Origin of the sequence: Butyrivibrio hungatei (assembly GCF_900101605.1) — a bacterium.
Taxonomy (GTDB): domain Bacteria; phylum Bacillota; class Clostridia; order Lachnospirales; family Lachnospiraceae; genus Butyrivibrio; species Butyrivibrio hungatei_B.
Map to the genome: position 1 here is coordinate 1 of NZ_FMUR01000014.1, position 104,711 is coordinate 104,711.

The window sequence follows — 104,711 nt, forward strand, 5'->3', positions numbered from 1 at the left end:
TCTTGTTTGGAGTAAAGACTTTGCCATCATACTTACCGATGTATTCTCGCTTATGGTCAGCGCACTGTTTTTCAGCGTTCCAAAAAGGCTTGTCGATATAAGCGTAACCGTTCTGACATCTGACTTTGCTGGTGATCCAAGGCTCATTGATTTTCAGTTCCATGGTAATTACCTCCTTGGTATAATTATACCAAGGATAAAGAGGAATCGCAAGCAAACTGGGCACTTTTGATACAATATTTTGTAGTTGCAAAGCCAGTAAGCACAAGGCTTTGCGATGATTAGTCAGATGAGTTTATACCGAATCCTTGGTATAAATTCACGGGAGCTTAGGGTCAAAGTAAGCGCAACGAGAGCGTTGCACTTACTTTGCAAATCTAGCATTATTTTACATAGTTCATTCATAAGAAAACCTCCTTGTGCTTAATTGGATATGACCGTATAATATCATTGGATTTAATATCAGTAAAATTGAAATAAATAATTATATAATTCAAAAATATTGAATGATTGGAAGTGTATGACATCAATAGTAATAAATGAAAAAGGACAAAGAATAATTCAGATTGAAACAATCATGTAATAGACATAAAAAAAGAAACGTAGTACCCCGCATAGGTATTAAACCGTACGGCACAAAACCACATTTCTATGATGCTACATTATAACGAAGTATCATATGTGTCAAGGAGTATATATTCTCGTAAATTATTTAATATGGAGATTGAGTATGACAATTACACAGTTAAGTACTTTTTTGAAAATATCAGAAATGAAAAGTTTTTCTGCGGCGGCAAGTAGCCTGGGGTATGCGCAATCTACTGTTACAACGCAGATTAAGCAGTTGGAGGATGAACTGGGATGTGTGTTGTTTGAGCGTCTCGGAAAAACTATTTCAATTACCTCATCGGGAGATCGACTAATAGCATATGCAGAGAAGATGCTTCAGTTAGAGAGAGAAATTCGTCTTGATGTAACAGATGAAAATAATCCTGCAGGCGTATTGAAATTGGGCGTGTCTGAGTCTCTTTGTGTAAGTAGATTCCCACGAATTTTGATGGAGTATACCAAGAATAATCCACGAACAGAAATTAGGATACAGTTTGTTACACATGATGATATTCCCGAGCTTCTTCAGAAGGGAGAGCTTGATATGGTATATACTCTAAACCCGCTAATTGAGGATGAAAGGGTTAAAATTCTGCATAAGAAACGGGAAAGTCTGGGCTTTTACGCATCACCAACAAATCCTGTTGCAGATAAAACTATTCGAGAAAAAGATCTAAAGAATGTTCCGCTTTTATTGACTGGGCATAACTGTAATTTTAGACATATGTTGATATCTGATCTTGATAGGCATGAAATCTCTCCGAACATAGTTCTGGAAACAAGCAGTAAAGAAATATTGAAACAATTTGCAATCAACGGATTAGGCGTAGCGTTTATACCGGATATTACTTCGGAAAATGAAATGAAAATAGGCAAACTCAAACGTCTTACATGGAAGGGAGCAGATTTTCCTGTGTATTCACAGGTTTTAATACATAAGGATAAAAAACAGAACAAAGCAATAAAAGCTTTGGCTGAAATTATTATGAGCGATACAGAGAATTATGGGGAATAGTAGTAGAAAAAGAAATGTTTTTGTAATAAGGGATGCTAATGGAAACAACATTGTTGTGATAAATGACATTATTTTCAAAGGGAAACGTGGAATAAAATGGGACGATGTAGAAGAATATCTGAGAAGTTATGTCGGAGATTTCTATACTATAGCCGATTCAAATGAAATAGTTTTTATTGGTCCTGATCTTCCGGATGAATATGCGCATTCCGAATATACAATTATTTTAAAGGGAGCTAATGAAAAAGCTAAAGCTAATGCAGCACAAGGCTTACCTGAACTTATTAATACAGCTACGAATGTGGCATTTACAGAAAATTCAAAAATAAAGCATCAAAAAGATGCATTGTATGGCTGGTATAAGTATGAATCAAGGTTTGCGTTACCGATATTTGGAAATGATGGTGAAGTTGAAAGATATAATGTGTATCATGCAGCTATGATTTTTAGGCATGCAAAGGATGGCAAAAAATATCTTTATGACATTATGAATATAAAAAAAGAAACGAGCAACCTTTTCCAATCCGAAGATTTTACTCAGTAAAAAACCCATTTCTTGATTCATATCTTAAAGAAGTTAGACTTAATTGTCAACATAAAAAGGAAGAGTCATATAAATATAGGCGGGTTTTGATTATAAAAAATAATTATTAGATGCGCGCAGTATGGAAAGAAATATTTTTGAAATCCCTGTAACAATAGTTACAATCGCGGTTCTAATGATAAGATCCTTAGTCATACCTTGGAAAGTGTTCATGTTATTCATAAATGGCCCTATAGATGATGGCTCCATTCCGAAAGGGATTGAGCCATTTGTGGTCTTTAAAAGAATAATCCACGTTGATAGAACGCTTCCCAAAAGAGTTAATGTTGAAATTAGCTTTGAAATCCGCGTAGGGCTCTTTTGTTTGCAAATAATTTTGACAAAAGCGGTATTAGCAATTATACTGTACTAACAGAACTAACACACACAATCAACATAGGAGTAATATCATGACGAAAAAATATTTATCGGCATCAATATTGTCGTGTATATGCATGACGGTAACGGGCTGCGGAGCAGGGGCTTCAAACGCAGCTGTAAGTCCGGCTGAATCAATCGGAAAAGAAGTGATCTCAGCAGATGCTTCTGCAGAATATACAACGCCGGAGGCTTCAACGGAAGATGCATCCCTGGTTCCTATAGATGAGTGGGAAGAGAACTGGAAAGAGATTATGGGCGAGGAAGAAGAGGTCGAAGCAGACTATGATGAATCGCAGTATGATGAGGAAATTGTAAAATCTAAGGTTGATGAAGTAATAAAGAACAGTAAATCAATTGCTGAAGAAATAGAGGGAATAGAAAAGATTGCAAATTACTATAACGGATATCATTTCGACGCAGATATCAGTCAGATGGAGATGAACGCTGTAAGCGGGGCTGAGCCGTATACATGGGAACTTGAACTTGACAGTCTTTTGAAAAGAGCTCTTGAAGAAGCCGATGCATCAAAAAAAGAAGAGATTCAGGCTGAACAGAAAAAATGGAAAGCTGACTTTGATCGTTGTTACGATGTCCTTGAATATGAGGAAGGCTCATGGGTGCCTATGCAAAATTGTGAATTGGATGCAAGATTTTTGAAGAATCGTTGTTATATGCTGGCAAAGACTCTTTCTGACATAAAAGGTGATAATTACGAATTGCCAAAAAGATATTTCATGGATAATGCATATGTGAGCGATAACGGTATGCTTGATATATCTGAAGGAATGGAAGGCGGTTCAATTGCGATAACAGTAGTTGTAGACGGAAAAGAAGTAGGGCAGCTTGCGTACGACCCGCTTATCAACGATACAACAATTGAGTTTAAGGCACAATCAGGTATTGAAGGTAAGATTACCTATGGATGGGATGGAGCTACGCTTAGTATTACCAAGTCGGTAAATAAGGTGATTCCTAAGGGAACGGAATTAAAGTTCCCCACCGCATTGTAAGAAAAAACCAACACACCTAAGGGAGAAAGGGAGAAAAAATGAAAAAGAGTAAATTGGTATGTATGGCAATTCCGCTTGTATCGATGTTTTTTGTCGGATGTACTCCGATCGATATGAGCAATCTTGGCATTGGTGAACAGCAAGAAGAGAGCACAGCGGAAGTATCCGAAGTGGAAACATCCGATGCTACGGGTGCATCATCGGAGGCGGATTCAGTAGCAGATACAACAGATAGCTCTGTTAATGACAGTGAATTCTACTACGAACAATTAAAAGAGAATGAAAAGAAAGAAGTAGACCTCGGAAATGATGGCAAGCAGGATACACTTCTTTTTGAGTTTAAAGATACAACCTGCAAGATGAAAATAAATGAGCAGGTTATAGATGTTGAGATTTATGCAGATGGCGATATTGTGTTCGGAGGCGCAGATGCGTTATTTGTCCATAAAACCGGCGCGGATTATCTTATATTGGAAAACTATGGAGATGCATACTACGGAACAGTAACGCTTTATAAGTGGGACAATGGTTCTATGAAAGAGCTCGATAAGCTTGATGATTATATGAGAGTAGATAGTAATTACGATGAGAAAACAGATTCTTCAACTTATTGCATTTATGCTGATAAGATAGTACTTGCAAAGAGATACGATATTTTTGGAAGCTGGATCGGCACTAAGAACTATACATATGGTGATGACGGATTTGCAACGGAAGAAAAGACTGAAAAGCTTCGGTCCATTATTACTGGATCTGACGGCGGTCTGATATTGAAAAAAGATGTTACATTTACAGATGAATCGGGAGATGCGCCTAAAACTGCCAAGGCCGGAGAAACAATTTATCCATGTGAAATAAAGCAGAACGTTATGGGATTTAATTCAAAGAGTGGTGAATTCTTGGGATATCTTCCATTTGAGCCTGATGAAAATGGAGTTTTTTATTCCAGTAACGGAGTGAACGAACAGGATCTGTTTGAAAACAATCTGCATGTAGGATAAAGTAAAGGAGGATCGAAATAATTAGTAAATACAAAAAGTTATTTGGTTTTGTTTTTGCAATTAGTATTTGTTTATCATCTTTAACTGCTTGCGGTGCTGCGAGTGAGCAAGAGTCTGCAGAGAATGAAACAAGTATTGAAGCCGGCTCTTATGATGCGGTACCTGAAAATACAGAAGATGAAAGCGGTCTTGATGATCAGGACGATTCGGATATGCAAATGGCGGGAGAATTGAAAGAAGGCGATGCGGCTCCTGATTTTACAGCAACGCTCGTTGACGGATCTGAGTTTAAAATGTCAGATCACAAGGATGATGTCGTTATCCTCAATTTCTTTGCATCATGGTGCGGCCCTTGCATGCGAGAGATGCCTGCTTTTGATATGCTTAAGAAAGATGAGTATTCAAATCTTTCGATTCTGTGTGTAAACTGTGAGGAAGACAAAACAACTGTCGATGCACTTGTGGAAAATCATGGATTCACGTTCCCGATTGCTTATGATGAAGACGGAACTATCGGGGCAAAATATCCCTCAGAAGGTATTCCTTACACTCTTATTATTAAAAACGGCGTTATAGAAAAGATATTCCTTGGAGCACAGGATGCTGATACTCAGTATAAAGAGTACAAGGGCGCAATTGATGCGTGCATGAACTGACGTGATAAGAAATGAGGGGCACATGAAAGTTGGAGAGCATTTAAAGAAGTTTTCAAGACGCTATGTGCAGCTGATTACAGCCGTTTTATATAACTGTAACGTGAAGGGCTTTGCGACCGGAACGATCTGGAAAGGTGGCAGCAAGGGAGTTTGCGTTCCGGGGCTGAATTGTTATTCCTGCCCCGGAGCGATTGCTTCGTGTCCGCTTGGGAGCTTTCAGACTGCTCTTGTCTCTTCGAGATATAAATTTCCCTACTACATCCTTGGAACGCTCTTGCTTATGGGATTATTTCTCGGAAGATTCATATGCGGCTTTTTGTGTCCGTTTGGGATGATTCAGGAATTTTTACACAAGATACCTACGCCCAAACTTAAAAAGAGTAAGACCACGCGAGGGCTTACCTGTATAAAATATGTTTTGCTTGTTCTATTTGCAGTCATGATTCCCATATTTTATTCAGCGCCCGGTTTTTGTAAATATATATGCCCTGCAGGCACGCTCGAGGCGGGGATTCCACTTACATTTATGCAAAAGAAATTGCGTTCTCTTATCGGAATTTTATTTGGCTGGAAAGTCGTGCTATTATTAACAATTATTACAATCTGCATATTTGCCTATCGCGGCTTTTGCAGGTTTATATGTCCGCTTGGTGCGATATATTCTTTTTTTCAACCGGTTTCATTCTTCGGAGTGCAGGTTGATGAAGCAAAATGCATTCATTGTGATGCGTGCGTAAGAAATTGTAAGATGGATGTAAAAAAAGTCTGTGACAGAGAGTGTATACAGTGCGGTGAGTGCATGCAGCACTGTCCCGTAGATGCAATATATATAGGTATACGAAGAATTGACAGGAAGAAGATGCCATTGCAGGCAGTTTTTATAGTGCTTGCGGTGATTCTTATTGTTGTCGGGCTAAACAGCAAAGGGTTCCATGATATAAAGAGCAAGGCGATCCGCTTGTGCTACGAATGTATGGGAATAGGATGAGTTTTTGGAGGAGAAATGAGAAAAGTAGGTCTAATGATAATAAAGTGATGGAGTTATTTAAGGGGATTAACTTTGTAAAATAAAATCAGCAGCCCAAGATTTACGGCTGCTGATTTTTAATATATATGAAAAAAATATCGTTGACTTATTGTGATGATAGCGCAAAGAAAGAACAGATCTTAAATTCGGTATCGTCGGAATCACAATCCTCGAACCATATATTTCCGTCATCAACGCAGGCCCCATGGCTGTCAAACCATATTTCATCCACAGACCATTTGCTGAGTGAATCGATATAAGATTTATCAAAGCCCGTATCTGAAGCATATTTAACAAAATCTTCTTTTGACTTTATAACTTTGCCGTTACGGTTCTTTACCGGATAGCAGATCATATCACCGATTGCATTCCAGTCTTCTGCAATTGTAAGATCTTTAATCTTCTTGGCATATTCACATACTTCGGAATAATTTGCTGCGGTAAATACCGAGCAATCAAAGTCGGATGCTTTGCTGCCTGAAGAATCGTCCGTACCTTCATCAATATTATCGTTATTTGCGCTTTCGGTGGAGTCCATAGGGGCTTCATCGGAAACAGGTGCAATATCTTTACTTGTATCATTTTGTGTTACATATTCCGAAGGATCTGCGACCTCGACCGTTTCCGGCTCGGAGCTGCTTCCGCAAGCCATACCGATCGCCGATAAAGAAATTGCTAAGCATAGTGCCAATACTCTCTTTTTCATGAGTAAGTTTCCTCCCTTTGACAACAGAAGTACTTTAACACAAAAAGTTACAAATGTAAACGATTTATGAAATATAAATATGCAGAACTTGATAAAAGACGGGAGATACTATGGCAAAACAGCGTGAAAACACACTATTCTGCCAATTCAAAGAAAAAGTTAAAAATGTTAAGAAAACTCTTCACTTTTTTACTGAAGTGTGGTAAAGTATTCTCATGAGGCCGTTATAATATATACATCAACCAACAAAGAAAAGAAAAGGAGAGAACAGAAAAGAAATGCAGATGAAAGATATTCTTAAAGTAGTTGCATCATGTACATTCATTGCATGTCTGACACTCTACGGTGACTTGGGGACTGTTCCCGTGAATGCAAAGGAAACTATCCGCGTTGGTTCGCAAGGGGCTAAAACTATTGAAGACGCTATTGAGAAGGCGAATGAAGGGGATACGATTATTATTCCTAAAGGGGAATACAAGGAACAGATCAGTGTAGAGACTGACGGGATAACGATTGTAGGTGAAGATGGCGCAGTGCTTGAAGGAGCGAAGATTACTCCTACATCAAGTGATGATTCAATGATCTATGTATGCGCATCGGATGTAACTATTGAAAACCTTGAAATCAGAGGGTTTACATTAAACAAACCTTCGGGAAGCGTAGCTCCAAAGGGTATATGCGTAGATGAAGGCTCACAGAACGTTACAATTAAGGGATGTGAGATTCATGATATGGGATGTAAGTATTCAAAACATTCAGATGATTATAATGCACATGGTATTCTTGTAGACGGAAGTCTTAAGGAACCTACTAAAAACATTACTATCACAGATTGTGAGGTGTACGGCCTGCGCCTTGGAAACAGTGAAGCAGTTGTAGTTAACGGAAATGTTGAAGGATTTGAGATTTCAAATAACAAAGTACATGACTGTGACAACATCGGTATTGATGCAATTGGCTTTGAGAAGTCGACAAAGGATGACAGAGATAGGGCGAGAGCCGGAAAAATCTTTAATAATGTGGTTTATAATATTTCCTCAAAAGAAAATGTCACATATGACGACGCTTGTGCAGACGGTATATATGTAGACGGAGGAAAAGACATAGATGTTTATGATAACTATGTCGAAAACTGTGATCTTGGTATTGAGATAGCAACAGAGCACAAGGGTGTTGTGGTTGATAATATCAGAGTAAATAACAACACAATTGTAAACAGTGGCTTGGCAGGAATAAGCATTGGCGGTTATGACGCAAAGAAGACCGGCGCTGCAAAGAACTGCGTGATCACAAATAATACAATATACAATACGAAGGGTGCATGCTTCCTTGTCCAGTTCGCATGTGATTCTTCAAATAAGTTCCAGAAGAACCTTCTTATTGCAGAGAATAAGGCTGATGCGTACGAAGAGGCTTGTAAGGATAAGAGTCGTGGAAATGATGTTTCAGACAACCTTTCAAACCAGGAATTCAAAGGTGCTAAAGAAGTAAAAGTCGAGTTCGGCTCTGCAGACAGAGAAGAAGGAAAAGCAACAGTAGTAACATACAGTGACCTTTCAGGTTACGGATCCGCAAAAACAGTAGTTAAAAATAAATAAATCGTTTATAATAATATTACCCCCGCTTTAAATCAGCGGGGGTATTTTGTGCAAAAATATATGATTCTTCCGATATTTTAACCATATGGTGATTATGGTAAAATATATAGCAATGATTTTAAATGCTATATATATAGCGGAGGAGATGGAAAAGTGAAAGATTTTCTGAAGAAAAAAGACATTGAAATTTCTCTGAAGCGTTACGGTATTGACGCTCTGGGAGCTATGGCACAGGGACTTTTTTGTTCGCTGCTCATAGGAACGATCATCAATACATTTGGTAAACAGTTTAATATTCCGTTCCTTATGCAGACTGTAGCGACAGTTTCAGATACGGAATATACTGTGGGCGGGCTTGCATCTGCAATGAGCGGTCCGGCGATGGCGGTGGCAATAGGATATGCGCTTCATTGCCCGCCACTTGTTCTTTTTTCAATGATAACGGTAGGATTTGCCGCAAATGCACTTGGCGGAGCGGGCGGTCCTCTTGCAGTTTTGTTTGTTGCAATACTTGCGGCAGAGTTTGGTAAAGCAGTTTCAAAAGAGACAAAGGTGGATATCCTGGTAACACCTCTTGTGACAATAGGTGTCGGAGTTTTCTTCTCGTGGCTCATAGCTCCTGCTTTGGGAAAAGCTGCAATGGCATTCGGAAATCTTATCATGTGGGCAACGGAACTTCAGCCGTTCCTCATGGGAATACTTGTATCCGTAACGGTAGGAATCGCACTTACACTTCCTATTTCTTCGGCAGCCATATGTGCGGCGCTCGGTCTTACAGGACTTGCGGGCGGCGCGGCTGTAGCGGGATGTTGTGCTCAGATGGTCGGCTTTGCCGTGATCTCTTTTAAAGAGAATAAATGGGGCGGACTAGTTTCACAGGGTATCGGAACATCAATGCTCCAGATGGGTAATATCATCAAAAATCCGAGAGTATGGATCGCACCGATTGTAACATCGGCTATCACAGGGCCTCTTGCGACATGTCTGTTCAAGCTTAAGATGAATGGAGCACCTGTTTCGTCGGGAATGGGTACATGCGGATTTGTCGGACAGATCGGAGTATATACGGGATGGGTTCAGGATGTTGCAGACGGCGCAAAAGCTGCAATAACCGGATTTGACTGGGCCGGACTGATACTGATCTCATTCGTGCTTCCCGCAGTTATCGCACCTGTCGTTCATGCGGGAGTTGTTAAGCTCGGATGGGTGAAAGAGGGAGATTTGAAGCTTTAATAAGCGGAGATTCCTATGGTGAAAATTTATATATATTTGGCGGTGGGAATTGCGATAATCGCAGTTGCGGTTTTCATCGTAAGCTATATTAAGAAATACAGGATGAAGCCACTTCCGATGGATGAAATGGAAGGGCATGATTTTGAGTATTATTGCGCCGATCTTCTTAAAACAAATGGATTTTCCGAAGCAACTGTGACAAAAGGAAGCGGAGATTTCGGTGCCGACATTCTTGCCGAAAAAGATGGGATAACCTATGCGGTTCAGTGCAAGTGCTATGACAAACCGATTGGAGTTAAAGCGGTTCAGGAGATATATGCGGGCAGAGATTACTACGGCAGGATGGTCGGAGTGGTTATGACCAATCAGTATTTCACGCAGCCTGCAGTGGAACTTGCGCAGAAACTTAACATTATGTTGTGGGACAGAGGGTATCTCGACAGTATGGATAAAACATAATGAAGATAGAAATATTTGATGATTTTGATCTGAAAAAAATAGCAGACAGCGGGCAGTGCTTCAGGTTTAACGAGCATGGTGACGGATATGAAGTTACGGCTTCTTCAAGACACCTTTTTATCAAAAAAAGCGGTGAGTTTGAGTATGAGCTTGATTGCAGTCCCGATGAATATGAGAATTTCTGGAAGAATTATTTTGACTTGGGTCTTGATTACAGAGAGATCCGGGGCAGAATAGACAAGGATGAAGATGATTATTTGTACCGCGCCGCGGAATTTGGTAAGGGAATCAGGATTTTGAGACAAGATCCGTGGGAGATGCTCATTTCTTTTATCATATCGCAGAGAAAAAATATTCCGGCGATAAAAGCTTCGATTGAAAAGCTATGCGCGGCGGTATCAAGGAAAATCGGGACAGACAGTGAAGGGAGAGCGGTCTATGCTTTTCCTACACCTGAAGAACTGGCGGGTTTGTCAGATGAAAAACTTGCTTCCTGCAGCCTCGGCTACAGGGATAAATACGTAAGGCAGGCTGCGCTTGATGTTGCAAGCGGCGCGGTAAGCCTTGATAAATGGGGTGACGCCTCTGATGAGGAACTGATGACCGGACTTTTGGGGTTGTTCGGCGTTGGGGTTAAAGTGGCAAACTGTGAGATATTATTTGGGTATCACAGACTTGACGCTTTTCCAAAAGATGTTTGGATAAACAGGGTTCTTGAGCTTAAGTATCCAAACGGGTTTAATTTTGATAAATATGCTCCGTATAACGGGATAATGCAGCAGTATCTGTTCTATTATTCCAGAAACGACGGGCTTATTTAATAAAGGGTTACAAAAATACAATAAAAGGAGAAGGAGTTATGAGTGACGCAAAAAAGGTAATTGCCGAAGGCAGTACATTTCTGGGCATAGAGTTTGGCTCTACCAGAATCAAGGCAGTTCTTACGGACAAGGAGTACAATTCTCTTGCATCGGGTTCATTCAGCTGGGAGAACAAACTGGTTGACGGAATCTGGACGTATGGACTTGATGACATCAAAGAAGGTGTGAGAGCGTGCTACAAAGGCCTCAAAGAGGACGTAAAGAACAAATACGGCGAGGACCTTACAACAGTTGGAGCTATGGGAGTTTCAGCCATGATGCACGGCTACATGGCTTTCGATAAGGACGGAAATCTTCTTGTTCCGTTCAGAACCTGGAGAAATACCATAACCGAAGAGGCTTCTGAGAAACTTACGGAGGCTCTTGGATTCCACATTCCGCAGAGATGGAGTATCGCACACCTTTATCAGGCAATTCTTAACAAGGAAGAGCATGTGGGAAAGGTTGCTTTCTTTACAACACTTGCAGGTTACATTCATCTCTTACTTACAGGAGAGAAGGTTCTTGGCGTCGGTGATGCTTCGGGTATGTTCCCGATAGATTCCAAGACCTGCGATTATAATGCGGAAATGCTTGATACTTTTGACGCTCTTCCTGAGGTAAAGAGTGCGGGGATCAAGATTCGTGACATCCTTCCCAAGGCGCTCTGTGCAGGCGAGCGAGCAGGTTCGCTTACAAAAGAAGGAGCTCTTTTCCTTGATCCGGAAGGAACGCTTAAAGAAGGCGTGCCTGTATGTCCTCCTGAAGGAGATGCGGGAACAGGTATGGTTGCGACAAATTCTGTTGCAAAGAGAACGGGAAATATTTCTGCGGGAACATCTGTATTTTCAATGGTTGTACTTGAGCATGACCTTTCAAAGGCATATCCCGAGCTTGATATAGTTACAACACCGTCAGGCGAGCAGGTTGCCATGGTTCATTGCAACAACTGTACATCCGATCTGAACGCGTGGGTATCTCTTTTCAGAGAGTTTGCAAAAACATTCGGACAGGATATCAGCGACGACGAGCTCTACGGAGGACTTTACAGAAAAGCGATGGAGGGAGATTCCGATTGCGGAGGGCTTCTTGCATACAACTATTTCTCAGGCGAAAGTATTACGGGATTTAACGAAGGAAGACCTCTTTTTGTCAGAAAACCCGATGATAAATTTAATCTTTCAAATTTCATGAGAACACATCTTTATACAGCACTCGGCGCGCTTAAACTTGGAAATGACATTCTTATAAAAGAGGAAAAAGTTAAAGTTGATTTCTTCTTTGGACAGGGTGGATTCTTCAAAGTAAGGGGAGTTGGTGACAAAGTTATGGCTGCCGCTCTCGGAACTACTATAAAGCTTATGGAGACTGCGGGTGAAGGCGGCCCTTGGGGACAGGCTATACTTGCGGGATACATGATGCAGAAACAGGACGGCGAGAGTCTTGAGAAGTATCTTAGCGATAAAGTATTCACCAATGTAAGTGTGGAGACATGCGAGCCTGAAGAAAAAGACGTTAAGGGCTTTGATGAATTCATCAAGAATTATTCGGCGGGACTTGCTGTAGAGAAGGCAGCGGTTGAGGCGCTCAGATAAAAGTATAAATGGCGGGGTATAGAAATGTTAGAAGAACTTAAAAAGAAAGTATATGAAGCAAATATGCTTCTTCCTAAGTATGGACTTGTTCTGTTTACGTGGGGAAATGTCAGTGCGATTGACAGAGAAAAAGGGCTCTTTGTAATAAAGCCCAGCGGAGTCGAGTACGACAAGATGACTCCGGATGACATGGTGGTTATGGATCTTGACGGAAACAAGGTTGAGGGAAAACTTTCACCTTCGTCGGACACACCTACACATCTTGAGCTTTACAAGGCTTTTGAAGAGATAGGCGGCGTGGTGCATACACATTCATCTTATGCTACGAGCTGGGCACAGGCCGGAAGAGGAATTCCCTGCTACGGAACAACGCATGCAGACTATTTCTACGGAGAGATTCCCTGTGTAAGAGCACTTACCAAGGAAGAGATTGAGGCAGATTACGAGAAAAATACGGGAATTGCGATAGCAGAGGAATTTAAGCGCCTCGGCATTGACCCTATGGCGGTTCCGGGAGTTCTTTGCCAGAATCACGGAGTGTTTACATGGGGAAAAGATGCGGCTAATGCGGTTCACAATGCGGCTGTTGAAGAGGAAGTTGCGAAGATGGCATTTAGGAGTGAGATCTTGAATCCTAAAATAGATGTTATTTCGTCAGACCTTCAAGATAAGCATTATTTTAGAAAACATGGTGCAAATGCCTATTATGGGCAGAAAACGGAAGAATGATAAAACTTAGACAAACTGTGATGTAGACTAACTTTGCGGCATGTGATAAATTGAAAATACAGTTTGTCTTTGAATATTACGGAAAGGAAATAATTCAATATGGCTATGACCAATCAGGAACTACAAAAAACGGCTAATGAAGTCAGAAAAAGTATAATAACGGCACTTCACGCAGCCGGAGCAGGACATCCGGGCGGATCTTTATCTTCAACAGATATTTTTACATATCTGTATTTCGAGGAAATGAATGTGGATCCCAAGAACGTTTCAGATCCCGACAGAGATCGTTTTGTTCTTTCAAAGGGACATTGCGCACCGGGACTTTATTCAGTAATGGCAGAGAAAGGTTATTTCCCTAAAGAGGAACTGACAACGCTTCGTAAGCTCGGTTCAAGACTTCAGGGACATCCTAGCATGCAGTACCTTCCGGGACTTGATATGTCAAGCGGATCACTCGGACAGGGTATCTCGGCAGCTTGCGGAATGGCTCTTTCTGCTAAGCTTGATAAAAAAGATTTCAGAGTATATACACTTCTTGGTGACGGTGAGCTTCAGGAAGGTCAGGTATGGGAAGCTGCTATGTTTGCAGGATTCCGCAAACTTGACAATCTGGTTGTTATAGTTGACAACAACGGTCTTCAGATTGACGGACCTGTAGATAAGGTATGTTCACCTTATCCTATCGACAAGAAATTTGAAGCATTTAATTTCCACGTTATCAATATAGACGGACATAACTTTGATGAGATCAAGGCAGCTTTCGAAGAGGCTAAGAAGACAAAGGGTATGCCCACAGCGATCATAGCGCACACTGTTAAAGGAAAAGGCGTTTCATTCATGGAGAACCAGGCCGGATGGCACGGAAAAGCTCCTAACGACGACGAGTTCAAACAGGCTATGGAAGAATTGGAAAGGATAGGTGCGGCACTATGAGCGAAGTAAAGAAGATTGCAACAAGAGAAAGTTATGGTAATGCTCTTGCGGAGCTTGGTGATGAGTTTCCAAATCTTGTAGTTTTGGATGCGGATCTTGCAGCATCAACCAAGACTGCTGTTTTTCAGAAGAAATTTCCTGAGAGACATATAGATTGCGGTATCGCAGAGTGTAACATGATGGGAATCGCAGCAGGACTTGCGACAACAGGAAAAATTCCTTTTGTAAGTTCTTTTGCAATGTTTGCTGCAGGACGTGCATTTGAGCAGGTACGTAACTCAGTGGGATATCCCCATCTTAATGTAAAGATTGGCGGAACACACGCCGGAATCACAGTAGGTGAGGACGGAGCCAGCCATCAGTGTAATGAGGATTTTGCTCTTATGAGCGTTATCCCCGGAATGGTTGTTATGTGTCCCGCAGATGATATTGAAGCAAAGGCTTGCGTTCGCGCAGCTCTTGAGCACGAAGGACCTGTTTACATCAGATTCGGACGTGCGGCATGCAGTATCATTAACGACAGACCTGACTACAAATTTGAGATCGGTAAAGGTTCTGTGATCAAAGAAGGTACAGACGTAACTATTATTGCAACCGGTATCTGCGTTGATTCAGCTATAGGAGCGGCTGAGAAGCTTGCTGCAGACGGAATCTCCGCTGAGGTTATCAATATCTGTACAATCAAACCTCTTGATAAAGAGCTTGTTATCGCTTCGGCAAAGAAGACAGGAAAGGTTGTAACCGTTGAAGAGCATTCCGTTATCGGCGGACTCGGAAGCGCAGTAAGCGATGCTCTTTCAGAGAGTGCACCTACACCTGTTAAGAAGCTTGGAATGCAGGATAAGTATGGTGAGTCGGGAACAGCAGGTGAACTTGTACACAAGTATGGTCTTGATGCAGATGGAGTATATGCTTCAGTAAAGGAATTTCTTAAATAATGAATATATTGAGTTCTTCAATTCTGTCAGCAGATTTTACACGACTGGGATCGCAGATCGAAGAAGTCGATAAGGCTGGCACCCACTACATACATATTGATGTCATGGATGGAATGTTTGTTCCTTCTATCTCTTACGGAATGCCTATAGTTAAGAGTATAAGAGGGATAACCGATAAGCTTTTTGACGTACATTTGATGATAATCGACCCGATACGTTACATAAAGGATTTTGTGGATGTAGGGGCGGATTCCATAACTTTCCATCAGGAGGCTACCGATAATCCTGCGGCAGTCATTGACGAGATACATAAATACGGAAAAAAAGCCGGTATAGCAATTAAGCCGGGGACACCTATTGAAGCTGTTTTTCCGTATCTTGAAAAAGTTGAGATGGTGCTTGTCATGACGGTTGAGCCGGGATTTGGCGGACAGAAGCTGATTCCTGAAACTCTTGATAAGGTCAGGATGCTAAGAAAGCTCATTGATGAAAGAAAACTTGATGTTGATATTCAAGTAGACGGTGGAGTTTACATCGATAATGTAGAGGAAATATTGGAGGCTGGTGCGAATGTGATAGTATCCGGTTCAGGTATTTTTAAAGGCGATATTTCTGAAAATATTATTAAATTTAGGAATAAATTATCGGAATAACAGACTACACATTGACAAGAAAACATAAATAAAATACAATTTCAGTATAAGCTGCAAGTGGCTCATGTGCATAGCGCATGAGCCTTTTTTTCCAAAAATACCGTGTGTTGTGTCATGGTGTGGAGGCGTTATGAGGAAATATACTTCGTTAGCTGTTGCTGTTCTTTTGTGTATAACAATGTTAATGGGTTGTAGCTGTGCATCGCCATCGCAAAGAGCAGAAAAATCTGTTCAAAGACTTACCATTGGATTTGTAAAATCAGTAGATGAGGAAGAAATACTAAGTAAAAGTGATGAGATAAAAAAATTATTTAAAAGCGAGATGATAAAACAGGGCTATTATGTCAGAGATGTAGAGATAGAAGTTGGTTCATCGTATGAGATGATAGGCCGAAAACTTGCAATCGGAGAAGTTGATATAGGTTTTGTTCCGGGAGCAACGTATGTATTATATGAGGAGTATTGCGATGTTATTCTGACGGCGCTTAGAAAAGGCCTGTCGATTGAAAGTGATGAGCCGAGAGTGTGGAATGATAATACACCCACTTCGCCGACGGACAAAACGGTAACATATTACAGAGCATTGATATTGGCGGGGCCATCGGTAAGAGGTCAGGCCATGGCGGAAAAAGTAAATAACGGTGAGCCTCTTACATGGGAAGAACTCAACATGTTAAGATGGGGCGTAATGAACTCCACATCACCCGCCGGATATTTATATCCATCTCTTTGGTTAAAAGAGAAATATAATAAGAAAATCACAAATCTTAAATATGTGACGGAATTAGATACCTACAGTACGGCTTTTGAGGGCCTTGCGTCGGAATCACTGGATGTTATATGCATATATGCGGATGCAAGACGGGATTTTGAAGACAAATGGAGGGCGGAATACGGAAGACCTTTTAATATCTGGGACGAGACTGCTGTAATAGGTGTTACAAGCGGAATTTATAATGACACGGTCTGCGTTAGCAGGACAACGCAGGTAATGAATGAATCGCTTAAAGAAGCCATAAAAAATACATTTATTAATATCGGCAACACAGAGGAAGGAAAGGAAGCGCTGTCTTTTTACAAACATGAAGGATACGTGGAAGCGGATCCTGAAGATTACGAACCTATAAGAGCGGCCAGAGAAGTTAATAATTTGAAATAATAAGGATGTGACGCCACAGACACGGAAAGGTATAAGTGTCTGTGGCGTTAATTGACATTTGGGAGGCGAAAAGGCATACTATATTTGTTAAATTAAGAGAGGTAAGAAGGCATAGAATGTATAAAAGACTTGAGAGGAACGATCCGTGTTGGTGCGGAAGCGGAAAAAAATATAAAGCGTGTCACGCTGCATTTGATGACAAGCTTATTCAACTTGAACATAAAGGTTTCAGAATCCCGACAAGAGACCTGCTTAAGACAGAAAAAGATATTGAAGGAATCAAAAAGAGTGCGGTTATAAATATGGCTGTGCTCGATGAAATCGGTGATAAGATACGTGCGGGAATGACAACTCAGGAAATTGACGACATTGTATATAACACGACAATAAAAATGGGAGGAATCCCGGCTGATCTTAATTACGAGGGATTTCCCAAGAGTGTATGCACTTCGATAAATGAAGAGGTCTGCCATGGAATCCCGTCTGAAGATGTGATCTTACAGGACGGAGATATCATAAACGTTGACTGTTCGACAATTCTTGACGGATATTTTTCTGATTCTTCACGAATGTTCTGTATAGGAAATGTATCCCCGGAAAAGAAGAGACTTGTAGATGTGACCAAAGAGTGTCTTGAAGTGGGACTTAAAGCGGTAATCCCATGGACACCTATTGGAGACATGGGACATGCTGTGCATCAGCACGCTCTCGATAACGGATATACTGTCGTAAAAGAGATAGGCGGACACGGCTGCGGAAAAGAATTTCACGAAGAACCTTTTGTAAGCTATGTCAGCAGACCTGGAACCGGTATGATAATGGTTCCGGGAATGGTATTTACAATAGAACCTATGGTAAACATGGGAACAGATGAAATCTTTTGCGATGAAGAAAACGGTTGGACAGTTTACACAGCAGATTTAAAGCCTTCGGCACAGTGGGAAGTGGAACTTCTTGTGACCGAGACCGGGTATGAGCTACTCTGTTGGTAATATATCAGGAAGGAATGAATGGAATGCAGAATAAGGGAAAATATTATATAACTACAGCGATTGCGTATACATCAGGTAAGCCTCATATCGGAAACAGCTATGAGATCGTTCTTGCAGATGCTATAGCAAGATATAAGAGAAGAGACGGATTCGATGTCCATTTTCAGACAGGATCCGATGAACATGGTCAGAAAATAGAGACAAGAGCAATTGAAGCAGGATGCAGTTCTCCAAAAGAGTTTGTTGACGGAGTATCAGATACCATCAAAGGACTTTGGAACCTTATGGATACATCCTATGACAGATTTATCCGCACAACGGATGAGGACCACGTTAAGCAGGTTCAGAAGATCTTTAAGAGATTCTACAATCAGGGAGATATCTACAAGGGATCTTACAAGGGAATGTACTGTACAGAGTGTGAAGCGTTCTATACAGAGGGACAGCTTGTTGACGGAAAGTGCCCCGAGTGCGGAGGTCCGGTTCATCCCGCAGAAGAAGAGGCATATTTCTTCAAGATGAGCAAATATGCGGATAAACTTATTGATTATATAAACACACATCCTGAGTTTATTCAGCCTGTTTCCAGAAAGAATGAGATGATGAATAACTTCCTTCTTCCGGGACTTCAGGATCTGTGCGTATCAAGAACATCGTTTAAGTGGGGAATCCCTGTAGACTTTGACGATAAGCATGTAGTATATGTATGGCTCGATGCGCTTACAAACTATATAACAGGTATAGGATACGATGCTGAGGGCAACAGCTCGGAAGAGTACAAGAAATGGTGGCCTGCAGATCTTCATCTTATCGGAAAAGATATTATTCGTTTCCATACAATCTATTGGCCCATTTTCCTTATGGCGCTCGGAGAGCCTCTTCCTAAGCAGGTTTTCGGACATCCATGGCTTTTGCAGGGCGGAGAGAAGATGAGTAAGTCTAAAGGAAACGTTATTTATGCTGATGACCTTGTAAGCTTATTCGGAGTAGATCCTGTAAGATATTTCGTGCTTCATGAAATGCCTTTTGAGAATGACGGTGTTATCACATGGGATCTTCTCGTTGAGAGATTTAATTCAGATCTTGCAAATACACTCGGAAACCTTGTTAACCGTACTATCGCAATGAGTAACAAGTATCTCGGCGGAGTATTGGAAGATAAGGGTGTAAAAGAGGCTGTTGACGACGATCTTAAGGCAGTTGTCACAGGCTGCTATGAAAAAGTTGAAGCGAAGATGGACGAGCTTCGTGTTGCTGATGCACTCACAGAGATATTCACACTCTTTAAGAGATGCAACAAATATATAGATGAGACTGAGCCATGGATCCTTGGAAAAGATGAGAGCAAGAAAGACAGACTTTCAACTGTTCTGTATAACCTTGTAGAGTCTATTTCAATAGGTGCGGCTCTTCTTGATCCGTTTATGCCTGAGACAGCCGTTAAGATCAGAGAACAGATCAATGCGGCAGAGAGAGATTTTGATACTCTCGGCAAGTTTGGATTATACAAGAGCGGAACTAAGGTAGTGGAAAATCCTGAAATGCTCTTTGCACGTAAGGATCTCAAAGATGTCCTTGAAAAAGCTGCAGAGATAACAAAGAAGCAGAAGGCTGAATATGAAGAAGCCCAGAGGAAGGCTGCCGAGAATCTCGCAAAGGCAGGGCTTGCTCCGCTTCCCGCAAAGACAAGCGATGAAGCTGAAGAAGCAGTTATAGATATTCCCGCAAAGGAAGAAATATCATATGAGCAGTTTGGTGCTATGCAGTTCCAGGTTGGTGAGATCATAAAGTGTGAGGCGGTTGCAAAATCCAAAAAGCTTCTGTGCTCTCAGGTTAAGATCGGAAGCCAGGTGAAGCAGATCGTATCAGGTATCAGAAAGTATTATTCACCGGAAGAAATGGTAGGAAAGAAGGTAATGGTTCTTGTGAACTTAAAGCCTGCAAAACTTGCCGGTGTTGTTTCTGAAGGAATGCTTCTTTGTGCGGAAGATGCAGAGGGCAATCTTGCTCTTATGACTCCCGAAAAATCAATGCCTTCCGGAGCTGAAATCTGTTGATAATTTATATGCAATTCGTGTTATCATATATTATATAGGAGTTAAATAATCGGAAATGCGTATATACACATGATACGCATTTTGATTATATAACCCGAACAAATATGTGTTGGGAGGGATTTCTTATGGTACGTAAAGAGGAACTGACTTACAAATCACGAGACAGGCAGACCATGCTTAACGCAGTAAGATGGATTCCCGATGGACAGCCGATTGCAATTCTCCAGGTTATTCATGGGATGCAGGAATACATCGACCGCTATGACGAATTTGCACGTTTTATGGCAGAAAACGGCATAATGGTCATTGGAAATGATAATCTGGGACATGGTAAGTCGGTCACTCCGCCAGGCAGTATCTACGGATATTTTTGCAAGAATGATCCCGCAACGGTATTGGTGCGCGATGCGCATAGATTAAAAAAGATGACACAGGAAGAATTTCCGGGAGTACCGGTATTTATCCTCGGTCACAGCTTTGGCTCATTTATAGCCAGAGAATATATGACACGATACGGAACAGGAATAAAAGGTGCGATAATTCAGGGAACAGCGTATACGACAAGAGGTACGCTCGGAGCGATGAATTTCTGGATATCTATTTTGCAGTTCTTTTTCGGCGAGAAGCATCGTTCGAAGATGATCAACGATATGGCATTCAAGGGATATCTGAGGAAAATCGAGAAGCCCGCAACACCTTTTGACTGGTTATCACATAACGAAGAGAGTATAAAAAAATATATCGCTGATCCGGCATGTAACTTTATCTTTACACTGAATGGATTTAAGACTATGGCGGAACTCTTAAAGAGAATACAGGATGAGGACAGGATGGAGGATATTCCAAAGAATCTGCCCGTTCTTATAACAGGCGGAAGCGAAGATCCTGTGTGCAGTTACGGAGAGGCTCTTAAGAGACTGTTTGATATATACAGGCTTCAGTTACAGATGAAGAATGTTGATATAAAGATTTATGATGGATTCCGCCATGAGCTTCAACAGGAGATCGGAAGAGAAAAAGTATTTGCTGACCAGTTGGATTGGATCAAGAAAGTGTTGAGCGGTGATAATTGATACATCAAGAGTAGTCGTAAGATGTGCTTATAATTCTGATTGGGATGGGGCGATGAAACTTGCGTGGAAAACATTTGCCAGGTTCGACGCCCCTGATTATTCAGCAGAGGGTATAAGTAATTTTCGTAATTTTGTGACGGATAAAAATCTTCACAAAATGTTTGTGGCAGGGCATTATCAGCTGTTTGTGGCGGCATATGACAATAAATGCCTCGGAATGCTCACGATAAGGGAAAGATCACATATATCATTGTTGTTTGTTGATGGGGACTACCATTACAATGGGATTGGTAGTGCCCTTATTAAATTTGTTTCTGATTATGTTTTGACTGAAGAGGGAATAGACAAACTTACAGTCAATGCATCACCGTATGCGATCGATTTTTATCACAGACTGGGATTTAGAGACACGCATAAAGAAATGGTTGCCGACGGAATAAAATTCACACCGATGGAATTGAGGTTATGACGAATGGGAAAATTTTTTAGTTTAGACAGCCCTTTTGTGGCTGGACTTACAAGACTTGCCGATGTAATGTGGCTCAATGTATTAACGCTGATATTTGCGGTTCCGCTGATCATAGAACAGGTTTTGATCTTGGGACCGGCTGTTTCTCCACTTATGACTGAAGGAGGCCAGTTTAGCTATGATATTTTTGTCGCAGCCGTGATGTGGGCCTGGATAATAGGAATCCCGTTATCTGCAATATGCGGTCCCGCCTGCACTGCCATGCATTACGTTGTCCTTAAGATGGTAAGAGAAGAAGACAGCTATGTGACTAAGTCGTTCTTTAAGTCTTTCAAGGAAAACTTTAGACAGGGAATAATTCTCCAGGTGATAAAGTTTTTTGTAGGCGGAATGCTTATTCTTGATTTCCTTATTCTCAGAAGCAGAGGCGGATTGTACAGATATGTAGTATTTGCGATGTTCGTCTTTTTGTACATGGTGGGACTATATATTTTCCCGCTTCTTTCAAAATTTGAAAATACTGTGGTAAAGACGGTAAAGAACGCATTTATATTGACGATAGTAGCACTTCCCAGATCGCTAGGTATGGCATTTGTTTCATTGCTTCCGCTTTTGCTTGCATACTTCTTTGACATGAAATTCATTCCTATATATGTGCTTGTGGGAATAGCAGGCCCCGCATACCTCTGCGCAATGCTCTACAATCCTACTTTCAAGAGATTTGAGCCACAAGAGGATGAGGTTTCCGAAGAAGAGGAGATGAACGCGGCTATCAGGAAGCTTGATGATCTTGATGAAGAGAAAAAAGGTGAATAATTAGCAAGTTGCATATAGATAGTTGAGATTATTCGTCAACATTACGGAATTGGAAAAGCATTTTTGAGTCAATTAGCACATTGGCTAATGAATAATAAAATATTTGTGAAATTAGTGAATAGTAAATAAAGCTTGTCAAAGATATACTGAATTCTATCATAAGCTATGTGATGAGTTAGGAGGAAATAAAGGTTATGGCAAGTTTATCACTTGAAAATGTTTGCAAAGTATATCCCAACAAATTTGAGGCTGTTAAGAATTTCAACCTTCAGATTGAGGATAAAGAATTCATTATTTTCGTAGGACCTTCAGGATGCGGAAAGTCAACAACTCTTCGTATGATTGCAGGACTTGAGGATATCACATCAGGTACTCTTAAGATCGGTGACAGAGTAGTTAATGATGTTGAGCCCAAGGACAGAGATATTGCGATGGTATTCCAGAACTACGCTCTGTATCCTCACATGACAGTATTTGATAACATGGCATTCGGACTTAAGCTCAGAAAGGTTCCGAAGCCTGAAATAGAGAAGATGGTTAAAGAGGCAGCTAAGATCCTCGATCTTGAAAAGCTTCTCGATCGTAAGCCCAAGGCTCTTTCCGGTGGACAGAGACAGCGTGTTGCTATGGGACGTGCTATCGTTCGTAATCCTAAGGTATTCCTTATGGACGAGCCTCTTTCAAACCTTGATGCTAAGCTTCGTGTACAGATGAGAACTGAGATTGCTAAGCTTCACCAGAGACTTGGCACAACAATCATCTACGTTACACATGACCAGACAGAGGCTATGACTCTTGGTACAAGAATCGTAGTTATGAAGGACGGTCTTATCCAGCAGGTTGATACACCTCAGAACCTCTATGAGAAGCCCGCTAACCTCTTTGTTGCAGGATTCATGGGATCACCTCAGATGAACTTCATCGATGCTGAAGTTGTTGTTTCAGGTGACACAGCAAGCCTCAGAGTAGCAGATCAGCTTATCGAGCTTCCTCCTGCAAAGGCTAAGAAGGTTATCGAGGGTGGTTACGCAGGAAAGACTGTAACATTCGGTATCCGTCCTGAGGATGTTGATGATTCAGAAGTAGTTGTTAGCACATCTAAGGCTGTATTTGAGTCAACAATCAACGTATACGAGCTTCTTGGTGCAGAAGTTTATCTGTACTTCGATCTTGATCAGTTCCCTATTACTGCAAGAGTTGATGCTCGTACAACAGCAAGACCCGGCGACAAGGTTAAGTTCGCATTTGATGTTGAGAAGATTCACATCTTCGATAAAGAGACAGAAGAGACAATCACAAACTAATATTGAGTTTAGTCTATTGAGGAGCCATGCAAACGCATGGCTCCTTTTGTGATATACTTAAGGTAGTTTCTTTTGAAAGGAGAAAGCATGATTTCAACACAGACCATAAAAGGAAGTATAAGTGAACTCGGAGCCATAACCAAAGTAGAATTATGTGTTATGGATTTAGGCGGAGAGGTTGTGGCATCTACAAGTGAACTTGGATTTTCAGATATTTCCATAATTACAAGTTTTGCAGCGTCTCCTGTTGATTCGCAGGTTATAGGCGATATACATCTTTTTAAGGTTATGGACGAGGGAGATCCGTTGTATATTCTGCTTTCAAAAGGCGACAATGAGCAGGCATACATGGTAGGAAAGATTGCAGTGAGTCAGCTTCAGGCGCTTGTTCTTGCATATAAAGAAAGATTTGATCGGAATAATTTTTTCCAGAATCTGCTTCTTGATAATATGCTGATGATTGATGTTTACAACAGGGCAAGAAAACTTAAGATTGAAGTGACTGCGCCAAGAACCATAATTCTTGTTGAAACGGGACGAACAAAAGATAATGGCGCAAGAGAACTTTTGACAAGTATGTTTTCGCCAACGTCCGGTGACTATGTAACAGCGGTAGATGAGAACAGTATTATCATCGTAAAGTCACTCGGGAAAAATGAGTCATATGATGATATTAACCAAGTGGCCACGACAATTGTGGATATGATGAGTACAGAAGCTCTTTTAAATGTGAGAGTGGCGTACGGAACCATAGTTGAAGAAATCAGAGACCTCAGCAAATCGTTCAAAGAAGCAAAGATGGCACTTGAAGTCGGAAGGATATTCAATGCTGAGTGCAGGGCGAACGGATACAATACACTTGGAATCGGAAGACTTATCTATCAGCTTCCGGAGAGCCTTTGCAGGATGTTTATCGATGAGATCTTTGAGGATAAGGAAATTCCGAGCAATCTTGATGAAGAGACTTTGAATACGATAGCAAAGTTTTTTGAAAATAACCTCAATGTGTCGGAAACTTCGAGACAGCTCTTTGTACATAGGAACACGCTTGTGTACAGAATTGAGAAGCTTGAAAAGAGCTGTGGACTTGATGTCAGGAAATTTGATGATGCGCTTACTTTTAAGATCGCGCTTATGGTTCTTAATTACATGAAATATCTTAAAGAAAGAGAATGATATTACAGAAAAGCGGTCCTGTGAGGGATACATGCACGTTGACTTCCGACGTAGCGCAGGCGACCTTACAACACATGAAAGGTTCTGCTTAGTGCTGCTTCGTTCCCGACCTGACACGGTTCGCAGATTTTCATTGCATAAGACCCACGCTTGTACAGAAGGACTGCTACATGCACCCTTCACAAGACCGCTCTGATTACTATACTTTTTTTTGACCGTAATGTCAATTTGTTATTGTTGGATGAGGTCCTTAAGAGTGAAGCTGTCAATATACTTGTTTACAACATCATCGAGACCTTTCCAGAAGTTTATAGAGTTACATGAATCGGAACGGGGGCAGGTCACTCCGTTCTCGTAGGCGACACATTCGACAGGAGTCAGAGTTCCTTCAACGGTTCTAAGAACTGTACCGACATTATATTCTTCGGGGCTCTTGGAGAGACGGTATCCGCCATTGCTTCCGCGCATACTGGTGAGGTAGCCTGCTTTGTTTAAAGTAGACACAATCTGTTCCAGATATTTTATCGGTATGTTTTGTCTCTGAGAAATGTCTTTAAGCGCAATGAAACTGCCATTTCCAAAGCTGGCGAGATCGATCATTACTCTCAAAGCGTATCTTCCCTTTGTGGATATTCGCATAAAAAACCCCTTTTTACAGATAATTTGGTATAATATAGTGATGTAGATGTCAAAAGTGAATCTTGACATCATGTAATATTGTAATGATTATGATAACAAAAATAAAAAACAATTACTACCATTTTAGTAGGAAATCATTGTTATCACAGGGAAGTAAGAAAGAAGTACATTTATGAAAATGCAGCCAAAGTCCGCAGGTGTGAATAAGGAAAATTACACTGAGGATGAGCTTAAAGATATCAAGTATATGAAAGCTGCCATAGGTCAGGCGAAAAAAGCATATGCTCTTGGAGAAGTTCCGATAGGATGCGTTATTGTTTATGAAGATAAGATAATCGGACGTGGATATAACAGGCGCAACACAGATAAAACGCCGCTTGCGCATGCGGAAATAACAGCTATACGCAAGGCGGGGAAGGTGATAAAGGACTGGAGGCTTGAGGGATGTAAGCTGTATGTTACTTTGGAGCCGTGCCAGATGTGTGCAGGCGCCATAGTGCAGGCTAGAATCCCCGAAGTCATAATGGCAGCGGAGAATCCCAAGGCGGGATGCGCCGGTTCGGTCATGGATATTTTGAACAATCCGGATTTCAACCATCAGGTTGTTGTGAAAAAAGGCGTATTGGAAGATGAATGCAGTAAACTGCTGAAAGATTTTTTTATAGAGCTGAGAGCAAGAAACAAAGCTGAGAAAGAGCAGAAAGGGAATCTTTAAGTGAAAAGGAAGATACTCGCGCTGGTTATGGCAGCGGTAATGACAATTAGCACAGTAGGCTGTGGAAACAGTAAAAGAGTGGTTTCGGATTTTCAATACCGTAACATAGATGTTTCAGGGCCGCCGGTTACAATTACTTATCTGACGATAGGCGACAAACCTATAAACGGAATGACTGAGAAGGTGCTGGACAAGCTTAATGAGCTTCTTTTAAAGAAGGTAAATGCGAAGCTGGATATCTATTATATCGGCTGGAACGATTATTTGGAGAACTACAACAAGACGCTTAGTTTGGGAAATGTAAACGTAGACCTCATTGCTGCGGGAGGCGACTGGCTTGATGCATGGCCCAACGCTGCAAAAGGATATTTTTTGCCCCTTTCCGAAGATATGTTAAGAACATATTGTCCGCAGACATACAAATATGTATCATCCATGGATTGGGATTGTTGCACATATGACGGGAAGATATATTTTATCCCGGAAAATGAGTACACTCAGTGGATAAACTATGGTTTTGTTTACAGACTGGATGATGTAAAAAATGTAGAAAAAGCCAAGAGTAATGACCTCGGAAGAGATTTCAACATCGGTGAGATACAGGACTGGGACACTCTTGATGAATTTTTTACATTGTACAGAGAGCAGAATCCGGAGAAGCTTTTCTGGGATGCTGACGGAAAAGAAACAAAGCAGGCTCTCGGATATATTATGTCCGAAAGTAACTATATTCCCATCTACGAACTTAGCGAATATGGAGTATGGGGCATTTTTAAGAATGCTCAGAGCCAGATAGTTTCGCCGTACATGTCGGGAAATTATCTTTATAACTATGCCAAGATCATGAAGAAATGGAATGAGCTTGGTGTATGGAGAAGTGATTTCAAGGATTACAAGGATAATTACGAGGCTTTCTATAACGGAGACACATCGGTTGTTCTTGCAACGACGGAAGACTATTACACAACGATAAAACCGAATATGGAAATCTATCAGCCGGAGGCAAAGCTTAAGTTCTTCTGGTTTGGAAAAGAGAACCTGGTAAAGACAAGTATTTTGCACGGAGCAATGGCAATCTCATCAAAGTCCAAGAACCCGGAAAGAGCTCTTATGGTGTACGACATATTGAGGAATGATGTGGAGTGCTACAGGCTTATAAGATACGGAATTGAAGGTGTGCAGTATCAGATAAATCAAAAAGACATGCTTGAGAGACCAAACGGATATAACGATGAAAAAGATGGAATAACAACCAACTTCTGGTGGGGAAGAAGGGATTCCTATGAAAAAGCCGATTCAAACTACGCCTGGGATGATTATAACGAACTCAAGGCAGAGTATAACAAGATTGCTATAGATTATCCTTGGGACAGATATCGATTTATGACGACCAACATAAACAATACGATCGAAGAAGTGACCAAGGTGTGTGATAAGTATATTCCCGAGATCACATACGGCAGGTATGAAGGTACGCCGGAGGCTGAAGTCAATGAATTCAGAACGGCGCTTAAGGCTGCGGGAGTGGATGAAGTAAAAACATATTTGCAGAATATTTATGATGCCGATAAAGCGAAGAACGGACATTAATAAATATCATACAAAGAAGATGAAAACTATGATAAAATAACGCCTGTAAAAACGGGTAGGAGGAACGGTAATGGTAACAACACTTGAACATGGGTGTTATCTTATAAACGGTAACACATTAGTGCCTGATGATGCAGAGGCGGCAGCGGTTCTTGCATCTAACGGTGTATCGGAAGATGCGGCAAAGAGTGCAAAAGAGAATACAATAGCATACGGAATACTTAAGGAGCATAATACTTCCGGAAACATGGAAAAATTATGCGTTAAGTTTGATAAACTCACTTCACACGACATAACATATGTCGGAATCATTCAGACAGCAAGGGCATCGGGACTTGAGAAATTCCCTATTCCCTACGTGCTTACAAACTGTCACAATTCACTTTGCGCAGTAGGCGGAACAATTAACGAAGACGACCATGTATTTGGTCTTACAGCGGCTCAGAAGTATGGCGGAATCTATGTACCCCCTCATCAGGCGGTTATCCACCAGTTTGCAAGAGAGATGCTTGCAGCAGGCGGAAGCATGATTCTTGGATCTGATTCACATACAAGATACGGAGCTCTCGGAACAATGGCTATCGGAGAGGGCGGACCTGAGCTTGTTAAGCAGCTTCTCGGACAGACATACGATGTTGATATGCCGGGAGTTGTAGCAATTTACCTTGAGGGAGAGCCTAAGAAGGGCGTAGGACCTCAGGACGTTGCACTTGCCATCATCGGAGAAGTATTCGGAAACGGATATGTAAAGAACAAGGTTATGGAATTCGTTGGACCGGGTGTTGAGAAGCTCAGCGCAGATTTCAGGATCGGTGTTGACGTTATGACCACCGAGACAACATGTCTTTCATCAATCTGGCAGACCGATGATACTATCAAAGAGTTCTATGAGATTCATGGAAGAGTAGGTGATTACAAAGAGTTAAAGCCCGGAAAGGTTGCATATTACGATGGTCTTGTTAAGGTAGACCTCAGCTCTATCAATCCTATGATCGCTATGCCTTTCCATCCCAGTAATGTATATGAGATCGCAGAAGTTAACCGCAATGCTGCGGATATTCTTGCAGATGTTGAAAAGAGAGCAAGAGTCAGCTTTGGTGACAGCATAGAGTATTCACTTCAGGATAAGATCAAAGACGGAAAGTTTATTGTTGAGCAGGGAATTATCGCCGGATGTGCGGGCGGTGGATTTGAAAATATCTGCGCAGCTGCAGATATCCTTAAAGGCCACTTCATCGGAAATGACAGATTTACACTCAGTGTATATCCCGCTTCAACACCTATTTTTATGGAAGTTGTTAAGAATGGCGCAGCTGCAACAATTCTTGAGACAGGCGCAATCCTTAAGACTGCATTCTGCGGACCTTGCTTCGGTGCCGGCGATACACCCGCAAACAATGCGTTCAGTATCAGGCATTCAACAAGAAACTTCCCTAATCGTGAAGGTTCTAAGGTTCAGAATGGACAGGTTGCTTCGGTTGCACTTATGGATGCAAGATCTATTGCCGCAACTGCAGCTAATCAGGGCGTTCTTACACCTGCAACAGAGTTTGACGGAGAGCTCAAGAAATACAAATATCACTTTGACAGTGAGATTTATAAGAACCGTGTATTTGATTCACACGGAGTTGCGGATCCTTCGGTTGAGCTTCAGCTCGGACCCAATATCAAGGATTGGCCTAAGATGTCAGAGCTTCCTGAGAATATGGTGCTCAGAGTTGTATCAGAGATCCATGATCCTGTAACAACAACTGACGAACTTATCCCTTCAGGAGAGACTTCATCATACAGATCAAATCCTCTCGGACTTGCCGAGTTTACTTTATCAAGAAAAGATCCTGCATATGTAGGACTTGCCAAAGAGATGCGTGCTGCACAGGATGCTCTTGTAGAGGGCAAAGATCCTATCGCTGCATGGGGCGAGCTCAAGGGCGTAATGGAAGTGATCGGTAAGAAGTTCAGCGGAGTTAACAATGACAATGTTGGATTCGGATCGACTATTTTCGCCGTAAAGCCGGGTGACGGTTCTGCCAGAGAGCAGGCTGCATCATGCCAGAAGGTACTTGGCGGATGGGCAAACATCGCAAATGAATATGCAACAAAGAGATATCGTTCAAACCTTATTAACTGGGGTATGCTTCCTTTTGTTATTGAAGAGGGTGAACTTCCTTTCAAGAACAAAGACTACATCTTCCTTCCGGGAATCAGAGATGCGGTTAAGAATAAGGATGAAGTTATTAAGGCATATGCTGTTGCAGGGGACAGCATAACTGAGTTTGAACTTAAACTTGGAAATCTTACCGACGATGAAAGACAGATAATCCTTGACGGTTGCCTTATAAACTACAACAGAGTTAAATAAAAGGGACTGGTATTTGTATGTTTTCTGTTATGGGGCGGAAAAACAGAATAATTGCGACAGTATTGTTACTGTCGCTTATTGGAAGCGTCGCAGGCTGCGGCGCTTCTTCTGCTGAAAAACAGATTGATACAACCAAAGCAAACGCGGAAGAGTTTGAGACAACAGCGAGCGGAGAGTATGCTGTCCCGAATCAGATACCGAGCGTACTAGCAGATCAGATCGGCTACAATACTGAGTCTGTCAAAACAGTTATCTTGCATGGCAAGAAGCTTCCCAAGACATTTTGTATAAAAGAGCTGGGAACAAAAGAGGAAAAATACACAGGCGATGTTGTAAAGTCTGTTTATAATGATGACACGAAAGAATATACGGGCATAGGATATTTCACCGACCTAAAGGAAGCGGGAAATTATTATGTATCCGCAGATATAATCGGGGAATCATATTCTTTTGCCATATCGGAAGATGCGCATGCAGATGTATTTAACGAGGCGTGCAAAAAATATTATATCAACAGGTGCGGAACTTCATTGTCCGAAGATTATGCGGGAGAAAATGCGCACAGTGCCTGTCACACGACTCCGGCGCATTTGCAAGATCATCCGGAAACAGAGATAGATGTTACGGGCGGGTGGCATATGGACGAGCAGGCTGACAGGGATACAACGGTCGGATGCAAAGTTGCGGAGAATCTGCTTCTTGCTTTTGAGATGAATGAAGCTGCGTTTACGGATGAAGCGGGAATTCCCGAGAGCGGAAACGAAATACCCGATATTCTGGATGAAGTCAGATATGAAGTTGAATGGCTTTTAAAAATGCAGGATGCAAAGACCGGCGGAGAGTATGGGGCGGCGCTTACCGACAGTTCGGGCGGAGGAGATGTGATGACATATCCTGTTATCGTCACACCTGTCTCGATGGATGCCACTATAAACTTTGCATCGGTACTTGCAAAGTTCAGTTATATCTATCAGAAATATGACGGCGAGTTTGCCACCACGTGTCTTAAGGCGGCAGACAGAGCTTGGAGCTGTTATTTCAATAACCAGAAAGCGCAGGATAATACAACGGTATTTAAGGCTGCGGCAGAATTATACAGAGCAACGGGAAGTTTGGGCTATGAGACGGTTCTTGAGGAATATTTCGCCGAGTCTGAATTTGACCGGATTTTTAATGAAGATGAGAATATACTGATCGGTTCGGTGGTCTATCTTTCTACAAGTCAGAAAGTTGATGTGAGTAGATGCGAGTATTTAATGAAACTACTTATGGTGCGCTCTGAGCGTATTGCGCAAAAAGCAACGCAATCGGCGTATCTGGTAACAAAGACTGATGTAAAATCCTTTAATGAGCTGTTGGAGGATATGAGATGTCTTACTATAACCGATCATATAATATATAACCATGAGTACACTACGATAATAGAGAATCATGCGCATTTTCTGATGGGGATGAATCCGGGAGCAGTAAATTATGTAACGGATACAACGGAAAGAACGTATGCGGATGAAGCCGGAATCGGAATCCTAAACGACCCTCAGGCTGACGCACTTTTAGTATTTATGCTTAGTGTACTAGTGTGCTGACACGATGACAATTCAGCACACCAGAATGAAAGGAAGAGAAAAAGCACATTAATTTACCAGAGCATTTTTTGCAATGTTTTTGCAAACTGTAGGATTTGCATGGGTAATGTCATGGTGCTATAGTAAACCAAATGAATGTAAATATTAATGGACTAAATATAAACTACATAGACGAAGGAACGGGACCGTTACTTGTTATGCTTCACGGATGGGGCTCCAACATCGATCTTTTTGCGGGGGTTATTAATTTTGCGAAAAGAGGATATCATGTTGTTGCAATGGATATGCCCGGATTCGGAAAGAGCGATGAGCCCAAGGAACCGATGAGCGTCGAAGATTTTATGAATTTTGTGATCGACTTTATCAAGGTTCTTTATCCCGATGACAAAGAGGTAATCTTCTTAGGACATTCCATGGGCGGAAGGATAATTATTAAACTTGCCTCGGGAATAAATGAAGGAAAGCTTTCTCCGAGATTTACCATTCCAAAGATCATACTTACAGATTCTGCCGGAGTTATTCCCGTAAAGACTAAAGCTCAGTTAAAGAGATCGAAGAGATACAAATTCTATAAGAATTTCATTACAAAAAGCGGTCTTTTAAAGCTTGATCCAAAGGCGCTTGATAAACTTCAGAAGAAATTTGGAAGTGCAGACTACGCTGCAGCATCACCGGTTATGAGAAAGAGTCTTGTAATGGCTGTAAATGAAGATATGGTACCAAGTATGCCTTCCGTTACTCAGCCGGTTCTTTTGATATGGGGTGATAAGGATACGGCTACGCCGCTATCTGACGGCCAAAAGATGGAAGAACTTATGCCGGATGCGGGACTTGCAGTCATAGAGGGAGCAGGTCACTATTCATTTCTTGATAATCTCTATGTATACAATAAGATTCTTGGAAGTTTTCTCGGAATCAAAAATTAAGGAGAAGGATATTTGGGAGCAATGCTTATAATATTTTTTACAGTATACCTTTGCGCTGCAGTATTGGGGCTTCGTTACTACACTCATATGCTTCAGCTGTCAAGCTATCAGTTTCAGGGGTATTTTAGATTTTTAAAGACTACGGTGACCAAATACGGACTGCACGCCGGTGCTGCCGCAGCCATTTTCGGAGCGGGATTCTTTGAGTATGCGCAAGCAGTTGAAGAGACTGATATGAACAAGCCTGCGATAGGTCTTTTTGTTCTGGCGATTGTTTTTCTTGTGCTTATGGCAGTTATGTATATTCCTAGGAAAGCGAAGAAAAAGTTTGTAGTTACCAAGAGGGTTCAGAGACTTTTTGTGACATACACCGTTTTGTTTGTGATAACGGTTCTTGTAGCTGTACTTTGCGTTGCGCTTGGGGCTGACTGGAGTGCCGGAAAACATGCGATCGCAGCAGCATTTATCGCGGCATATATAGGTTTTTTACCTCTTATTGTTGCTCTTTCAAATCTTATAAATAAACCTGTTGAGAACAGGATAAATCAGTGGTTTATCGATGATGCGAAGAGAATTCTCAAAGAGCATCAGGGACTTCGCATAATCGGTGTAACGGGAAGCTATGGCAAAACGAGTGTAAAGTATTATCTGACAACACTTCTTTCTGAGAAATACAGAGTTCTCATGACTCCGGAGAGTTACAACACTCCGATGGGTATTGTAAGAACTATCAGAGAGAAGATGGTTCCCACTCATGAGATATTTGTCTGCGAGATGGGAGCAAGGCATCTGCATGATATAAAAGAAATAACGGATATTGTTCATCCCGATGATGGTATACTTACATCGATAGGATATCAGCATCTCGAGACATTCCATTCACTTGAGAATATTGTCAGCACCAAGTATGAACTTCTTGATGCTGTTGATGAAAAAGAAAAAGAAGAAGGAAATGCAGGAAAGGGAAAGCATCTTAAGTTTGCAAACGGTGACAATGAGATCATAAGAGCAAACATGAAATATAAGGATGCTATAACCTATGGTGTTTCCGATGACTGCGATTACAGAGTTTCCGATATTTCCGTTACGGGCGCGGGAACAACATTTAATGTGACAACACCCGATGGCGAGACGGCTGAGTTTAATACGAAGCTGGTCGGAAGACATAATGTTGAGAACATTGCAGGTGCGATCGCTGTCGCTGCCAGTTTCGGAGTTCCGATGAACAAGCTTAAAATGGCGGTAAGGAGGATACAGCCTGTTCCGCATAGACTTGAGCTTGTAAGACACGGCGCTGTTGCAATCCTTGATGATGCATATAATTCCAATCCAAACGGAGCAAAAGTTGCGCTTGAAACACTGGCTCTTTTTGATAACTCAGTCAAGATACTTGTCACTCCCGGAATGGTAGAACTTGGGGAAAAAGAGGACGAGTACAACGAAGAGTTCGGAAGACAGGCCGCAAATGTGTGTGACTATATCATACTTGTTGGTGAGAAGCAGACTCAGGCAATCAAGAAAGGTGCGCTTGAAGCGGGATTTGCCAAGGACAAGCTTTTTGTAAAGAACGGCCTTACGGAAGCTACACAGCTTATGTACGAGCTTGAAGCGGGAAGAGAAAAAGTAATACTTCTTGAAAACGATCTTCCCGATAACTATACATGATCAAATTTAGAAATAATGAAAGAGGGATACGGATACTATGAAACTTAAAGTTGCGGTTTTATTCGGCGGAAAAAGTACGGAGCATGAGATTTCAATCATCTCGGCAATTCAGGCAATAGGATTTATCAATAAGGAAAAATATGATGTAGTGCCTGTTTATATTACAAAGAACAATGACTTCTATGTTGGCGATGATATCGGAAAAATAGAAGAATATACACATATCAATCAGCTCCTTGCAAAGAGCACACAGGTTGTATGGGTAAAAGAAAATGACAAGGTTAATCTTGTAAGATATCCAATGAAAAAGTTTGGTAACAACGTTATGACTCAGGTTGACGTTGCATTTCCTATAGTTCACGGAACAAACGTAGAGGACGGAACACTTCAGGGATTCCTTGCTACTCTCGGTCTTCCCGTTGTAGGATGCGATGTTCTTTCATCTGCTGTTGGAATGAACAAGTATGTTATGAAAACTGTGCTTAAGGACAATGATATTCCGGTTCTTGATTGCAAATGCTATACATGGAAGGATTATGAAGATGTCGATGCACTTGTTGCAAAGATAGAGAAGACATTTGATTATCCCGTTATCATCAAGCCTCTTAATCTTGGTTCAAGTATCGGAATCAAGAAGGCGTCAGACAGAGCATCTCTTCTTGAAGCTCTTGACCTTGGATTTGAGTTCTCCAAGAAGATTCTTGTTGAGCACGCTATTTCCAAGCTTAAAGAGATAAACTGCTCAGTTCTCGGAGATTATGAGTCTGCGGAAGCTTCTGAGTGCGAAGAGCCTATCAACTCTGATGAGATTCTCAGTTTCGAAGATAAGTATATCGGTGGCGGATCAAAGGGCTCCGCAAAGGGTGCAAAGACAGGCGGAAGCAAGGGAATGGCTTCTCTTAAGAGAAAGATCCCTGCAGATATTTCCGATGAGATGCGTGACAAGATCAGAAAGATGGCAGTTGATGCGTTTATTGCCCTTGGCTGTTCGGGAGTTTCAAGAATCGATTTTATGATCGATATGGAGACAAACAATGTATATTTCAATGAGATCAATACTATTCCGGGATCGCTTTCATTCTACCTTTGGGAGCCTCTTGGAATGAAATATGAGCACCTTTTGGACAATATGATTCAGCTTGCGCTTAAGGCTGACAGAGAGAACCACAAAGTAGTTTACTCTTTTGATACAAACGTACTTGAGGGAGTAAAGCTTGGCGGCGGATCAAAAGGCAGCAAAGGATAAGGCTTCATTGGGGGCACAGCGGCATATATCTGAAAATGCTTGTGTTCGTCTGCGCGCTGATTTTTATTAATTTCAAAAACACAGGAATGCTTCCTTTCGACGTTGCTCAGAGAAGTCAGCATTCCTGTGTTTTTTCAATTGTAAAAATTATACGCTCGTACGAGAACTGCGCATTTCCGGATGTATATGCCGCTGTGCCCTTAGCCGAATCTTCTCGCCAAGAAGTTGCACTTTTTTACAGCGGTAGTTTTTCATTCTTTAAGTAAGTATCTTCGATAATTTTCTTTACGTAACCGTCTATATTTCTTTGATCCTCTTTGCTGAGTTCACTGATTGCGATAGGTTTGCAGTATTCGATCACTACGTGAGTGGGTTTGATGAAAGGAATGTGGTTCTCGAATATGTCACGTGAATGATTGATTACCATGGGAACGATGGGGCAGCCGGATTTCTGCGCAATCTTGAAGCTTCCTTTGTGGAAGTCGAGCATTGGCGCGTCGGTGCTGTTTCGTGTTCCTTCAGGGAAAATACATATTGAGATACCGTTTTTTACTTTATCAATTGCGGAAAGAACCATTTCAAGGCCTTTTCTGATATCAGATCTGTCAAGGAAGAGACAGTCAAGGAACATCATCCAATAGCCGAGGATCGGAATCTTTTTGATGACATCTTTTGAGATATATCCTGTAGGTCTGGGAACTCTGGGATAAGTAACGACGATATCGAAATAGCTTCTGTGGTTTCCGACATACAAAACCGACTTATCTTTGGGAACATTTTCTTCGCCGATAACGGTGGTTTTTACGCCGCATATCAGCATGACAACGTTAAAAGCAAAGCCTACAATCTTAAGTGAAGCTGTTTTAACAGCGTAGGGATTGAACTTTTTTATTATCAAAAGAACGAGCTGGATCGGGATGCTCACAATAAGGAATATCACGATAAAGAGTATTGTAGCGATAAAACGTATCATAAAATGTAAAACCTCATTTCTAAAATAATTCTCAGATTCAAAACATATTTTACCATATAATTTAATGCCATTATTATTTATTTTGTCGTATAATGGGGCAGGGTAATAAAGTAAGTACCAATAAACAGGGAGAAATTTAATGCTTATAATTAAGAACGGCTATCTGATAGAGCCTGAATCGGGCTTTGAAGGATATAAAGATATAGTGATAGATGGTGCAAAAATTGTGGATATTGTGGATAAGGGTTGTGGAAAAGTGGAAAATCTTTTGCATGATTCCGCAAATCAAGTGATAGATGTGGATGGAAAGATAGTAACCGCGGGGCTTGTGGATGGACATGTTCACTTTAGAGATCCCGGCTTTACATACAAAGAAGATATCGAGACGGGAGCGAGAGCTTCTGCGAGAGGCGGATTTACTTCCGTTGTAATGATGGGAAATACGAATCCACATATGGATAATGTTGAAACAATAAAGTATGTGCTTGAAAAGGGCGCAAAGACCGGAATAAACGTATATACCTGCGCAAATGTTACTATGAATATGGAGGGAAAAGAGCAGGTTGATATGGAAAAACTCCTGGATGCGGGAGCGGTTCTTTTTACAGATGACGGAAAACCCATTACGGATGAAAAGATAATGGAGGCTGTGTGCAGGAAAGCTGCGGCGCTTGATAAGGTTGTAAGTCTCCATGAGGAGGATCCGAAGTTTATAACAGATAACGGCATAAATGCGGGAGCCGTTGCCGAGAAGCTTGGAATCAAGGGATCTCCCAGAGAAGCCGAGATTTCCATGGTTAAAAGAGATATAGATATTGCTGAGAGGACCGGGGCAAAGATAACGGTTCAGCATATAAGTGCCGCTGAATCGGTTGACCTTATAAGGCAGGCCAAAAAGCGAGGCGTAAAGGTATATGCCGAGGCAACACCGCATCACTTCACGCTCACAGAGGATGCTGTTCTTAAGCACAAAACACTGGCGAAGATGAATCCGCCGCTCAGACTTGAGTCTGACAGGCTTGCGATAATAGAAGGGCTTAAGGATGGAACGATAGAGATGATCGCTACAGATCATGCTCCTCATTCCAAAGAAGAAAAAGAGAAGCCTATAAAGGAGGCTCCAAGCGGAATAACAGGAATAGAGACATCTCTTTTGCTGGGTATAAGAGAACTTGTGAATAAAGGATATATGACACTTCCTGAGTTATTAAAGCGCATGACAATCTGCCCTGCCGGGATCTACGGCCTTAATGCTGGCAGCGTGAAGGTTGGCGGCAATGCAGATCTTGTGATATTTGACAACAAGACGGAATGGGTGTTTGATAAGACCTATTCAAAGGCAACAAATACACCGTTTTTGGGAGAGAAATTTCCGGCGCGTGTTTTATATACCATATGCTGTGGAAAAGTGGTATACGAAGCTGAGTAATAAAGGAATGAAAGAATGAAGAAAAGTTTTATTGTAGCATTGATGATGACTACATTTTTGACAGGATGTCAAACTGAAGCGAGTGCGATAAACGGTAGCAAAGCGAGTGACAGAATAGCTGAAGATGCCGTTGATATAATCGGATCGGACGGAAGCTCGGATCTTAGCAGTGAGATCGGCATGGCCGCTGAAGAAGATGCTTCCGATGACGCTGACGAACAGAAATATGGATCGTACGAGCAATTTATCGATGATATAAGATATTGTGTCGAAAAAGGTGATCTGAAAGGACTTGATGTATCTTCAAATGCTTATAATTCATATATGAGTGAGGTTGAAGATCTTAGATACGGATATGTCATAGAGGATCTGGACGGTGACGGAGTAAAGGAACTGATCATTGGTGCCAATAAATGTATAAAGGATACCGATATTTCCGGAAAAGACAGATATCATACACTTATTTTTGATATCTTTACTTTACAGGAAAGTGTAATGGTACATGTTCTAAAAACTGAGGATGATGAAATATATTATTTTGGAACAGACGGAACGATAATCAAGGAAGACAGCAGAGCTGCTATGATGCCTTCAAAATCAATATTGGAGGTTGTCACTTTTTACAGATACAATGAGGATAATCTTGAAATTGTCGAGGGAATCCGCGATGAATATATCGTAAATTCAGATAGGATAAGATATTTTTATTCCGATGAAAATCCTTATTGGGATACGTCAAATCAGATTTCCTACGAAAAATGGAAAGAGATTGTCGATAATCATGGAAATCAATATGTAAAATTTACAGATTTTTCAGAACCCAGAAGAACGGGAAGAAAAGCAAAGGTATATGTTCACGAGGTTGAGGAAGATTATCGGGATTCAAGGATGCAGTATAAGTGGAGAGACTATATTGTATTTTACAGTGACAATTCCGGAATATATAATGTCGGAAACGGCGAGAATCAATGGTTTGTATGGAATGAAGAGCGTATACAGTATGATAACGATCCCTCAAGAGCGGTAAAATATTTTGTTGAAGGCGATGTCCTTAAGCTTGGGGATGAAGAATATATTTTAGAGCAGTAATTTTTTTGCAAATAGATAGATGAGGAGAGTTCTTAATGGCTAAAAAAATGAAAAAAGAAGCTAAGGTTCTAAGTCAGAAGCTTCTTGCGGACGGAATATATGATATGTGGCTTGAAACGCCCTTTGCAGGTGATGTTAGGCCCGGTCAGTTTGTGGGAGTATATCCTGCAAATAAATCAACGTTACTTCCGAGACCAATCAGTATATGCGAGGTTGATACGGACAGATCTGCAATTCGTCTCGTATACAGGGTTGTAGGATCGGGAACTGCAGAGTTCGCGCTTTGCAAGGAAGGTGATCAAATCAATATCCTCGGACCTTTGGGAAATGGCTTTCCGATTGATGTTGCCAAGGGAAAGAAGGTAGTTGTAATGGGCGGAGGAATCGGTGTTCCGCCGCTTCTTGAGACAGCAAAGAGGCTTTCCGGCGAAGATGTCAGCGCAGTTATGGGATATAGAAACAGTGAGACGTTTTTGTCTGATGAATTTGCAAAGTATGCAAAGATGTACATAGCAACCGAAGACGGCAGTGTAGGAACAAAGGGAAATGTCATTGATGCAATGAAAGCAGAAAAGATAGAGTGCGATGTTATTTTTGCATGCGGTCCCATGCCTATGCTCAGGGCGATAAAGGCATATGCTTCCGAGGTTGGCGCCAAGGCATATCTTTCTCTTGAAGAAAGAATGGCTTGTGGAGTGGGAGCGTGCCTTGGATGTATAACCAAGACTAAAGAGATAGACGATCATTCTCGTGTTCACAATGCGAGAATTTGTACCGACGGCCCGGTTTTTGATGCTGACGATTTGGAGATGTGATATGAATACAACAGTTGAAATAGCAGGAGTGAAATTTAAGAATCCCGTAATGACAGCTTCGGGAACATTCGGTTCGGGAATGGAATACTCGGACTTTGTAGATTTAAATAAGCTTGGCGCAGTTGTGACCAAGGGAGTTGCAAATGTGCCGTGGCCCGGAAATCCGGTTCCGAGAGTTACGGAAGTATACGGTGGTATGCTTAATGCGATAGGTCTTCAGAACCCCGGAATTGATGTGTTTGCAAAACGTGATCTAGAGTTTTTGAAAAAATATGACACTAAGGTCATTGTAAATGTATGCGGAAAGTCCGTAGAAGATTATCTGGAAGTTGTAGAGAGACTTGGCGATGAAGAGCGTGTAGATATGCTTGAGATCAACGTTTCATGTCCTAACGTTAAGGAAGGAGCCATTGCTTTCGGTCAGAATAAAGATGCGCTTTATGACATAACAGAGAAGATCAAGAAGGTGGCAAAGCAGCCGATAATCATGAAGCTCAGCCCCAATGTCACCAGTATCTCTGAAATGGCAAAGGCTGCAGAAGCTGCGGGAGCGGATGCGATCTCTCTGATAAATACCATAACAGGAATGAAGATTGATATTTACAAGAGAAAGTTTGCTCTTGCAAATAAGACCGGAGGAATGTCCGGCCCGGCGATCAAGCCTGTTGCCGTAAGAATGGTATATGAGGCGTCTCATGCGGTTGACATTCCGGTCATCGGAATGGGCGGAATCGCAAATGCCGAGGACGCAATCGAGTTTATCATGGCAGGTGCCACAGCAGTTGCGGTGGGAGCAATGAACTTCCACAATCCTTACACGACTGAAAAAGTTGTGGATGGTATCGAAGAGTATATGAAGAAATATGGTGTTGAAGACATTAACGATATTAGGAAAATAGTGTAGATAAAAGAATGATTCATCAGAAGTGTGATTGATGAATCATTCTTTTTAATTTAATAGCAATCACTCAATCTGAGAATGAAAAAAACTAGGAATTTACACAAAAAACACTTGATTAATTGGAGAGGAAATTTCTCCGAAATTCCTATTAGATTAAAAACGCTCCGCTATGGATGCGAAGCTTATAGAATGGTAGATAATTGCTTTGCAATGCCGCTTGTATGCAAACATTTAGCGAGCAAAATGATTTTATATAGTGAGATGAAAAGTTTGACAACAAAAAAAATATATATTATATTACTGACTGAACTTAGTCAGTAAAAAGGAAAGGGAATTTATGAGAGTATCTAAAGAACCAGAGGAAAGAAAAAAAGAAATAATTGAAACTGCCATGAAGTTGTTTGCAAAAAGGGGATACAAGCATACACAGATAAAAGATATTGTTGGGAGTATTGGAGTTGCACAGGGATTATTCTATTACTATTTTAAATCTAAAGAAGAAGTAATGGAGGCAGTGGCCGAAGAGTATGCAAAAAAAATATTGTATTCTGTAGAGGTGACAATAAATTCTAGAGATACAGTTCTTGAGAAATTGGATGAAGTAGCAAAATCATTTATTATGATGTCGCAAGATCAAGAAGAGATATTTATAGAAATACAGAATGCTGATGATGGGATAATACATGAGAAAGTATTTAAGTACTTAATTGAAAAACTCATACCTAAGATTGTTGAAATAGTAAAAATAGGCAATGAATCCGGGGAGTGTAATTGCAAGAATCCTGAACTATATACTCAAATATTATTATATGGCGTATCAGAAAAATTAAATAAAGTATCTTCCGAAAAAAAAATGGAAATATTTATTAGTAATCTTAGTGCATTAAAAAACTTCGTAATAAAAATATATGGCATCAGGGAGGAACAGAAAAGATAAAGGAGAGAGTTTTAGAGGAGTTACCTGAAATACAGGAGCAAAGGATATGTACTTCGCATGAGGGAGGTGCATTAATTAATGCAGCAGTTCCAATATCATTGGATATTGGGATAAAAAATAAGTTAATCACTACGGGGAAGAAAGCAATAATTTATGCTGCAGAAAACACACAATGGCAGCACGCTGTTTTGTATATTGAGTGGTAGAAGAAGGGAGGACTAATATGGCGGCATTATCATTTAGTCATGTAGTAAAGGAATATAAGGTAGGAAAAGGCAAAGTAAGAGCATTAGACGATGCTACGTTCGATATAGATGCAGGAAAAGTAACGGTTATATTGGGACCAAGTGGTTCGGGGAAAAGTACTACTCTTAATCTAATTGGAGGGATGGATAGATTAAGTAGTGGAACTATTACTGTAAATGGTAAGGATATTTCGAATATTTCAGAGAAGGCTTTAACAGATTACAGAAGAAGAAAAATTGGTTTTGTATTTCAATTCTATAATCTTATACCATCGTTAAATGCAATCGAAAATATTAGTATAGTTGAAAAAATGACAGATGATGCGCTGAATCCAGCGCAGATGTTAAAGGACGTTGGACTTGAAAACAGAGCAAAGCATTTTCCTTCAGAATTATCGGGAGGCGAGCTACAAAGACTTTCGATTGCGAGAGCACTTTGCAAAAATCCAGATATTTTGCTATGTGATGAGCCGACAGGAGCATTAGATAGTGCAACGGGGAGAACAGTTCTTGAATTATTAGTAGATATGGCAAGAAACTATAATAAGACGGTAGTGATAGTGACACACAATGCTTCGATTGCATTGTGTGCGGACAAAGTTATCCACCTTAAAGATGGAAAAATTGAAAGAATAGAGATGAATGATAATCCGTTAAGAGTCGGTGAGGTTAACTGGTAATGAGAAAACTAATAAAAAAGATGTTTCGTGATTTGTGGCAATTGAAATCTCAATTTGTATCAATATTTCTGATGTGCATGCTGGGAATGTTGATTTATTCAGGAATTGAGGGCGTATGGAATGGAATGCAGATTCAAAAAGATAATTATTTTTCAGAGACAAATGTTGCAGATATTTGGGTAAATGCTTTAAAAATTAATACAGATGAAGCGGATGACATTAAAGAAATAGATGGAATAGCTACTATCCAACTGAGCGCAGTAATGGACGCGTATTTAGATAAAGAGACAGAAGAAAATATTCGACTTATTGCCAATGATACAAACGAAATATCTATTCCTATGATACAGGAAGGCAGCGATTACAACTGCAAAAGTAGTGGAATATGGTTGGACTATGACTATGCTAATGCAAAGAATCTAAAGGCGGGAGATAGAATAAAAATCTTTTATGATGATATAGAAACAGAACTTACTGTTCAAGGGCTGGTTTATGGCGTGGATTTTATTAGCTATACAGGTACAACTACAGCAATGATTCCTAACCATGAAAGATATACATATGGATTTGTTTCGTTTGATACGTTGAAAAAATTAAACGATAATGTTGAATATAATCAATTGAAAATAAAATTAGCAGATGAAGCAGATAGTTCAGCTATAAAAGGGAAAATAAAAACAATACTGAGGCAAAAATATTTTAGTTGCATTACAAGGGAGGAAAATACAAATATTTCATCCTATGTAAATAAAATTGGACAGATTAGAAAAATGTCAATTATGTTTTCCGTTATTTTTTTTCTGTTATCTCTTTTGACAATCAGAACAACAATGAAAAGAGTTGTGCAGAAGCAAAGAACTCAAATAGGAATAATGAAAGCATTAGGATTTTATTCTATACAAATTAAAGTTCATTACGCTTTATATGGATTAGTAGTTAGTATAACGGGAACAATAATAGGTTATTTAATTGCACCGTATACAATAACACCGGCTTTATTGGATTTGCAAAAAGATTTTTATAGCTTACCGAATTGGAATGGCGAAAATTCTATATTTTCAATCTATTTAATCGTGTTAATGGTTTTAATTTGCAGTGCAACGGCATGGTTATCAAGTAGTAAAATTGTAAGGGAAATGCCGGCAGATTCATTGAGAAACGAAGTGTTGGAAAGTAGTAAAAAAACATTTTTTGAAAAGATACCTGCATTTTGGGATAGTCTTAGTTTTGAGTGGAGATGGGTAATAAGAGATGCGGGCAAGAAAAAAATTAGAACGATAATAGGAATAATAGGTGTATTGGGAAGCATGGTGCTTCTAATGTCAAGCTTTGGAGTACAAGACACAGTTACAGAGATTAATAACAGAATATATGGTAGAGAATATTCCTATTATGAGAAATTAAAGTTAAATAATGCGAGCGATGAGACAATAAGTTCTATAAACGAAAAGCTTAGTGATGATTGCCAATGGATATACGAAGGAATGGTTGAAAGTCAAAGTTCAGAAAAAATTGTTACAGAGAATTTTTTTGTAATTGACAGGGGATATTATTGGACATTGTTTGATACTGAAAATAAGATAATTGATTTGCCGACAGACGGGATTGTTGTATCAAAGAAGGTTGCAACTGACTTAAGTGTGGCTGAAAATTCGTATATAAGCATTCTGTATAATGGGGATAATATTTGTATGAAGGTGGATCAGATAGTTGATATAAATTCTCCACAGGGAATATTTGTGAGTAAAGAGAGTTGGATAAATGCAGGAAATACTTTTTGCCCGAACACATTATTGGCTGGTGATAACTTAAATCTTGAAGATGTTAAGGAAATGGATGCTATAACTGAGACAGTTAGTCTGGAAAGTCAATATGATGATGCCGGTAGCATAATGTTAAGTGTAAAAGGTGTAATATTGATGCTTCTTGCAGCGGCAGTTCTTTTAAGTGTGGTTATACTATATAATTTGGGCCTATTAAATTATACGGAAAAGTACAGAGAGTATGCGACGCTTAGAGTTCTTGGCGCATACAATAAAGAAATTAAGGATTTAATATTTAAGAATAGTATATTGACTATAGTAATTGGATGGTTAATAGGGACGGTAGCGGGATGGATGTTTTTGACGGTGTATGTGCGGACTGTGTCAACATCATCAATAGTGTACTCGCCATATTTAAAGATTAGTTCATATGTGTTGAGCACCATAATTGCATTGGGGTGTTCATTCGTTGTTAATGTAATTGTTTCTAAAAAGGCTGTACATATAGATATGGTGGAATCACTTAAATCGGTTGAATAAAAAAACTGGGGTATTAAATATCACCCTTTGTTACCAGATAAGTAGAGTTTATTCGTAAGATTGTGTAAATAGTTCTTTTATCCATATATAATCAATCCTTTAACGTTTTTTTATATTGTAATGTTAGAATAAAAAACGAACAGACAAGGGGACGCAGGGAAGCGGTCTGTAAAGGAAAGATTATGATTATAAAGAAGATATTGGAAGCGTTATTATATGCAATAGGTGCGTTGATCGCATTGGTTTTTCTTATTATTTTCATATGCACGGTCAGTCCGTGGGCACATGATATGCTTAGCGGTGTTGCGACAGATGTTGCGGTGATGAGGATACAGCAGGCGGCGGAACTTGAGAACAGCGCGGAGGCTGCGATTCAGGAAGCTGAGGAAGCAAGCACCGATGCATCGGAAGAGCCAAGATCTGAAGCGAAAATCTATGAAGAGCATATGAACAGCATGAAAAAAGGACTTCACTTAGACGAGTGATCATCTAAGTGACAGTCCTTTTCTGTTACTAGCAACGTATTATTCTGTCAATGTCTTGCCGGTTAATTCATCAAAGCCTTTCATAACTGCATCGAAGGTGTTTTTTGAAATTTCCGGAAGCTCACCGCCCCAGGTTTTCTCTGCCTGAGCATAACCCTTCTCAAAAGCAGCTCTCATTTTTTCAAGCTTTTCAGGATCGTTTCCGGCCAGTGTGGTGGCAAAATCGAGGATTCTTTCGGAGGTCTGTTTTACACCCCAGTAACCGTCCTCGGCAATGTCAGCCTCTGCCTGAGCCTTAGTTGCTGCATCCACTGTGAAATCCCCTTTTGCAAGGAATTTCCACATCGAGTCTTCATCGTTGTCAGAATTGGCGATGCCGTAGGCCTTGGCCTGCTTGCCCATCATCTTCTGAACAATGTTCAAAAGTTGCTGTTGGCGCATTGCTACATCTGCCTGCATCTGTTTGATGATCTTGGTTCGATCGGTTTCTTTGGAAGATACGTTCTGTGTATCTTTTTCCTCAGATTTCTCGAACACTGCTGCAGCTTGAGTTTTTTCCTTTACTTCATCGTTTTTGTTTTTCTCGTCAACAGACGGACTGACTGATGAAGCATAGGTGGTTGCGATGTTGTTAGTAACCTCGGTAATTCCGTTTACGCCCATATCGAACTCCTTTTCTGCGACAGGGTACTAAATACCGCGCTGAAACGAAACTATGGTTTACCTAATCTCCTTATCGACATTTTAATAAAAAACTTTAGTGAAATATCGAAAATTTTTAAATTTTTTATTTTTTCCTTGAGTTTGATCCTTCGGAGTGAGAAGATGAAGAAAAATAATTTCGGAGTATATAATTATGAAGCTTGAGAGAAAAGCATATGCAAAGATCAATCTCGGACTTGATGTTACGGGAGTTCGTGAGGACGGATATCATATTGTAAAGATGATAATGCAGAATGTGGATCTGTACGATACGCTTACATTTGAGGATAATGACAGCGGCGATATCATTTTGACCGCATCTACGGATAAGATCGAAACTGATGAAAGGAACCTTATCTGCAAGGTGGCCGGGCAGCTTAAGGACAAATATAATGTGAAAAAAGGTGTTACCATGCACCTTGTAAAGAGAATCCCTGTAGCTGCGGGAATGGCAGGTGGAAGTACAGACGGTGCGGCAGCATACCTGGCTTTGAATGAGTTATGGGGACTTAACCTCAGTAAAAAAGAGCTTTGTGAGCTTGCTGTGTCTCTGGGTGCCGATATCCCGTATTGTATAATCGGCGGAACGGCGCTTGCAGAGGGAATCGGTGAGGAACTGACAACTATAAGCGACATGACGGATTGTTATCTTGTTATCGCAAAGCCTGCGATAGATGTTTCAACAGGCTGGGTTTATAAAGAGCTGGACAGCAGGGAAGTGATAACACATCCGGATATAGACGGAATCAAGGCTGCAATAGAAGCAGGTAATCTTAAGAAGATGTGCTCTCTTATAGGAAATGTTCTTGAAGATGTCACTGCATCCAAATACAAAGAGGTAGGGCAGATTGAAGAGATACTCAGAAATGAGGGCGCTGTAGGTGCATTCATGACAGGAAGCGGTCCCACAGTATTTGGCGTATTCGACAAAAAAGAAGCGGCAGAAGCGGGTTATAAGGCAGTTGTTGAAAGTAAGCTTGCGCCGGAAGCTTTTTTGTCCGCACCCATTAATCCCGGTAAAGAGGACTGAGATAGTAAAATGAAGAAAAAAGTTGATATAAATGTGACAGGAATCCATATCAGAGACGGAAACGAAGAAGAGCGGATCGATACAAGCTCAAGGGGAATCTATGAGGCATTGACGGATGGGGCTGTGCGGATAGAGTACGAAGAAGTGCAGGATATGGGCGGTCAGAGAATAAAGGTGGCCAACAAGGTCACTGTACCTGCCGATTTAAAGTGCGTAGAGATCGTGCGCACAGGCGCTATGAATTCGAAGATGGTATTTGGCGCCGAAGAATATGTCATGGATTACAAGACACCATACGGATCGATGCAGATGGAAGTTATCACCAAGAGCCTTGATTTTAAGAATGAAGAAAACGGTGTGATCGGTGAAATTTCTGCGGAATACATAATTAAATCCGGAGATGAGGTTTTATCCGACTCTAAAATGATAATAGAAATAAAAGCAAGATAAGGCAAAAAAAGAGCTCTCACATCGCGTGATATATTATCATCGCTTGTGAGAGCTTTATATTTTGAGCAAATATTATTTAACCATCTTGGCGCCGGCTTTTTCCTGAGCCTTAGCAACAAGGTTCTTAAAGAAGCCTTTCTTTTTCTCGGGAGTAACAGTCTTACCGCGAAGGCCTTTAACTTCTGTTACGTAGATACCGCTGACAGAAGCCTTAACTTCCTTCTTGACGGGAACTGAATCGAAAATCTTTTCATCACAGATAAGGCTCATAACCCTGTTTCCGACTCTTACCTTAAGGATTGGAAGCTTGGATCTGCGAAGAAGCTTGGGAGTCTGATCGATAACGGCCTGTGGAAGACCTGCTTCGGTTATCTTCATTCTCTTTTTGTCAATGATAAGCATGGACATGCTCTGCTTCATGGAGTCGAGCTGAACTTGCTGCTCTTCCTGTTTCTTCTGGGCTTTTCTGCCGATTATAATAAGTGCAATGATTATTGCAGCTAAAATTACTGCTATTACGATAAATACAATTAAACCGGTACTCAATCTATTATCCTCCGAAAATGAATATACTATATCATAGCAAAAAGTATTGTAGCATTCTTTAGGAAGATAGGCAAATAAATACTTTAATCATTTTGGAAGGTGTGGTAGTATAAGAAATATTGTTTTGATATGTAATGGTAAGATACTATATTCATGAGAATGGTAGCCGTGAATATATCAAATTTTTTTAAGGAGAAAGCATTATGAAAAAGAATCTTTCTGTATTGTTGGTTGTGGCAATGGCAATAACATCCCTTACAGCATGCGGCTCAAAGTCTGAAGAGGCTGCAAGCGATGCGGCATCAGGCGGTTCATCTACAGAGGCTGCTGCAACAGCGGGATCTAATGACATTGCATCTTTGCAGAATCTGGACAAACTTGAAGTTAAGGCTCTTGATGAAATAAATCCTTCGGATTACATCACATTGGGTGAGTATAAAGGCTTGACTGTTGAGGTTGCTCCTGCATCTGTTACCGATGAGGATGTTGACGGATATATCAATAATCTTATTGAAGCCAATCCAGCCAAAACAGAGATTACGGACAGACCTATACAGAAAGGTGATATTGCAAATATTGATTATGAAGGAAAATATGCCGACACCGGAGTTGCTTTTGAAGGCGGAACGGCTCAGGGATTCGATCTTGATATCGGTTCAGGCATGTTTATCCCCGGATTTGAGGACGGACTTGTCGGAGTAAATCTTGGTGACACTGTAGACCTTGACCTTACTTTCCCTGAAGAATACGGTTCAAAAGATCTTGCAGGTAAGAAGGTAGTATTTACGGTTAAAGTTAACAAAATCAGTGAAAAGTCTAAAGAGCCTACAGATGAGTGGGCAGCCGGTCTTGGAATGGAAGGCGTAACAAATCTTGAGCAGCTTAAGGAAACATCAAAAAAGCAGCTCACAGAGGAAGCTGAGGCTACACATAAGGCAGATGTTGAGTCAGCGGTAATTGATAAAGTTATTGAGATTTCAGAGTATAAAGATTTTCCTCAGGAAGTTTTGAATTATTACCTTATTCAGGAAAATCAGCAGCTCGAGAATTATGCTCAGATGTATACTGCATACGGACAGCCTACCACTGCAAGTGATATTGTTCGTATGATGATGCAGAATACTGCTCCGGATCAGTCAGATCCCGATGCTTTTTTAAAGAATATGGTAAATGAGGTTGCTCAGCAGTTTATAACATTCGCAGCAATTGCAAAGAATGAAAACTTGGCAATCTCTGACGAAGATGTTGAGAATTATCTGAAAGAAGCTTTTGATGCAGGAAGTACGGGATACAGCTCACTTGATGAACTTAAGGGTGACGTTGATTCCAAAACCATTAAGGAAGGTCTTATGGCAGATAAGGTTGTGGGATTCCTTGTGGATAATGCAAATGTGGTTGAGCCTGCTAATTGATAGACCGTTTTGCTTGATGGGAAATATTTTTTATTGGAGGATGTCATGGAACTTACAGATATAAAATCGTTATTTACGGAACAAGATAAATATGTCGGACAGAAAGTGACAGTCGGAGGATGGATCAGAAGTATCCGTGATTCTAAGGCTATTGGATTTATCGTATTGAATGACGGAACATTTTTTAAACCGCTTCAGATTGTATATTCGGATGCACTTTCAAATTTTGCACAGATCAGTAAGCTCAACGTAGGAGCTGCTGTCATCGCAACAGGAACAATCGTTGCAACACCCGGAGCAAAGCAGCCTTTCGAGATGCAGGCTGAGGAAGTTGAGATTGAGGGAACTTCTACTTCTGATTATCCTCTTCAGAAGAAGAGACACACTCTTGAGTTCCTCAGAACAATTCCTCATCTTCGTCCAAGAACAAATACTTTTGAGGCAGTTTTCAAGGTTCGTTCAGTTGCTGCATATGCAATTCATTCTTTCTTTCAGGAGAGAAATTTCGTATATGTTCACACTCCTCTTATTACAGGAAGCGACGCTGAAGGTGCCGGAGAGATGTTCCAGGTAACAACTCTCGATCTTAACAATGTTCCCAAGACTGAGGACGGAGCTGTTGATTTTTCAAAGGATTTCTTTGGAAAGCCGGTTAACCTTACTGTTAGCGGACAGCTTAATGTTGAGACCTATGCTTTTGCATTTAAGAACGTATATACATTCGGACCTACATTCCGTGCGGAGAATTCAAATACGACAAGACATGCCGCTGAGTTCTGGATGATCGAGCCTGAGATGTGTTTTGCAGATCTTAAGGATGACTGTGATACAGCAGAAGCTATGCTTAAGTATGTTATCAACTATGTTCTTGAGCATTGTCCCGAAGAGATGGCATTCTTTAACGAGTTCATCGACAAAGGACTTATCGACAGACTTAACAACGTTGTAGGTAACGAGTTTGGTCGTATCACATACACAGAAGCTATTGATATTCTTTCAAAGAACAATGATAAGTTTGATTACAAGGTATCATGGGGATGCGATCTTCAGACAGAGCATGAGAGATATCTCACTGAAGAAGTATTCAAGAAGCCTGTATTTGTAACAGATTATCCTAAGGATATCAAGGCATTCTACATGAAGCTCAATCCCGATGGAAAGACTGTTGCGGCAGCAGATTGTCTTGTTCCCGGAATCGGTGAAATCATCGGCGGAAGCCAGAGAGAAGATGATCTTGAGATCCTCGAGAAGCGTATGGATGAGCTTGGAATGAAGAAGGACGATTATCAGTTCTATCTTGATCTCAGAAAGTACGGAAGTGTAAGACATGCAGGCTTTGGTCTTGGATTTGAGCGCTGCGTAATGTATCTCACAGGTATGGGAAATATCAGAGACGTTGAGTCATTCCCGAGAACAGTCGGAAATTGTGAGCTTTGATTTTGCAGAATCAAGCAATTTCTTGGTGTTACGTGTTATAATTATATAGAGTTACTGAATAATGAGGGACAAGGAGGATGAAATGAGAAAAGATTACTTTTTTTCTGCGATAGCTCTTTCCTTAGTCCTTAGTATGCTGGTGGTGGACCCTGTAAGGGCTACCACCAGTACTGATTTACAGCAAAAACAGAATAAGCTGGAGCAGGAAGAACAGGCATTAAAGAATCAGAAAAAAGAGCTTGAGAAGAAAAAGAATGAGAATCAGAAAAATCTCAATAACGCCAACGGCAAAGTAAATTCGATCGCCGCAGACCAGGGAAAGACAAAAGCAGCCATGGATGAAACTTCAAACGAAATTGTTTCCATGATGGCTGATATAGATCTTATTAAAGAAGAAATTGAGAGAACTGAAGAACAGATAAAAGTTAAAACAGCTGAGTACGAGGATGCGAAGCAAAAAGAAGATACCTTGTATGAAGCAATGCTTAAGAGAATAAAGTATTTATATGAGCAGGGAGAATCATCTTATATACAGATTCTTTTGACTGCGGCTGACTACTCTGATGCACTTAATAAAGCCCAGTATATTGAGCAGATTTATGAATATGACAGGGAAAAGCTTAAAGAGTATGTAGAAGCGAAGACGGCTGCCGATAAGGCAAAGACACAGCTCGAAGAGGAGAAGGGGCAGCTTGAAACTTCCAAATTTGAGATGGAAGAAGAGCAGCATCAGATGGAAGAAGTCCTAAAAGAGTATAAGGCCAAATATTCTGATTACGAGGTAAAGCTTGCTAAAGCCAAACAGGATGCTGCGTTATATACGGCACAGATCAAGAGCCAGCAGGCTGATATGGCGGCTCTTCAGAAACAGATCGCATCCAAGCAGAATGAGGTCAATGAGACCAAGAAAGCAGCACAGGCTGCGCGTGAAGCAGAGGAAGCGGAGAGAAAACGGCAGGCTGCCGAAGCGGCTGAGAAATCAAAATCAGAGAGCGGAGGAAACGCGGGAGAGTCCTCGCCATCAGGTGGCTCGAAAAACTCTTCGCCTCCACCGGCACCTTCGGGAGGCGGTTCAGGCTCTAATATTGCAAGCTATGCTTGCCAGTTTGTCGGAAATCCATATGTCTCCGGCGGAACAAGTCTTACAAACGGCGCAGATTGTTCGGGATTTGTATATTCCGTTTACAAGGCGTTTGGAATATCTGTTCCCAGAACATCATGGGAGCAGGGAAACTACGGAACGGAAGTGTCATATTCGGATGCACAACCGGGAGATGTTATCTACTACGGTGGGCATGTCGGAATATATATAGGCGGAGGACAGATTGTTCACGCAAGTACGCAGAAGACGGGAATTAAGTATAGTTCAGCGATGTACAGACCGATTATCTGTGTCAGAAGATTTGTGTGATGTGCCAATTGTTAGCCTTTATACCATAGTGTATAATCGAGCATAATTATTGTTGTAAAATTTTTTTCGGGAGGAACCATGACTGCAGAAGAGAAAGTAATAGTTCTTGATTTCGGCGGACAGTACAATCAGCTTGTAGCTCGTCGTGTCAGGGAATGTAATGTCTATTGTGAGATTTATTCATATCGCACTCCGATAGAGCAGATAAAGGCGATGGAGCCTAAGGGAATTATTTTGACCGGAGGCCCCAACTCATGTTATGAGGATGGAGCACCAACTTATACTAAGGAATTGTTCGAGCTTGGTATTCCTGTTTTGGGACTTTGTTACGGAGCGCAGCTCATGATGCACGTGCTCGGAGGTAAGGTTGAGAAAGCGCCTGTAAGAGAGTACGGTAAGACACAGACATTTATTGACGGATCTAAGGATAAGTTGTTTGCAGGTGTTGAGGATGACACTATCGTATGGATGAGTCACTTCGACTATATCAGCAAAGTTGCACCGGGATTTGAAATAATTGCACATACAGCGGATTGTCCCGTTGCTGCAGCAGCTTGTGAAGAGAAGAAGCTGTACGCTATCCAATTCCATCCCGAAGTATTACATACAGTCAAAGGAAAAGAGATTCTCCACAACTTCGTAAGAAATATCTGCGAGACTGCAGGTACATGGAGAATGGATTCTTTCGTAGAGAATACAATTAAAGATATCAAGGCTAAGGTTGGAGACGGCAAGGTGCTTCTTGCTCTTTCAGGTGGTGTTGATTCATCTGTTCTTGCAGCACTCCTTGCTAAAGCAATCGGTAAGCAGCTTACATGCGTATTCGTAGATCACGGTCTTCTTCGTAAGAATGAAGGTGATGAGGTTGAAGGCGTATTCGGTGAGAAAGGTAACTTCGACATCAACTTTATCCGCGTGAATGCGGCAGACAGATATTACGCAAAGCTTGCAGGCGTAGAAGAGCCTGAGCGCAAGCGTAAGATTATTGGTGAAGAGTTTATCCGTGTGTTCGAGGAAGAGGCCAAGAAGATCGGCGCAGTTGACTTCCTTGCACAGGGAACAATATATCCTGACGTTGTAGAATCGGGACTTGGCGGTGAGTCAGCCGTTATCAAGTCACATCACAATGTAGGAGGACTTCCTGATTTCGTTGATTTTAAGGAAATCATTGAGCCCCTTAAGACATTGTTTAAGGACGAGGTTCGTAAGGCAGGACTTGAGCTCGGACTTCCCGAGTATCTTGTATTCCGTCAGCCTTTCCCGGGCCCCGGACTTGGTATCCGTATCATCGGCGAAGTTACAGCCGATAAGGTTCGCATTGTGCAGGATGCTGACTACATCTACAGAGAAGAAATTGCGGCTGCGGGACTTGAGAAGCTTCCGGATCAGTACTTCGCGGCACTTTCAAATATGCGCTCCGTAGGCGTTATGGGTGATGAGAGAACTTATGATTATGCAATCGTTCTCCGCGCCGTTGAGACCGTAGACTTTATGACAGCCGAGGCTTCCGAGATTCCTTTCGAAGTCCTCCAGAAAGTCATGAGCAGAATCATCAACGAGGTTAAGGGCGTTAACCGCGTAATGTATGACCTCACTTCTAAGCCGCCGGGAACAGTGGAGCTGGAGTGACGGTGAAATTATCGCAACTGATGGTGGTTCTATAGTAAATGGCAGATATATTTGATGTTTACTATAGTTACAACAGTGAAATTTTTTGTGCTGGCCCTGCTGTTTTAAAGCAGGGCAGCAATTCTATTGAATTCTTTATATTCCGATGCCTTTTCGACAGCATCTCACGCTGTGAAGCATCGGAAAATCATGATTATTTCAATCTCGATGCTTATCGCCCGGAGTTTTGGGGGAACGGAGCATCACAAATCCATGAATTAGTCCCAAAAGATGCCTTTTGCGTTTTTCACGCTTGTCGACCTTTCGGCTTTCTACGGGCTTTTAGGCTTTCTAAGTTTCTAAGGGCTTTCGGAAACGGCTTTCCGGAAGCCGGCGGCATCAAAAATCTAAGAATATGTTAGAATTGATGCTTTTGGACATGGTACTTCATTTATGTGTAGCATCGAAATAATTGTAATCATCTGAAATTGATGCTCATCACCTAGAAGATTCCTTCTATAGAGCATCACAAATCTTAATATGCACCATTCTCGATGCTTATTCTCAAGTTCAAGAATGCGTCAACCAAACCAATTTGAATCGACTTCGTCGATGAGGCTTAGTTGACTCCTGAATCAGGCTTATTACCCTACCTATCACTCTGCAGATACCACCACTGCTATTACCAAATAAAATTTATAAAACAAATCAAGAAAGGATTTTCAAATGAAACAATGCAGAAACAATAATTTACTTCGGAACACATCATTATATGATGAGGCAACCAGACGATATAAGGAGATTTCAGAGCGTCAACTTGTAGCTGAAAGAGAACTACAGAAGGCATCGCCCGGTATTATTCATGTTGTGAAGAGTGGAAATAGGATTCAGTTTTATCTTCGAGCAAACAAATCTGACAAAAGCGGCAAGTATATTCACAAATCAGATACTTACACCATACAATTATTTCTTCAGAAGTCATATCAGGAGAAAGTCTTGAAATTACTGAGGATTGAAGGAAAGAACCTTGAATTGTTACTGAAGAAATCTGATAATATTACAGAAAAGATAAAAAGACTCTACTCCGATCTACCGGCGCAAATAAAGTGCTACATTAAACCCATTGATATGTCAGATGAAGATTATGCTTCAAAATGGCAGAGTATGCCATATGTCGGAAAAGAAATCCCTGATTATGTCCCGATGTATGAAACCACTAAAGGTGAACGAGTGCGCTCCAAGTCAGAATTGACCATTGCTAACCTGTTGGCAGAGAAGGAAATTCCATATAAGTATGAATGTCCGAAGACTCTTCCAAATGGGAAGATTTTTTATCCTGACTTTACTGTATTGAATGTGAAGACGCGGAAAGAAATTTATTGGGAGCACAGAGGAATGATGGATGACAGAGAATATGCCAGACAGGCGGTGTTTAAAATAAAGTCTTTGATGAAAAATGGGATTATTCTTGGTGACAATCTGATTATTACAGAGGAAACTACAACAAATCCTTTGGGGACGGATGAAATTGAGAGCATTATTAACAAGTGTTTTTTGTAAAGTAGATGTGGAAAAGATTGATAGAGATTAGTGTGATGTCCTGTTGGCAATTTGATAAATTACTTGTGAAGTAATCGAGCTCGACGGAACCCTTCCGGTTAAAAAGAATGTCGAAATAATCAAGGAAAGATTGGAAAATGCTTGATGAAGATAGAGGAATACATAAACTGTATAAAAAAGATGCATTCCATCCGGAGCCACTTGCGCTGCCATTGTTATTTTAAAGCAGGGCAACAATTATATTGAATTCTTTGTATTCCGATGCCTTTTCGACAGCAACTACGCTGTGAAGCATCGGAAAATCTTGATCGTTTCAATCTCGATGCTTATCGCCCGGAGTTTTTGGGGAAACATAGCATCATAAATCCATGAATTAGGCAAAAAAGATGCCTTAAAAAGCAAATGAGGAAGATGATGAAAGTTACAAGTATGTCCCAAAATCGATTGTGATTTGGGAGAAAGAAATATATAATTGGGAGTAGAATTATTCTCCCAACAATGATAAATATCTCCCAAAACAGATGCAAAATTGGGCGATAATAGTATTCCTTGGGAGAAAGGAGTATTAGCCGATGAGACAATTTGATTATTCTTATCTTGCAGATAGAACTTGGGACAATGAGATAATATCTTATATTTCAAAGATTCATGAGTATAAGGGAAAGCAGGAATTGTACTTACGGCAAAAGCCGGTTGAGCTTAATAGGCTTATTGAAATTGCTAAGATACAGAGCACCGAAGCATCAAATAGGATCGAAGGTATTATTACAACGAATGCCAGATTGAAACAGCTTATGGCAGATAAAACAGCACCAAAGAATAGGGATGAGGAAGAAATACTTGGTTATCGTAATGTGCTGAATCTTGTTCATGAAAACTATGATGTTATACCGGTACGCAGTAATTTTATTCTTCAAATGCACAGAGATTTGTTGAAGTATACGAATCTGAATTATGGTGGACAGTTTAAAACGACACCTAATGAAATTGACATGATACTCGAAACAGGTGAGAAAGTAGTTTTGTTTAAGCCGCTTGAGCCATACGAGACGCCATCGGCAATAGATGCTATTTGTGAAAAATACCAAGAGGCATTAGATAAAGAGTTGGTAGATGAGCTTATTCTTATACCATGTTTCTTACTTGATTTTTTGTGCATTCATCCGTTTAATGACGGTAATGGTCGTATGAGCAGATTGATGACATTATTATTGCTTTATCGTAGTGGATACATGGTTGGGCAGTATATCAGTATTGAAAAAGCAATTGCTGATACCAAAGAGGCATACTATGATGCACTTCAAAAGGCGGATCAAGGATGGCATGAAGGAACTAACGATTCGAAACCATTTATCAAATATATGCTCAGCATCATCCTTTCTTGTTATAAGGAATTTGAAGCAAGAGTATCTATTGCCCATGCGTCCGGAGCTAAGAGCACGTCATATGATGTTGTTAAGGCATATGTCAGCGAACGTATAGGTAAGTTTTCAAAACAAGAAGTCCTTGTTGGGTGCCCTAGTTTGGGAAGTTCTTCTGTAGAGTCAGCGCTGAAGAAACTTGTTGAAGAAGGAACTTTAGTGAGAATTGGAGCGGGGCGCAAGACGCTTTATGCGCGAGCAGATGCCATCACTGAGTAAATTTAAGAGAATCGTAAAATTATGACTTCTCAAATGAAATTACAGAAATCCGCCTTGCTGTGTTAGTTAAGTTTCAAAATAACATGATGAAAAAAGTATGTAAAAAATTTTATTGGGTGTGAAGGCTATGAACGAAGAACAGTACTTATCGAGAATAAGTCAACTTGAAAATGAAATTGAATATTTGCACGGACTTCTTGATAATGCTGGGATTTCATACAAACGGGAGGCAAAAGAGTTAGATGATTTGTCACCGGACAGGAATCTGGCTTTTGAAGAAAATCAAGGTGCCCGTATTCTTCCGGTTACTATTACCAAGCAGCATATCCAGTATTACTATCATTTGTTCAAGGGTAGGAATGATGTATATAGCAAAAGATCCGGAAATGCTAACAAGAAAACCGGAAAGCACGGTTATTACACGCAATGCTGGAATTTTTGGAAAGACGGAATTTGTCCTAAAAAGAATATTTCTCAGTTCAATTGTGGAGAATGCCACCATGGAGCGGCGCAGACGGTTGAGGATGTCGTGGGATCTGCTAAGGCAAAGTATGTTTATGGATTAACTGCAACGCCAAAACGTGAGGATGGACTTGAAAAGAAGGTATTTATGCAGTTTGGTCCTATCAGATTCCGTTATACAGCCAAAGAGAGAGCAGAAAAACAGGGCATTGATCATTTTGTTTATCCAAGATTTACAAGGCTGGTTAGTGCGTCTGATCTCAAGGTTACAGAAGCAAACAGAGCGGTTATTGAATGTGATTCCAGAAACGAACAGATTATTATAGATGTTGAAAAATGTGTTCAAAACGGCAGAACCCCACTTGTTTTGACAAAGTATAAGGAACACGCGGAGCTTTTGTATCAGAGATTGCAAGGGAAAGCGGACCATGTCTATCTTTTACAAGGTGGAGGCAGTAGAAAAGCAAAGGACGAAATGAGATTGCAAATGCGGGCTGTTCCGGATGAGGAATCAGTTGTCTTGGTTGCGATTGATAAGTATATCGGCGAGGGTTTCAATTTCCCGAGACTTGATACAATGATGCTTACTATGCCTGCGGCAGCAGAAGGAAATATCGAACAGTTTGCCGGACGTCTTCATAGAGACTATGACACAAAGACGGAAGTGATAATTTACGATTATGTAGATGCCCATATTCGTGTCCTTGAAAAAATGTATCATAAACGCCTAAGAACATATAATAAAATAGGCTACGAAATATGTAATAATGTCATTGTAGAAAAACAAAATGCAAATGCAATCTTTGATATAGATACATATGAAAACGTGTATGAGAGAGATTTGCTGGAGGCGAATAAAGATGTGATTATTTCCAGTCCGGGACTAAATCGGGCTAAGGTAAATGCATTTGTAAAGCTTATAAAGCAAAGGCAAGAAAATGGGGTGAAGATCACTGTTGTTACACTTGATCCCGAAGGATATCCGGAAGAGAAAATTGAAGATACAAAGGCGCTCGTGCAGATATTAGAAAACTGTGGCATAAAGGTTAGACTCCAGGATCATATGCATGAACATTTTGCCATCGTAGATGATGAAATAGTATGGTACGGAAGCATGAATTTTCTTTCACGGGCAAAGGCTGATGACAATCTGATGCGAGTTAAGAGTAGGGATGCTGCACAAGAATTATTAGAAATGACATTTGGTTAATGGTGGAGAGTTGATATAATCCATTTTGAGACAATTAACGAATGAAAAGGTTAAAGATAGTGTCAGCAAGATTAGTTGCGAAGTAATCGAGCTCGACGGAACCCTTCCGGTTAAAAAGAATGTCGAAATAATCAAGGAAAGATTGGAAAATGCTTGATGAAGATAGAGGAATACATAAAATTATATAAAAAAGATTCATTCCATCCGGAGCCATTTGTGCTGTCCCTGCTGTTTTAAAGCAGGGCAACAATTCTATTGAATTCTTTATATTATGATGCTTTTTCGCCATCATCTCACGCTGTGAAGCATCGGAAAATCATGGTTATTTCAATCTCGATGCTTATCGCCCGGAGTTTTGGGAATTGGAGCATCATAAATCCATGAATTAGGCAAAAAAGATGCCTTAAAGAAGCAGAGAACGCTATTTTGATCATTGAATCTATATGCGAAACTTGCGGCGCCGGAATAGGAGTTCTTATGTAATTACCGCGAAACCAAATATGTACGTTGATATGGCTATCGCTATTGGAAAAAAGAACTGTAGTGTACAAATCTAAGAAAGGTAATACTATGAAAAGCCTATGCCTGAAAAGACACCTGTTTCATTTGTGCTATTAGATAACACTCATATGACAGAGCACGGTGTTCAATACTTTTGCGCAAGGTCTAAAGAGTTTGTTTTGATCACGACTAACAAGACTCATCCTGCATTTAATATTAAGGCGGATAATCTTCATATCATTTATCAAGAAAACTTATCTCTTGAAGACGCTTTGATTGAACTGAAGAAAAATCACGGATGCGAACGAATCACAATTCAAAGTGGGGGAACAGTAAACGGAATGTTCCTTCGTGAAAAACTTTTTGATTATGTGGATATCGTCGTTGCTCCGGTGTTGATTGGTGGAAAAGAGACATCAACTCTTGTGGATGGTGCCGCACTGACAAAGGAAAATGAGCTTGATAAACTGGGAGTGTTAAGCCTGATAGGATGCGATGTGCTGGAAAATTCATATATTAGGCTTAGATATAAGGTGGTTTCATGAGGTGACGTCGCAATAAGGGTTATATAATAAGATTACATCCGGGCAGAAAGAGTGTTAGAAATGAGAACCAAACATGTTGTAGTCCTTCCATATGATGAGAAATGGAAGCAGGATTTTGTGGATATAAAAAATGAGATTGATGAAGCACTGGGAATTTGTGCATTAGCAGTTGAGCATGTTGGAAGCACTTCTGTTGAGGGCTTGGCATCAAAGCCGATTATCGACATTGATGTAGTGGTAAAACCGGGAGACGTAGAATATGCAATCGGTGCACTAAAAAGCATCGGTTATATTCATGAAGGTAATCTTGGAATCGAAGGACGCGAGGCCTTTTCCTATGAGGGAAAAGAGCATTTGCTAACACATCATTTGTATGTTTGTCCCGAAGATTCCACAGAGTTGAAAAGACATCTTGCATTCAGAGATTATTTGAGAACACATCAGGCTGAAAGAGAAAAATATGGAAATATCAAACTGGAGGCTGCAAAGCTTTATCCGGAAGATATTGATAAATATATTGAATATAAATCACCGATTATTGAAGAGATATATGCAGATGTCATGAGATTGGAGAAAAATAATGGTTAGAGAAGCGGAGCTAAGCGATTTGGAAGCTAAGCCTATGACATTGGAGGTTCTCACATATGGACGAGCAGAGGATAAACATAAAACTAAAGCCTGTAGTAAAGGAAGATATTGAAACAGTCTGGAAGATGCAAGTGGAAGCATTCGCAGATCTTTTGGAAAAGTATCATGACTATGATATGAGTCCCGCAGCTGAAAGCATAGATAAAGTATCAGCAAGATTTGAACAGCCGTGGACTACATATTTTTTCATTATTGCAGATGATGAAAAGGTCGGGGGAATCCGTGTTGTGGATAAGAAAGATGGTAGTAGAAAAAGAATCTCACCTATCTGGATTATGAAGCAGTACCGAAATAAAGGCTATGCAAAGCAGGCAATTCAGGAGGCAGAGCGGTTATACGGACACGACCACTGGTGTCTGGATACAATATTACAGGAAAAAGGCAATCTTTATCTGTACGAGAAGCTTGGGTATCATCGGACAGGCAGAATCGACAAGATTAATGACAGAATGGATATCGTATATTACGAAAAAGACTGAAGGAGATTTTTTATGGAATACAGAGACGTGCAGAAGATGGCAAATAAATTATCATAGTTTCAGGAGTGGCTATATGAGAGTTGGAATTTCGGCTTGTTCCGATGGGCAATTTATAGAATGGAAAAAACAGAATGAAGAACTAAAAGCTTTTATTGGTGAACTGGGGATAGAAGCTGTGTTTGCAGAGCATATTTATGCGAAGAAAGATTCTTTTAGCGGAACGGATAAAGAACGGGCAGAAGATTTGATGAGTTTTTACAAAGATGATTCAATTGAGGCAATTTATGACATTTCAGGCGGAGACTTGGCAAACGGTATCTTGAAGTATTTGGACTGGGATCTTATCGCTAACACCGACAAGACTTTTTGGGGATACAGCGATCTTACAACCATAATCAATGCAATTTTTACAAAGACAGGAAAAACTTCCGTTTTATATCAGGTAAAAAATACGGTTTATGCTGAAGCAGAACTACAGAGAAAACGCTTTGCAGACTATGTTTCCGAGAAGAATAACGATCTGTTCGATGTTAAATATTCTTTTCTTCAAGGGGAAAAGATGAACGGCGTTGTCGTGGGAGGAAATATAAGATGTTTCCTAAAACTAGCCGGAACAGAGTACTGGCCGGATATGACGGGAAAGGTTCTGTTATTGGAGGCATATAGCGGTGAAATCAGCCAAATTGCTACGCTTTTTTCGCAGCTTGAGCAGATGGGGGTATTTGATCAGGTGGCAGGTATTTTACTTGGGACATTTACTAAGTTTGAGAAGTCGGGAGCGACACAAAGCGTATTTGACCTGTTGAAGGAGCATATTCCGGAAACTTTGCCAGTGGCTCAAACATCGGAAATAGGTCATGGTGCTGACTCAAAGGCAATTGTTATTGGCGAGAATATTGGATTGAAAAGATAGGTAAATTATGAGTGCCTAAGTAATGAAGATCAAAATATATATTTCCTTCTTATGATCAAATGCGATGTTATAGCAAAGAGCATTGGCGTTCCGGAAATGAAAATGATATGTATGAAATCAAATCGTACGTAACAGGAAAACCAAATAATTATGAAAGAGGAAACCTTATAGGGGGTCTCGGGAGATAAATGAAAGTAATTATAATACGGCATGGAACGGTGGACTATGAATGGGAAAGAGCGTACAGTTCAGGCGAGTTTGACAGAGCCTGTGATCGGTATGATAAGGCACCGATAATTCGGATGTCTTATGATATTCCTTTTATAAATGCTCAGCAGATATACGTTAGCGCATTACCCAGAACTCAAGACACTGCAAAAGAAATATTTGGAAATAAAGATTTTATATGCACTGAACTTATAAATGAAGTTCCGCTTGGTTCGAGTTTTAATTGCAAGATTAAGTTGCCGTTGTGGTTTTGGAATATAACGGGACGACTCCAATGGTTCCTAAATATTAAAAGGCAAGTTGAAAGTCGAAAAGAAACGAGATCAAGGGTAAGAAAATTTGTCGAGCTGTTAAATGCCGCAGGTTGTGACAGCGCGGTAGTTACGCATGGGTTTTATATGCATACGTTGGTAAAAGAAATGCAGAAGGCAGGATTTAGAATCACTAAGTCCATGAGAAACTATAAAAATGGTGACTATGTAGTTGCTGAAAAATATGTGGCGCGCAGATGGAAATTTTAAGGTGTATCTGCGCGCCATCGTTTGTGAAAAGTCTGCAAAGTTCATCAAAAAATCTATTCATTCGACCTTACATCGCTGTAGCTCAGATACAAGATAGAGATCATGATAAACACCAAAATAAATATCACAGACGAGAGTGCAAATGCGCCGATATTCGCAGCTCCCAATTCCCGCTGATTCATGGCGAGGTCGAATAAAGAAAACGGTGTCAGGTAAGGCATATCTTTTGCGATACACGATAGACCTGCGAAACCGCCAAGGAATGCGACGATTATAGGAAGGACAAAGTTCCTTATAACAAGTGAAACAAGAACTTGGAAGGCGCATATAACCCATGAACTTAGAATGCCCATGCCAAGCCACATAAGGAGCCCTGAGGGCAAGCCGCCTTCAATGTGTATCAGCGAGCCGGCAATAAGGTACAAGGCAACAACCCAGATCAGCGAAACAGATGTGATAAAGCAAGTGGCCGCGTATTTGCCGAGTACTATCATTGCAGGCCTTTGGTGAGTCATTAAAAGGTTCATATTTGTTCCGCTGTGTTCAACCCGCCAGATGCACCCCGTAAATATTCCGATGATCACAGGCATGAAGAAATAGCACAAAAAAAGCGTGTGCTGAGTCCACAATGAGTACCATCCCTCTTTCAAGATGCTCAGATTACCGAGATAGTTTACGGTTCCGATCGCAGCCGAAATGGCAGGAACTATGAAAAAAGCAATCCATGCAGGCGAACCCTTAAGTTTCAGGATTTCAACAGGGCGTCTGTGAAGTTCTATTTTCTTTGTCTTTCGCGTGCTCTTTATCTTTTCCGCTTCTTCAACACCGGATTTCCTGAGCAGTACAAGTGTGATACAGGTTAAAAGAACTATCCAAAAGGTACAGATAAATACCGAGGTTAAGTCCGGATTATTCAGAAAATAATGAGTTTCTCTCGTGTCGCGGTCCCAGTCCATTGTGATAAAGCCCGATGTCACAAAAGTTGCCCACGGAATGAATTTCTGGATAATCGATTCCGGAAGGAACAATGAGAAAAACGCAGTGAAACTTCCAAGAATTCCCACTGAAATACTAAGAGCCTGATTCCTGTAAAAAAACGACAAAAGCAGGTGTATGCTTAGCAGAGTCATGCAGGTTATATAAGTGATCAGCCCGTGTATAAGCAGATATTTAAGCGGGAAGTCGCTGTCAAAACCTAGAATTCCGCAGCAGAGTATGATCGAGCCACATTGCATTGCGACCAGGATAAGTGTGCATATCGCTCCATAAAGATATTTTGTGAAAAAAATCTTTTGCGGTGTGGAGAAGGTGTATAAGCATTTCAGCATCTCGCCCTTGTGCTCAATGTCCATTAGCCTGGAAGCAAATCCAGCGATCGCTACCGGGAAAAACACGCAGTTTATGATGGGAATATTATAAAAGAGGAGCATCCATCCGGCGGAAGTAGCTTCTTTTCCATGGAAATTTCCGTATAAAAATGCCATCTCGGCAACAATCACCGCAATGAATAACAGCAGATTACAGCGGCGTTTATGTTTTTTTAGTTCTATAAAAAAATTACCTATAATGCCCATTTTTTAAGCTCCTTTTGTCATTTCGAGGAAAATTTCTTCAAGAGAAGCGTCTCCGATTTCCAGTTCAGATAATAGTCCCTGATAGATTATCTTTCCTTTATTTATAATTCCCACATAGTCGGCAATCTGTTCAACTTCAGAGAGAAGGTGACTTGAGATGATGACAGTTGAACCATACTTTTCGGGAATGCTCATTATCAGATTTCTAATCTCATTTATGCCCGCAGGATCAAGGCCGTTTGTCGGCTCATCAAGGATGATCAGCTCGGGCTTTCCCATAAGAGCCATCGCGATTCCAAGCCTCTGTTTCATTCCGAGAGAATAGTTTTTTACCTTGTCATCTTTTCTGTCAAAGAGACTGACTGTGTTAAGCGCTTCTTTGATGTCATCTGCGCCGAGTTTTTTGTACCTTGCGATTATCTCAAGATTTTCCTGACCGGTGAGATGTCCGTAGAATCCGGGACTTTCTATGAGACTTCCGGTACGCATATTTATATCAAACCTGCTCTTTGGAGACATCTTTTGACCAAGGACTTCGATGTTCCCGCCGTCCGGCTGTATGAGCCCCAGAAGGAGCTTCATTGTGGTGGTCTTACCCGCGCCGTTGGGCCCAAGAAACCCGTATATACATCCTTTTGGAATCGCCAGATTTACGTCTTTTACTCTGAATCTGCGTCCTCCCTTTTTGCATAGATCGTAAGTTTCGATTATATATTTCTTCATGATTTATCCTCCGCATATTGTTGATAAGTACAGTATAAAAAGGCAAGATTACCTGAACATGACAGCTACATTACGATTACCTTACGCATGGGGTGCGGTTATTTCATTGCGAAAGATATGTGTGTATACTGATTATTGAAAAGAAAAAGAGGGAAAGACTATGGTTTTAACAGATTGCAGCATCCTTCTCGTGGACGATGAGAAGCAAATATCGGAGATTAATGAAAGACTCCTGTCAGAGGACGGATTTAAAAATATATTGCGCGCTTCAACCGGAAAAGAAGCAGATGAAATTATAGGGAAAAATCAGGTCGATCTGGTCGTGCTTGACATAATGATGCCGGATATCAGCGGCCTTATGCTCTATGAGCAGTGGAAAAAAAGAGGACTTAATATTCCTGTGATCTTTCTTTCTGCAAGGGATGAGGAAACAAGCAGATTAAAGGGATTGGGACTTGGTGCGGACGATTACGTGACAAAGCCTTATACGCCTGAGGAGCTGCTTCTTAGGATAAAAGCAATTTTGCGAAGGACTTATCACCTGACGGAGAACAAAGTTGTCGACCTTGGGGCGGTAAGAGTGGATCTTTCATCGGGAATCGTGATAAGACCTGACGGTGAGACGGAGCTGACCGCAAAAGAGTTTCAGCTCTTTTCCAAACTATATGATAACCGGGGGAAGATTGTGTCGCTGAATGTGCTGATGGACACGCTTTGGCCGGACGGAAGCTATGGCCTTGAGAATTCATTGATAGTCCATGTCAGAAGACTTAGGGAAAAAATTGAGGAGAATCCGTCGACTCCCGAGTATTTGCAGACAGTCCGCGGACTTGGATACAGGCTTAACATAAGAGGAAGAAAGTAATGAAAAAATTATCCGGATACATCTTTTCCATGATGCTGGTTCTTGTGTCGCTTATCGTGATAGACATTCTGGTCATGTTCTTTATATGTGTGCAAAAACAGAAAGAATATCTTGATACATATCACATAGAAAAAATATCTGAGAAGATCGTTAATGAAGGCGGTAAATACAATGTGGATCAATCCGTGTATGACCGTTTGGACAGGACAGATTCTTTTGCCATGATAATCGATGAATCGGGGAGCGTTATCTGGAATTATAATAAACCGGCGGAGATTCCCGAATCTTATGGGATAAAAGAGGTGGCTTCTTTTTCACATTGGTATCTGAATGATTATCCTGTGTATAACTGGGCGCGGGACGATGGAATTCTTGTGGTCGGCCATCCCAAGGGAAGTATATGGAAGTATGTTGTGGAAGCAAATATGGAGACCATGGAGAGCTTGATAAGATTCGGTCCATATATGTTTGTTGCAAATATGCTTATCCTGCTGTTGTTGCCGATTCTGATAACGCGTAAGTGGATGCTTGCAAGAGAGAAAGCAAGGACAGAGTGGATTGCCGGAGTTTCGCATGATATAAGGACTCCGCTCAGCATAGTTATGAGTTCTGTGGAAAAAGGCAGCGTTGAGGAAAAGCAATGTTTCAAGATAAGAGACCTGATAGGGAATCTTAACACCGAGAACAAGCTGGAGTCGGGAACCGGCAAGTGGAGTAATGAAAAGATAAATCTCACATCGCTTCTTAGGGATATATTGTGCGATTATATAAATACTTATGAGGATTACTCTTTTGACCTGCAAGTGGATGAGCCGCTCGAAAACTACAGTATTCAGGCGGATGTTATGCTGATCAGGCGTATGATCGAGAACCTCATTACCAACTCTATCGTTCATAATGAAAAAGGATGCGAGATAAAGGTTGCGCTATCCGCCGGCGGCAAGGATAACTCTAAAACTAAAACTAAACTTGTTGTATGTGACAACGGGCATGGCGCATCGGAGCAGAAGATCAAGGCATTTAACAAAAGAATAAAGAATGCCTACCTTCCCGAACACGGCCTTGGAATCCGCGTTGTGAAGCAGGTTGCGAGAAAATATGGCTTCGCTGTGCGGTTTTCTGCGAAGGAACATGAGTATTTTAGGTGTGAGATAGAATTGTAAACAACTGCTATAAAATATTAAATAACGATAAAGAATATTACAACGATTCGTGCTGATGCCCAAAACGTGCTAAAATATTTACGAAAACTTGATTATTTCGTTTTTTTATGTTGCATTTTTTTAGGGTGACGAAATTATGCTTTTTTTCCAAGGTCGAATCTTGCGATTTTCTATATATGTTTATGATATGCCAAGAGATGGAGAATGTATGACATTTGTTCCATCTTTTGGCATTTTGCGTTTTTTGGAGGTATAGGGGTTGAAGATTACTTTACAAAAAACAGGTCATAATAGATTACTAAGTGTGTTTACCGTTTTTTGCGGAATTCTAATGAATGTGGTGATGTCATTTTTTACCCGCATGTACGGTCTTCCGGTTTATCTTGATACTGTCGGAACTATGTTTGTATCGCTGATCGGAGGAATTTTCCCCGGAATAGTGACTGCGGTACTGACAAATGCGGCCAGCACCATATTCAACAAAGAAGCAATTTATTTCGGATTTATAAGCGCACTTGTAGCAATCTATACGGCGTGGTTTAACAGAGAAAAAAAGTTTGATCATATAAAAAAAATACTCATATTTGTATTTGTGGTCGGAATAGGAAGCGGTGCCCTCGGTGCGGTTATTCAGTGGGGAGCCATGGGAAGGCCGCAGACTCAGTCAATCGATGCCTTGGTTGAGGCTTTTACAATACAATTTGGAGTCGGAGACTTCTGGTCCTATTTTATTATCAATCTTTTGCTGAATATTCTGGATAAGGGCGTATCAATTTTTGCGGCGCTTCTTTTGGTGCATTTTATTCCCAAAAGAACATGCATAAATATAAGAAACAGCGGATGGAAGCAGAAACCGTTATCGATAAATGAAGTAAAAAGAATAGGTTCACTTAGTTTGTCCTCTTTAAACTCTCTGAGGATCAGGATTACAGTGATGCTTCTTGGGTGTTCATTTGCACTTACCGCAATAATGGGAATCGTTGGTATAACATTATACTTTAAAAACGCAAAAGTGGAGAAGGCAGAAATTGCGCTGAATGCGGCAAAATTTGCATCCGAAGTCGTCGATCCCAATATCATAGACGAATGTATTGCCAAAGGAATATATGCGGATGCGTACGGTGAGACTGAGAGCGCACTTAGAAGGATCAAAGAAGGAATCACCGGAGTAGATCGTATTTATATAAATCAGCTCAGCAGTGACGGTTGGTATATCGTATTTGATATAGTTCCCGAAGGTGTCAAAAAACATATCCCGGGAGAAAAAGAGAAATTTGATGAGAATATGCAACCGTATGTCGGATCGCTGTTTAAAGGAGAAGTGGTCGCGCCTGTTGAAATTTCATCCGTTTCAGGTTGGTTTATAGCTGCATATTATCCAATAATTGACAAAAACGGAATCTGCATGGGATATGCGGCAGCGGAAACGTCGCTTGCGTTTGTTTCAGACTACATGCGTGATTTTATGTTGCGCGTGTTGTTCATAATGACATCTTTTTTTATCCTGATAATCGCGTTTGGTTTGTGGAGTACCGGAATGGGTATGGTATATCCGATAAACAGCATAGAGAAGAGCGTTGAGAATTTTATCAAGGCAGGGGACGATCAGGTTGAACTCGATGAAGCTGTAAGACAGATGAGAGCAATTGATATTCAGACCGGAGATGAGATTGAGAAGATGTACAGGATAATTTGTGACATGGCGCTAAATCAGACGGAGAAGATTCGAAGTGTAAGAAGATTTTCCGAGGCAACGCTGAAGATGCAGGACGGACTAATTATCACAATGGCAGACCTTGTAGAGAACAGGGATTCCGATACCGGCGCGCATGTTCAGAAAACTTCCGAATATGTAAAGATCATTGTCGAGGGGCTTGAAAAGAAAGGATATTATCCCGAAAAGATCAGTGCAAAGTTTAAGTCCGATGTTGTAAGAAGCGCACCGCTTCACGATGTCGGTAAGATCAACATATCCGATAAGATCCTCAATAAACCCGGTAAGCTTACGCCTGAAGAGTTCGAAATAATGAAGACTCACACAACGGCCGGAAGAGAGATTATCGAGAAGGCAATAAATACTGTAAAAGGTGAGGTATACCTAAAAGAGGCAAGGAATATGGCTGCATACCACCATGAACGCTGGGATGGAAAAGGCTATCCCGAAGGACTTCACGGAGAAGTTATACCACTTTCTGCAAGGATCATGGCCGTTGCAGATGTTTTTGATGCGCTCTCTTCACCGCGTGTTTATAAGGAGGCATTTCCGCTGGATGAAGCTCTGGCTATCATAAGCGAGGGTGCGGGAACTCAGTTTGATCCCAAGTGTGTAGAGGTATTTATGGATGCACTTCCTGAGATAAAGGTAATCCTTAATAAGTATAATCAGAAGGTTTGATGGAGGTTGCCTGTGAAGAATGGATTCAAAAAAATTGCATTCATGGCTATAGTGGCAGGCTGCATGATGATACTGATGCATATAAGCGTATATGCCAAGTATGACACGGTAGTCGGCACACATTCTTACTATGGCGGAGGATATGCGGTAACCGGACAGATTCCGGACATCTCATATTCTTATGAAATATATGATGCATCGAATGGGCTTCCGACTTCCGATGCAATGTTTCTCATGGGTGCAAGTGACGGATATATATGGATTGGCGGCTATAGTGGAGTTGTTCGCTATGACGGTTCGACTTTTGACAGGATCGATGAGCCTTCTTACCTTACCAGTTCAAGAGCTTTTTTTGAAGACAGCAGGGGAAGAATCTGGGTTGGAACAAACGATAACGGTGTAGTGGTGCTTGACGGGGCAGACAGCATGTATTTTTCATATAAAGAAGGCCTTACGTCATCATCCGTCAGAATTTTTGAAGAAGATGACAATGGGAATATTTTTATCGGAACAACCGCAGGATTATGCTATGTCGATCAGACCGATACGCTTCGCGTTCTTCAGGATGAAAGAATAACTGAAGAGCGTATCCTTAAGCTGGATAAGGACTCTGACGGAAGAATATACGGACAGACTTCAAACGGTATAGTTTTTGCGATAGATGATTGTGAGATTACTGAATTGTATGAAAGCATAGACCTCGGGCTTGAAAAGATAACGACAATCCTCGTCGATCCGTATGACAAAGGAAAAGTATATTACGGAACTGAGGGAAACGTTTTATATTATGGAAAATTCGGTGATTCAATCAATAATCTGGACAGGATATCGCTGGATCCGCTTAGTAATGTGCATTGGCTCAATTATGACTGCAACAGAGTCTGGGTGTCATCTACAAGTATGATAGGTTACATTGACACGGACTATACGTTTAAAGAACTTACCAATGTACCTTTTGACAGTGGAATCGAGATGGTAACGGCCGATTATCAGGGTAACCTCTGGGTGGCTTCATCAACGCTTGGTGTCATGAAAGTTGTTGCCAATAATTTCATCGACATTACACACGCTGCGGGAATGTTTACCGGAGTGACCAATGCTGTTGCCCTTCATAACGGGGATGTTTATATCGGCACTGAGACAGGTCTTGATATCATTGGAAAAGACAACGTTCCGATAGAAAATGAGCTGTCTGTGTATATAGGAGATGCAAGAGTCAGGTGTGTCACAGAGGATAATGACGGAAATGTTTGGGTTTCCACATATACGCATGACCTCGGACTTGTATGCTATAAGCCGGATGGCGAGATAATTTCATTTACTTCATATGACGGGATGCCAAGCAATCAGATAAGGTGTGTGACTGTCGGAAAAGATGGAAGTTTGCTTGTAGGTACGAACGGGGGACTTGCCGTTATAAAAGATTTCGAGATTGTTCGTACGGTAGGTGCCGATGCCGGTATCAAGAACACAGTTTTTTTGACAGTGACGGAAACAGATGAAGGCGCGATTCTTGCAGGTACTGACGGAGACGGAATTTATGCGATCGAAGATGATGATATCAAAAAAATCGGCAGAAACAACGGTCTGACGAGTGATGTTGTCATGAGGATCATAAAAGATGAAAAGAGAGATATATCCTGGATCGTTACTTCCAATTCCATTGAATATATGAAAAACGGTCTGGTCACACAGATTACATCTTTCCCTTATAACAACAATTACGACATGTACTTTGATGACAATGATAATGCATGGATATTGTCATCTTACGGTGTTTATGTGGTAAATGCAGATGATATGGAAAAAGATGCCATATCCGATTATAAGATATACACATTAGCCAACGGACTTCCGTATGCGATAACAAGCAATTCTTTCGGATATAAGGATCAGTACGGCAATCTTTACATGGCCGGAAGAAACGGAGTGACCAAAGTAAATATAAACAAGTACTACAGCGGCGATCTTGAAGTATTGATGGATGTAAAGTCCATATATTGTGACAACGTGAAAGTTGAGCAGGACGAAGAAGGAGTTTATCAGATACCTGCTTCGGACGGACGTGTGCAGATAACGGCATCGGTAATGGATTATTCCATGATGAATCCCGATGTGCGCCTGTATCTTGAAGACGGCCCCGATGGAGGAGTTATTACTTCAAGAAGTAAACTGTCCGCACTTGAATATACAGGACTTCCGTATGGAAACTATAAATTTCATATTCAGATATTAAGCAGCGGAGGAGGGGAGGTCATTCAGGATGAGGTGTTCAGCATAAGAAAGGCTCCGAGGCTTTTTGAACTGGTGGTAATAAGGCTCATACTTGTAATACTTGTGGCATCATTGGCAGGTTTTATCGTATGGCAGGTAATGAGGCTTACCGTAATTAGGACTCAGTATGAAGAGATAAAAAAGTCAAAGGAAGAGGCAGAGAGCGCGAATACGGCAAAGTCAAGATTCCTTGCCAATATATCCCATGAGATCAGGACACCTATCAATACAATCATGGGAATGAATGAAATGATAATGCGAGAAGATCCGACAAATGTACCAAAAGGTTATTTTATGTCGGTCATGAACTATGCTTTTGATATAAGAAATGCATCGGAATCGCTGCTTGGTCTTATTAATGACCTTCTTGACATATCCAAGATAGAGTCGGGAAAAATGCATCTTGTCGAGCGCGAATATGATACGCAGGAGCTATTTAGATCTATTGTATCGATGATAAGGATCAAGGCTACGGAAAAAGCGCTAAGCTTTGATGTGGTCATTGATGAGATTCTTCCTAAGAGAATGTACGGAGATGCGGAAAAGATTAAGCAGGTTGTGCTTAATCTCCTTACCAATGCCGTTAAATATACTTCGGTCGGAGGCTTTTCGCTGAATGTGTCGATGGAAGAGCGCAATGATAAAGAGGCGGTTATCCGCATTTCGGTAAAAGATACGGGAATGGGAATAAAAAAGGAAGATATGGACAGGCTCTTTACCGCATATGAAAGACTTGATGAAGAACAAAACAGCGGTATACAAGGTACCGGCCTTGGACTTGATATTTCAAGAAAGTTTGCGGAGCTTATGGGGGGAAATATCTTTTGCGACAGCATATATGGAGAAGGCTCTGAGTTTATCTTCATATTATCGCAGAAGATCGTAGACGCCACACCGCTTGGCATATTTATCGAGCATGATCAAAGCAAGGCAAGTGGTCCTTACGTTCCTAAGTTTATCGCGCCTGATGCAGATGTGCTGGTTGTTGATGATAATCCTATGAACCTTAGTGTTATAAAAGGTCTTTTGAAAGCAACCAAGGTATTTGTGACAACTTCCGAAAGCGGTGCGGATGCCATAGATAAGGTAAAAGACGGCGATTTTGATGTGGTTCTTTTGGATCACATGATGCCGGGGCTTGACGGAATAGAGACGCTTGCTAAGATCAGGGAGATAAAGCCCGATCTTCCGGTATATGCACTTACTGCGAATTCGGTCTCGGGTGAGGAATTTTATAAGTCGAAGGGATTTAACGGATATCTTGCAAAACCGGTTGATATAGAGACTTTGGAAAGCACTCTTATGAAGCACATCGCCGAGAACAAGATGGAGAAATCGGAGAGTGTGGATCAGACTGAGGAACTTACGGAACTTCCGGCCGAGATGCTTTGGATATATGAAGTAGAAGGTATTTCGGTTCAGGAAGGAATAAAGAATTCGGGAGGAATATCGAGTTATCTTTTCGGACTGGATCTTTTCCTGGATACGATCGATGAGAATTCAAGAATAATAAATGATGCGTATGAAGAAGGAAATATAAGGCTGTTTACGATCAAGGTCCATGCTCTTAAGAGCTCCGCGAGGATCATAGGAGCGCTCGGACTTGCGGGACTTGCGGAAAAGATGGAAGAGGCCGGCAATAACAATGATATTGTCTATATAGACGGTAATAAAGAAAAGCTCATGAATGAGTATGTATCTTTCAAGGAAAAACTTGGAAGAATAAAGGAGACAACTGTTACAGATGCTTCGAAAGAGCCGGTTCCCGAGGCGGAGCTGAAAGATGCATACGGAGCGCTGGCCGATCTGATACCTCAGATGGACTATGATTCTGTTGAAATGATTTTGGAAAGTATAATGAAGTATTCACTTCCCGATAAGGATGCTGAGTTCTTTAAAGAGCTTAGCAGGTTGTTCAAGCTGTTTGATTGGGACGGAATGGAAAAACTGATCAATGCTACTAAATAAAGGAGCAAAATGGGAAAAATTTTATCAGGCAAAAAAATCATATTCACCGGAGAAAAAGAGACATTTATTCTGCGAGCCATCATCGAGAAGGTGCAGGCTTTGGGGCTTGAATGCAACTTTGTCCCGTTCACCGTTGATGCACTTAATGCTTCGGGAGATGACATACCGCTATATATTCTCTACATGGATGAAGAGGTGAATCCCAGAGAAGATGCACTGCATTTTTTGACCGATACCATGGAAGAGAACGGAAGCAAACTGATCCTTATAGGCGAGCAGATAGACCTTAACAATACATCAAAGCATTTGAGCGGCGATCTTTTGTATAAGACGTTTTCAAGACCGGTCAACAATGATGAATTCATTAAGGCAATAAGGGATTATTTTGATAAAACCGAATCGGGAGAGTACAGAAAGAGCATACTTATCGTGGATGACGATCCTCAGTATCTTTCTCTTGTAAGGCAGTGGCTGAAAGATACATACAGAGTATTCATGGCTAATTCGGGGCTTCAAGCCATCAAGTATCTTGGAAAAAGCAAAGTCGATCTGATACTCCTCGATCATGAGATGCCGGTAACAAGCGGGCCGCAGGTTCTGGAGATGCTAAGGAGCGATCCGGAGACGTCTTCCATACCCGTCATTTTCCTTACGGGAAAAAGCGATAAGGAAAGTGTGATGGCTGTTGTCGAGCTAAGGCCTGAGGGATATTTTTTGAAGAATATAAAGAAAGAGGATCTTTTGGAAAAGCTTAAAGAGTTTTTTGTTCTGCATGGAGTATAGTACAAGGAGCAGGTGGAAATGTTTGAGTTTATAGAGACTTATCAATTGGATATTATGCTGGGACTTTCCTCTGCGTGTATGGCATTTGCATTTTTGCTGTTTTTTACGCAGTTCCTGGATAAAAAAAGAAGAGTGATAATCTTTACTGTAGAGTCATCTGCGGCAATTCTTATTTTCTTTGATCGTTTGTCGTATATCTATTCCGGGAATACGACAATGACGGGATATATTATGGTCAGGCTCAGTAATTTCCTTGTATTTGCGATGACTCCGGTGGTTATATTGGGACTGAATCTTTACATAGTCGATCTGCTGAGGGTTGAGGCAAATCAAAAAACTATGCTCAAAAGACTTAGATTTGTGAATGTTGCGGCGATTGTACAGATAATTTTTGTAGTAATCGCGCATTTTACCGGATGGATCTATTACATTGATGAAAGAAATATATATAACAGAGGATCACTGTTTTTGCTGTGTTATATTATGCCTGTGATGTGCCCGCTTATACAGTTCACGGTTATAATGGAGTTTCAAAAGGCTATAAGCAGATTGGCACGCGTTTCTATCGTGCTCTGCATCTTTACACCTGTTATAGCGGGAATTATTCAGATATTTGCGTTTGGGATATCTATTGTTGATATCTTTATGGTCATGGTTGCGATATTCTTGTATGTATTTAGCTACATCGATGTAAATCGGGCAGTCATACGGTCGCACAAGATTGAAGTGGGCGAGCTGAAAGACGGCGAGCAGCGCATGAAGCGCCTGTTTGAGCAGACAACATCAGCTCTTGTAAAGGCAATAGAAAATAAAGACGAATATGCACAGGGACATTCCAAGAGAGTCGCCGATCTTGCCAAAGAGATCGCCATGCGCTCGGGCATGGAGGAGCAGAAGTGTGAAGCTGTGTATTATGCCGCACTTCTTCATGATATCGGTATGGTCGGTATCCCGGATAATATTATCGAGAAGCAGAACAACCTTACTGAGGAAGAGCAAAAGATACTTAAGAGAAAGCCGATAATAAGCGGAGAGATCTTATCTGATATTAAGGAATATCCATCTCTTAGAGACGGAGTTCTTTACAGCAATGAAAGGTATGACGGAAGCGGTTATCCCGAAGGACTGAAGGGCGAGGAAATACCTGATATTGCAAGAATCATTGCTGTTGCGGATGCGTATGTCTCCATGACTTCCAACAGAAGATATCGCGAACCGCTTCCTTATATCATGGTAAGGCAGGAATTTGTCGAGATGTCGGGAACGCAGTTCGATCCTGTCTATTCAAAGATAATGCTCCATATAATGGATAGAGAAAACTCGAGCAAAAAAGATGACAGGGTTATGGAATCGGAGATTACCTGCAAGGCATACAAAGAGCAGGTTACGCTTGGAGTTCACATAACCGATGTTGTTAAAAAGATATATTTTGACTGCGACATGCTTGAACTGAAGGAGGGTGAGTACTCGTCGCCTTCAATTGTTTTGTTTGATTCCTATGACAAGCGTTTTCATAGGAGTATAAAAGCAATAAATGCATACAGATATATTGAGTACGGAGAAATCTGGCCGGACGGACATTATGTTTCCACGGTAGCCAGAAACATGAAAATTGAGACTGTCGAGATTCCGGAAAGGAAGAAAAAGAGAAAGGTTATAAAGAAGGATAAGAAAAAAGGGCAGTATGAGATAGTCATGGCAAAATATGACGATCACATATCGCTTGAGATGAAGCACAAGAATCACAAGGTGAAGGCAATCATCTCCCTTCCCGATAATACCAAAGAAGCATATCTCGGTCTTACCGGTGAAAACTGCTATATCAAAAATATATCCGTTGTCGAGACTGACAAAAAGGTTGGCGAGGGCGATATAGAGCGAATTTCGGATATCATAAGATATACGGATCGTATCGAGTCGGATCTTCCGAATATTCAGATTGACAGAACCAGGTCTGTATCAACGGAGGGAATCGAGCTTGAAGATGAAGTAAGACTTTACTTCCATTCCATGAGTCTTCCGTCAGCCAATCTTGTGTGGCATTGTCCGTATATAGTACTCTTTTACTCGGCGGATGGAAAAATCGGCGGCGAAGGATATCTCGAATACGCAATGATAAAGATAAACGGCGAAGTGTCGGGTGATGATGAAGTTGCGGAAAACAAGGTATTTATGAAGAAAAAAGACGATTTCAAGGGATGGGATAAGTGGAAAGAGACGACAAAAGAAGGCATAGACTGCTATGTGCTATTTGAAAGACATGGAAATAAGATCACAACAGTAACTGAGAATCTTGGCATCTCAATAGAAAATACGACCACTTTCCATGATGAATATAAAGAAGTTTACGTGGCGCTTACGGGAGATGAAGTCGCAATTACGGATATTCGTATTATGAAATGACAGGATATGCACATTATTTGACAGAATGTTCATAAAAATTTAGATGAACAAGAGAGGTCAGGATGATAAAATTACTTGGATATTGAAATATAACAACATGTGACAAGAAGTACCAATGAAAGAACAGATTCAAACAAACAGATTAAAAGAAATAGATATATACAAGACTATAGCGATCGTCATGGTTGTCTGTGGTCATGTGGCTTCAAATACAGTAGGAGTATTTTCGGGATTTATCAGCTTTGTGCATATGCCGATTTTCTACTTTGTAAGCGGCTTTTTTCTTTATAAGGAACTTAAGAAATATTCGGAAAAAGAGCTTGTGAAAAAGAAATTTTTCCGATTGGTCATTCCGTATATTGTGTGGTCTTGCGTTGCATTTTCGGCAAACGCTGTAGTTTTGATAGCGGGAAAGGGCATGGATATAGGAGCTCTTTTGGATGACGCCGTACAGGTCTTTATATATGCAAGAAGCGTGTGGTTTTTCATCCAGCTCTTTTTTGCACATATGCTTTTTATACTTATCCACAAAGTTGTGGATAAAAAGGCGCTCAGAGTGGTTATAAATTTGGTTGTATGGGCACTTTTGATTGTCTTTTGTACCACTACAATTTTCTGTATGTGGAAAATAAAATGGCTGTACGGGTTCTTGCTTTTGGGATATATATGCAGCGAATATGATGTGCTTTCGAAGATAGGCGAGGTTAAGCAGGTCAAGCGTGGCGTGATTTTTCTCTTTTGCCTCGTTGGATGGATAGCAGCTACTGTGTTGTCTTTCGGAGTATATTCAACAGATCTTGTCTATGGCTTTGACGATATGCCGTTTTCGCTTAATACGCTTGGAATTGAGCTCTCTGTCTGGGCGTGCGGACTTACGGGAATGGCGACGATTTATTTTGTCAGCTGTGTAATTGCCAAATTCAGATTTTTTGATATACTGTATCGGATGGGAAGCTATACTTTGGATATATACGTGGGTCATATGCTTCTTTTGTTTGTAATAAAAAAGATACCTATGCCTAAGGAACTTGTATTTGTATTATCGTTTATTATTGCGTTTTTCTTTATTTGTGTGCCGTTATACATATTGGCAAAATATTTTTTGAGAAAAATAAAACTATACAGAATGGTCACATAATTGCCGAAATATATGGGAGTTCAGAATAGTAAGATAAGCGAATAACGGTAGGGGAGCCGGCTTATTGGTTAAAGGAAAGGGTGTAATTATGTTTAGGACAGAAAAAAAGAAGTATATCATTACCATGCTTCTTATATCGGTAGCTTGTGTATTTTTGTTTGCGGGATGCCAAAGCGGTGGTGCGGAAGACCTGTATCTAAGCAAGGTCAGCTATGTTGTATGCCCCGTGGACGGACAGGATATCGATATGTACGTAGTGTCATCGGATTGCTCGGTGATACATTATATGATAAAAGAGACTGAGAATCTTGAGATCAAGGAGCTCTTTGAAGGGAAATTGCCTGAAGGCGGTTTTTCAAGTGAAAGGCAGCAGATAACCGAGCAGGATTGGGAGAAGCTTCAGAGCATAGTAAATGAGACGGAGTTTATTTACTTACCCGCCGAAGTGTCCGATCCCGAGCAGGCGGCAGATTCAGGCAGCAGCTATATCGAGATTAAGACGGATATGATAAAGCATCTTGCAGGCGGACATAATGCAGGATTTGGCAGAGATAAGGCGAATAAGAAATACAGGAGTGTCGTTGAAGTGTTGGATGCAGCACTTAACAAATGATGCAATAAGTTGTAAATACATAAAGGATTCTAGGGAAGCTTTGTGAAAAGAGCTTCCCTTTTTTGCGTGTGTCTTTATAAAATGCGGAAAAATGCACATAAAAATGCGATTAATAATTGACGTTTTATGCATTTTTCATATAAGATGGTATCAACACTAAATTTAGCATAATTAAATAAGGAGGAGAACATCTTATGGAGCAGAAGACAATGAAGGGATTTGCAATGCTTAAGATCGGTGAGGTCGGATGGATTACAAAAGACGTTCCGAAGTGTGGACCGCTCGATGCAATCTGCAAACCGCTTGCCATTGCAATATGTACTTCAGATGTACATACAGTATGGGAAGGTGCTGTTGGTGATCGTCATAACATGATCCTTGGACATGAAGGTTGTGCGGAAGTTGTGGAAGTAGGTGAACTTGTTAAGGACTTTAAGCCCGGTGACAGAGTTCTGGTGCCCGCTATCACACCCGATTGGAGTTCGCTTGAGGCTCAGGCCGGATTTTCCATGCACTCAGGCGGAATGCTTGCAGGATGGAAGTTCTCCAACTTTAAAGATGGTTTGGATTCAGAGTTTTTCCACGTTAATGACGCGGACGGAAACCTTGCACATTTGCCTGAAAACATCAATATAGTAGATGCGTGCATGCTTTCAGACATGGTTCCAACAGGATTCCATGGGGTAGAGCTTGCTGATGTTCAGTTTGGTGACACGGTTCTTGTTATCGGTATCGGACCTGTCGGACTTATGAGTGTAGCCGGGGCGTCACTACGAGGTGCGTCAAGGATCATTGCGGTAGGTACACGTCCTAAATGTGTGGAAGCAGCCAAGAAGTACGGGGCAACCGACTTTATCAATTATAAAAACGGATCGATCGAAGATCAGGTTATGGAACTTACATCAGGAAAAGGTGTAGACAGAGTAGTAATCGCGGGCGGTAATGTTGATACTTTCGAATCGGCAGTTAAATCGGTTAAGCCGGGTGGACTTATCGGTAACGTTAACTATCTCGGAAGCGGCGATTATATCAGCATTCCCAGAACCGACTGGGGTGTTGGAATGGGACACAAGCAGATCCGTGGAGGACTTATGCCGGGTGGAAGACTTCGTATGGAGAAACTAGGGGCATTGGTATCTTCAGGAAGACTCGATGTAAGCCCGCTTGCAACACATATATTTGAAGGATGGGATCACATTCCCGAAGCATTGCAGCTTATGAAAGATAAGCCGGCAGACCTTATCAAACCTGTTGTAAAGCTGGTAAAAGAATGATAAATAGAGTCACAGAAATGTGCGGATGAATGATATTTTAAAAGTGGGTTTGAATTGAAAGTAATAAATGGCAGTCGCAGATTTTTTAAAAATTTGCGACTGCTCTTGCTATCCATGTATTAAGAAGGAGAATACGCCAAAATATCGGCGATGATCATATGAGAGTACTGATAGTGACAGGTTTTTTGGGAGCCGGAAAAACTACATTTATAAAAGAATTATTGAAACATACTAAGCGCTACACCGCGGTATTGGAAAATGAATTTGGAGATATAAATCTGGACAGCCGCGAAATATCGGCTTCTGCAGATAATAAGGACATGCAGGTTCTGGAGTTTATGGAGGGATGCGTTTGCTGTAGCAAGAAGGATTCTTTTTTATACTCAATCCTTACTGTATCAACGGGAATCGCACCCGAGTATCTGATCGTAGAACCGTCGGGTGTTGCAAAACTAAGCAGTATTCTTGCGGGACTTGAGAAAGTCCGTTATGAGAAGATTATTCCCGTAAGTCCTATTGTAATAGTGGCTGCGAAGTCTTTTTTTGCAAATATTCGTGAGTACGGGAATCTTATGGAAGATCAGATCGCAAATGCGGGACATGTTATTTTTTCCAAGACAGAGGGAATGAGCGCCGATGAGCTGGAGGAAGTCAAGGAGAAGATAAGAGAGATCAATCCCGGCGCGAAGATTACAGAATCCTATCAGGACGGTAAGAGCGAGGACTGGTGGACTGAGGTTATGTCGGACGAGGAAGCGCATGTAGTTGTCGGCGGAATCTGCCATGGTGTTGCCGGTGGTAACGGTTATGGGGCCGGATTGGCAGATGATAATGGTTATGGTTTCGGAGCAGACAATGGGGATAACATTGCTCAGCCTGCTTTTGAACAGATGACATTTGATCTTATGGAATTTAATTCTGTCGGTGCACTTGCTGTTTTTTGTGAAGACCTTCTAAGTAAGAGCTACGGCGATATAGCCCGTGCCAAAGGCGTTGTAAAAGTTTGCGATGAAGCGCTCCGCTTTGATATAGCCGATAATTCTTATGTTATCACAGGAGGAGAAGAACCCTTCCAATCAGTATTTATCGGCCCAAGCATAGATCGGGAAAAATTGCTTCTTAATGCTGGCGGGTATAAGCTAAACAAAAAGATATCGAAGCGAAATGTGGCAAAAGCCCAAGAAGAGGGCTATACAAAGATAAGAGGGGTTAGATGAACATTTAAATCATAGAAATTTTTTTAATCATGTCACTCTACGAATTTAAAATTTCACTCTACGTTTATTTTACGATCAAGATTGAAAAATATCCGGATTTATCAGGAATTGCATCCAATCCGGAATAGATTTTTTCATCCTGCATTCCGCAGTTTTCGATAAGATATGCAGTTTTTTCGCAGCTTTGTATCTGAGACTTAAGTTCTTTAAGCTTGCTTCCGGCTTTCATTATTATCAAAGTGCCGTCAAATGGCTTGTATTCGCCGGATGTTATGAGTACAGCATCGTCGCCTTCTGCAATAGACAGGCCTGTTTTGGCGGCTGCGGCACAAAAGGAAGGAATTCCGTTTATAACTTGAGTTTCATAACCGGCTTTTTTTACCATCTCGGAAATATATGAAAAAGTTGAATATAAACAGGGATCTCCCAAAGTCAGGAAAGCAACATCTTTTCCTGTTGCCAATTCTGCAATGATAGTTTCTGCGGCACTCTTATGCGCATCTGACAGATTCTCTTTATTCATCGGGAAATTAAGAGAAAGTATCTCCTTAGAAGTTAAGAAAGGACACGCTTGCGCCGCTATAGCATAAGCGACTCCCGGCTTATTATTCTTTGAAGGACATGCTATAACTTCAGCTTTTTCCATTATCTTAACCGCTTTAAGCGTGAGCAGCTCCGGATCTCCGGGACCTACTCCGACTGCGTACAATATTCCGCTCATGATTCCTCCCATTATCTATATCAGTGTCTCCTACTACATTACCCTTTGATATTATAATCATTCAAAAACAACTACACTAGGGCTCGCATGCACTTCATCCGGAGCAGTCGCACCAACAATATATGTGTCATTGTATATGACATTGTTCTTCTCCTTAATCAAATACCGGGTAAGCCTATCAGCGGACTACTGCTACTTCACTCTACGAGACTACTTCAAAATTTGACACAGATAAGATTTGTGAAAAGAAACGGTTTATCTGTGATTTTATGGCATGAAATGCGTTGAAACACAGATAATAGCAGCATGAGGGCTTAATTTATCTGTGAAATCATGGCAAATTATAGGAAAAAAGGCGAAAATTCACAGATAACACTGGCATAAATCACTTTTTTATCTGTGGCCTAAATAAAATAGTCATTTTGCTGTCTATAATTAAAATATAAGTCACTCCCATATATTTGCAATGATTAAGCGTAAATATATAGTAATAAAAAGGCACAACCTCCGCCTGAAACTTCCCCCGGCCATACGGCTTGACATTTTTGCAAACAATGAACTAAACTTGAGGAAGTTTTAGGAGAAGTAGCATGAATTATAATGGCGCAGCTGAGAAACAAAATAATTTGCGCAGAGTGATAGCGGTATTTGTAGCGGTAGCACTCAGTTTTACCATGCTCTTTTCTACAATATATATAGTTAAGGAACAGCACCATGAGTGTCATGGCGCGGAGTGTCCCATATGTCACAATATTGCAAGGTGTGAGCGGTTCCTTAATCAGATTTCTACAGGTATTATACATCTCGCTATAAGTGTAGTTGCGGTAATGATCGTCTCGATTATTTTGCCTAAAGGAAATGAGAATATTTCTCACCCTACACTTGTAAGCTTCAAGGTACGTCTCGATAATTGAAGCAGCCTCTTTTATGTAGCGCTGTATGCTGCTACAAGATCTTTTTTTATCCAAGAATAAATAATGAATAAGAAAGAGGAATATTATGAAGAAATATATTTCAGTATTGGTTGCAGCCGTAATGGCAAGCAGCATTATTTGCGCATGCGGAAATGGAAATGCACAGGATGCATCAGCCGCAGGAACATCATCTGCAGGATCGTCTGCAGGAAACGCTTCGGAAGCGGTATCTGAGGCAGCAGGAGACAGTGATATCAGCATTGTGACAACTATTTTCCCTGAGTATGACTGGGTTAAGAATATTGCAGGAGAGAATCCCGCAAATGCAGAGATAACAATGCTTCTTGACAGTGGTGTGGATCTTCACAGCTACCAGCCTACAGCAGAAGATATCGCTAAGATCTCAAACTGCGATATGTTTGTATATGTTGGCGGAGAGTCAGATGAATGGGTAGATGATGCACTTAAGGAAGCAACAAATAAGGATATGGTAGTTATCAATCTTCTTGACGTACTTGGCGATGATATCAAGGAAGAAGAGGTCGTTGAAGGCATGGAGGCCGAGGACGAACATGAAGAGGGCGAAGAACATGAGGAAGGCGAAGAAGTAGAATACGACGAGCACGTATGGCTTTCACTTAAGAATGCGGAAAAACTTTGCAGTGCTTTAAAAGACGGAATGGTTTCTGTCGATGAAGCCAACAAAGATGTTTACGAGAAGAATACAAATGACTACATCGCAAAGCTTGAAGCTCTTGACGCAGAATACGAGAATGCGGTTAAGTCAGGCAGCAAAAAGACAATTCTTTTTGCAGACCGTTTCCCGTTCCGTTACCTTGTTGATGATTACGGACTTGATTATTATGCAGCATTTGTAGGTTGCTCAGCAGAGACTGAAGCAAGTTTTGAAACAATAACATTCCTTTCAAAGAAAGTGGACGAACTCGGACTTGGCTCAATCCTTACCATCGAAGGCAAGGATAAGAAGATTGCCGATACTGTAAAGCAGAGTACAGCTAAAAAAAACCAGAACATCCTTACAATGGATTCTTTGCAGTCGACAACTTCCGATGATGTGGCAAAGGGAGTAACTTATATTTCTGTAATGGAAGGAAATCTTGAAGTGCTTAAGGAAGCGCTCAAATAAGGCAGGAGGTATTATAATGTCGTTCATTTCCGCACAGAATTTGTCGCTTGGATACGATAGGACTGTGGTTGTTGATAATTTGAATTTCAAAGTTGAAAAAGGAAACTATCTGTGCATTGTCGGAGAAAACGGTTCGGGTAAGACGACTCTTATGAAGACAATGCTGGGATTGCAGGCACCTGTTGGGGGACAGATTCTGTTCGGCGATGGGCTAAAAAAGAATGAGATCGGCTATCTGCCTCAGCAGACGGTTGTTCAAAGGGATTTTCCGGCATCCGTATTTGAGATTGTTCTTTCGGGATGTCAGTCTCGTATGGGACTAAGGCCTTTTTACACGGAAAAAGAGAGGAAACTTGCCCGTGAGAATATGGAGAGGATGGGAATAAGCGACCTGAAAAAAAGATGTTACAGGGAATTATCCGGTGGGCAGCAGCAAAGAGTTCTTCTGGCAAGGGCTCTTTGTGCCACCACCAAGGTGCTGCTTCTGGATGAACCTGTTTCCGGACTTGATCCCAAAGTTACATATGAGATGTATGAACTTATAAAAGAACTGAATGACGGCGGAGTTACGATAATTATGGTATCGCATGACATAGCCGCTTCCGTAAAGTATGCAAGTCACATACTTCATATCGGGAAAACTTTGTTTTTTGGCACCAAAGAAGAGTATGTATCGAGTAATGCCTCTGAGTTATTCATGAAAAATATGGAAGGAGGCGAGCTTGCATGATAGAAAAGTTAGTGGAATATTTTCAATATCCGTTTGTTGTTTATGCATTTATTGTCGGAACACTTATAGCATTGTCGTCGTCGCTTCTCGGAGTGACACTTGTTCTTAAGAGATATTCATTTATAGGTGACGGACTTTCGCATGTGGCTTTTGGTGCGATGGCAATCGCAAGTGTGCTAAAGATTGCAAATCAGACAGCCATTATATTGCCGATAACTGTTGTTTGTGCTGTTTTTCTTTTAAGAAACGGGAATAACGCAAAGATAAAGGGAGATGCCGCGATAGCGATGATCTCAGTAGGAGCGCTGGCGTTCGGTTATCTTATCATAAATAAATTTTCTACTTCGGCGAATCTCTCGGGAGATGTGTGCAGCACATTGTTTGGCTCGATGTCGATACTTACGCTTACGATGTCGGAAGTAATGGTATGCGTGGTGTTGTCGATCATTGTTGTGGCATTGTTTCTTTTTATGTACAACAAGATATTTGCGGTTACTTTTGATGAGGACTTTGCAAAGGCCACAGGTGTAAAAGCGGATGCATATAATTTCATCATTGCAGTTATGATTGCGGTGATAATAGTGCTTTCGATGAACCTTGTAGGTTCGCTTCTCATATCGGCACTTGTGATATTCCCTGCGCTTTCAGCGATGAGTATCTTAAAGAATTTCAGGAGTGTAACGATATTTTCGGCTATCTCATCAGTTATATGTGCAATAGCCGGAATGCTTATATCGATGCTTGCCGGAACGCCGGTCGGATCTACTATTGTAGCGGTTGATGTTTTTGTTTTTGCAGTGGCATATTTTATCGGAAAAGGAACAGGAGGAAAAGCATGATGAAAAAAATGAGATATATAGCGGCATTGACATTGGTCGTGCTTATTACTTCGGGATGTGCGGATGATTCTGACGTGGCGAGATCAAAGCCGGGGAACGGCGCCAAAACTATAGACGATTTGATAGCGGAGCAGAATGCGGCAAGTGATATGTCATCTTTGATCGCAGAGTACGGCGAATATGAAGAAGAGGATGAAGATGCTTCTTATGATGATATCCTGGGCGCTTCAGACAGTTCTGCGGCTGCATCAAGTTTTCATACCGCAGAGGAGATTGATGTAGAAGGCGATTATGTCGATCTTACCAAGCAGTCTTCGACAATGATATATACAACCGTTTACAACATGATGTATTATCCGGAGAATTTTGTCGGAAAAACTATCAAGATGACAGGAAATTATTCCGAATACATTGCCGAGGATACGGGTAAGCGCTACTTTGCGTGCATCATAAAAGATGCAACGGCGTGTTGCTCGCAGGGTGTTGAATTTGAGCTTACAGAGGATTACAAATATCCCGATAACTACCCTAAAGAAGCAGATCCGATAACGGTCGAAGGAGTTTTTGATCTGTACAAAGAAGGGGAGTATCAGTATTGTACACTCAGAAATGCCAAACTGTGTGAATCATAATCTGGCATCTATTCCAAGCTTTTCGTGCATGATCTTTTTGTTTTCATACATGCGTTTGTCTGCAAGAAGATAGACTTCGTGCGAACTTTTTTCGGGGCATTCGTGGCTGTATGCGTAACCAGCTGCGACACTTCTTGTATATATCGGATAGATTGCATTCATAACATCGAGGGCGCTGTTCATTCGACCTATCAGATCATCGATATCGAGTGAACCGGCGTCTTTTATTATTACAAGAAATTCGTCTCCGCCAATTCTGGCGCACATTCCGTGTTCTTCAAAAGTTCCTGTGAGTATCTTTGAGAAATCCAAAATATATTTATCACCTTCGGGGTGGCCCAGCTTGTCATTTACAGGTTTTAGTCCGTTTAAGTCGATACTGAGGATGCAGTAATCGTTTTTTGATTTATCGAGCTCTTTCATTGTTCTGTCCGCGCTTGCTCTGTTGGGGAGATCTGTCAGTCCGTCTGCGTAGGCAAGGTGGACAAGCGATTCACGTTCTTTTTTTCGGGCAAAAGATTTGGTGATGTACAGCAGGTAATATGCCAGCTGCGACATGGCAAAGATAATCGCGCCAAGGCCTATTATCGGGAATGTTGCTGTCTGAGCGGGCAAAATACGAGTTGTTGTCAGTGTATAACCTATAAGGTGGATGAAGCCCGAAGTGGATAGTACGAACATTCCGACCATCTGCATATCTTCGATAAAGAGGGCTTTCTTTTTTATTATTGTTCTGATAAAGCAATAGACTATCAGACCGTAGATTATAAGTGCGTTTATGTCAAACAATATCAGGGTGCGTTTCATGTGAATGGAAAACGTATAGTATAACACCTGCTGAAAAATCGGTATTATCAAGCTTGCGATAAATAAAACTATGATTGTCTTTTTTAGCTTTATTTCTTTCATAAAGTATAGGATTATGTAGCACAGCGGAACAAAGAGACAAAGTGTCATATATTCGAGTTCCGTCTCAATATCATTGTTTATAAACAATGACAGCATGTTTGAATAAGACATGAGATATAATCCTATGTTTATACATAGGATTGATGCAAAAAGCTGTATTTTTAATTCCGGCAGGTACGTAACAAACAGAAGACTCAGTGTCAGCAGGAAAAGACCAAATATAATGAGAAACATTCCGATAAGAATCACAAATTGGTTATTGCTGATGATGAATGTCAAAAGATCCGGATAATTCCCGAAATATACCGGATCAAAGAATGAAAAGGCGTCTTTTTCGGATGCTGTAAGTCTAAAAGATAAATAGCTGCGCCTATAGTGTCTGGGCAGAGTTATAAAGTGATATCTTCTTCCGACAAACTTGTTGTTTTCATATTTGGCCGTTCCGTATTCATATATGAGTTCTCCGTCAAGGTAGCATTTGATCGTGGAATAATTTGTTCTAAATACAATGGCGGGAAGCGGAATATCCCCAATAAACGGCATGTTAAGCGACATGATGACAGTGTCACCACGTTTTGGGGTAGTTGAAAAAAGGCTGTTGATCTCTGTTAGTTTTACATGAGGATATTCTTCATTTCCTACTCTTACGGTCCAGTTTGAGTTGAACTGAACGGAAGGATAGTCATGAGTCATATCGAGAAACCAAAAGCATGCAAGGAATATTACGAGGGCAGTAAGACTGCTGAGCACAATGATCGGTAAAATTCGTTTACGCATTACTTGGGCTCACCTCCTTGCTTACCTGGCTTTTCATAAGGTCACTGTATAATCTGCCGAGTGATTCGTTGTGATGTTTCTTTTTCATTGAATACATTCTCTTATCTGCAAGAAGATAAACAAGCTGTGCAGAGGGATTGTTAAGCGAAGGATCCAGACTTTCCGCATATCCCCAGGAGGCAGAGTAATGTATTGTACTGTTCTTTCCGTTTCTGTAATTCATAAGTTCCGATAGAATTGCGAGATCGGTGTCTCTTCTTGAAGCATCAATATAGGGAAGCACAACAATGAATTCATCGCCGCCCATTCTTCCGACAAGCGAAGCATCTATGAAACTGCTCTTTAACATGGTTGCAAAGCCGCTAAGCAAGGTATCGCCTGCAGAATGCCCATAGTTATCGTTTGTATATTTCAGATAATCGAGATCGATACTGATTATTGTGTAGCGGCCTTTTGTGTTTGCAAGTGAAAGTTCGCACTTGGCCCTGTTTGAAAGCCTGGTCAGAGAGTCTGTGTATGCAAGACCTTCAAGCTGGCTTTGAACTGTTGATTCGTTGATATATTCAATACAATGATAGAAGTAGTTGATCAAAAGGCAGAGCATGAAGAAAAAGGAGCCTATCGTCATGAAGCTTATTGTTGCATTGACTTCGCCCATCTTAAGGTATTTAAGGACATTAAACTTGATGATATCTATCATTGAACAGCCGAGCAAAAGGATGAATCCGACAATGAGCAGATCTGTGGAATATATCCTTGTATCAAATTCTTTTCTGCTTTTGGCTCTTGATATAATCGTAATTACAATGGAGCCGATGATAGAGAGACCTTCCACAATGGCAAGTATGTGGAGGCACAGGATAAATCTGCATATGTGGATAATGTTTAAAACATGGAAAGCTGAGGTTACGATCATGAAGCCTACATCAACAATCAAAAAGATCTTGCAAAGCAGCAGGTGTTTGGTCTGTTTGGAGGACATGACAAAGCCTGCGTTAACGGCAGGAATGGAGAAAAGAGAGAAATATTCCAAAAAGTTGGCTATGCTTGCGTGATCTGTGAAGAACCAGAATATATCGTTGTAACACAAAATATAAATGCCCATTGAAAGCGAAGTGAGGGCACTGAAGATAATACTGTAGTCATGGAAATCCGAGAAAGTAAGGATTGGAGCCAGTATTAACAATATGAAACCAAAAATGCAAAGAAAGGCTCCTATTATAAGGGAGAGTCTGTTTTTTTGGAGAAGATAGGTTGATATGTCGCTGAATGTGCCGAAGTATATGTTTGAAAAGCCTGAGAAGGCCTCATCTTCACAGGATACCATCACGATTTTTAATTTTTTTCCGGAGTAGCCTGTAGGGAGAGAAATAAAGTTCTGCATCTTGGGAACCATTTTTTTATCATCGGCAATAAGATGACCATATGTATAGATAAGGTCATTGTCTACATATACATCAACTGTGGCAAGAATGGAACGGAATTGGATTGATGCGGGATAAATCTCGGAGTTAGGGAGAGTGCTTTCCAAAATAACAATTTCTTTATTGTTTACCATGCCAAGATTTGCATCTTGAAGAGAATCTACAGTATAAGTCTTTTTTCCATGCGAAATAGTCCAGCCGGAGTCCAACTGAACAATATCTTTTTTTGGAGGGGTATTAAGTTTCGCAGATCCAAGAAATAAGATGGAAGAAGCCATTATGACTATAGCCAATATGCCCAAAATGGCTGCTTGCATCTTTGCATAGTTTTTCAAAAAAAGCCTCCTTTGACCTTATATCTAGTATAGCTCAAAGAAGGCTTTATTTACATAAAACAGTTAATAAAGAAATGATAAAAAATAAATATACAAATTATATCAGAAGTGACCGTGACTGCCTCCGTGAGAGTGACCGGAACTTGATGTGTGAAAAGAACTTCCACCTCCCGAATGGCTTCTTGAACCGTTATTTTCGGATTTTCTTGTTCTTGAGACATGGCTTGTAAGGAATGTATCGGTGTGGATATTCATATGAATTCCGTCATGGGTGCGGTATTCCGAGGCGCTGTTGTTGATATGAACGGTGTTTAGCTTGGCTGCCATAACAGCGATAGGTATGATCGCGGTAGCAAGTCCTATTATGATGCTCAGAAAGATGTGACTCTTAGGATCATAGTTGCTTTCGGAATCATATGCAGTTCTTGAGCTGCTTTCGATATCATACGGAGTTCCTGCATGAAACTGATCAAGGTACCGGTCGGCTGTATCAATATAAACTTCGAATGCGCCGTAATAATTGCCATCCTTTAGATAGGGCAGCATTTCATCTGTCATTTCTTCCTGCCCGTAGTCGGTGAAAGCAGGGATTCCGTCACCGGCTGTGCTTATTGCCCATTCCCTTGTCTCCATTGAAAGGACAAACAGAATTCCCGTGTCGTTAAAATCAGCGCCGAAGCCGTTGTAATCAAAGTAATCGTCAGCAAAAGCTTCGATGCTTCCGGGGTGTGAATTGACGGTGAGGATGACTACGTTGCAGCGCTGTTTTTCGCTGATCTCGTTAAGCCTACCCAGTATTTCAGCCTGTTCGGATGAGCTTAAAAGTTCTGCTTCATCAAGAAGTCTTTCTTTTTGTCTTGTAGCGGGAACCGTGTAATCGTCCCAAAGAGGCGATTGGTCTGCGTAAGTCATAAGGCTTGTAAAAAGAAAGATGAAAATCGCGGAGATAAGCCCCAATATATGTATATGTTTATTTGTTGAAAGTATTTTTTTCATAATGTTTTATTGTAATAACCCTTTGGTATAGCGAAGTTACATAAAAAAGAACAGTGCAATATAAGCAATCGCAGTGAATCCAAGTGCGAACGGTATATAGTATTTCAAGGCCTGTGTGAAGCTGAAAGGAAGCTTTCCCACAAATTTACCGGTCTGTCCGTTCATGGCAAAAAGATAGTTTTTGTCGTTCCAGCTTGTGTTAAGTATATACACCGGATAAAGGGCATATTTGTGAGAGGATTTAACCGTATTGCACGAAACATTCACAGGCGTTAACGAGTCATATCCCGAAATTGTCTGCCGGAAGTCAAAAGTAGTCGTATTTTCCATTCGCGACAGTGCTCTTGAGATTGATTCATCGGAACTGACATTGTATTTGTTTGCCAGAAATCCTGCGAGATAGCCCATGTTAAATGAGATCATCTTGCTTCTGTCAAACGGTTCAAGGGAATCCATGAGATCGTCGGGCATTTCCTTTGAAGCATCAACGGGCACCTGATTGAAACTTTCGGTACCTTCACGAAGCACGCTGTAATACTTGGTCTCGGTGTAATAGTATTTTGAATCTGACCACCTTCTATGCTTTGTTGCTTTATATTCGCCGCTGAAATGTTCGGTGGCATCGTAGAGCCAGAAAGGCACATAAATTCCACGTATCTCATCTATGTGATTCTGCTCTGCAAAGACTGGCGGTATAAGTTTTCTTGCAGCCACATAGCTTTTGTAGGTGCTAACGGCGTCCTCTTTGGTCTTTGCAAAAGGAATTATGTAGTCCGGTTTAAATTCGCCGGTAAATTTCTCTTTTACAACAACGTTATTGCTACAGAAGGGACACTTTGTGGATCCGAGTGAGTCTGTTGTGATGATCTCTCCGCCGCATGATCCGCACGTATAGATAAAAAGCGGTTCGCTTTCCACGCCGTTTTCGGATGTGCTTTCCGCGGCAATCCCGGTGCTGTTTGAGTTGTGGTTTGCCACATAGTCTTTTACATCAAATTCAGAATCACAATACGGGCATTTCAGCTTCTGGGTTTTGGGATTAAATTCCATAGCCCCGCCACAGGCGGGGCATTCGTATTCTTGTAAAGCCATATTATCCTCGATAGATTAGCGTCTCGGTGAACCGCAACTTGTGCAGAAGTTTCCGTCGTTTACTGTTCCGCAAGAACATGTCCATGTTGCTGCGGGCTTTTTGGAACCGCAGTTTGGACAAAAGTTACCTGTATTCACAGAACCGCAGGAACACGTCCATGATTCTGCGGCAGCTTGGTTCTGTACGGGCTGAGCTTGTTGTGCTTGCTGTTGCTGCGCTCCCATAGCAAAGAGCTGGTTTGCGTTCAACCCGCCTGCCTGCTGAGCCATGTTCATTCCCGCGAATGCCATCATAGGGCCTGCTGCGGTGTTTTTTGCTGCATCTTGCATAGCCTGTGCCTGTGCACTTGCGATAGTGGCGGCGGCCATGTTGGGATTTCTTAGTGCGCCTGCGCGCTGAAGCTCTTTTATAGTCTTTTCATCTTCTTCGTTTGCGATTACAGAGCTTACGCCAAAGCTTGTAATGGTGATTCCGTAGAATCCTGCCCATTTATCTGAAAGAACTTCGTTGAGAGCGTTTGCAATCTCGGTTGTGTGACCGGGAAGCGCGCTGTATCTTATGCCCATCTCGGAGATCTTTGCAAATGCGGGCTGAAGAGCTGTGAGAAGCTCACTCTTAAGCTGCGAATCAATTTTTTCCTTGGTGAAAGATCCCTCCACGTTTCCGCAGATGTTCTTGTAGAAAAGAACGGGATCAACAACTCTGTAACTGTATTCGCCGTGACATTTGATGCTTACATCCATATCAAGGCCGATATTTGTGTCAACTACGCGGAATGGAACGGGATTGACCGTGCCGTATTTGTTTCCGAGGATTTCTTTTGTATTTATGAAATATACGCGCTGGTCTTTGGGAGCAACTCCTCCGAATCCAACTCTTTTTCCGAATTCCTTGAAACTGTTTACGATAGATTCGCTTAAGTTTCCGTAAAAGATTGAAGATTCGGTTGAAACGTCGTATACGAATTCGCCTGCCTCGGCGCAGATCTCGGTAATCTGTCCCTGATCAACAAGGATCATGCACTGACCTTCGTTGATAGCGATGATTGATCCGTCTGAGATCACGTTGTCGGATCCTTTTTTATTTGAGCCTCTTCCGGCCTTTTTTTCACCTTTTGTAAGTAATGTGTCGTTTGATAATGAAGGACAGTAAAAATACTCTCTCCACTGATCGGCGAGTACGCTGCCTCCGGCTGCCATTGCTGCTTGAATAAGCCCCATAACTGTCTCCTTTCATAACTAAAATTCAGAGTATATTGTGGAAAACCTCTGTTTATTTTAGATTTTTTGTGAGTTTACAAGTAATATTTTCGCACATTTAATCTTAAAAAACTATAATATCGGGAAAATAATGGTATGATACTCTAAAGTAGAAAAAAACAGTTTGCGCGGTGGTAAGAGTGAAGAAAATCAGGATCGGCATTGAATACAAAAATAATAATGTTACTCTTGAAACCCTTAAAGGAAAGCAGTTAAAAGGGCTTCTTGCGGATGCGGGTTTTGAGGCATCTTATCCGTGCGGCGGAGTGGGCAGATGCGGGAAGTGCAAAGTGCGATTCACGGAGGGCGCGCCTTATCCGAATACACTCGATAAGAGTTTTTTAAGTGAAAAAGAAATTGCGCAGGGCGTAAGACTTTTGTGCAGGTGCAGTCTTGAAACGGATTGCAAGGTGTGTATAGATGGCGTGGAATCTTCCGAAGAGGATATTGTTGCAGAGACCGCAAAGAGCTCTTTTTCCGAGAAAAAATATGACAGATACGGGATCGCTGTTGATATCGGTACGACTACGATCGCTGCGGCGCTTGTGGGAGTGTCGCTTGACGGGGAAAAAGAAATAATAGATACGGCAGGCGGTATAAATCATCAGAGGCGTGTCGGCGCGGATGTTATATCGAGGATTGCGTATGCGTCCGGCTTAGGTAGTGTGGGAAACAAGGAAAAGCTTGATGAACTCAGAGAGTTGGTGCTTGATGATATTTCAGCATTGATTGAAAAACTTGGTAAAAGAGCTTCAGGAGACTTGGCCGCGATAGTTGTTACGGGAAATACCACGATGCTTCATATTTTCAGAGGCCTTGATATCGAGGGACTCGGAAAATATCCGTATAAGCCGGTTGATAATTGCGTATATGAAACTGAGATGTTTGGGACAAAGCTTGTGACAATGCCGGGAATATCTGCATTTGTCGGAGCGGACATTGTTTCGGGAATATACTATTCAGATATTATAAATAAAAAGAATAGAAAAGAACTGCTCTTGGATCTTGGAACCAACGGGGAGATGGCCTTTTTTGACGGAAAGAATCTTAAGGTGACTTCGACCGCGGCAGGCCCCGTATTTGAAGGCGGCGGAATATCCTGCGGAACTGCGTCCGTGCCCGGCGCGATATGCAGGGTTTATATAGATGGTAGCCGCGACAACGGCTTTTTTACGAAAATAAGTACCATAGGTGGTAGAGCACCCATAGGACTGTGCGGAACGGGCATAATGGAGGCGGTTTCTGAGCTTGTACGAAATGGGATTGCCGATAAGAGCGGGCTTCTTGCAGATGAGTTTTTTGACGAGGGCTTTGCCCTTACGGACGACGCTGAACTGACTGTGACTCAGCAGGATATAAGAATGATCCAGCTTGCAAAGGGCGCGGTCTACACAGGACTTAAAGAACTTGTAGGAGATGATGCTCCTGACAAGGTGTATGTTGCAGGCGGATTTGGAACGAATCTTAATTATGATAGGATAAGGTATATCAGGCTTTTTCCCGACAGCTTTGCAGGAAAAGCCGAGAGTATCGGGAACAGTGCACTAAAAGGCGCAGTGAAATTGCTTTCTGAGATTATTACCGGAAGAAAAGAGGAAGCTTTATCTAATCTGAATAAGATAAGTGAATGTGCAACGGAGGTTGTGCTCGCCAATAAAGAAGACTTTGACGATTCTTTTGTTGATGCGATGAATTTCTGATATTATGGGATTGAAATTAATGTGTAAGATTTCCGGAGGATTAAATTATGTTAGACGATAGATGGGTTTTTTATGATGATGTTAAGCCTGAGGATCAGGGTAATGGCGTAGTGAGAAGGGTTCTTGCGTACAGCAAAGACCTGATGTGCGTTGAGAATACTTTTGAGGAAGGTGCTATAGGAGCCCTTCATCACCATCCGCATACGCAGATTACTTATGTTGTGAGCGGAAAGTTTGAATTTGAGATTGATGGGATAAAAAAGATTGTCAAAGCCGGAGATACCATGCTTAAGACAGACAGCGTCGAGCACGGCTGCGTTTGCCTTGAAAAAGGTGTTCTTCTTGATATCTTTAATCCCATGAGAGAGGATTTCGTATGATCTGTGATACTTGTGCCAATTATGTATATGATGAAGACTGGGAATGTTATACATGTATGGTAAATATGGATGAAGACGATTATTATAGGCTTATGTCCGGAAACAACAAGGACTGTCCGTATTATCAGGACAATGATGAATACAAAGTGGTAAGACATCAGATGTGAGGTGGGTTATGGAAGGACCAAAGATTACAAAAGAAAAAGTTAAAACAGTCCTTGATAAAGGATTTATCAGGGTTTTCGACCTTCAGTATGAAGAGGGCAGACATTATTTTGATGCGACAAGAAGGCCACTTGAGGAGCTTGTTTCTGTCAAGAATGAGGAAGAATTTGCGAAGATGGTTCCCGATGCGGTCAGCTGCGTTGTGATAATTGAAGACGGCGATGAGCCAAAGCTTCTTCTTTCATATGAATACAGATACCCTGTCGGACGATTCCTGCTTGGAGTTCCCGCTGGGCTTGTGGATCCGGAAGATAAGAGTGCCAAGTCTCCCGTGATCACGACAGCGATAAGGGAAATCCATGAGGAAACAGGAATAGTTGTTGATGAGACCAAAGATGAAATATTTGTTATCAATCCTCTTTTGTTCAGTACGCCCGGAATGACGGATGAGAGCAATGCGCTTGTCGGAGTTGTTCTAAAAGGCCATGATCTGTCGGCTCTTACACAGTCGGGAGCAGAAGGACAGGAGTGCTTTGACGGATTTGTTCTTGTTGATAAAGCTAAGGCAAAAGAGTTGTTAAAGAATGGGCTGGACGACAGAGGACACTACTATTCGGTGTATACATGGTCTGCACTTATGTATTTTTTGAGCGATATGTGGAAGAAATGAAGATAACGACTTTTTAACAGAATAAATTTTATTAAAATACCGATTATAGGCGATTTCGTCTGTAGTCGGTATTATTTTTCGTAGATTATTACAATTACATATTGACGTAATGGTAACAAGAATGGTAACATGAATATACTTGAAATGTTAATTATCAAGTAAAATATATTTATCAATTTAGAAACAGGCTATCAGACACTTTATTCGAGGCATGCGATAGAGGGGGATTGGATAGCAGGAGGTAATAGAGATGGGTGTGTGCGAATATTGTGGAAAAGAACTTGCGGATGGAGAACTTTGTACATGCGCGCAAGCACAGAATAAACGTGAAGCCAATAATGAGATAAGAAAAGTTTTTGATCTGATGGATAAAGGTGAATTTGGCGAGGAGGAGCGTAAGGTTAAACCCAGAAGAAAATCTACCCGCGCAAAAAAGACAGAAACATTTGCTGAAGAGATGGAGTCAAATGAAACCGCATCAGAGGAAAAAGTTGAAAGGAAGGCTGTAAAAAAGACAAAAGTTAAGGCTGCGGTAAAGGAAGAGAAAGAGGAGACTAAGGAAGAAGTCGAAGTAAAAGAAAAGACAGAGGAAAAAGTTGAAGAAATCGCAGAGACCGTAGAGGCTGTAGAGGAAAAGGCTGAGGAGAAAGCACCTGTTAAGCCGGTGTTTAGCATGGTTTCCGATTTGGGAGTTAAGGAAGAAAAGAAGCAGGAGGAAGCAAAGGTTGAAACGCCTGAAAAGCCCGAAGCAAAGCGTAAGGCAAAAGCTCCTGAAATAGATTTTGTTGCGATTAAAGAGGATGCATCTGAGGCATTTGCAAGATTTGTCGATCTGTTCAGCAAGCCTGTAACAAATGGAGCAAGTTTTGCGGCAGGAAAGAATTTTACATCTGCGCTCATCTTTATGGTGGCTCAGATTTTGTTCTCATCAATTTTCGTTGCGGTTGTGATCTGTAAGATCAATAACGAGATGCAGGAACAGGTATTTCCTTTCATGGATCTGTCGGGATATACATTTTCAGCGGGAGGATCTTTTATCCTTGCTATGCTGTTCTCGGCACTTCTTGCGGTAGTGTTTGCGCTTCTTATGTACGCTGCCGGAAGAGCGATGAATATCGATATCGAGTTTAAGGAAGCTGTTGCGATCGCGGGTATCAAGTCCGCATTTATGATACCTTGTATAATACTTGCAATATTCTTTACTATGATCAAAGCAATGCTTGGAATCGGCATCTATCTTATCTTTGGAATAGTGGTGCTCTGTATGGTATTCGGTATTGTATTTGAGAAATATAAGAGAAACAAGAACGCTATGCTGTATCTTTACTCTGCAGTAATATTGATGTTCCTGATAATACTTTTTGTTATCTATTCAAATTCAGTTAAATTGTACATTCCCGATGCATTCCTTAAGTAGTCCGCATGAATGTATAGTGGGATATGTGCTTTTGCCATAATAAAAAATGAGAGACCTTGCAGTTTTTGCAAGGTCTCTCATTTTTGAATGGTTAAAAGATAATACTGCTTAAAACAGCATTTTTCAATTTTATATAGCGGAGTCGGAGGGATTCGAACCCTCGTGCCCAAAAAGGACAAACGCATTTCGAGTGCGCCTCATTACGACCACTTTGATACGACTCCGTAACGTTTTACATTATACTGATTCAACAGGGCTTCGTCAATCGGTATTAACTTGGCATTGAGAATATTATTTTGTATAATTAACGGTAGTATGCGATAAAAAATAGGAGGAGGCATATTCATTATGATGAGAATCGGGATGTTGACAAGCGGTGGTGACTGTCAGGCTTTGAATGCTGCTATGAGAGGTGTTGTGAAATGCATCGCCAATAGCGGAGAAGAAGTTGAGTTCTACGGTTTTTTGAATGGCTACAAAGGGCTTATTTACAGCGATTTTCGTATGCTCACTTCCAGAGATTTTTCGGGCATACTTACAAAAGGAGGTACAATACTCGGAAGTTCGAGAACTCCTTTTAAGACGATCAAGGATCCTGATGAGAACGGACTTGATAAAGTAGAGGCAATGAAGCAGAACTATTATAAGTTAAAGCTGGATTGTCTTGTGGTTCTCGGAGGAAACGGCTCTCAGAAGACTGCTAATCTTTTGAGTGAGGAAGGACTTAATATCGTGTCTCTTCCCAAAACTATTGACAACGATCTTTGGGGAACGGATATGACATTCGGTTTCCAGAGTGCTGTTGATATAGCGACCGGTGTTATCGACAATATCCACACGACGGCCGATTCACACGGAAGAGTATTTATCATTGAAGTAATGGGACACAAGGTCGGATGGCTTACGCTGAATGCGGGAATAGCCGGCGGAGCGGATGTTGTCCTTATACCTGAGATTCCTTATGATATAGACAAGGTATGCAACGCGATAAGAGCGCGTGATGAGCACGGTAGCAGATTTACGATCATCGCAGTTGCGGAAGGCGCGATTTCCAAGAAGGACGCCAAGCTTTCCAAGAAAGAATATAAAGAGAAGGTTGCCAATCGCAAATATCCTTCTGTTTCATATGAGATTGCAGAAGCAATCCAGAAAAAGACAGGGCATGAAGTAAGAGTTACCGTTCCCGGACATATGCAGAGAGGCGGAGCACCCGATCCGTATGACAGAGTGTTTGCTTCAAGGCTCGGAGCGGAAGCGGGTTGGCTTGTGCTTAAGAGGCAGTACGGATATATGGTGGCTTACAAGAACAGAGAAATAGTTAAAGTTCCGCTTAAAGATATAGCGGGCAAGCTTAAATCTGTTTCGCCTGATGCCGGAATAATCAAAGAGGCAAAGGCTTTGGGCGTTTGCTTCGGAGATTGAGCATTTAATAAAAGTTTTGTTTGGAGCAATTATTGTAGATGAGTTATGTTGCACTATATAGAAAGTTCAGACCTCCTGTTTTTGAAGATGTAAAGGGACAGGATCATATTGTAACCACGCTGAAGAATCAGATCAGATCTGACAGAGTCGGACATGCTTACCTGTTTTGCGGAACACGCGGAACAGGTAAGACTTCTGTTGCCAAGATTCTGGCAAAAGCCGTTAATTGTGAAAATCCGATAGACGGAAGCCCTTGCGGTGAGTGTGAGATGTGCAGGGAGATTGCTGCGGGAAACAGCATGAATGTGATCGAGATCGACGCCGCATCAAATAACGGTGTTGATAACGTAAGAGAGATCATTGATGAAGTTTCTTATTCGCCCACAAAGGGAAAACGCAAAGTATACATCATAGACGAGGTACACATGTTATCTACGGGCGCTTTTAATGCGCTTCTTAAGACACTTGAGGAACCTCCTTCATATGTTATGTTTATTTTGGCGACTACGGAAGTTCACAAGATTCCCATCACAATCCTTTCGAGGTGTCAGAGATATGATTTCCACAGGATAACTGTGGATAACATCGAGCAACGTCTTAAAGAAGTTGTGGATTCGGAAGGAATCACTGTTGAAGAGAGGGCGCTCAGATATATTGCAAAGACGGCGGACGGCTCAATGAGAGATTCGCTGAGTCTTTTGGATCAGTGCGTTGCGTTTAATTATGGCGAGGAGCTTACCTACGACAAGGTTCTTAATGTGCTCGGAGCGGTGGATACGGAAGTGTTTAGCAAGCTCTTTTCCGCAATATACAGTCAAAACGCGGATGAAGCGCTTAAGATATTGGCAGATGTTGTTGTCCAGGGAAGAGAGCTTTCGCAGTTTGTTAATGATTTTGTGTGGTATCTGCGTAATCTCATGCTTATCCAGGCTTCGGATCAGATGGAAGATGTTGTTGACATATCAACCGACAACCTCAAGGTCTTGAAGGAACAGGCTGAGGGTGTTGATGTAGATGTCCTTCTCAGATATATCAGGATTTTTTCAGAACTTTCTTCTCAGCTTAGATTTGCTACGCAGAAGAGAGTGCTGATAGAGATTACGCTTATCAAGATGTGTAAACCGCAGATGGAGCCGGGGCAGGATTCTCTTGAGGACAGGTTAAGGCTCCTTGAAAAGCATGATGAAGAGAACACAAAGCTTTTGAAGGGGATTCAGGGCGGACAGATAGCTGTTGCGGCAAGTTCTGTATCCGGAGCGGGAAATACCAATATTGTAAAAGAGAAAAAGGTACTGGATAAGGCGGTTCCCGATGATATAAAGAGAATAGTCACAAACTGGCCCAGAGTTATCGCGGGAATGGAGAATCCCATGAAAACATATCTGCAGAGGGCAAAGCTCAGTCTTGGAAACAATGACACATTGCAGATTGTTTTTGACAACAAGCAACTCGCCGATAAATATTCTTCGGGACAGTCGGCTGAGGATCTTCAAAATGTTCTTGATAATTCTATCGGCAAGCATGTGGCATTTGAGACACGCTACATTGAGCCGCAGCAGACTTTTGAAGAAAATTATGTAAACCTGCAAGCTATAAATTTTGATATAGTTATGGAAGATGATGAAAAGGAGAACTAGAAATGGCTAAAAGAGGTGGTTTCCCCGGAGGCGGAATGCCCGGAAACATGAGCAATCTTATGAAACAGGCGCAGAGAATGCAGCGCCAGATGGAGGAAAGTCAGAAGGAACTTGAGACAAAAGAGTTCACTGCAAAGTCCGGCGGCGGTGCTGTAGAGGCAACTGTTTTCGGAAACAAGACTTTGAAGAGCGTAGTTATATCACCTGATGCGGTCGATCCCGATGATGTCGAGATGCTTCAGGATATGATAGTTGCCGCAGTCAACGAGGCTATGAAGCAGGCTGATGAAGCAAGCGGAGCCATGATTGGCAAAATGACAGGCGGATTAGGCGGAGGATTTCCTTTCTGATGGATCTTTACAGCGGACATATTAATCGGCTGATAGATGAACTTGCTTCCCTGCCGGGAATAGGTGGAAAATCGGCGCAGAGGCTTGCTTTTTATATAATCAATCTTCCTAAGGACAGAGTAAAAAAGCTTGCCGATTCAATAACAAATGCGAGAGAAAATGTACACTACTGCAAAGTGTGCTGTACGCTTACCGATGAAGATATCTGCCCTATATGCGGCAATCAGAACAGAAATCATAAGATTATTATGGTTGTGGAAAATGCCAGAGATCTGGCTGCATATGAGAAAACCGGGAAGTACGAAGGGGTGTACCATGTTTTGCATGGTGCGATCTCTCCGATGTTGGGAATTGGTCCGGGGGATATAAGGCTGGCTGAGCTGATGCAGCGGCTTCAGACAGAAGATGTTGAGGAAGTTATTGTAGCGACCAATTCAAGTCTTGAAGGTGAAACAACAGCAATGTATATAAGTAAGCTTATAAAGCCGACGGGAATCAAGGTTACGAGAATAGCCAGCGGTGTTCCTGTGGGCGGCGACTTGGAATATATTGATGAAGTTACTTTGCTCAGGGCTTTGGAAGGTAGAACAGAACTGTAAGGTTCACAAATTATGGAGGTAATGTAAAAAATGGCAGTAAAAAAAGTGTTATTTGGAGAAACACCAAATAAGGAGCAGGTGTTTGAGTATCATATCTCAAACAAAAATAATGTTGAGGTTGTTGTGATCAACTTTGGCGTTACCATCAAGAATATTTTTGTACCCGATAAAGATGGGAAGCTTGTTGATGTGGTCCTTGGATACGATGATATCGCGGGATATCTCGAGAATTCATGCTTCCTTGGTTCAACAGTAGGACCTACAGCGAACAGAATCTGTGAAGCGAAGTACAAGATTGACGGAAAAGAGTTCTCTCTTCCTGTTAATGACGGACCCAACAATCTTCACACCGATATGGATAACGGATTCCACAAGAGAGTATGGGACGCCGTAGAAGGTGATGACTGCGTTAAGTTTACTCTTAAAGTTGCAGACGGCGATCTTGGATTTGCAGGAAACAGAGTTTTTGAGGTTACATATTCTCTTTCTGAGGACAACTCATTGTCTATTCATTACAATGCAACAAGTGATGCCAATACACTTATCAATATGACAAACCACGCATATTTTAACCTTGGCGGTCAGAATTCGGGATCTATCCTCGATCATACGCTCAAGCTCAATGCGTCACACTATACACCTGTAATTGATTCTGCAGCTATTCCTACAGGTGAGATAGCGGATGTTGCCGGAACTCCTTTTGATTTCCTTGCGGAAAAGACAATCGGAAAAGATATTGAGGCAGACAATGCTCAGCTCAAGGCTGTAGGTGGATACGATCACAACTATGTTGTCGATGATGCCGACGGATCCATTAAAGAGATCGCGGTTCTTTCATCGCCTAAAACAGGAATAACAATGAAATGCTTTACAGATCTTCCGGGAGTTCAGCTTTATGCCGGAAACTTCCTTAGCGGAGAAAACTGCAAGGGTGGAGTGAACTACAAGAGCAGAGAGGGTGTATGTCTTGAAACACAGTTTTACCCCAACTCTATCAATCAGGAAGGCTTCCCCAAGCCTGTTTTTGGCCCTGATAAAGTTTATGATACAACAACAATCTATCAGTTTGTATAAAGCAAAGATTTAGTGAATCATTGATGAAATCGGTGATCCGGCGGAAAAACTGATATTATGGAGGTTTGTCTTGGCGGAAGTACGTGATTTTAGTGCATATGCCGGTAAATTGAATAGCAAAAAAAAGAGCGGTGCATCCGGCAGGCAGACCTCTTACAAGGAAAAGATCAGGAGCCACAAACTCAAAGTTTTTATAAGGGCGGTGGTTATTGCCGTATCGTGCACGGTTCTTGTCTCGGTTGTTTATATAAGCTGGCGTGACAAGGTATATTCTGAGGCTATAACTGTAAAAGGAGTGCCGATATCCATTGAAGATGACACAAGGATTGTAAGCCTCGGCGGACATATGGTGAGGTGCAGTAAAGATGGAGTGAGCTGCTATGATTCGGCAGGAAAAGCACTATGGACACAGCCCTATCAGATGCAGAATCCCAAAGCCAGAACGTGTATGAATTCTATAGCTATAGGCGATGACAACGGCCATGAAATTTATGTATGCGATATTAATGGGCTGCTTGGAAAAGTAGATACCAATATGCCTGTAAGAGATTTTTGTGTATCATCGCAGGGCGTTGTTGCTGCAGTTCTCGATGGAGAAGATGTTGCATGGATATATCTTTACAGCGCCCAGGGAGAAGAACTTGCAAGATTCAAAACGACAATGAAGGGATACGGATACCCTCAGAAAATAAGTTTATCTCCGAACGGACAGCTTCTGTGCGTGTCTTATCTTGGTCCAGAAAACGGAAGAGTAATGACAAAAGTTGCTTTTTATAATTTTGGAGATGTCGGAAAAAATGTTTCTGAGCACCTTGTCAGCTCATATAACTATGATAACTCGGTTGCACCGTTCGTTCAGTTTATGAGCGCCGATAAGGCTTTTTCTGTTTCGACCGATAAGATCATGTTTTATTCGGGCGCGCAGAAACCTGAGAAACAGGCAGAAGAAGTGATAGAAGATGATGAGATAAGGTCGGTTAGATACAACGATTCATACGTGGGCCTTGTGTTTGCCGAAGCTTCCGATAAGGGAGCATACAGGCTTCAGGTGTATAACACTGCGGGAAATCGCGTTCTTACTACATATTTTGACATAGACAGTGCAGAAATTGTTTTCAGCAACAAGCAGATCATTATCTATAATCAAAATGAATATCTGATAAAGGATATGAACGGAAGAATTAAGTATCAAGGGGAATTTGAAGAGCCTGTAAGGACAATGATACCCACAGGATCAAAGAGTAACTTTATTTTGGCAACAAGAGAAAGTATTGATACATTGGTGCTTAAGTGAAAATGATATCGTTGTGTTAAAAAGAAAGCACAGACAGAGGTTTTTATGAGCATAGATATTTCACAGATCGTGATCACAATCGCGGTGATCTGTATTATTTTATGGAGAATATCATATGGAGCAAATGTTGGCCTGGTTGCGGAAGCAGCAGGCTTAATTGCTGTTTTGGCAACATTTGCATCTGTGTATTTCATTATGGGTATAACAGAAAATGTCCTTGATAAGAGCTTTGGAGGAATAATTCCAAAGATAGGATATCTGATAGTGGCATTTGTTGTATACAGGGTTATGACCGGTATCGGAGAAAGCCTGAGAAAGATGAAGGAAGTTCCGGTGCTTGGGAGCTTTAATAGAATTCTCGGAGCCGTACTCGGAGTAATCGAAGCGATAGCGATTTTATATCTGGTTGAGTATATTACAGGTATAAAACTATTGACAGTGCTCCAAGCCGCATGGTTAGGGCTTTTTGGGAAAATTAAAGGGCTGTTTTAAAAAAGTTTTATAAAATAATAAAAAAATTTAAAAAAAAGTTATTGACACGGCTATAGGCCTGTGATATTCTAAGTAAGCTGTCGCTGAGGACAGCAACAACAAAGCACTTTGACAAGTAAACAGTAATGCAACCCTGAAAGATTCCAAAGAGAATAATTCAGAAAAATGTAAATTAACGGACAGAACGAAAAGCCAAGCTTAAGTTCTTAGCCGGATTAAACTTTTAAACGTGAGAGTTCGATCCTGGCTCAGGATGAACGCTGGCGGCGTGCCTAACACATGCAAGTCGAACGGAGAATTTACGCTGATGAAGCTTCGGCAGATTCTTGTAAATTCTTAGTGGCGGACGGGTGAGTAACGCGTGGGCAACCTGCCTCATACTGGGGGATAACAGCTGGAAACGACTGTTAATACCGCATAAGCG

Annotated in this window: 94 protein-coding genes, 1 tRNA gene, 1 rRNA gene, 1 other RNA gene and 3 pseudogenes; 85 read left to right on the plus strand and 15 right to left on the minus strand. The window is 41.2% G+C overall.

Annotated elements, in window-relative coordinates; genetic code table 11:
* Window positions 1-730 precede the first annotated feature (730 nt).
* The 7 genes from BLP87_RS11310 to BLP87_RS11340 all read left to right on the plus strand — a co-directional run bounded on the left by BLP87_RS11310 (window position 731) and on the right by BLP87_RS11340 (window position 6,243).
* Complete coding sequence (locus BLP87_RS11310; protein ID WP_074462765.1) at window positions 731-1,624, plus strand: LysR family transcriptional regulator; 894 nt, start codon at window positions 731-733, stop codon at window positions 1,622-1,624.
* Window positions 1,614-2,168: a hypothetical protein gene (locus BLP87_RS11315; protein WP_074462766.1), complete on the plus strand. Its 555-nt coding sequence runs from the start codon at window positions 1,614-1,616 to the stop codon at window positions 2,166-2,168. Before BLP87_RS11310 ends, BLP87_RS11315 begins: the two co-directional genes overlap by 11 nt.
* Window positions 2,169-2,289: 121 nt before the next feature.
* A complete protein-coding gene (locus BLP87_RS11320; protein ID WP_074462767.1) occupies window positions 2,290-2,580 on the plus strand; it encodes a hypothetical protein in 291 nt (96 codons plus the stop codon).
* Between the two features lie 37 nt (window positions 2,581-2,617).
* On the plus strand, window positions 2,618-3,598 hold the full coding sequence (locus tag BLP87_RS11325; protein WP_026668111.1) for a lysozyme inhibitor LprI family protein: 981 nt from the start codon (window positions 2,618-2,620) through the stop codon (window positions 3,596-3,598).
* A gap of 38 nt (window positions 3,599-3,636) precedes the next feature.
* The gene (locus BLP87_RS11330; protein WP_074462768.1) at window positions 3,637-4,599 is read left to right on the plus strand and encodes a hypothetical protein; all 963 of its coding nucleotides are present in this window, start codon (window positions 3,637-3,639) and stop codon (window positions 4,597-4,599) included.
* Between the two features lie 218 nt (window positions 4,600-4,817).
* Window positions 4,818-5,255: a TlpA family protein disulfide reductase gene (locus BLP87_RS11335; protein ID WP_176756641.1), complete on the plus strand. Its 438-nt coding sequence runs from the start codon at window positions 4,818-4,820 to the stop codon at window positions 5,253-5,255.
* Window positions 5,256-5,277: 22 nt separating this feature from the next.
* Window positions 5,278-6,243 (plus strand): 4Fe-4S binding protein, encoded by a 966-nt coding sequence (locus tag BLP87_RS11340; RefSeq protein WP_074462770.1) that lies wholly within the window; start codon window positions 5,278-5,280, stop codon window positions 6,241-6,243.
* A 145-nt stretch (window positions 6,244-6,388) separates the two neighbouring features.
* On the opposite strand, the gene BLP87_RS11345 is transcribed toward BLP87_RS11340, so the two are convergent.
* Entirely contained in the window at window positions 6,389-6,988 is a 600-nt protein-coding gene (locus BLP87_RS11345; RefSeq protein ID WP_074462771.1) for a hypothetical protein, read from the minus strand.
* A gap of 278 nt (window positions 6,989-7,266) precedes the next feature.
* Here BLP87_RS11345 and BLP87_RS11350 point away from each other — a divergent pair, with 278 nt between their 5' ends.
* The 17 genes from BLP87_RS11350 to BLP87_RS11430 all read left to right on the plus strand — a co-directional run bounded on the left by BLP87_RS11350 (window position 7,267) and on the right by BLP87_RS11430 (window position 25,032).
* Window positions 7,267-8,586: a right-handed parallel beta-helix repeat-containing protein gene (locus BLP87_RS11350; protein WP_074462772.1), complete on the plus strand. Its 1,320-nt coding sequence runs from the start codon at window positions 7,267-7,269 to the stop codon at window positions 8,584-8,586.
* Between the two features lie 153 nt (window positions 8,587-8,739).
* Window positions 8,740-9,819, plus strand: coding sequence for a PTS sugar transporter subunit IIC (locus BLP87_RS11355; protein WP_176756642.1), 1,080 nt, complete (start codon window positions 8,740-8,742; stop codon window positions 9,817-9,819).
* A gap of 15 nt (window positions 9,820-9,834) precedes the next feature.
* A complete protein-coding gene (locus BLP87_RS11360; RefSeq protein WP_074462774.1) occupies window positions 9,835-10,278 on the plus strand; it encodes a restriction endonuclease in 444 nt (147 codons plus the stop codon).
* On the plus strand, window positions 10,278-11,099 hold the full coding sequence (locus BLP87_RS11365; RefSeq protein WP_074462775.1) for a DNA-3-methyladenine glycosylase family protein: 822 nt from the start codon (window positions 10,278-10,280) through the stop codon (window positions 11,097-11,099). Before BLP87_RS11360 ends, BLP87_RS11365 begins: the two co-directional genes overlap by 1 nt.
* Window positions 11,100-11,137: 38 nt before the next feature.
* Complete coding sequence (locus BLP87_RS11370; RefSeq protein ID WP_074462776.1) at window positions 11,138-12,733, plus strand: xylulokinase; 1,596 nt, start codon at window positions 11,138-11,140, stop codon at window positions 12,731-12,733.
* A 24-nt stretch (window positions 12,734-12,757) separates the two neighbouring features.
* Entirely contained in the window at window positions 12,758-13,462 is a 705-nt protein-coding gene (locus BLP87_RS11375) for an L-ribulose-5-phosphate 4-epimerase (RefSeq protein WP_074462777.1), read from the plus strand.
* A 105-nt stretch (window positions 13,463-13,567) separates the two neighbouring features.
* The gene (locus BLP87_RS11380; RefSeq protein ID WP_074462844.1) at window positions 13,568-14,395 is read left to right on the plus strand and encodes a transketolase; all 828 of its coding nucleotides are present in this window, start codon (window positions 13,568-13,570) and stop codon (window positions 14,393-14,395) included.
* Window positions 14,392-15,333: a transketolase family protein gene (locus BLP87_RS11385; RefSeq protein WP_026513993.1), complete on the plus strand. Its 942-nt coding sequence runs from the start codon at window positions 14,392-14,394 to the stop codon at window positions 15,331-15,333. Before BLP87_RS11380 ends, BLP87_RS11385 begins: the two co-directional genes overlap by 4 nt.
* Entirely contained in the window at window positions 15,330-15,986 is a 657-nt protein-coding gene (rpe, locus tag BLP87_RS11390) for a ribulose-phosphate 3-epimerase (RefSeq protein WP_074462778.1), read from the plus strand. The genes BLP87_RS11385 and rpe overlap by 4 nt, the downstream gene beginning before the upstream one ends.
* A gap of 130 nt (window positions 15,987-16,116) precedes the next feature.
* Window positions 16,117-17,145: a phosphate/phosphite/phosphonate ABC transporter substrate-binding protein gene (locus BLP87_RS11395; RefSeq protein WP_074462779.1), complete on the plus strand. Its 1,029-nt coding sequence runs from the start codon at window positions 16,117-16,119 to the stop codon at window positions 17,143-17,145.
* A gap of 116 nt (window positions 17,146-17,261) precedes the next feature.
* Complete coding sequence (locus BLP87_RS11400; RefSeq protein WP_074462780.1) at window positions 17,262-18,137, plus strand: methionyl aminopeptidase; 876 nt, start codon at window positions 17,262-17,264, stop codon at window positions 18,135-18,137.
* A 23-nt stretch (window positions 18,138-18,160) separates the two neighbouring features.
* Window positions 18,161-20,194, plus strand: a complete 2,034-nt coding sequence (metG, locus tag BLP87_RS11405) for a methionine--tRNA ligase (protein WP_242871859.1) — start codon at window positions 18,161-18,163, stop codon at window positions 20,192-20,194.
* A 125-nt stretch (window positions 20,195-20,319) separates the two neighbouring features.
* Window positions 20,320-21,267 carry an alpha/beta fold hydrolase gene (locus BLP87_RS11410; protein WP_074462781.1) on the plus strand — a complete coding sequence of 316 codons (948 nt, stop codon included), beginning with the start codon at window positions 20,320-20,322 and terminating at the stop codon, window positions 21,265-21,267.
* 52 nt (window positions 21,268-21,319) lie between these two features.
* Window positions 21,320-21,736, plus strand: coding sequence for a GNAT family N-acetyltransferase (locus BLP87_RS11415; protein WP_074462846.1), 417 nt, complete (start codon window positions 21,320-21,322; stop codon window positions 21,734-21,736).
* 3 nt (window positions 21,737-21,739) lie between these two features.
* Window positions 21,740-22,552 (plus strand): YesL family protein, encoded by an 813-nt coding sequence (locus tag BLP87_RS11420; protein WP_074462782.1) that lies wholly within the window; start codon window positions 21,740-21,742, stop codon window positions 22,550-22,552.
* A gap of 194 nt (window positions 22,553-22,746) precedes the next feature.
* Entirely contained in the window at window positions 22,747-23,856 is a 1,110-nt protein-coding gene (locus BLP87_RS11425; RefSeq protein WP_074462783.1) for an ABC transporter ATP-binding protein, read from the plus strand.
* Window positions 23,857-23,943: 87 nt separating this feature from the next.
* Window positions 23,944-25,032, plus strand: coding sequence for a PucR family transcriptional regulator (locus BLP87_RS11430; protein WP_074462784.1), 1,089 nt, complete (start codon window positions 23,944-23,946; stop codon window positions 25,030-25,032).
* A 5-nt stretch (window positions 25,033-25,037) separates the two neighbouring features.
* Here BLP87_RS11430 and ffs read toward each other — a convergent pair.
* Both ffs and BLP87_RS11440 read right to left on the minus strand, forming a co-directional pair.
* Window positions 25,038-25,246: signal recognition particle sRNA large type (ffs, locus tag BLP87_RS11435), an RNA gene on the minus strand.
* 17 nt (window positions 25,247-25,263) lie between these two features.
* Complete coding sequence (locus tag BLP87_RS11440) at window positions 25,264-25,671, minus strand: RrF2 family transcriptional regulator (RefSeq protein ID WP_074462785.1); 408 nt, start codon at window positions 25,669-25,671, stop codon at window positions 25,264-25,266.
* 178 nt (window positions 25,672-25,849) lie between these two features.
* On the opposite strand from BLP87_RS11440, the gene tadA reads away from it, so the two are divergent.
* The 7 genes from tadA (at window position 25,850) to BLP87_RS11475 (ending at window position 35,761) form a co-directional block, all read left to right on the plus strand.
* Entirely contained in the window at window positions 25,850-26,386 is a 537-nt protein-coding gene (gene tadA, locus BLP87_RS11445; RefSeq protein ID WP_074462847.1) for a tRNA adenosine(34) deaminase TadA, read from the plus strand.
* A complete protein-coding gene (locus BLP87_RS11450) occupies window positions 26,387-27,976 on the plus strand; it encodes a DUF3502 domain-containing protein (RefSeq protein WP_074462786.1) in 1,590 nt (529 codons plus the stop codon). It begins immediately after the preceding gene.
* A 70-nt stretch (window positions 27,977-28,046) separates the two neighbouring features.
* Window positions 28,047-30,338: a hydratase gene (locus BLP87_RS11455; RefSeq protein WP_074462787.1), complete on the plus strand. Its 2,292-nt coding sequence runs from the start codon at window positions 28,047-28,049 to the stop codon at window positions 30,336-30,338.
* 17 nt (window positions 30,339-30,355) lie between these two features.
* Window positions 30,356-31,924 (plus strand): glycoside hydrolase family 9 protein, encoded by a 1,569-nt coding sequence (locus BLP87_RS11460; protein WP_074462788.1) that lies wholly within the window; start codon window positions 30,356-30,358, stop codon window positions 31,922-31,924.
* Window positions 31,925-32,055: 131 nt separating this feature from the next.
* Entirely contained in the window at window positions 32,056-32,850 is a 795-nt protein-coding gene (locus tag BLP87_RS11465) for an alpha/beta fold hydrolase (protein WP_074462789.1), read from the plus strand.
* Between the two features lie 21 nt (window positions 32,851-32,871).
* Window positions 32,872-34,515, plus strand: a complete 1,644-nt coding sequence (locus BLP87_RS11470) for a Mur ligase family protein (RefSeq protein ID WP_074462848.1) — start codon at window positions 32,872-32,874, stop codon at window positions 34,513-34,515.
* A gap of 37 nt (window positions 34,516-34,552) precedes the next feature.
* Entirely contained in the window at window positions 34,553-35,761 is a 1,209-nt protein-coding gene (locus BLP87_RS11475; protein ID WP_074462790.1) for a D-alanine--D-alanine ligase family protein, read from the plus strand.
* A gap of 235 nt (window positions 35,762-35,996) precedes the next feature.
* On the opposite strand, the gene BLP87_RS11485 is transcribed toward BLP87_RS11475, so the two are convergent.
* A complete protein-coding gene (locus BLP87_RS11485; protein ID WP_074462792.1) occupies window positions 35,997-36,734 on the minus strand; it encodes a lysophospholipid acyltransferase family protein in 738 nt (245 codons plus the stop codon).
* 139 nt (window positions 36,735-36,873) lie between these two features.
* Between BLP87_RS11485 and BLP87_RS11490 the strand changes: the two genes are divergently transcribed.
* The 8 genes from BLP87_RS11490 (at window position 36,874) to BLP87_RS11525 (ending at window position 45,618) form a co-directional block, all read left to right on the plus strand.
* On the plus strand, window positions 36,874-38,163 hold the full coding sequence (locus BLP87_RS11490) for a dihydroorotase (protein ID WP_074462793.1): 1,290 nt from the start codon (window positions 36,874-36,876) through the stop codon (window positions 38,161-38,163).
* Window positions 38,164-38,178: 15 nt separating this feature from the next.
* Entirely contained in the window at window positions 38,179-39,252 is a 1,074-nt protein-coding gene (locus tag BLP87_RS11495) for a hypothetical protein (RefSeq protein ID WP_074462794.1), read from the plus strand.
* A gap of 35 nt (window positions 39,253-39,287) precedes the next feature.
* Window positions 39,288-40,067, plus strand: a complete 780-nt coding sequence (locus BLP87_RS11500) for a dihydroorotate dehydrogenase electron transfer subunit (protein ID WP_074462795.1) — start codon at window positions 39,288-39,290, stop codon at window positions 40,065-40,067.
* A gap of 1 nt (window position 40,068) precedes the next feature.
* Window positions 40,069-40,971, plus strand: a complete 903-nt coding sequence (locus tag BLP87_RS11505; RefSeq protein WP_074462796.1) for a dihydroorotate dehydrogenase — start codon at window positions 40,069-40,071, stop codon at window positions 40,969-40,971.
* A gap of 334 nt (window positions 40,972-41,305) precedes the next feature.
* Window positions 41,306-41,905, plus strand: coding sequence for a TetR/AcrR family transcriptional regulator (locus tag BLP87_RS11510; RefSeq protein WP_074462797.1), 600 nt, complete (start codon window positions 41,306-41,308; stop codon window positions 41,903-41,905).
* Between the two features lie 223 nt (window positions 41,906-42,128).
* Window positions 42,129-42,830 (plus strand): ABC transporter ATP-binding protein, encoded by a 702-nt coding sequence (locus BLP87_RS11515; protein ID WP_074462798.1) that lies wholly within the window; start codon window positions 42,129-42,131, stop codon window positions 42,828-42,830.
* A complete protein-coding gene (locus tag BLP87_RS11520) occupies window positions 42,830-45,133 on the plus strand; it encodes an ABC transporter permease (RefSeq protein WP_074462799.1) in 2,304 nt (767 codons plus the stop codon). The genes BLP87_RS11515 and BLP87_RS11520 overlap by 1 nt, the downstream gene beginning before the upstream one ends.
* 182 nt (window positions 45,134-45,315) lie before the next feature.
* Window positions 45,316-45,618 (plus strand): hypothetical protein, encoded by a 303-nt coding sequence (locus tag BLP87_RS11525; protein WP_074462800.1) that lies wholly within the window; start codon window positions 45,316-45,318, stop codon window positions 45,616-45,618.
* Between the two features lie 39 nt (window positions 45,619-45,657).
* Here BLP87_RS11525 and BLP87_RS11530 read toward each other — a convergent pair whose 3' ends face one another.
* On the minus strand, window positions 45,658-46,281 hold the full coding sequence (locus tag BLP87_RS11530; protein WP_074462801.1) for a hypothetical protein: 624 nt from the start codon (window positions 46,279-46,281) through the stop codon (window positions 45,658-45,660).
* 193 nt (window positions 46,282-46,474) lie between these two features.
* On the opposite strand from BLP87_RS11530, the gene ispE reads away from it, so the two are divergent.
* On the plus strand, window positions 46,475-47,350 hold the full coding sequence (gene ispE, locus BLP87_RS11535; protein ID WP_083334587.1) for a 4-(cytidine 5'-diphospho)-2-C-methyl-D-erythritol kinase: 876 nt from the start codon (window positions 46,475-46,477) through the stop codon (window positions 47,348-47,350).
* A gap of 9 nt (window positions 47,351-47,359) precedes the next feature.
* Window positions 47,360-47,800, plus strand: coding sequence for a YwiB family protein (locus BLP87_RS11540; protein WP_074462803.1), 441 nt, complete (start codon window positions 47,360-47,362; stop codon window positions 47,798-47,800).
* A gap of 72 nt (window positions 47,801-47,872) precedes the next feature.
* Here the strand turns inward: BLP87_RS11540 and BLP87_RS11545 are convergent, their stop codons facing one another.
* Window positions 47,873-48,346, minus strand: a complete 474-nt coding sequence (locus BLP87_RS11545; protein ID WP_074462804.1) for a hypothetical protein — start codon at window positions 48,344-48,346, stop codon at window positions 47,873-47,875.
* A 203-nt stretch (window positions 48,347-48,549) separates the two neighbouring features.
* On the opposite strand from BLP87_RS11545, the gene tig reads away from it, so the two are divergent.
* From tig to BLP87_RS11610, 14 genes and pseudogenes are all read left to right on the plus strand, one after another.
* Window positions 48,550-49,758, plus strand: a complete 1,209-nt coding sequence (gene tig / locus BLP87_RS11550) for a trigger factor (RefSeq protein WP_074462805.1) — start codon at window positions 48,550-48,552, stop codon at window positions 49,756-49,758.
* A gap of 45 nt (window positions 49,759-49,803) precedes the next feature.
* Window positions 49,804-51,195 carry an asparagine--tRNA ligase gene (asnS, locus tag BLP87_RS11555; protein WP_074462806.1) on the plus strand — a complete coding sequence of 464 codons (1,392 nt, stop codon included), beginning with the start codon at window positions 49,804-49,806 and terminating at the stop codon, window positions 51,193-51,195.
* 82 nt (window positions 51,196-51,277) lie between these two features.
* On the plus strand, window positions 51,278-52,606 hold the full coding sequence (locus tag BLP87_RS11560) for a C40 family peptidase (protein ID WP_074462807.1): 1,329 nt from the start codon (window positions 51,278-51,280) through the stop codon (window positions 52,604-52,606).
* Window positions 52,607-52,684: 78 nt separating this feature from the next.
* Window positions 52,685-54,235, plus strand: coding sequence for a glutamine-hydrolyzing GMP synthase (gene guaA / locus BLP87_RS11565; RefSeq protein WP_074462808.1), 1,551 nt, complete (start codon window positions 52,685-52,687; stop codon window positions 54,233-54,235).
* A gap of 38 nt (window positions 54,236-54,273) precedes the next feature.
* Window positions 54,274-54,636 (plus strand): hypothetical protein, encoded by a 363-nt coding sequence (locus BLP87_RS11570; RefSeq protein ID WP_074462809.1) that lies wholly within the window; start codon window positions 54,274-54,276, stop codon window positions 54,634-54,636.
* Window positions 54,637-54,940: 304 nt separating this feature from the next.
* Window positions 54,941-55,774, plus strand: coding sequence for a hypothetical protein (locus BLP87_RS11575; protein WP_074462810.1), 834 nt, complete (start codon window positions 54,941-54,943; stop codon window positions 55,772-55,774).
* Window positions 55,775-56,346: 572 nt separating this feature from the next.
* The gene (locus BLP87_RS11580; RefSeq protein WP_074462811.1) at window positions 56,347-57,414 is read left to right on the plus strand and encodes a Fic family protein; all 1,068 of its coding nucleotides are present in this window, start codon (window positions 56,347-56,349) and stop codon (window positions 57,412-57,414) included.
* A 127-nt stretch (window positions 57,415-57,541) separates the two neighbouring features.
* Window positions 57,542-59,086, plus strand: coding sequence for a phospholipase D-like domain-containing protein (locus BLP87_RS11585; RefSeq protein ID WP_074462812.1), 1,545 nt, complete (start codon window positions 57,542-57,544; stop codon window positions 59,084-59,086).
* Window positions 59,087-59,658: 572 nt separating this feature from the next.
* Window positions 59,659-60,132 (plus strand): annotated as a pseudogene (locus BLP87_RS11590) (dihydrofolate reductase family protein); the annotation flags it as partial.
* A 60-nt stretch (window positions 60,133-60,192) separates the two neighbouring features.
* Window positions 60,193-60,720: a GrpB family protein gene (locus BLP87_RS11595; protein WP_074462813.1), complete on the plus strand. Its 528-nt coding sequence runs from the start codon at window positions 60,193-60,195 to the stop codon at window positions 60,718-60,720.
* Between the two features lie 56 nt (window positions 60,721-60,776).
* A complete protein-coding gene (locus BLP87_RS11600) occupies window positions 60,777-61,259 on the plus strand; it encodes a GNAT family N-acetyltransferase (protein WP_074462814.1) in 483 nt (160 codons plus the stop codon).
* A 73-nt stretch (window positions 61,260-61,332) separates the two neighbouring features.
* On the plus strand, window positions 61,333-62,172 hold the full coding sequence (locus tag BLP87_RS11605) for a S66 family peptidase (protein WP_074462815.1): 840 nt from the start codon (window positions 61,333-61,335) through the stop codon (window positions 62,170-62,172).
* Between the two features lie 15 nt (window positions 62,173-62,187).
* Window positions 62,188-62,304: pseudogene (locus BLP87_RS16595) on the plus strand (hypothetical protein); the annotation flags it as partial.
* A 56-nt stretch (window positions 62,305-62,360) separates the two neighbouring features.
* Entirely contained in the window at window positions 62,361-62,921 is a 561-nt protein-coding gene (locus tag BLP87_RS11610; protein WP_074462816.1) for a histidine phosphatase family protein, read from the plus strand.
* Window positions 62,922-62,974: 53 nt separating this feature from the next.
* Here BLP87_RS11610 and BLP87_RS15750 read toward each other — a convergent pair whose 3' ends face one another.
* Complete coding sequence (locus tag BLP87_RS15750; RefSeq protein WP_083334589.1) at window positions 62,975-64,495, minus strand: ABC transporter permease; 1,521 nt, start codon at window positions 64,493-64,495, stop codon at window positions 62,975-62,977.
* Between the two features lie 3 nt (window positions 64,496-64,498).
* Window positions 64,499-65,218, minus strand: a complete 720-nt coding sequence (locus BLP87_RS11625; protein WP_074462817.1) for an ABC transporter ATP-binding protein — start codon at window positions 65,216-65,218, stop codon at window positions 64,499-64,501.
* 160 nt (window positions 65,219-65,378) lie between these two features.
* Between BLP87_RS11625 and BLP87_RS11630 the strand changes: the two genes are divergently transcribed.
* From BLP87_RS11630 to BLP87_RS11675, 12 genes and pseudogenes are all read left to right on the plus strand, one after another.
* The gene (locus tag BLP87_RS11630) at window positions 65,379-66,083 is read left to right on the plus strand and encodes a response regulator transcription factor (RefSeq protein WP_074462818.1); all 705 of its coding nucleotides are present in this window, start codon (window positions 65,379-65,381) and stop codon (window positions 66,081-66,083) included.
* On the plus strand, window positions 66,083-67,246 hold the full coding sequence (locus BLP87_RS11635) for a sensor histidine kinase (RefSeq protein WP_074462819.1): 1,164 nt from the start codon (window positions 66,083-66,085) through the stop codon (window positions 67,244-67,246). Before BLP87_RS11630 ends, BLP87_RS11635 begins: the two co-directional genes overlap by 1 nt.
* Before the next feature lie 259 nt (window positions 67,247-67,505).
* A complete protein-coding gene (locus BLP87_RS11640) occupies window positions 67,506-69,641 on the plus strand; it encodes an HD-GYP domain-containing protein (RefSeq protein WP_074462820.1) in 2,136 nt (711 codons plus the stop codon).
* Between the two features lie 234 nt (window positions 69,642-69,875).
* A pseudogene (locus tag BLP87_RS16600) lies at window positions 69,876-70,034 on the plus strand (two-component regulator propeller domain-containing protein); the annotation flags it as partial.
* A 703-nt stretch (window positions 70,035-70,737) separates the two neighbouring features.
* The gene (locus BLP87_RS16605) at window positions 70,738-70,821 is read left to right on the plus strand and encodes a PTPA-CTERM sorting domain-containing protein (RefSeq protein ID WP_420314845.1); all 84 of its coding nucleotides are present in this window, start codon (window positions 70,738-70,740) and stop codon (window positions 70,819-70,821) included.
* A 14-nt stretch (window positions 70,822-70,835) separates the two neighbouring features.
* Window positions 70,836-73,883, plus strand: coding sequence for a hybrid sensor histidine kinase/response regulator (locus tag BLP87_RS11645; RefSeq protein ID WP_420314846.1), 3,048 nt, complete (start codon window positions 70,836-70,838; stop codon window positions 73,881-73,883).
* A gap of 9 nt (window positions 73,884-73,892) precedes the next feature.
* Entirely contained in the window at window positions 73,893-74,666 is a 774-nt protein-coding gene (locus BLP87_RS11650) for a response regulator (RefSeq protein WP_074462821.1), read from the plus strand.
* A gap of 18 nt (window positions 74,667-74,684) precedes the next feature.
* Window positions 74,685-77,069: an HD-GYP domain-containing protein gene (locus BLP87_RS11655; RefSeq protein WP_074462822.1), complete on the plus strand. Its 2,385-nt coding sequence runs from the start codon at window positions 74,685-74,687 to the stop codon at window positions 77,067-77,069.
* A 115-nt stretch (window positions 77,070-77,184) separates the two neighbouring features.
* A complete protein-coding gene (locus BLP87_RS11660) occupies window positions 77,185-78,207 on the plus strand; it encodes an acyltransferase family protein (RefSeq protein WP_074462823.1) in 1,023 nt (340 codons plus the stop codon).
* Between the two features lie 88 nt (window positions 78,208-78,295).
* The gene (locus tag BLP87_RS11665; protein ID WP_176756644.1) at window positions 78,296-78,820 is read left to right on the plus strand and encodes a hypothetical protein; all 525 of its coding nucleotides are present in this window, start codon (window positions 78,296-78,298) and stop codon (window positions 78,818-78,820) included.
* 209 nt (window positions 78,821-79,029) lie between these two features.
* Window positions 79,030-80,094, plus strand: a complete 1,065-nt coding sequence (locus BLP87_RS11670; protein ID WP_074462851.1) for an NAD(P)-dependent alcohol dehydrogenase — start codon at window positions 79,030-79,032, stop codon at window positions 80,092-80,094.
* A gap of 158 nt (window positions 80,095-80,252) precedes the next feature.
* The gene (locus tag BLP87_RS11675) at window positions 80,253-81,311 is read left to right on the plus strand and encodes a GTP-binding protein (protein WP_074462825.1); all 1,059 of its coding nucleotides are present in this window, start codon (window positions 80,253-80,255) and stop codon (window positions 81,309-81,311) included.
* 64 nt (window positions 81,312-81,375) lie between these two features.
* On the opposite strand, the gene cobI is transcribed toward BLP87_RS11675, so the two are convergent.
* Window positions 81,376-82,032: a precorrin-2 C(20)-methyltransferase gene (cobI, locus tag BLP87_RS11680; protein ID WP_074462852.1), complete on the minus strand. Its 657-nt coding sequence runs from the start codon at window positions 82,030-82,032 to the stop codon at window positions 81,376-81,378.
* A 590-nt stretch (window positions 82,033-82,622) separates the two neighbouring features.
* Between cobI and BLP87_RS11685 the strand changes: the two genes are divergently transcribed.
* The 5 genes from BLP87_RS11685 (at window position 82,623) to BLP87_RS11705 (ending at window position 86,294) form a co-directional block, all read left to right on the plus strand.
* Window positions 82,623-82,946 carry a hypothetical protein gene (locus BLP87_RS11685; protein WP_074462826.1) on the plus strand — a complete coding sequence of 108 codons (324 nt, stop codon included), beginning with the start codon at window positions 82,623-82,625 and terminating at the stop codon, window positions 82,944-82,946.
* An 85-nt stretch (window positions 82,947-83,031) separates the two neighbouring features.
* Entirely contained in the window at window positions 83,032-84,093 is a 1,062-nt protein-coding gene (locus BLP87_RS11690; protein WP_074462827.1) for a metal ABC transporter substrate-binding protein, read from the plus strand.
* A 16-nt stretch (window positions 84,094-84,109) separates the two neighbouring features.
* Window positions 84,110-84,823 carry a metal ABC transporter ATP-binding protein gene (locus tag BLP87_RS11695; protein WP_074462828.1) on the plus strand — a complete coding sequence of 238 codons (714 nt, stop codon included), beginning with the start codon at window positions 84,110-84,112 and terminating at the stop codon, window positions 84,821-84,823.
* Window positions 84,820-85,662, plus strand: coding sequence for a metal ABC transporter permease (locus tag BLP87_RS11700; RefSeq protein ID WP_074462829.1), 843 nt, complete (start codon window positions 84,820-84,822; stop codon window positions 85,660-85,662). Before BLP87_RS11695 ends, BLP87_RS11700 begins: the two co-directional genes overlap by 4 nt.
* On the plus strand, window positions 85,659-86,294 hold the full coding sequence (locus tag BLP87_RS11705) for a hypothetical protein (RefSeq protein ID WP_083334592.1): 636 nt from the start codon (window positions 85,659-85,661) through the stop codon (window positions 86,292-86,294). The genes BLP87_RS11700 and BLP87_RS11705 overlap by 4 nt, the downstream gene beginning before the upstream one ends.
* Here BLP87_RS11705 and BLP87_RS11710 read toward each other — a convergent pair.
* From BLP87_RS11710 to BLP87_RS11730, 5 genes are all read right to left on the minus strand, one after another.
* Window positions 86,289-87,980, minus strand: coding sequence for a GGDEF domain-containing protein (locus BLP87_RS11710; protein WP_074462830.1), 1,692 nt, complete (start codon window positions 87,978-87,980; stop codon window positions 86,289-86,291). The two genes, BLP87_RS11705 and BLP87_RS11710, sit on opposite strands and share 6 nt — an antisense overlap.
* Window positions 87,973-89,739, minus strand: coding sequence for a GGDEF domain-containing protein (locus BLP87_RS11715; RefSeq protein ID WP_074462831.1), 1,767 nt, complete (start codon window positions 89,737-89,739; stop codon window positions 87,973-87,975). The genes BLP87_RS11710 and BLP87_RS11715 overlap by 8 nt, the downstream gene beginning before the upstream one ends.
* 102 nt (window positions 89,740-89,841) lie before the next feature.
* The gene (locus BLP87_RS11720) at window positions 89,842-90,735 is read right to left on the minus strand and encodes a TPM domain-containing protein (RefSeq protein WP_083334593.1); all 894 of its coding nucleotides are present in this window, start codon (window positions 90,733-90,735) and stop codon (window positions 89,842-89,844) included.
* A gap of 36 nt (window positions 90,736-90,771) precedes the next feature.
* A complete protein-coding gene (locus BLP87_RS11725; protein ID WP_074462832.1) occupies window positions 90,772-91,827 on the minus strand; it encodes a TFIIB-type zinc ribbon-containing protein in 1,056 nt (351 codons plus the stop codon).
* A gap of 15 nt (window positions 91,828-91,842) precedes the next feature.
* Window positions 91,843-93,048, minus strand: coding sequence for an SPFH domain-containing protein (locus tag BLP87_RS11730; protein WP_074462833.1), 1,206 nt, complete (start codon window positions 93,046-93,048; stop codon window positions 91,843-91,845).
* 179 nt (window positions 93,049-93,227) lie between these two features.
* Between BLP87_RS11730 and BLP87_RS11735 the strand changes: the two genes are divergently transcribed.
* From BLP87_RS11735 to BLP87_RS11750, 5 genes are all read left to right on the plus strand, one after another.
* Window positions 93,228-94,787 (plus strand): ASKHA domain-containing protein, encoded by a 1,560-nt coding sequence (locus BLP87_RS11735; RefSeq protein ID WP_074462834.1) that lies wholly within the window; start codon window positions 93,228-93,230, stop codon window positions 94,785-94,787.
* Between the two features lie 47 nt (window positions 94,788-94,834).
* Complete coding sequence (locus BLP87_RS11740; RefSeq protein ID WP_026667800.1) at window positions 94,835-95,167, plus strand: cupin domain-containing protein; 333 nt, start codon at window positions 94,835-94,837, stop codon at window positions 95,165-95,167.
* Complete coding sequence (locus tag BLP87_RS16095; RefSeq protein WP_175531841.1) at window positions 95,164-95,334, plus strand: DUF6472 family protein; 171 nt, start codon at window positions 95,164-95,166, stop codon at window positions 95,332-95,334. Before BLP87_RS11740 ends, BLP87_RS16095 begins: the two co-directional genes overlap by 4 nt.
* Window positions 95,335-95,342: 8 nt before the next feature.
* A complete protein-coding gene (locus BLP87_RS11745) occupies window positions 95,343-96,002 on the plus strand; it encodes an NUDIX hydrolase (RefSeq protein WP_074462835.1) in 660 nt (219 codons plus the stop codon).
* A 250-nt stretch (window positions 96,003-96,252) separates the two neighbouring features.
* Window positions 96,253-97,419 carry a Yip1 family protein gene (locus BLP87_RS11750; RefSeq protein WP_074462836.1) on the plus strand — a complete coding sequence of 389 codons (1,167 nt, stop codon included), beginning with the start codon at window positions 96,253-96,255 and terminating at the stop codon, window positions 97,417-97,419.
* 137 nt (window positions 97,420-97,556) lie between these two features.
* On the opposite strand, the gene BLP87_RS11755 is transcribed toward BLP87_RS11750, so the two are convergent.
* A tRNA-Ser gene (locus tag BLP87_RS11755) sits at window positions 97,557-97,643 on the minus strand.
* Window positions 97,644-97,767: 124 nt separating this feature from the next.
* Here BLP87_RS11755 and BLP87_RS11760 point away from each other — a divergent pair.
* From BLP87_RS11760 to BLP87_RS11795, 8 genes are all read left to right on the plus strand, one after another.
* On the plus strand, window positions 97,768-98,841 hold the full coding sequence (locus tag BLP87_RS11760; protein ID WP_074462837.1) for a 6-phosphofructokinase: 1,074 nt from the start codon (window positions 97,768-97,770) through the stop codon (window positions 98,839-98,841).
* Window positions 98,842-98,879: 38 nt separating this feature from the next.
* Complete coding sequence (dnaX, locus tag BLP87_RS11765) at window positions 98,880-100,478, plus strand: DNA polymerase III subunit gamma/tau (RefSeq protein WP_074462838.1); 1,599 nt, start codon at window positions 98,880-98,882, stop codon at window positions 100,476-100,478.
* A gap of 2 nt (window positions 100,479-100,480) precedes the next feature.
* Window positions 100,481-100,828 (plus strand): YbaB/EbfC family nucleoid-associated protein, encoded by a 348-nt coding sequence (locus BLP87_RS11770; protein WP_074462839.1) that lies wholly within the window; start codon window positions 100,481-100,483, stop codon window positions 100,826-100,828.
* Complete coding sequence (gene recR / locus BLP87_RS11775; RefSeq protein WP_074462840.1) at window positions 100,828-101,427, plus strand: recombination mediator RecR; 600 nt, start codon at window positions 100,828-100,830, stop codon at window positions 101,425-101,427. Before BLP87_RS11770 ends, recR begins: the two co-directional genes overlap by 1 nt.
* Before the next feature lie 30 nt (window positions 101,428-101,457).
* A complete protein-coding gene (locus tag BLP87_RS11780) occupies window positions 101,458-102,501 on the plus strand; it encodes an aldose epimerase family protein (protein WP_074462841.1) in 1,044 nt (347 codons plus the stop codon).
* 70 nt (window positions 102,502-102,571) lie between these two features.
* Window positions 102,572-103,795: a DUF5711 family protein gene (locus BLP87_RS11785; RefSeq protein WP_074462842.1), complete on the plus strand. Its 1,224-nt coding sequence runs from the start codon at window positions 102,572-102,574 to the stop codon at window positions 103,793-103,795.
* A 45-nt stretch (window positions 103,796-103,840) separates the two neighbouring features.
* A complete protein-coding gene (locus BLP87_RS11790) occupies window positions 103,841-104,287 on the plus strand; it encodes a CvpA family protein (protein ID WP_074462843.1) in 447 nt (148 codons plus the stop codon).
* Between the two features lie 225 nt (window positions 104,288-104,512).
* Window positions 104,513-104,711: ribosomal RNA gene (locus BLP87_RS11795) — 16S ribosomal RNA — on the plus strand; the annotation flags it as partial.

What these genes read in the sequence shown, in the direction of transcription:
- BLP87_RS11310 (WP_074462765.1), top strand. Translation starts at nt 731, where the DNA reads ATGACAATTACACAGTTAAGTACTTTTTTGAAAATATCAGAAATGAAA.
- BLP87_RS11315 (WP_074462766.1), top strand. Translation starts at nt 1,614, where the DNA reads ATGGGGAATAGTAGTAGAAAAAGAAATGTTTTTGTAATAAGGGATGCT.
- BLP87_RS11320 (WP_074462767.1), top strand. Translation starts at nt 2,290, where the DNA reads ATGGAAAGAAATATTTTTGAAATCCCTGTAACAATAGTTACAATCGCG.
- BLP87_RS11325 (WP_026668111.1), top strand. Translation starts at nt 2,618, where the DNA reads ATGACGAAAAAATATTTATCGGCATCAATATTGTCGTGTATATGCATG.
- BLP87_RS11330 (WP_074462768.1), top strand. Translation starts at nt 3,637, where the DNA reads ATGAAAAAGAGTAAATTGGTATGTATGGCAATTCCGCTTGTATCGATG.
- BLP87_RS11335 (WP_176756641.1), top strand. Translation starts at nt 4,818, where the DNA reads ATGGCGGGAGAATTGAAAGAAGGCGATGCGGCTCCTGATTTTACAGCA.
- BLP87_RS11340 (WP_074462770.1), top strand. Translation starts at nt 5,278, where the DNA reads ATGAAAGTTGGAGAGCATTTAAAGAAGTTTTCAAGACGCTATGTGCAG.
- BLP87_RS11345 (WP_074462771.1), bottom strand. Translation starts at nt 6,988, where the DNA reads ATGAAAAAGAGAGTATTGGCACTATGCTTAGCAATTTCTTTATCGGCG.
- BLP87_RS11350 (WP_074462772.1), top strand. Translation starts at nt 7,267, where the DNA reads ATGCAGATGAAAGATATTCTTAAAGTAGTTGCATCATGTACATTCATT.
- BLP87_RS11360 (WP_074462774.1), top strand. Translation starts at nt 9,835, where the DNA reads ATGGTGAAAATTTATATATATTTGGCGGTGGGAATTGCGATAATCGCA.
- BLP87_RS11365 (WP_074462775.1), top strand. Translation starts at nt 10,278, where the DNA reads ATGAAGATAGAAATATTTGATGATTTTGATCTGAAAAAAATAGCAGAC.
- BLP87_RS11370 (WP_074462776.1), top strand. Translation starts at nt 11,138, where the DNA reads ATGAGTGACGCAAAAAAGGTAATTGCCGAAGGCAGTACATTTCTGGGC.
- BLP87_RS11375 (WP_074462777.1), top strand. Translation starts at nt 12,758, where the DNA reads ATGTTAGAAGAACTTAAAAAGAAAGTATATGAAGCAAATATGCTTCTT.
- BLP87_RS11380 (WP_074462844.1), top strand. Translation starts at nt 13,568, where the DNA reads ATGACCAATCAGGAACTACAAAAAACGGCTAATGAAGTCAGAAAAAGT.
- BLP87_RS11385 (WP_026513993.1), top strand. Translation starts at nt 14,392, where the DNA reads ATGAGCGAAGTAAAGAAGATTGCAACAAGAGAAAGTTATGGTAATGCT.
- BLP87_RS11395 (WP_074462779.1), top strand. Translation starts at nt 16,117, where the DNA reads ATGAGGAAATATACTTCGTTAGCTGTTGCTGTTCTTTTGTGTATAACA.
- BLP87_RS11400 (WP_074462780.1), top strand. Translation starts at nt 17,262, where the DNA reads ATGTATAAAAGACTTGAGAGGAACGATCCGTGTTGGTGCGGAAGCGGA.
- metG (WP_242871859.1), top strand. Translation starts at nt 18,161, where the DNA reads ATGCAGAATAAGGGAAAATATTATATAACTACAGCGATTGCGTATACA.
- BLP87_RS11410 (WP_074462781.1), top strand. Translation starts at nt 20,320, where the DNA reads ATGGTACGTAAAGAGGAACTGACTTACAAATCACGAGACAGGCAGACC.
- BLP87_RS11415 (WP_074462846.1), top strand. Translation starts at nt 21,320, where the DNA reads ATGAAACTTGCGTGGAAAACATTTGCCAGGTTCGACGCCCCTGATTAT.
- BLP87_RS11420 (WP_074462782.1), top strand. Translation starts at nt 21,740, where the DNA reads ATGGGAAAATTTTTTAGTTTAGACAGCCCTTTTGTGGCTGGACTTACA.
- BLP87_RS11425 (WP_074462783.1), top strand. Translation starts at nt 22,747, where the DNA reads ATGGCAAGTTTATCACTTGAAAATGTTTGCAAAGTATATCCCAACAAA.
- BLP87_RS11430 (WP_074462784.1), top strand. Translation starts at nt 23,944, where the DNA reads ATGATTTCAACACAGACCATAAAAGGAAGTATAAGTGAACTCGGAGCC.
- BLP87_RS11440 (WP_074462785.1), bottom strand. Translation starts at nt 25,671, where the DNA reads ATGCGAATATCCACAAAGGGAAGATACGCTTTGAGAGTAATGATCGAT.
- tadA (WP_074462847.1), top strand. Translation starts at nt 25,850, where the DNA reads ATGCAGCCAAAGTCCGCAGGTGTGAATAAGGAAAATTACACTGAGGAT.
- BLP87_RS11455 (WP_074462787.1), top strand. Translation starts at nt 28,047, where the DNA reads ATGGTAACAACACTTGAACATGGGTGTTATCTTATAAACGGTAACACA.
- BLP87_RS11460 (WP_074462788.1), top strand. Translation starts at nt 30,356, where the DNA reads ATGTTTTCTGTTATGGGGCGGAAAAACAGAATAATTGCGACAGTATTG.
- BLP87_RS11465 (WP_074462789.1), top strand. Translation starts at nt 32,056, where the DNA reads ATGAATGTAAATATTAATGGACTAAATATAAACTACATAGACGAAGGA.
- BLP87_RS11470 (WP_074462848.1), top strand. Translation starts at nt 32,872, where the DNA reads ATGCTTATAATATTTTTTACAGTATACCTTTGCGCTGCAGTATTGGGG.
- BLP87_RS11475 (WP_074462790.1), top strand. Translation starts at nt 34,553, where the DNA reads ATGAAACTTAAAGTTGCGGTTTTATTCGGCGGAAAAAGTACGGAGCAT.
- BLP87_RS11485 (WP_074462792.1), bottom strand. Translation starts at nt 36,734, where the DNA reads ATGATACGTTTTATCGCTACAATACTCTTTATCGTGATATTCCTTATT.
- BLP87_RS11490 (WP_074462793.1), top strand. Translation starts at nt 36,874, where the DNA reads ATGCTTATAATTAAGAACGGCTATCTGATAGAGCCTGAATCGGGCTTT.
- BLP87_RS11495 (WP_074462794.1), top strand. Translation starts at nt 38,179, where the DNA reads ATGAAGAAAAGTTTTATTGTAGCATTGATGATGACTACATTTTTGACA.
- BLP87_RS11500 (WP_074462795.1), top strand. Translation starts at nt 39,288, where the DNA reads ATGGCTAAAAAAATGAAAAAAGAAGCTAAGGTTCTAAGTCAGAAGCTT.
- BLP87_RS11505 (WP_074462796.1), top strand. Translation starts at nt 40,069, where the DNA reads ATGAATACAACAGTTGAAATAGCAGGAGTGAAATTTAAGAATCCCGTA.
- BLP87_RS11510 (WP_074462797.1), top strand. Translation starts at nt 41,306, where the DNA reads ATGAGAGTATCTAAAGAACCAGAGGAAAGAAAAAAAGAAATAATTGAA.
- BLP87_RS11515 (WP_074462798.1), top strand. Translation starts at nt 42,129, where the DNA reads ATGGCGGCATTATCATTTAGTCATGTAGTAAAGGAATATAAGGTAGGA.
- BLP87_RS11520 (WP_074462799.1), top strand. Translation starts at nt 42,830, where the DNA reads ATGAGAAAACTAATAAAAAAGATGTTTCGTGATTTGTGGCAATTGAAA.
- BLP87_RS11525 (WP_074462800.1), top strand. Translation starts at nt 45,316, where the DNA reads ATGATTATAAAGAAGATATTGGAAGCGTTATTATATGCAATAGGTGCG.
- BLP87_RS11530 (WP_074462801.1), bottom strand. Translation starts at nt 46,281, where the DNA reads ATGGGCGTAAACGGAATTACCGAGGTTACTAACAACATCGCAACCACC.
- ispE (WP_083334587.1), top strand. Translation starts at nt 46,475, where the DNA reads ATGAAGCTTGAGAGAAAAGCATATGCAAAGATCAATCTCGGACTTGAT.
- BLP87_RS11540 (WP_074462803.1), top strand. Translation starts at nt 47,360, where the DNA reads ATGAAGAAAAAAGTTGATATAAATGTGACAGGAATCCATATCAGAGAC.
- tig (WP_074462805.1), top strand. Translation starts at nt 48,550, where the DNA reads ATGAAAAAGAATCTTTCTGTATTGTTGGTTGTGGCAATGGCAATAACA.
- asnS (WP_074462806.1), top strand. Translation starts at nt 49,804, where the DNA reads ATGGAACTTACAGATATAAAATCGTTATTTACGGAACAAGATAAATAT.
- BLP87_RS11560 (WP_074462807.1), top strand. Translation starts at nt 51,278, where the DNA reads ATGAGAAAAGATTACTTTTTTTCTGCGATAGCTCTTTCCTTAGTCCTT.
- guaA (WP_074462808.1), top strand. Translation starts at nt 52,685, where the DNA reads ATGACTGCAGAAGAGAAAGTAATAGTTCTTGATTTCGGCGGACAGTAC.
- BLP87_RS11570 (WP_074462809.1), top strand. Translation starts at nt 54,274, where the DNA reads ATGGCAGATATATTTGATGTTTACTATAGTTACAACAGTGAAATTTTT.
- BLP87_RS11575 (WP_074462810.1), top strand. Translation starts at nt 54,941, where the DNA reads ATGAAACAATGCAGAAACAATAATTTACTTCGGAACACATCATTATAT.
- BLP87_RS11580 (WP_074462811.1), top strand. Translation starts at nt 56,347, where the DNA reads ATGAGACAATTTGATTATTCTTATCTTGCAGATAGAACTTGGGACAAT.
- BLP87_RS11585 (WP_074462812.1), top strand. Translation starts at nt 57,542, where the DNA reads ATGAACGAAGAACAGTACTTATCGAGAATAAGTCAACTTGAAAATGAA.
- BLP87_RS11595 (WP_074462813.1), top strand. Translation starts at nt 60,193, where the DNA reads ATGAGAACCAAACATGTTGTAGTCCTTCCATATGATGAGAAATGGAAG.
- BLP87_RS11600 (WP_074462814.1), top strand. Translation starts at nt 60,777, where the DNA reads ATGGACGAGCAGAGGATAAACATAAAACTAAAGCCTGTAGTAAAGGAA.
- BLP87_RS11605 (WP_074462815.1), top strand. Translation starts at nt 61,333, where the DNA reads ATGAGAGTTGGAATTTCGGCTTGTTCCGATGGGCAATTTATAGAATGG.
- BLP87_RS11610 (WP_074462816.1), top strand. Translation starts at nt 62,361, where the DNA reads ATGAAAGTAATTATAATACGGCATGGAACGGTGGACTATGAATGGGAA.
- BLP87_RS15750 (WP_083334589.1), bottom strand. Translation starts at nt 64,495, where the DNA reads ATGGGCATTATAGGTAATTTTTTTATAGAACTAAAAAAACATAAACGC.
- BLP87_RS11625 (WP_074462817.1), bottom strand. Translation starts at nt 65,218, where the DNA reads ATGAAGAAATATATAATCGAAACTTACGATCTATGCAAAAAGGGAGGA.
- BLP87_RS11630 (WP_074462818.1), top strand. Translation starts at nt 65,379, where the DNA reads ATGGTTTTAACAGATTGCAGCATCCTTCTCGTGGACGATGAGAAGCAA.
- BLP87_RS11635 (WP_074462819.1), top strand. Translation starts at nt 66,083, where the DNA reads ATGAAAAAATTATCCGGATACATCTTTTCCATGATGCTGGTTCTTGTG.
- BLP87_RS16605 (WP_420314845.1), top strand. Translation starts at nt 70,738, where the DNA reads ATGCTGTTGCCCTTCATAACGGGGATGTTTATATCGGCACTGAGACAG.
- BLP87_RS11650 (WP_074462821.1), top strand. Translation starts at nt 73,893, where the DNA reads ATGGGAAAAATTTTATCAGGCAAAAAAATCATATTCACCGGAGAAAAA.
- BLP87_RS11655 (WP_074462822.1), top strand. Translation starts at nt 74,685, where the DNA reads ATGTTTGAGTTTATAGAGACTTATCAATTGGATATTATGCTGGGACTT.
- BLP87_RS11660 (WP_074462823.1), top strand. Translation starts at nt 77,185, where the DNA reads ATGAAAGAACAGATTCAAACAAACAGATTAAAAGAAATAGATATATAC.
- BLP87_RS11665 (WP_176756644.1), top strand. Translation starts at nt 78,296, where the DNA reads ATGTTTAGGACAGAAAAAAAGAAGTATATCATTACCATGCTTCTTATA.
- BLP87_RS11670 (WP_074462851.1), top strand. Translation starts at nt 79,030, where the DNA reads ATGAAGGGATTTGCAATGCTTAAGATCGGTGAGGTCGGATGGATTACA.
- BLP87_RS11675 (WP_074462825.1), top strand. Translation starts at nt 80,253, where the DNA reads ATGAGAGTACTGATAGTGACAGGTTTTTTGGGAGCCGGAAAAACTACA.
- cobI (WP_074462852.1), bottom strand. Translation starts at nt 82,032, where the DNA reads ATGAGCGGAATATTGTACGCAGTCGGAGTAGGTCCCGGAGATCCGGAG.
- BLP87_RS11685 (WP_074462826.1), top strand. Translation starts at nt 82,623, where the DNA reads ATGAATTATAATGGCGCAGCTGAGAAACAAAATAATTTGCGCAGAGTG.
- BLP87_RS11690 (WP_074462827.1), top strand. Translation starts at nt 83,032, where the DNA reads ATGAAGAAATATATTTCAGTATTGGTTGCAGCCGTAATGGCAAGCAGC.
- BLP87_RS11695 (WP_074462828.1), top strand. Translation starts at nt 84,110, where the DNA reads ATGTCGTTCATTTCCGCACAGAATTTGTCGCTTGGATACGATAGGACT.
- BLP87_RS11700 (WP_074462829.1), top strand. Translation starts at nt 84,820, where the DNA reads ATGATAGAAAAGTTAGTGGAATATTTTCAATATCCGTTTGTTGTTTAT.
- BLP87_RS11705 (WP_083334592.1), top strand. Translation starts at nt 85,659, where the DNA reads ATGATGAAAAAAATGAGATATATAGCGGCATTGACATTGGTCGTGCTT.
- BLP87_RS11710 (WP_074462830.1), bottom strand. Translation starts at nt 87,980, where the DNA reads ATGCGTAAACGAATTTTACCGATCATTGTGCTCAGCAGTCTTACTGCC.
- BLP87_RS11720 (WP_083334593.1), bottom strand. Translation starts at nt 90,735, where the DNA reads ATGAAAAAAATACTTTCAACAAATAAACATATACATATATTGGGGCTT.
- BLP87_RS11725 (WP_074462832.1), bottom strand. Translation starts at nt 91,827, where the DNA reads ATGGCTTTACAAGAATACGAATGCCCCGCCTGTGGCGGGGCTATGGAA.
- BLP87_RS11730 (WP_074462833.1), bottom strand. Translation starts at nt 93,048, where the DNA reads ATGGGGCTTATTCAAGCAGCAATGGCAGCCGGAGGCAGCGTACTCGCC.
- BLP87_RS11740 (WP_026667800.1), top strand. Translation starts at nt 94,835, where the DNA reads ATGTTAGACGATAGATGGGTTTTTTATGATGATGTTAAGCCTGAGGAT.
- BLP87_RS16095 (WP_175531841.1), top strand. Translation starts at nt 95,164, where the DNA reads ATGATCTGTGATACTTGTGCCAATTATGTATATGATGAAGACTGGGAA.
- BLP87_RS11745 (WP_074462835.1), top strand. Translation starts at nt 95,343, where the DNA reads ATGGAAGGACCAAAGATTACAAAAGAAAAAGTTAAAACAGTCCTTGAT.
- BLP87_RS11750 (WP_074462836.1), top strand. Translation starts at nt 96,253, where the DNA reads ATGGGTGTGTGCGAATATTGTGGAAAAGAACTTGCGGATGGAGAACTT.
- BLP87_RS11760 (WP_074462837.1), top strand. Translation starts at nt 97,768, where the DNA reads ATGATGAGAATCGGGATGTTGACAAGCGGTGGTGACTGTCAGGCTTTG.
- dnaX (WP_074462838.1), top strand. Translation starts at nt 98,880, where the DNA reads ATGAGTTATGTTGCACTATATAGAAAGTTCAGACCTCCTGTTTTTGAA.
- BLP87_RS11770 (WP_074462839.1), top strand. Translation starts at nt 100,481, where the DNA reads ATGGCTAAAAGAGGTGGTTTCCCCGGAGGCGGAATGCCCGGAAACATG.
- recR (WP_074462840.1), top strand. Translation starts at nt 100,828, where the DNA reads ATGGATCTTTACAGCGGACATATTAATCGGCTGATAGATGAACTTGCT.
- BLP87_RS11780 (WP_074462841.1), top strand. Translation starts at nt 101,458, where the DNA reads ATGGCAGTAAAAAAAGTGTTATTTGGAGAAACACCAAATAAGGAGCAG.
- BLP87_RS11790 (WP_074462843.1), top strand. Translation starts at nt 103,841, where the DNA reads ATGAGCATAGATATTTCACAGATCGTGATCACAATCGCGGTGATCTGT.